Source organism: Streptomyces sp. NPDC054047 (genome assembly GCF_055585065.1).
This window is the reverse complement of sequence record NZ_JBVJKV010000012.1, coordinates 1-110,170: the sequence shown is the minus strand read 5'-3', so window position 1 is coordinate 110,170 and position 110,170 is coordinate 1. Positions and strand designations below refer to the sequence as shown.

Below are 110,170 nucleotides of genomic sequence, written 5' to 3'. Positions count from 1 at the left end.
GGCTGCGGAAAGTCCACCTCCCTGCGCATGCTCGCGGGCCTGGAGGACGTGAACGCCGGCGCCATCCGCATCGGTGAGCGCGACGTCACGCACCTGCCGCCCAAGGACCGGGACATCGCCATGGTGTTCCAGAACTACGCGCTCTACCCGCACATGACCGTCGCCGACAACATGGGCTTCGCCCTGAAGATCGCCGGCGTCAACAAGGCCGAGATCCGCCAGAAGGTCGAGGACGCGGCGAAGATCCTCGACCTCACGGACTACCTGGCCCGCAAGCCCAAGGCGCTCTCCGGCGGTCAGCGCCAGCGTGTCGCCATGGGCCGCGCCATCGTGCGTGAGCCCCAGGTCTTCCTCATGGACGAGCCGCTGTCGAACCTCGACGCCAAGCTGCGTGTCTCCACCCGTACGCAGATCGCGTCCCTCCAGCGGCGCCTGGGCATCACCACCGTGTACGTCACCCACGACCAGGTCGAGGCCATGACCATGGGCGACCGCGTGGCCGTCCTGAAGGACGGTCTGCTCCAGCAGGTCGACTCGCCGCGCAACATGTACGACCGCCCGGCCAACCTCTTCGTCGCGGGCTTCATCGGCTCCCCCGCCATGAACCTCGTCGAGGTCCCGATCACCGACGGCGGCGTGAAGTTCGGCAACTCCGTGGTGCCGGTCAACCGCGAGGCGCTGTCCGCCGCCGCCGACAAGGGCGACCGCACGGTCACCGTCGGCGTCCGTCCGGAGCACTTCGACATCGTCGAGCAGGACGGCTCCACCGCGAAGTCCCTCTCCAAGGAGACCGAGGACGCCCCGGCGGGCCTCGCCGTCTCCGTGAACGTCGTCGAGGAGCTCGGCGCCGACGGCTACGTCTACGGCTCCGCCGAGGTCGGCGGCGAGCACAAGGACCTCGTGGTCCGCGTGAACGGCCGCCGGGTCCCCGAGAAGGGCACCCAGCTGCACGTCGTGCCGCGTCCGGGCGAGATCCACGTGTTCTCGACGTCGACGGGCGAGCGCCTCACCGACTGACGAACCGCCTCACCAGCACGCGCAGGGCCCCGCACCTCGGTGCGGGGCCCTGCGCGTGCGCCCACGTTGTCGACAAATACCCCGGCAGACCGGTCATTTCGCCGAGGCCTCGTCAACACCGCTCCAGAGAAACCTCATTCTCCGTCGCTCGACCGAGTGACGTAATGTCGCCAAATCATCACCGACCGCTACGCTCACTCGCGTGACGCACTCCGCCAACTACACCCAGAAGCCGCGCCGAGCCCACCGAGGCCCCGCCCGACGCATCGGCCGCACGCTCGCCCTCGTCCTGCCCGTGATGCTGGTGCTCTCCGGGACCCTCGCGGTCACCAGCGTCAACTGGTCCGGGAACTCCTCGGATTCGATGCTCACCGCGTCCTCCGGCGACCTCTCCAAGCCGGCCAAGTCGCGCGCCCCGCAGGACCTCCTGCGCGACCGGCTGCTCCTTGAGCTCCAGGAGAGGAACCCGGGCCTCGCGCTCACCCACCTCCAGCAGGAGGTGAACCGCCACCCGTCGCTCGCCCGGCACTGCGTCTCCATCGCCCGTGCCCTCGGCCGCGCGGCCGTCCAGAAGTACGGCCCGACCCGTGCCCAGTCGTATGCGCGCCCGGTCTGCGACACGTCCTTCGCGACGGGCGTCGCCGCCCACCAGAACGGCTGATCGGGCCGGCACGTAGGGTTTCCGGCATGACCGGCGACCCTCACGCTCACAGGCCCACGCAGGCCGTCGTCCTGGCCGGTGGCCAGGGCTCGCGCCTCCGTCCGTACACCGATGACCGGCCCAAGCCGATGGTCGAGATCCCTGGCACAGGGACCCCGATCATCGGCCATCAGCTTTCCTGGCTGGCGGCCGAGGGCGTGACGGACGCGGTCGTCTCCTGCGGCCATCTCGCCGAAGTGCTCCAGGAGTGGCTGGAGTCGGCCGATCTCCCCCTGAACGTCACCACGGTGGTCGAGAACGAGCCCCTGGGCCGCGGCGGCGGCCTCAAGTACGCCGCCCGCCACCTCCCGCACGCGGACCGCCCCTGGTACGCGACCAACGGCGACATCTGGACCCGCTTCTCGCTGCGCGACATGGCGGCCTTCCACGCCGAGCGCGACGCCACCGCGACCCTCGCCCTGGCCCGCCCCCGCATCCCGTGGGGCGCCGTCGAGACGGACGCGTTCGGCCACATCACGGACTTCATCGAGTCCCCGCCGTCCCCGTACCTGATCAACGCGGGCGTGTACGTCTTCTCCGCCTCCTTCGCCGCACTCCTGCCGGACCGCGGCGACCACGAGCGCACCACGTTCCCGCGCCTGGCACGCGAGAAGAGCCTGGCGGGCTTCCCGCTGCCGCAGGGCGCCTACTGGCGGGCGATCGACACCGCCAAGGATCTGACGGAAGCGGCCAAGGAGCTCGCGGCTCAGACCGGTTGAGCCGCCCCCTCCACGCGCGGTTGAGCCGCCCCCTCCACGCGCATCTCCACACGCGTCTCCACGTACGCCGACGGGCCCCGCACAGTCTCTGTGCGGGGCCCGTCGGCGTACGGGTCACGGTCCTGCTCAGCCGCCGCCGAGCAGCCCGCCCACGAGCCGGTCGTTGCCGCCGCCCGTGCTGCCGCCGTTCGTGCCGCTCTCGGGCGCGCCGCCGCCGCTGCCGCCGCTGGACGTGGGTCCCGCGGCCGCCGACGACGGAGGCTGCTGGGGCGACGACTGCTGGGGCGGTGCCTGCCCGGTGGTGCCCTGCGTCTGGCTGGGCTGCCCCTGGCCGGTGCCGGTGCCCGCGGTGGCGCTCTCGGGGGCCGCGCCCGGAGTGGTCGCCGCCGCGCCGCCGCCCTGCGTGGGGCTCGCGCTGCTGCCCTGCGTCGGCGCTTCGGAGGCCGTGGGCCCCTGCGACGCCTGGCCCTGCCGCTGCCGCTGCTTTCCGGGCTCCTCCGGGAGCGGTGAGCCCGGCAGTTCGTTGCGCGGGGCCTCGCCGGGTCCCGGCACGGTCACGCGGTCGGCGTCGCGCACCGCGCCGCCGAGCATCGAACCGATCAGCAGCGTGAGGCCGACGACGAGCGAGCCGATGAGCGCGCCGCGCCGCAGCACACGGCGCCGCAGCTCCCAGATGTCCACGCGCGGCCCGAGCGTGCGCCAGGCCTCGCCCGCGAGGCGTCCGTCGACGGAGTAGACGGGCGCGCCCGCGATGATCAGCGGCGACCATGCGGCCAGATAGATGATGTCCGGCGCGTCGTAGGCGGGGACGGTCTTCCAGCTGACGGTGACGATGAGCGCGGCGGACAGGAGCACGCCGATGCTGGCCGCGACCCGCTGCCAGAGCCCGAGCACCGTGAGCACACCCACGATGATCTGCAGGAAGGCGATGCAGAGCCCGGCGCCCACCGGGTGCGAGAGGGCGAAGTCGCGCAGCGGCTCGGCCAGCGCCCAGGGGTGCAGCGAGTTGAGCCACTTGACCATGGAGCCGCGGTCGCCGCCGTCGAAGTACACGGGGTCGCAGAGCTTGCCCATGCCGGCGTAGATGGAGATGAACCCGAGGAAGACGCGCAGCGGGAGCAGCACGACGCCGAGGTTCATCCGGCGACCGGGGTAGTAGGCGTGCCGCACGGGATCGGCCCCGTGCCGTCTGACGACCTGGCGACCGTCGTCATCGTCGTCGTCGAAGTCGTCGTCCCCATAGGGGAGCCGCTCGTCGAGGTCGCTCTCCGGCATGGGCATGCGCGGAATCAGCCGGGTCCCGGGATCGGGGTGGCGAGGACCGATGACGGCAGGCGTGGCCTGCGTACTCTCGAGATCGTCCTCGTCGTCGATGCGCGGAATGACCTGCGTGGCACCTCCGTCGTCGTAGGAGGTGCCCCCGAGTTCGGCCGAATGGCGCACGCCGGTGCCGCGCACCGCCTGCAGCAGTCCGGTGGCTCCGGGGTCGCCCGGCTCGGACTTCCCGCTCCAGACGACGGGTGAGCGGCGCCGCGCGGCCGAGCCGACTGCGGGGATGCGCACGGTGTCATCGGCATTGCTCAAGTGCCGTGCGATACGCGGGGATTGGGTCCGCTGCGCGGTGGGGAGCTGCACGCGGAAGCTCGCGTGATTCACGATGACCTGCGCCGGGTCGCTCGGCACCTTCACCATGCTCAGCGCGGGAGCTTCGTCGAACCCTGACGAGCTTCCCCCCGTGGGATTGCGGGGCGTTCTGGTGTCCACACTCATCTAACCGAGTGATGTGTGTTTAGGACACTGCCTTGACCGCGTGGAAATGTCCGGACCGCGTCAAGATCTACAGCGGACCCCGGCCGGCCCGCGAAATACGGGCCGGCCGGGGTCCGGGGTGCGGATCAGCTACGGCGGCGCCGGGACGCCTCGTAGAGCACGACTCCCGCCGCCACACCGGCGTTCAGGGACTCCGTGCCGCCCGGCATGGGGATGCGCACGCGGTAGTCGCAGGTCTCGCCGACCAGCCGCGAGAGCCCCTTGCCCTCGCTGCCGATGACGATGACGACGGGACCGGAGAGCGCCTCGAGGTCGCCGACCTCGTGGTCGCCGTCCGCCGCGAGCCCGACGATCGCGAGCCCGGCCTTCTTGTAGGACTCCAGGACGCGGGTCAGGTTCGTGGCGCGCGCCACCGGCGTACGCGCCGCGGCACCGGCGGCCGTCTTCCAGGCACCGGCGGTCATCCCGGCGGCACGCCGCTCGGGGACGACGACGCCGTGCCCGCCGAAGGCGGAGGCGGACCGCACCACGGCGCCCAGGTTCCGCGGGTCCGTCACACCGTCGAGGGCGACGATCAGCGGGTCCTCGCCCTGGTCGTACGCGGCGGCCGCGAGCTCCTCGGGGTGCGCGTACTCGTAGGGCGGCACCTGGAGCACGAGCCCCTGGTGGTTGAGCCCGTTGGTCATGCGGTCAAGCTCGGGGCGCGGGGCCTCCATGAGGTGGATGCCGCCGCGCTCACCGGCGAGCTGAAGCGCCTCGCGCACCCGCTCGTCGTTGTCGATGAACTGCTGGACGTAGAGCATCGAGGCCGGCACGCCCTCGCGCAGCGCCTCGACGACCGAGTTGCGCCCCACGACCATCTCGGACGTGCCCTTGCCGCGGCCCTTCACGGAACCGGGACGGCGGCCGCCGGGGCCGCCGGACCCGGCGGTCTTCTTGGCCGCGGCGTTGGCGATGCGGTTCTTCTTGTGTCCCTTGCGCGCCTCGGCGGGCGGCGTCGGGCCCTTGCCCTCAAGGCCGCGGCGCCGATTTCCACCGCTGCCGACCTGCGCGCCCTTCTTGCCGGACATGCGGCGGTTGTTAGCGGCCATGACCTACCTGTCTCTGTGTTGCGTGCGGCTGCCTGCGAACTGCATGGCTGCCCACTGCGTGACTGCGTACGTATATGAAGTGTGCCGCCCGGGTCGCCGGGCGGCACATCGCGAGGTCAGACGCTCAGCGCGGGCCGAGAGTCCACCGCGGTCCGTTCGGGCCGTCCTCGATGACGAGGCCGGACTGGTTGAGCTGATCGCGGATGGCGTCGGCGGTGGCCCAGTCCTTGCGGCCGCGCGCGGCCTCCCGCTGCTGGAGCACGAGCCGCACGAGCGTGTCGACGACTCCGTGCAGGTCCTCGCCGCGGTCTCCCTCGCCGGCCCAGTGCGGGTCGAGCGGGTCGAGTCCGAGCACGCCCAGCATGGCCCGCACCTCGGCGAGCCGCTCCACCGCGGCTTCCTTGTCGTCGGCGGCCAGGGCGGAATTGCCCTGCCGGACCGTCGTGTGCACGATGGCCAGCGCCTGCGGGACGCCCAGGTCGTCGTCCATCGCGTCGGCGAAGGCGGGCGGCACCTCGGCGGCGGGCTCCACGGGGCCCCCGGCCTTCTCCACCACGCGCTGCACGAAGCCCTCGATCCGCGCGAACGCGGACTCCGCCTCGCGCAGGGCCTCCTCGCTGTACTCGATCATCGAGCGGTAGTGCGGGGTGCCCAGGTAGTAGCGCAGGACGATCGGGCGCCACTTCTTGACCATCTCGGAGACGAGGACCGAGTTGCCGAGCGACTTCGACATCTTCTCGCCGCTCATGGTGACCCAGCCGTTGTGCACCCAGTACCGCGCGAACACGTCACCGAAGGCCTTGGCCTGCGCGATCTCGTTCTCGTGGTGCGGGAAGATCAGGTCGATGCCGCCGCCGTGGATGTCGAACTCACGGCCGAGGTACTTGTGGGCCATCGCCGAGCACTCCAGGTGCCAGCCGGGACGGCCGCGGCCCCAGGGGGTCTCCCAGCTGGGCTCCCCCTCCTTGGCGGACTTCCACATGGCGAAGTCGCGCGGGTCGCGCTTGCCGGTCTCGCCCTCGCCCGAGGGCTGAAGCAGGTTGTCCAGCTCCTGGTTGGACAGCTCCAGATAGCCCGGGAAGGACTTCACGTCGAAGTAGACGTTGCCGTCCGACTCGTACGCGTGGCCGCGCTCGATCAGGCCGCGCATCATCTCGACCATCTCGGTGATGTGCCCGGTGGCGCGCGGCTCGTACGTGGGCGGCAGGCAGCCGAGGACGTCGTAGCCGTCGTTGAAGGCCCGCTCGTTCTCGTACCCGATCGACCACCACGGGCGGCCCTGCTCGGCCGACTTCCGGATGATCTTGTCGTCGATGTCCGTGACGTTGCGGATGAAGGTGACGTCGTAGCCGCGGTGGGCGAACCAGCGGCGCATGATGTCGAAGTTGAGCCCCGACCGGATGTGCCCGATGTGCGGGGCCGCCTGCACCGTCGCGCCACACAGGTAGATCGAGACACAACCGTCGATGAGCGGGCTGAAGTCTCGGATCTGCCGGGCGCTGGTGTCGTACAGGCGAATCGTCACCACTCCAGGGTAGTGGTCGCAGGACAGTGCCCTGCGACCTCTGGGGTCAACAGGGCACGGAACTGTGACATGCGCGGGTGCCGGAAGGCCTCAGAGGCGGCCGACGACCTTGCGCGGAGTGACGCGGACGACGACGCGGGGGTCGTCGTTGACGGAGGACGGGTTGAACTCCGCGTACTTCAGGCCGGTGTATTTCAGGGCCAGCTCGTCGATGAGCTCCTGCCCGCCCTCGGTGGTCATCGTCACCTCGCCGCGGATCTCGGCGTACGTGTACGGGGCGTCGAAGGGCTGGAGCAGCACCGTCACGCGCGGGTCGCGGCGCAGGTTCCGCTCCTTGCGGCGCCCGATCGTGGTGGAGAAGAGCAGGTCGTCGCCGTCACGCTTCACCCAGACCGGTGAGACCTGGGGGCTGCCGTCGGGCTGGATGGTGGCGACGGAGACGAAGACGGGGGTGTCGAGAAGGGCCTTGAGCTTGTCGGACAGTTCGGCGGCCATGGCGGATGCCTCTCTCTCGTACGTCGATGGGTGACGCCGCGCGGTGCGGGGTGCGTTCTCCGATACTGCTCCAACACACCCTGCCCCGGCGGCATTTCACCCGTCACCGGTACGCCGGTCAGCCCGTCCGCACGACCAGGGCCGTGGCGATCGCGGCGAGGCCCTCGGCGCGGCCGGTGAGGCCGAGCCCGTCCGTCGTCGTGCCGGACACGGCGACCGGGGCGCCCGCCGCGGCGCTCAGCGTCTTCTGCGCCTCGTCGCGCCGCTTGCCGACCTTGGGGCGTACGCCGATGACCTGGACGGCGATGTTGCCGATCTCGAAGCCTTCGGCGCGCACGATCCTGGCCGCCTCGGCGAGCAGCGTCACACCGGAGGCACCGGACCACTCGGGCCTGCCGGTGCCGAAGTGCGCGCCGAGGTCGCCGACGCCGGCGGCGGAGAACAGGGCGTCGCAGGCGGCGTGCGCCGCGACGTCACCGTCCGAGTGCCCGGCCAGGCCCGCGCTCTCGCCCTCCCAGAGGAGTCCGGCGCACCACAGCTCGCGCCCTTCCTCGAAGGCGTGCACGTCGGTGCCGATGCCGACCTGCGGGAGGCGGATCTGCCGCGGCTGGTCCTCAGAACCCATCGTTGGCCCTCCTGCGGGCGAGCACGGCCTCGGCGAGGACGAGGTCGAGGGGCCGCGTGACCTTGAAGGCCTCCTCGTGTCCGGGTACGACGACGACCTGGACGCCCAGCTGCTCGACCATCCCCGCGTCGTCCGTGACGTCGCCGGTGACCGTGGCGTGGGCGCGGACGAGGGTGTCGCGGTCGAAGCCCTGCGGGGTCTGCACGGCGCGCAGACGGGCCCGCTCGGGCGTGGCGAGCACGGGCTCGGGCGCTCCGGGCTCGCCCGGCTCGACCTGCTTGACGGTGTCGGCCAGGGGCAGCGCGGGGACGACGGCGGGTGCGCCCTCGCGCACGGCCTCGATGACGCCGTCGACGGTGTCCACGGGCACGAGCGGGCGGGCCGCGTCGTGCACCAGGACGACGCCGATGCCCTCCGGCAGGGCGTCGAGGCCGAGCTTCACGGACTCCTGGCGGGTCTCGCCGCCGGGGACCACCACGAAGTCGGTGCGGTCGGGCAGCGCGTGGTCGGCCAGCAGGGACTTGACCTCGGCGGCGCCCTCCGGCGGGGCCACCACGACGACGAGCGAGACGGCGCGGGACGCGGCCATGGCTCGTACGGCGTGGATGAGCATGGGCGTGCCGTTCAGCGCGCGGAGCGCCTTGGGGGCGCCCGGGCCGAGCCGTACGCCGCGTCCGGCTGCGGGGATCACGACCGCGGTGCGGGATTCCTCAGACATCGCTTCCGTTCAGGTTTGTGGGCTCGGGGGAGGTGGGTATGGCCTCAGCGTGCCGGGCGCGACGCCTTGACCGGACCCTTCCGTGACATCTGGTCGAACCAGCTGCCCGAGCCCGGCACACACGCCAACAGCACAGAGAGCACCAGACAGCGCTGAGCAGGGCGTACGTATTCGGGGACCAGCGTCTTCCCGGATCGCGTCCGGGTACGAACATGCCGCAGCGCCCGGCGACACCATTGAGGGTCAGCGGGCACCGCGGCATTTCATGGCGCCAAGACGTATGCGTATGTCAGGACGCGATCAGGACGCGAGGACCTCGTCAAGCAGGGCCTCGGCCTTGTCCTCGTTCGTGTTCTCCGCGAGGGCGAGCTCGCTCACCAGGATCTGGCGAGCCTTGGCGAGCATGCGCTTCTCACCCGCGGACAGTCCGCGCTCACGCTCACGACGCCACAGGTCACGCACGACTTCCGCGACCTTGATGACATCGCCCGATGCGAGCTTCTCGAGATTTGCCTTGTAACGACGGGACCAGTTCGTGGGCTCTTCGGCGTACGGCGCGCGCAGTACTTCGAAGACCCGGTCGAGCCCGTCCTGACCGACCACATCACGTACGCCGACGAACTCCGCATTGTCCGCAGGCACACGTACCGTCAGGTCGCCCTGGGCGACCTTCAGCACCAAGTAGGTCTTGTCCACGCCTTTGATCTGGCGAGTCTCAATGGCCTCGATCAGCGCGGCCCCGTGATGGGGATAGACCACGGTGTCGCCAACCTTGAACGTCATGTGACAGGTACCCCTTCCGTGGCTATCCATCCTAACACGAGAACCGCCTCTTCTGAATGGCGTTTTCGCAGGTCAGGGCATATCTCGGGGCTTGACAACAGCAACAGGAACGTGCTGCGAAGGGCTTCCGGAGCGAGGTATTCGCAGGTGGGAGCGGCTCTCCGGGGAAGCAGAAACATGCCCGTCACACGCCCTCCGAGAGCGCTCCACGAGGCTGAACGTCCCGGTTTGCCAGGTTCCAAGCGGTGAACTTCCGCTACTCCGTTCGGTGACCGGAGAGACGTGCTAGCCGCCGTTCGGCGTGAATCCGGAATTGATCAAGTGCCCCCGATGATCAATTCCCCGGACTTCCCCGCACCGCCATGCATTCCTTACGGGAAATCCGCAAGACGGGCCGTGATGACTCTTGACGGTCCTTATGTGAATGGTGAACGAGAGGTCAATGGCGCGCAGGTGACGGCAGGGGCGTGTGTGGCGGGACATGAGGGGTGGACAGGAAGGGTGCGGGAGAGGCTCGCGGGTCCTAGGGGCGGGTCGGGTGCGGCGGCACGGGAACGGCTCGGTAACCTGAGCCCGCTGACACACACTTAGGACGGCTTTACGGCCGTCCGCCCTCCCGTACCGCTCTCGTTCAAGGAGTTGCCGCCGCCGTGAGCCGCAGCCTTCGACGTGGCGCCATCGCCGCCACCGCCATCGCGTTCTCGCTCGCGTCGCTCGCCGCGTGCGGCGCCGGTAACAACGCTCAGACGCACGAGATCAAGCCGGACAACGCCGCGACCGCCGTCGGCGACATCAAGATCCAGAACGCCATGGTGATCACCCAGCCCGACCTGAAGTCGACGGGTCCCGCGGTGATCGCCGCCACGATCTTCAACAACGGCAGCACCGACCAGACCCTGGACGCGATCACGGTCACCGGTACCGGCAAGAAGGCCGAGATCAAGCCGGGCAAGGACGACAAGGCCTCCAAGCGCGGCGGCCCGCTGACGATCCCCGCCGGCGGCTCCGTCGTCATCGGCGGCAAGGACAACGCCACCGCCGTCCTGCCCAGCAGCCGCGAGGCCGTCAAGGACGGCAACGCGCAGCCGGTCGTCTTCGCCTTCAGCGAGACCGGCGACGTGAAGATGAAGACCTTCGTCGTACCGGCCGAGAGCTACTTCAAGAAGTGGGGCCCGACCGAGGTTCCCGAGGCTCCGGGCTCGAAGCCGTCGACGAAGCCGTCCGGCGGCGCCTCGACCGACCCGTCGGGCGAGGCCTCCACGAACCCCTCGGGCACGCCCGCCGAAGGCGCGAACACCGAGCCGTCCGGGGCGGCCTCCACGCCGGCCGGTGACGGCGCCCAGTCGCACGGTGCGGGCGACGCCGCCGAGCACTGATCGACGCACGTACGAAGGGGCGGGAACCCGGCACCGGGTTCCCGCCCCTTCACGCGTCTACCGAGGGCCCGGCTACGGCTCGAACTTGTAGCCCAGGCCTCGCACCGTCACCAAGTAGCGCGGAGCCCCGGGGTCCGGCTCGATCTTGGCGCGTAGGCGCTTGACGTGGACGTCGAGGGTCTTGGTGTCGCCCACGTAGTCCGCGCCCCAGACGCGGTCGATGAGCTGCATGCGGGTCAGGACGCGGCCCGCGTTGCGCAGGAGCATCTCCAGGAGGTCGAACTCCTTGAGGGGCAGGTCGACCTTGGAGCCGGAGACGGTGACCACGTGGCGGTCCACGTCCATGCGGACCGGGCCCGCCTCCAGGGCCTGCGGTGCGACCTCCTCGGGCTCGCCGCGGCGGCGCAGGACCGCGCGGATGCGGGCCACGAGCTCGCGCGACGAGAAGGGCTTCGTCACGTAGTCGTCGGCTCCTATTTCGAGGCCGACCACCTTGTCGATCTCGCTGTCCTTGGCGGTGACCATGATCACCGGGACGTTGGAACGGCTGCGCAGCTGGCGGCAGACCTCCGTGCCGGGCAGGCCGGGCAGCATCAGGTCGAGCAGGACGAGGTCGGCGCCGTTGCGCTCGAACTCGTCGAGTCCGTCGGGTCCGGTGGCCGCGATGGCGACCTCGAAGCCCTCTTTGCGGAGCATGTAGGACAGGGCGTCGCTGAAGGATTCCTCGTCCTCGACGACGAGCACTCGGGTCACGGAAGGACCTCCGGGGCAGGAATGGGTTCGTACGCAGTGGTCTCGCCGGGCCGTGCGGTGTCGGCTTCGCTGCCGTTCCCGCCGTGACCGGATCCGCGGTCGCGGGCCGCGGCTGCTTCGGGCAGCCGCAGGGTGAAGGTGGAGCCCTGTCCCTCGGAGCTCCACACGGTGACCTCCCCGCCGTGCGAGGCGGCCACATGTTTGACGATGGCGAGGCCGAGGCCGGTGCCGCCGGTGGCCCGGGAGCGGGCCGGGTCCACTCGGTAGAAGCGCTCGAAGATGCGCTCCTTGTCCTTGTCGGAGATGCCGATCCCCTGGTCGGTGACGGCCACCTCGATGAGGTCCCCGCCCGGTGCGGTGACCCGGCGGGCGGCGACGCCCACCCTGGTCCGTGCGGGCGAGTAGTTCACGGCGTTCTCGACGAGGTTGCCGAGCGCCGCCGCGAGCTGGCCGCGGTTGCCCCATATCTGCAGGTCGGCGGTGCCGCCCGCGGCCATGGTGATCTGCTTGTGCGAGGCCTGGTGACGGCTGCGGTCGATCGCCTCCGCCACCAGTTCATCGACACGGACGGGTTCGGCGTCCTCCAAGGGGTCGTCGTTCTGGACCCGGGAGAGGTCGATGAGCTCCTGGACGAGGTTGGTCAGGCGCGTCGCCTCGATCTGCATGCGGCCCGCGAAGCGTTCGACGGCCTCGGGGTCGTCCGAGGCGTCCATGACGGCCTCGGAGAGAAGGGAGAGTGCCCCTACCGGGGTCTTGAGCTCATGGCTCACGTTCGCGACGAAGTCGCGTCGTACGGCCTCGATGCGGCGGGCCTCGGTGAGGTCCTCCACGAGGAGCAGGACCAGGCGGGAGCCGAGGGGCGCCACGCGGGCGGAGACGGCGAGGGCCTCGCCGCGGCCGGTGCCGCGGCGCGGCAGGTCCAGCTCGACCTGGCGTATCTCGCCGTCGCGGCGGGTGTCGCGCGTCATCTGGAGCATGGGCTCCACGGCGAGCTTGCCGCCGCGGACCAGGCCGAGGGCGTACGCCGCCGAGCTGGCCTTCACCACGCTGTCCGCCTCGTCGAGGACGACGGCGGACGAGCGGAGCACGGAGAGCACCGTGTCGACACCCGGCGGCAGTACGGGGTCTGTGTGCAGGGAGGTCCGGGTGGGGCGTTTCAGGTCGCGCTCGCTCCAGCGGAACGCCAGCATGGCGATGACACCGGTACACACCCCGGCGATCGCTGCCGCTGCGGCGACCGCCGCGTTCACGTCCATGCCCCCAGGTTATGCGCCGGATGAGCATCCGCCCCAGCCATCCGGGTACCGGCTCGAACACTCGTCGCCCAGAGTTCACCGAGGGGACGGTGGTGGTTCACTTCGGCCGAACGGGTTACTCCGGTCCTGGCCGGAGCGGCTCCGGGGGGCGCGCTACGCGTCGCCCACAGTTCACCTCGGTGACAGGGACGGTTCATTCGGGATGCCGGAAACGGACGCGTCGGACCCGCACCGTGGGAGCGTGGGGGTCACCCCCCGGGACGTACTAGAGAGGGACATCCACATGCGGGACGCGTACCACGAGGAACTTGACTCGATCGGCGAAGGCCTGGTCGAGATGGCCCGCCTCGTCGGGTCCGCGATCGGGCGCGCCACGACGGCCATGCTCGACGCCGACCTGAAGATGGCCGAGAGCGTGATCGCCGCCGACCAGAAGGTCGACGATCTGCAGCACGAACTGGAGGCGCGCGCGATAGCCCTCCTCGCACGGCAGCAGCCGGTCGCCACCGACCTGCGCATCGTCGTCACCTCGCTGCGGATGAGCGCCGACCTGGAGCGCTCGGGCGACCTCGCCCAGCACGTCGGCAAGCTGACGCGCCTGCGCTTCCCCGCGTCGGCCGTTCCGCAGGATCTGCACGCGACGATCCTGGAGATGGGGCAGCTGGCGCAGCGGCTGATGGCCAAGGCGGCGGAGGTCATCATCACCAAGGACGTCGATCTGGCGCTCCAGCTGGAGCAGGACGACGACGAGATGGACCTGCTGCACCGCACGCTCTTCCAGCACCTGATGGACGACCGCTGGAAGCACGGCATCGAGACGGCCGTGGACGTGACGCTGCTCGGCCGCTACTACGAGCGCTTCGCCGACCACGCGGTCTCGGTGGCGAAGAGGGTCGTCTACCTGGTCACCGGCGAGCACGCGGACGAGATGCAGCAGACGGGGACGCCCGTGGAAGGCGCCTGAACAGGCCCTCGCGTCGGCGACGTACGCGCAAGACGTATGCGTCAGACGTACGCGTCAGACGTACGCGTCAGACGTACGCGTCAGACGTACGCGCAAAGGGTGTGCCCCGCATCGATGGATGGTGCGGGGCGCACCCTTTTGCGTGGTCCGGTCCGCTGGTCCAGTGGTCCGGATCGCTCGCTCCGGGTGCCTCAGCCGCAGCAGCCGCCGCACTGGCACGGTCCGCCCGACTGACAGCCGCAGCCGCAGCCCGAACCGCAGCCGCAGGCGCCAAGGAGCACGAGTGCGGGCAGGCCGGGTGTGTCGGCCGACTGCTCGGGGACGGGTTCGGTGATGGGGGACTCAGCCATGGGTCTCCTCCTCGAAGGCGTACTGCCTGATGCCCGTTCCATGCCCACCGGGAAGGGGCGCACCAACGGCGCACACGCGCGTTCGGCGGGCCCATCGCATCCGGCTCGCGCCCGCGAAGTCACTCGCGAAGTCACTCGCGAAACTCTCTCCACAACCTTCACAGGAATGCCCTACTGTGAGGGCGCTGCAACGGGGGATCAAGGCCCAGGCCTCTGACCTGGGTTCTTTCTATGTGGGGGGTCACATACCGTGCGTACGCGCACCATCTCGACCGCGACAGCGCTCGCGGTCCTCTTCAGCTCCGCGGCTCTGGTCGCGGTCACGTCCGGCCAGGCCGCGGCGGACTCGTCGAAGCTCCTGAACGTGAAGTCGGCGGGTGACGTGCTCGTGGACGGGGAGCACCAGCGCGTCTACGTCTCCGACCCCAGGGGCGGCAAGATCGTCGTCACGGACTACACGGGCGCCGTCAAGGCCACCCTGGACGGGCTCCCTGACGTCGAGGGCCTCGCGCTCTCGCCCGACTCCGGCCAGGTGTACGCGGCCGTGGCGGGGCTCAACCGGATCGTCTCCGTGGAGACGTCCTCGTACACGCAGAGCGCGAGCTACGCGCTCGACGGCGCCGAGAAGCCGCGCACCCTGGCGCTGGCGAGCGGCAAGCTGTGGTTCGGCTACGGCCCGGACGCCGGGGGCGGCATCGGCTCGCTCGACCTCTCCGGCACCGAGCCCGTCGTCGCGCTCGGCCAGGACGGTGACGCGAGTTTCTACGCGGCGCCCGAACTCGGCTCCGATCCCGATTCCGGCATCCTCGTCGCCGGTGAGAAGGCGACCAGCAACGACACCCTGACCGTGTACGACGTGTCGGGGCCGAAGCCGGAGCTGAAGGTCTCCAAGTCGGTGGAGGGCAGCTTCTTCGACGACATCGCGGTCTCCCCCGACGGGACCCAGATCGTCACGGCGAGCGGCGCCCCGTACTACCACCCGGTGTACTCCACCAAGGACCTGTCGCCGGTGGGCCGTTACGACTCCGGGGACTACGGCGCGGCCGTGGACATCGCCCCGGACGGCACCGTGGCCGCGGGCACCTCCTCCTGGTACGCGCCCGACGTGCACATCTACCGGCAGGGCAAGTGGTCCAAGGTCCGGGAGTACGAGTTCCCGAACACCGGCAACAGCAGCGGCGCCGACACGCTCGCCGAGGGCGGACTCGCCTGGGCGCCGGACGGCAGCCGCCTCTTCGCGGTCTCCGAGAACAGCGAGGGCGTCTTCTCGCTGCGGGTCCTGACCGAGCCGGGCAAGTCGCTGCCGAAGCTCACGGTCACCGCCCCCACGAAGGCACCCCGCGCCAAGACCCTCACCGTCACCGGCAAGCTCGCCGACACGGCGGCGCCGCTGCCCGCCGGGACCGAACTGACCGTCACGCGCACGGACATCGAGTCCCCCGACGGCAAGGCGCTGTCCAAGGCGAAGACCAAGGCGGACGGTTCCTTCTCGTTCACCGACGTCCCGCCGGCCGGCGGGAACGTGAAGTACAAGGTGGCGTACGCGGGTGACGCCACGCACGCCGCGACCTCCGGTTCGGACACGGTGGACGTCGCGCGGACCGCGACCAAGCTGACGCTGAACAAGAACGGCAACGTCTACGGCTACGGCGCCGACGTCTCCTTCACCGCGCACCTCGGCACCACGTACAAGAACCGCACCGTCGAGATCTGGGCCAACCCCTACGGCGCCGACAAGCCCAACAAGCTGATCAAGAAGGGCGTCGTCAACTCCCGCGGCGACCTGTCGGCCACCGTCGACATGAAGCGCGACACGGACGTCACCGCGGTCTTCGCGGGCGATGCCCGGTACACGTCCAAGAAGGCCACGTCCACGGTGGGCGCCAAGGTGAAGGTCTCCACGTCCGTCTCCAAGCACTACAAGACGGGCAAGATCGGCTCCACGACGTACCACTACTTCCACAAGAACACCGATCCGGTCCTCACGACGTCGATGACGTACTACCAGGGCCGCAAGCACCGCTTCCAGCTGGAGGTGCGCGTGGACGGCAGGTGGCGCTCCGCGGGCGCTTCCGAGTACTTCAAGCTCGGTACGAACGGCAAGTCCGCCGTGCGCCTGGAGGCTCCCGGCGAGTCGGGCATCCGGGCGCGGATGCGCGCCTCGTACATCAACAACTCGTCGGGCGACAACGTGAACTCGACGACGCACGGGTCCTGGAAGTACCTCAACTTCACCCGGTGAAGCACTCGACTTCACCAGGTGAAGCACCTCAGCTTTACCTGGTGAAGCACCTCAGCTTCACCCGGTGACACCGGGGACGCGGTCGGCGACCGCGTCGGGGGCGGGGACGGTGGGTGTGGGCACCACTCCCACCGTCCCGCCCCCGTCCCCGTCCCCCTCCGCCGGGAGCCCCCTCATCAGCGACCAGTAGCCGAGGGCGGCGACCGTCCCGATGACCGCGCAGGTGCCCCAGAGCCACTCGGCTCCGAAGCGGTCGATGACGAAGCCGGACATCAGCGGGGCGACGAGCGCGGCGACGGCCCAGGACAGCGTGTACATGCCCTGGTAGCGGCCCCTGCCGTGCAGCGGTGAGAGCCGTACGACGAGGCCGGTCTGCGTCGGGGCGTTCACGATCTCGGCCAGCGTCCAGACGCACACGGTCAGGGCGAAGACGCCGATGGACCCGGCGAACGCGGTGAGCCCGAAGCCGTAGCCCGCGAGCAGCGCGGAGACGACCAACAGGCGCTGCGGGTCGCGGTGTTCGATGAAGCGCGTGACCGGGATCTGCAGGGCTACGATCAGCACGCCGTTGACGGCGATGGCCATCCCGTAGTCGGCGGGCGTGAACCCGGCCTCTCCCATGGCGACGGGCAGCCCCACGGAGCCCTGCTGGAAGATCAGCGCGACGAGGAAGGAAAGACCCACGACGCCCATGAAACGCCCGTCGCGCAGGACGGCCCCGAGGCCGACGTCAGGCTCGGCGGCCTTCTCCTGGGCGGTGCGCACGGGCCGCGATTCCGGCAGCTTCACGAAGACGACGATCGCGCAGACCAGCGTCATCACGGCTTCGATGAGGAACCCGGCGAGGTAGCTGAACTCGGCGATGAAACCGGCGCCGGTGGAGGAGATGGCGAAGCCGAGGTTGATGGCCCAGTAGTTGAGCGAGAAGGCCCGCACCCGGTCCTCGGGGCGGACGATGTCGGCCATCATCGCCTGGACGGCGGGCCGCGAGGCGTTGCTCGCCATGCCGACGAGGAACGCGACGGCCGCGATGGCCAGCGGGTCCTTCATGAAGCCGAGCAGCGCCACGGACAGGGCGGTGGAGGTCTGGGCGATGAGGAGGGTGGGCCGCCGCCCGAGCCGGTCGGTCATGACACCGGCGCCCAGCGAGGAGACGACACCGCCGAGGCCGTGCAGGGCGGCGACGAGACCGGCGTACGTGGCGGAGTAGCCGCGGTCGAGTGTCAGGTAGAGCGCCATGAAGGTGGCGACGAAGGCACCGAGACGGTTGACGAGGGTGCTGATCCACAGCCACCAGAACGCGCGGGGAAGACCGGAGACGGAGTCCTTGGCGGCGCGTCTCAGGGCGGCGAGTGGCATCGGGGTCCCCCACGGATCAGTCGTACGTACAGAGCGCTCAATGTAAGCGTCGCTAGCGACGAGCGAACATTACGACTCGGCGGTCCGGAAGAGCCAGCGGATTAGCAGAACCCGTCAACTGTCGCCCGTCTCACGCCCGCACTGTCCGGGGTCCGGGCGGACGCGCGGGGCACCCGGGGGTTCGATTACGCTCAGGGGCATGGCCGACGCACCGTACAAGCTGATCCTCCTCCGCCACGGCGAGAGCGAGTGGAACGAGAAGAACCTGTTCACCGGCTGGGTGGACGTGAACCTCACCGCGAAGGGCGAGAAGGAGGCGACGCGCGGCGGCGAGCTGCTCAAGGACGCCGGCCTGCTTCCCGACGTGGTCCACACGTCGCTCCAGAAGCGCGCGATCCGCACCGCGCAGCTCTCCCTGGAGTCCGCCGACCGCCTCTGGATCCCGGTCCACCGCAGCTGGCGCCTGAACGAGCGCCACTACGGAGCCCTGCAGGGCAAGGACAAGGCGCAGACGCTCGCCGAGTTCGGCGAGGAGCAGTTCATGCTCTGGCGCCGCTCGTACGACACCCCGCCGCCGGCGCTGGACCGCGACGCGGAGTACTCGCAGTTCGAGGACCCCCGCTACGCGACGCTCCCGCCGGAGCTGCGCCCTCAGACGGAGTGCCTCAAGGACGTCGTCGTCCGCATGCTCCCGTACTGGTTCGACGGCATCGTCCCGGACCTCCTGACGGGCAAGACGGTCCTGGTCGCGGCCCACGGCAACTCGCTGCGCGCCCTGGTCAAGCACCTGGACGGCATCTCGGACGAGGACATCGCGGGCCTGAACATCCCGACGGGCATCCCGCTGGCGTACGAACTGGACGCGGACTTCAAGCCGCTGAAGCGCGGCGGCACGTACCTCGACCCGGACGCGGCGAAGGCGGCGATCGAGGCGGTCAAGAACCAGGGCAAGAAGAAGTAGCCCGACGCCAGAAGTGACCTGAGCCCCCTGCCCGCGATCTCTCGCGGGTGGGGGGCTTTGTGCCGGGTGGGGGCTGCCGCCCGGGGGCGGTCACGGTTGGCCCACGTCCGAGATGCCCTGTGCGACCTCGCTCACGGCGTCCATGATTCCGTGCCCGAAGGCGGTCGGGGCGATCAGTACCCCGAAGACCAGCACGACGGTCATGGTCAGGCCCGTGTCGAGCCGGGTCCTGGGCTTCACGCGTCTGCGCCACAGCAAGAAGATGACGACAGCCAGCAGAACCGCGAGATCGATCGTCAGCACCACTTGGCGAGTCCCCCCATCAAGCAAGAACGGCCCAGTTCCTCAGTCCTCCTGTGTAGCTCGAACTGTCTGAGGGGTGCACTCAGTTGGACGGGTTTGGCGGCAAAGCACCCGTCTGGGGCCGAATCGGCCGACTTGGTGGGACCACGGCTACAGCGACAGCTCCCTCTGCGCCTCGTACAGATTCCGTGGCCGCACCCTGTCCGTCGTCCCGTAGAGCTCGATCCGGGAGTGCAGGTCTCCGGAGAAGTCCGGTACGTCGGTCTGGTCGAACTCCCGGACCTCGTTGATGCCTACCGTCGCGCTGTACGGGGCCAGGGCGTCGATCTTCATCAGGCCCGCGCGGCCGTTGGTGACGCGGATGTTCCAGTGGGTGAAGCGGGCGCCGAAGAGGGGGCCCGCGCTGGCGTCTCCGCCGTGGCGGCCGTTGTTGTCGACCGTGATGTCCGTGCGGACGTTCGCGAAGGGCATGCCTCGGTGGCTGTCGAACGTGCCCATCTCCATCTCGCCCCGGGACCAGACGTTGTAGGAGGACAGGCCCTCTACGTTGATGCCGTGGAGTTGGGTGCCCGGCGGGGCCGGGGTCGTCCGCTGCGCAATGTGGAAGTCCTCGGTCAGGTTGTCGTGCGAGCCCTCCCGGCAGAAGTACGGGTGGTGCGCGCCCCTGCCCTCCACGCGCGTGCGGCGCAGCGTGCAGGCCGAAGCGCCCACCAGGCCGAAGCCGTTGTCCACGTGCCGGACCACGATGTCGTCCGCCCAGCAGTCGTACGCGCACTGGAACGTGACCCCGTTGTAGCCCTTGTCCAGGAGGTGGGGGGATTGAGGGGTTTCCACTGCTTGCAGGGTCAGGCCTTCGACTCCCGCGCCCATCAGTGCTCTTACGTGCGTCGTCAGGCGCGGGTCCCATTCCTCCCGTACGTCCAAGGGGAGCGGGCGTTCCAGGGTGACCGTGTTCTTCCGTACGGAAGTGACCCTCACCGGCCACTCGTAGGGGACGTACGACGTGAGCTTCGTCTTGTCGTCCCAGGTGTACGCCTCCGGGCCCGATCCCCCGCCCGCCATGTGCTCCAGGAGCGTGTGGTCCGCGTCGTCCGCCAGCCGCAGGAGCACCAGGTCGCCCGGGTGGAGGCGGGAGGTGTCCGTGACCCTCAGGGTGCGGTCGCCGCGTCTGGCGGGGGCGGCCGTCGTGAGGGTTTCCCACTCGTCCCTCTTGTTGCCCGTCCAGCCCTCGAAAGGCCACGCCTTCGCCTTGATGGCCGTCGTCAGCGACTCCCAACGCCGCTGCGGGCAGAGCCAGATGAGGCCGCCGGCCCAGGACCAGCTCGACTTGTCGCCGCCGTAGCGGGAGCCGTAGGGGCCGATCAGTTCCGTGAGGTTCTTCGTCGCGTGGAGGGTGGTGCGAGCGCTGCCCGCCCCACGAAGCACCACGTTGTCGTGGGCTATGCGGATGATGTCGTCGACGCGGTAGTCGCCGGGCGGGACGACGACCGTGCCGCCGCCCCGCGCGCCCGCTTCCGCCAGCGCGCGGTTGATCGCGGGGGCCGCGTCCGTCGTGCCGTCCGGCCTCGCTCCGTAGTCCCTTGCGTTCGCGACCACCTTGCGGCGGGGGAGGCGGCGGATGCCGGAGCGGGCGCCCGCGCGGGCTACATAGGGGATCTGGGGGTGCGTGTACGGGGTCGCCCTGAACTCCCGCCAGAGGGCGGGGGTTTCGCCCCTGCCCGTGTATGCCTGTGCCGTCCCGCCGCTCACCGCGACCGCCGCCACCGCTATCGCGCCGCCCAGTACGCCCCGCCGCGTGGGGTGTTCCCTGCCCATGCCCGCCGCCACCTTCCATGGATGTGAACGCCATTCATGTCTGCGATGGGCGCGAGCATGCCACGGGGCCCCCGTACGGGGAAGATGTCCTACGGGTCCTCTTGAAAGTCCTCTGGCGGAGGCGAGTTCAGCCCTGCGGCTGAGTCAGGTGAGTGAACGCGTCCAGGTTCCGCGTGGACTCCCCGCGCGACACCCGCCACGCGTACTCCTTGCGGATCGCCGACGCGAAACCCAGCTCCAGGAGCGTGTTGAAGGAGCCGTCCGCGTTCTCCAGGACCGAGCCGAGCAGGCGGTCGAGCTCGTCCGGAGTGACCGCCGAGAGCGGGAGCTTGCCGGTGAGGTAGATGTCGCCGAGGGAGTCGATCGCGTAACTCACGCCGTACAGGCGCAGGTTCCGCTCCAGGAGCCAGCGGTGGACCGCGTCGTGGTTCTCGTCGGGGTGGCGGATCACGAACGCCGTCAGGGACAGGGCGTGCTTGCCGAGCTTCACGGAGAGGGTCGTCGAGAGTTTCCGCGTGCCGGGGAGCGTCACCACGTACGAGCCCGGCTCCGGGTTCTCCCACTCCAGGTCCGCCTCTGTCAGCGTCCCCTCGATGACCGCCGCCGCGTCCTTCGCCGCCGCATCCTTCACCGCCGCCTTCGCCGCCTCATCAGCCATGATGCGAGCGTACGCGACGCCTGTGCTCGTGCACCGCTGCCGTGTACACGTCCGCCGTGGCGGACGCGGCCGTGTCCCAGCCGAAGGATTGCGCGTGCTGTGCGGCGGCCTCGCCCATGCGGTCCGCCAGGTGCGGGTTCTCGGCGAAATCGCGCAGCACGCGCGCGTAGTGGGCCGGTTCGTGGCCGTCGATCAGGAAGCCCGTCACCCCGTCGCGTACGGCGACCGGCAGGCCGCCCACCGACGCGGCGAGGACCGGGGTGCCCGCCGCCTGAGCTTCGATGGCCACCAGGCCGAAGGACTCGCTGTACGAGGGCATCACCAGGACCGAGGCCGCCCTGAACCAGTCCGCGAGCTGCTCCTGGCCCACCGGCGGCTGGAAGCGGACCACGTCCGCGATGCCCAGCCTGGCGGCCAGCTTCTGGAGCCCCTCCGGCTTCGCGAGCCCGCTGCCGCTGGGGCCGCCCACCACGGGTACGACGATGTTCGAGCGCAGCTCGGGGCGCTGGTCCAGGAGGACCGCGACCGCGCGCAGCAGGACGTCCGGTGCTTTCAGGGGCTGGATGCGGCCCGCGAAGAGCGGGACGAGCGCGTCCTGCGGAAGGCCGAGGCGGCGGCGGGCCTCAGCGCGGCCGTCGGCGGGGCGGAAGCGGTCGAGGTTCACGCCGGGGTGGACCACGGCGACCTTGCCCGCGTCCGCTTCGTAGTGCCGTACGAGCTCGTCGGCCTCTTCGGAGGTGTTGGCGATCAGCCGGTCGGCCGCCCGCACGATCTGCGTCTCGCCGATCACGCGCGCCGCGGGCTCCGGGGTGTCGCCCGCCGCCAGCGCCGCGTTCTTGACCTTCGCCATGGTGTGCATGGCGTGCACGAGGGGCACGCCCCAGCGCTCGGCGGCCAGCCAGCCGACATGGCCGCTGAGCCAGTAGTGCGAGTGGACCAGGTCGTAGTAGCCGGGGCGGTGGCCGGCCCATGCCTGCATCACGCCGTGCGTGAAGGCGCAGAGCTGGGCGGGCAGCTCCTCCTTCGCCAGGCCTTCGTACGGCCCCGCGTCCACGTGGCGCACCAGGACGCCCGGGGCGAGCTCGACGGCGGGCGGCAGTGCGCCGGTCGTCGAGCGCGTGAAGATCTCGACCTCGATGTTGATCGCCGCGAGGCGCTTGGCCAGCTCCACGATGTAGACGTTCATGCCGCCCGCGTCGCCCGTGCCGGGCTGGTGCAGCGGGGACGTGTGCACGCTGAGCATGGCCACCCGGCGCGGGCGCCGGTGGGTGCCGGGGATGCGGAGTCTGCTGGGCGCCGCTGTCGAGCGACGACTGAGCCTGGACACGTACTGGCTCACGTGGCAGTCCTCCTTGTGCGCGCGCGGGCATGGCTTAAGGGAGGGCGTGCACGGTCCTCCAGAGGGTGAACATCGGAAGGGACGACTCCATTTCCTCTTTGCCAAATCATTACCGGTTCCGGCTCAACCAATGACCTCGCGAGACGCGGCGAGCACCCCTGCCGCCAGGGCGCATACCCTTTCCTCCATGGCCTCCCGCACCCCTTCCCGCCCCGTGGGAACGGTGACGCGCGGGACCACCAACCCCAACCGCCTGCGCCGCATGGACCGCTGGATCGCCGCCACACACGGCGCCGAGCTGCGGCGCTCGGCGGACCCCGTCGCCGTCGACCTCGGCTACGGAGCGGCCCCCTGGACGGCCGTCGAGCTGCTCGTCCGGCTCAGGGCCGCCGCCCCGCACGCGCGCGTGGTCGGCGTCGAGATCGATCCGGCGCGGGTCGCTGCCGCGAAGCCGTACGAGCGGGAGGGGCTCTCCTTCCGGCACGGCGGCTTCGAGGTCCCGCTGCCGGGCAGGCCCACGCTGATCCGGGCCGCGAACGTGCTCCGGCAGTACGACGAGGAACAGGTCGCCGCCGTGTGGGAACAGCTGTGCGGGCGGCTCGCGCCCGGCGGGCTGCTGATGGAGGGGACGTGCGACGAGATCGGGCGGCGGCACGTCTGGGTCGCGCTCGGCCCCGAGGGGCCGCGCACCGTGACCTTCGCGACCCGCCTCGGCTCCCTCGACCGGCCGTCCGACCTCGCCGAGCGGCTGCCCAAGGCGCTGATCCACCGGAACGTGCCGGGCGAGCCGGTGCACGCGTTCCTGCGCGACTTCGACCGGGCCTGGGCCGCCGCGGCGCCCTACGCCTCGTACGGCGCCCGGCAGCGGTGGATCAGGACGGTGCGTGACCTGGCCGCGGACTGGCCTGTCGCGGACCGGTCCGTGCGGTGGCGGCAGGGTGAATTGACGGTGCGATGGGGAGCGTTGGCACCGCGTCAGGCGTGACTCCCCCGCCCCGCACCGCCGTCGCGCAGGGCCCCCGACCTGCGGGGAACGATCTCCGCATGCCGTTCGTCACATGGGGCGGGTGGGGATCGGAGTCGTCGCCGCGCTCTGTCGCATTGCGCGTCGGCATGGCACCATCCCCGGGGCAACCGTAAGTTACTGACGGTAAATCAGCTTTGGGGGAGGCGGACGTGACCGGCAAGCGGAGTTCGACTGTGGCTGGCCTGGCGCTGATCTGCGCGGCAGCGGTGCTGAGCGCACCCGGCGCGGCCTACGCGAGTCCGGCGAAGCCAACGCCCGGCAAGACCAAGTCCCTTGAGGACGTGCGCAAAGAGATCGAGAAGCTCTACCACGACGCGGGCGTCGCCACGGACGCGTACAACGCGGCGGAGGAGAAGAGCGAGAAGCAGTCCAAGCAGATCGTGAAGCTCGCCCGCTCCATCACCAAGGGCCAGCAGAAGCTGGACAAGCTCAAGTCCCGTGCGGGCGCCGCCGCCCGCGCCCAGTACCGCAGCGGCGGGGTCTCCTCCGAGGCCCAGTTGATGCTCAGCGACGACCCGCAGGAGTTCCTGGACGGCGCCGGGCGCATCCGGGAGGGCCACAAGGCCACCAAGGGCATGATGACCGAGATGGAGCGGACGCAGGAAGACCTGCGGATCTACGCCAAGGACGCCACCGCCCAGTGGAAGAAGCTCGAGGCCAACCGCAAGGCGAAGGCCGAGTCGAAGAAGAAGATCAAGAAGAAGATCTCGGCCGCCGAGGAGATGGAGTCCAAGCTCGAGAAGAAGGAGTTGGAGCGGCTCCGGAAGCTCGAGGAGGAGGCCCAGCTCAAGAAGCAGTCGGCGTGGGTGAGTTCGGGCGTCCTGAAGGACATCAAGGGCAAGGCGACCGGACCGGGCAAGAAGGCCGTCGAGTTCGCCACCGCGCAGATCGGCAAGCCGTACGTGTGGGGCGCCGAGGGCCCGTCGTCGTACGACTGCTCCGGCCTCACGTCCAAGGCCTGGGCCGCCGCGGGCAAGGGAATCCCGCGTACGTCGCAGGAGCAGTGGAAGCAGCTGCCGCGCATCGACGTCAAGAACATGCGCCCCGGTGACCTGATCATTTATCACGCGGACGCCAGCCATGTCGGGATGTACGTGGGCGACGGCGCGATCGTGCACGCGCCCCGGCCGGGGCGGGACGTCACCGTCGCGGGCGCGGGGTCGATGAAGATTCTCGGGGTCGTGCGGCCCGACAAGTAGTCGTGCACGTAGTCGTGCGGCGCCCCCACGGAGCCCGTGCCGTGTCGGTGCGGCCCCTGTGCGGTTCCTGAGCTGTGCCTGGGCCGTGCCTGTGCCCTGCCTGTGCCGTGCGTCATGTGACCCACCGCACCCCTCGGCCCGTCTCTCAACCCCTCAGGCGTGATGTTCGTCATCCCGGTGGGGACCTGTCGTGCCCAATTGCGGTCCTTGATGCGGCATATGACGGTGGCTGTTTGCCGCGCGCCATTCCAATCGAGCCTCGGCTAACGCTATGGTCCCCGTCGGTGGAGCGTTCGACCGTCGATCCACCATGCCCTCGGGGGGAGGGAAGGAACCCAAGCCATGCCCGTACCCATACCGCGGCAGAGGGCGATCCCGGCCGCGGAAGGCGGTCAGGCTCACGCTCTGCCGACGCCGATGCCCGCACCTGTGCCGGCGCCCGAACCCGTCCCCGCACCCGTGGGGCCCGTACCGACGTCGAGGGACATGGACCAGCAGGCGAGCGGCCCCGGCCTCAGCCTCCTGGTGATCGAGGACGACCCGGTGGGTTCCCTCAGCGTCCCCCAGATGCTCGACTCCGCGGGCAAGCCCATCAAGGTCCGCACCGCCCGCAACCTCACCGAGGCCGAGCGGCTGCTCACCGACGACGTGCACTGCATCCTGCTCGACCTCGCCATGTCGGGCCCCGCGGCGCCCGACGAGGACGAGGACGAGCTCGCCACGCTCAAGCACGTCCTGCGCCTCGCGCCCCGGCACGCCGTCCTCGCGCTCACCGCGAGCGGCGACACCGAGGGCGGCGCGGAGGCCGTGCGGGTCGGCGCCCAGGACTATCTCTTCCGTGACGAGCTGGACGGACGGCTCCTGAGCCGCGCCATCCGGTACGCCGTGGAGCGCAAGCGCGCGGACGCCGCCCAGCGCCAGCTGACGGAGTCACGGCTGCGGGCCCAGGAGAACGCCCGCCTGGAGCGCGGCCTGCTGCCGACGCCGCTGCTCGACGGCTCCCCGCTGCGGTTCGCCGCGCGCTACCGCCCGGGACGTTCACGGGCACTGCTCGGCGGCGACTTCTACGACACGGTGCGCACCCCCGACGGCTCCGTGCACGTCATGATCGGCGACGTCTGCGGCCACGGCCCGGACGAGGCCGCGCTCGGCGTGGAGCTGCGCATCGCCTGGCGGACGCTGACCTTCGCGGGCCTGTGCGGCGACGAGCTGCTCAGCACTCTTCAGAAGGTCCTGGAGCACGAGCGGGCCGACGACGAGATCTTCGCGACGCTCTGCACGGTCGACATCGCCCCGGACGGCCGCAGGGCCGGGCTCTGCCTGGCCGGTCACCCGTCCCCGCTGATCGCCCGCGACGGCCACCTCGCCGAGCTGCTGCCGTACGAGAACAACGGCCCGGCGCTCGGACTCCTGCCGAACGCACGCTGGCCGCGCCGCCAGGTGGAGCTCGGCGGCAAGTGGAGCCTGATGCTCTACACGGACGGCCTGATCGAGGGCCGCATCGGCCAGGGCAACCAGCGCCTCGGCCAGGAGGGCATGGTGGAGATGGTGCGCCGCCAGATCGCCGCGGGCCTGCGGGGCGACGAACTCCTTGAGGCCGCGGTGAACGAGGTGCGCGAGCTGAACGGCGGCGACCTGACCGATGATGTCGCCGTGCTGCTGCTGGACCGCGACCGCTAGCGTTCCACCGGAGCCGCGGTGACGAGTCCGCGCCCCTGACGGGGCACGGCAGCGGCTAGCGGCCGGGCACGGGCGGCTACGGGCGGCTAACGGCCGCCGTTGTACGGCCCGTACGGACCGTCGCTGCTGGAGCCGCCGCGGCGTCCGCCGCCACCACCGGTGATCTGCCGCAGCGCGGGCCGCACGTCGACCATGTAGACGATGGTCGCGATGAGCCCGATGATCGGCAGGAACGACAGGATGTTGAAGATCAGGTTCACGATGAAGGCGAGCCCGAGGATGATCAGCCAGAACGGCTTGGTCTTCTTGTCGGCGGCGCGATAGGCGTCCTCACGCCGGATGGCCGCGTCGACGAGCGCGAAGCCGCTGAAGACGATCAGCGCCAACGACAGCAGCCACATGAAGTTCGCGAACCCCTGCATCAGCACTACGTCCACCACCAGTCTCGGCTCTTGAGTACGCGGACACCGTACCCGCTACCCGGAGAACGGGCCGGGCACTTCTGGAGTGCCCGGCCCTTCCCCACGGGTTACTTCGTGGACGGCGTGGTCTTCTTCGCCGCCGGCTTGCGGGCGGCCGGGGCCTTCTTGGCGGCGGGCTTCTTCGCCGAGGCAGCGGCCTGCGGCTCGGAGGAGTCCGACGTGCCCGAGTCGGCCGTCGCCGGCTTCTCCTCGGCGTCCGGCTCGACGGCCACGGCCAGCTCGGTGATCTCCTCGGCGGCCTCGCCGCGCCAGGTGCGCACGGCCTGCTCGCCGTGCTCGGCGACCTCTTCGTACTTCTCGCGCGCCTTCACGGCGTACTCGGCGGCGACGCCGACCGAGCTGAGGGCCAGGCCCTGAGCGCTCTCGCCGAGCTTCTTCAGGTCCGTGTCCAGCGTGCCGAGCAGATCGGCGACCTTGGTCTGGATCGTCTCCTGCGCCTCCTTGGCGCGGGCGACGGCCTTGTCCTGGACGGCCTTCGTGTCGGTGTTGCGCACGGCGTCGATCCGGGCCGGCGCCTCGGCGATCAGCTGCTCGATGGCGCCCGGCACCTTCTTCGCCTGCTGGAACGCCAGGTCGGCGGTGCCGACGACGAAGTAGGCGGGGGTCGTGTCGGTGAGGGTGTTGCGCAGGTCGTCCTTGATGGCCATGGTGATGGTCCTCCCGGATTCGCGTTCAGCTTGAGGGATGGTCCTTGGGGTCGGCATCACTGCCGTCGGCCGTGCGGGGGCCGTCAGCGGTGGCGTCCACATCGGCCGCGTACGAGGCTTCGTCGGCGTACGACGCGTCATCCGCGTACCCCGAAACCTCGAAGCCGTTCTCTTTTCTGAACGACTCGTAGATCTGCAACAGAACCTGCTTCTGCCGCTCGTTGATGGAGGGGTCGGCGAGGATGACGGCGCGCGTCTCCAGCTCGTCCCGCTCCTTCTCGTCGAGGATCCCGGCCCGGACATACAGCGTCTCGGCGGAGATCCGCAGCGCCTTGGCCACCTGTTGCAGCACTTCGGCGCTCGGCTTGCGCAGGCCGCGCTCGATCTGGCTCAGATACGGATTGGACACCCCGGCGGCGTCGGCGAGCTGCCTGAGCGAGAGCTGCGCGTTGCGCCGCTGCTCGCGCAGATACTCACCGAGATTGCCGACGTTGAGTGATGCCATGCCTCGATACTGCCTGGCCCTTGCTAACTATTGCAAGCGCCTGCTTGCAAAAGTGCGCTACGCCACTGGACGGCCCTCAACACACCGCTGGACGCGCCGCGTTCGCGGCCGGTCGGTAACGTTCCTCGTGTGCCAGTGTCTCTAGACGACCTCGTCCGGCTGCGCCGCGCCCGTGACCGCATGGACCGGGACTACGCGGAGCCCCTGGACGTCCCCGCGCTCGCGCGGGCCGCCCTCATGTCGCCGGGACACTTCTCGCGCAGCTTCCGCGCCGCCTACGGCGAGACGCCGTACAGCTATCTCATGACCCGCCGGATCGAGCGGGCCAAGGCGCTGCTGCGGCGCGGCGACCTGTCGGTGACGGACGTCTGCATGGAGGTCGGCTGTACGTCGCTCGGCTCCTTCAGCTCGCGGTTCACCGAGCTGGTCGGCGAGAGCCCGAGCGCGTACCGGGCCCGCGACCACAAGGACAGTGCCGTCATCCCGGCCTGCGTCGCCAAGATCTACACCAGGCCGGTCAGGAACGGAGAAGCGAAACCCGACGCCGGTACGTAGCGTCGTACGCATGGAAATCAACCTCGCACAGTGTTTCATCGCCGTCGACGACCACGACAAGGCGCTCGCCTTCTACCGCGACGCGCTCGGTCTCGAAGTGCGCAACGACGTCGGCTACGAAGGCATGCGCTGGGTGACCGTCGCCTCGCCATCGCAGCCGGACGTGGAGATCGTCCTCGAGCCCCCGCTCGCCGACCCGAACGCGTCGGCCGCCGACCGGCAGGCCGTGGCCGAGCTGATGGCCAAGGGCATGCTGCGGGGCGTCATCTTCCGCACCACCGACGTCGACGCCGCCTTCGAGAAGATCCGCGCCGCGGGCGGCGAAGTGCTCCAGGAGCCGATGGACCAGCCGTACGGCGTCCGCGACTGCGCCTTCCGCGACCCGTCCGGGAACATGCTCCGGCTCAACCAGCCGCGCAAGGAGTAACGGGAAGAGGTGCGGGGGCGGCTACACCACCCACTCCCCCTCCCGCATCAGGACCCTGCCGCTCAGCTCGTGCTCGCCGCGCCAGGCCCGCACCGTTCGCGGTGTCACGCGCAGATACAGGAAGGGGCCCTCCTCCTTGCGCGGGTCCCAGCCGAACTTGTCGGTGAACCCGTCCGCGGCGTCCCGCGGGACGTCACGGGCCGGGAAGCACCGGGCCTCGCCCTGCACGAGCACCACGTCAAAGGTGTCAGGCAGCGCGAGGCGCACCCGTGGCTCCCGCCGCGCGTTGCGGGCCGTCGCGGAGTTCGCGCCGGTGCACATCCACAGCGCGAGGCCGTCCCAGCGGAACCACAGGGGCACTTGGTGCGGGCCGTGCTCCGGATGAGCCGTCGACAGCCAGATGTCCCGCTCCCGGTCGAGGCGCTCCAGCGTCTCGCGCCTGCGCTCCGGGCCCCCACGTCGAACGATCTCGGTGTTCCGCATGGACGTCGACCCTAATCAGCGCCCTCGCGACGCACATGGGGCGCTGGTCCTACGCCCGAGGACCGACGCCGGCCCCGAACGCCCGCCGGTAGTCCCCCGGTGACACCCCCACCTGCTTGAGGAAGTGGTGCCGGAGGTTGTTCGCCGTGCCGAGGCCGCTCAGCTCGGCGATCTTGTCGATCGGGGCGGCCGTCGATTCGAGCAGGCTCTGGGCGCGGGCCAGGCGCTGGTTGAGCAGCCACTGGAGCGGGGTCGTGCCGGTGGCCGCCTGGAGCCGCCGGTAGAGGGTGCGCGGGCTCATCGCGGCGCGGCGGGCCAGGTCGTCGACCGTCAGGGGCCGGTCGAGGCGGGCGCGCGCCCAGTCGAGTACGGGGCCAAGACCCTCGTCGTCCGTCGCGGGGACCGAGAGGTCGATGAACTGGGCCTGGCCGCCAGGGCGGTGGGCGGGTACGACCATGCGGCGGGCCAGCTGGTTGGCGACGTGCGCGCCCAGGTCGCGGCGGACCAGATGCAGGCACAGGTCGAGGCCCGCGCTCACGCCCGCGCTGGTCAGTACGTCGCCGTCGTCCACGTACAGGACGGAGTCGTCGACCTCCACCTTCGGGTAGCGCCGGGCGAGCTGGGCGGTGTGCATCCAGTGCGCGGTGGCCCGGCGGCCGTCGAGCAGCCCCGCGTCGGCCAGCGCGAAGGCGCCGGTGCACAGGGAGACCATGCGGGCCCCCTCGTCGTACGCGCGGCGCAGCGCCGGGGCCAGGCCGTCCGGCAGCGGGCGGCCCTCCTCCACGCAGGCGTCCGGCACGGACGTGACGATGACCGTGTCCGCCCCGACGATGTCGTCCAGGCCGTGCGGCGTACGCACGGTCAGGCCGAAGGCGGAGCCCGCCGAGCCCTCACCCTCGTACGCGCTGCACAGCCGGAAGTCGTACCAGTGGTCCGACAGATCCGGCTGCGGCTTCCCGAACACCGTGCAGGGGATGCTCAGCTCGTACAGATCCCACGAGGGGATCGCTATCTCCTCGGTCACGACCAAGGCCACGGAACCAGCGCTCATACGGGGAGACTAGGCCGCCGCGGAGGCCCGGCGGGGCGTGGCAGGAATTTGGTGGGCGCCGTCACCCCTGTCACTGTCCGGGGCCGCGGCGCGCTGCGAGCGTGGTCCCCATGAACGCAGAGAACACCGTCAGCGCAGAGAACACCTCCACCACGGCGAAGACCCCCGTCACCGTCATCGGCCTGGGCAACATGGGCGCCGCCCTCGCCGCCACCCTCCTGGAGAACGGCCACCCCACCACCGTCTGGAACCGTTCCGCCGCCAAGGCCAAGCCCCTCGTCGACCGGGGCGCCCGCCTCGCCGCGACCCCCGAAGAGGCCGTCGCCGCAAGCCCGTTGATCATCGCCTGCGTCCTGGACCACGACGCCCTGCACGCGGTCCTGGACCCCGTCGCCGCATCCCTCACCGGAAAGGCCCTGGTCAACCTCACCTCCAGCTCCCCGGAGCAGGCCGACGAGGCGGCGGCGTGGGCGGCTCCCCTGGGGCTCGGTTATCTCGACGGGGCGATCATGACCACGCCGCCGGGGGTCGGTAACCCGGAGATGATGTTCCTCTACAGCGGCTCGGCCGAGGTCTTCGAAGCGCACCGCACCACCCTCGCCGTGCTGGGCGATCCCCTCTACCTGGGCGCGGAGCCCGGCCGCGCCTCGCTCTACGACGTGGCCCTGCTCGGCCTGATGTGGTCCACGTTCACCGGCTGGCTGCACGGCACGGCCCTGGTCGGCGCGGACGCGACCAAGGCGGCCGACTTCACGCCCGTGGCCATCCGCTGGATGACGCACGCGGTCGCCGGATTCATGGCGGCCTACGCGCCCCAGGTGGACGCCGGGCGCTATCCGGGCGACGACGCCACCGTCGACGTACAGATCACGGCGATCGGACACCTCATCCACGCGGCGGCCGACCGCGGTGTGGACAACGCGCTGCCGGAACTCCTGAAGGCCACCATGGAGCGGACGAGCGCCGCCGGGCACGGCTCCGACAGCTATGCGAGCGTGATCGAGGTTCTCCGAGGGGGCGGACGGGACAGCATGCGAGTGTGACCATTCGGCAACAATGGGGCGGAGAACCGTGCGGTCTGGCGCATGATGAAGATTCATCACGTCCTGGTTTCATGGGTCTTGGGGGGAGCGTATGAACAAGCCGCTGCGCCACATAGCCGTCTTCTGCGGCGTGCTCACGCTCGCCCTGCTGCTGCGCGCGACCTGGGTGCAGTTCGCCGAGGGCGAGTCCCTGGCCAAGCACGAGAAGAACCGGCGCGTCCAGATCGAGGCCTTCTCGCACCCCCGTGGCGACATCATCGTCGGCGGCAAGCCGATCACCGGCTCCAAGGAAGTCAAGGGGACGGACTTCAAGTACCAGCGGGTCTTCAAGAGCGGCCCCATGTACGCGCCGATCACCGGCTACTTCTCGCAGGCCCAGGGCGCGACCTTCCTGGAGGGCGTCGAGAACGACGTGCTCAGCGGCGACGACGACCGCCTCTTCATCCGCCGCACCCTGGACATGCTGACCGGCGAGAAGCGCCAGGGCGGCGACGTCATCACGACCATCAACCCCAAGGCCCAAAAGGCGGCCTACCAGGGCCTGGTGGACCTCAACGCCCGGGGCGCGGTCGTCGCGCTCGACCCGCGCTCCGGGAAGGTCCTCGCGATGGCGAGCACCCCCTCGTACGACCCCTCCGTCTTCGCCGGGATCTCGCAGAAGGAGGGCAAGGAGTTCACGCGGCTCAGCAAGAACAAGGACAAGCCCCTCTCCAACCGCGCGCTCCGCGAGATCTATCCCCCCGGCTCCACCTTCAAGATCCTCACGGCGGCGGCGGCCCTGGAGCACGGCGTGATCGACGACATCGACGAGAAGACCGGCGCCAAGGCCCCCTACAAACTGCCGCTCAGCTCCACCACGATCGGCAACGACGTGCCGGGCGCCCCCTGCGACAAGGCCTCGCTGAAGGTCGGCATGCAGTGGTCGTGCAACAACGTCTTCCTCGACACCGCGCTCAAGGTCGGCGACGACGACATGCGCGAGACGGCGGAGAAGTTCGGCTTCAACAAGCAGCAGTTCATCCCCGTGCGCTCCTCCGCGAGCAGCTACCCGGACGACCTCGACAAGCCGCAGACCGCCCTGACCGGCATGGGCCAGGGCAGCCTGACCAGCACGCCGCTACAGATGGCGATGGTCGCCGCGGGCCTGGCCAACGACGGCAAGCTGATGAAGCCGTACATGGTCGAGGAGCTGCGCGGCCCCGACCTCTCGACGATCGAGAAGGGCAAGCCGCAGGAGCTCAGCCAGGCCGTCTCCGAGGACACCGCGGGCAAGGTGCAGGAGATGATGGAGCACACCGTCGAGGAGGGCACGGCGAACAAGGCGCGGATCGACGGCGTCACGGTCGGCGGCAAGACGGGCACCGCCCAGCACGGCTCGAACGTCAACGACGAGCGGCCGTACGCCTGGTTCGTCTCGTACGCCAAGCAGGACGACGGCTCCTCGCCCGTCGCGGTCGCCGTGTTCGTCGACCCGAAGGACATGGACATCCCGCGCTCGGAGATCGCGGGCGGCAAGCTCGGGGCGCCGATCGCGAAGGCGGTCATGGAAGCCGTCCTGAACGACTGAGCCGTCCCGTCAGCCCTCCAGGAGCTGCCCCGCCAGCCGCTCGATGCGGGCGTGCCAGGCGGCGAGCGCCTCGTCCGTGGCGTCCGCGCCGTCGAAGGGACCGGTCTGCGTCAGGACGAGCCGAGTCCCATAGCCCGTCCCCTCACCGAACTCCCAGCGCACCTCGCCCTTGGGATGCACGGCGTACGTCAGTGAATCCGGGGCCCGCAGCGCGGTGACGGGCCCCGCCGAGACGCCGTCCGCGAGGAACCCGTCGGGCGCGGTGTCGCCCTCCAACGGCACCTCCCCCGCACACAGTTCGGCCCACACGGCGTCCGCGGACCGCACCAGCTGCCGCTCGAAACGGATGCCGTCGTCGGTCACCTGCCCGTGCCCCAGGTCGAACTGCTCCAGATACGCCTCGTGCAGCTCGCCCGCGTCCCGGCTCACCTCGGCCTGCCCGCCGTCGAGGAACTGGCCGAGCGCCGAGATGCACAGCTGCCAGCCGGCGGCGAAGCTCGGGGCGCCGAAGCGGTCGCCGAAGGTGTGGACGAGGGTGAGCAGCGACCCTGCCGCGTCAGGACCGTCCGGGGTGATCTCCCAGCGCAGGTGGTCGTCACCCCAGCTGAAGGCGAAGAGACGCGGCTCGTCGGCATCGGTGACCTCGCCGGTCATGCCGGGCCCCTCGTCACCGGGGAAGTGGAAGCCCATCGCGCCGCCGGGCCGCAGCTCCACCGTCACCTCGGAGGGGAACCACTGGGCGAGATGCTCGGGCTGCGTGATCGCGGCCCAGACCTTGGCGGGCGGGTGCGCGAGGCGGCGCTCCATCCGCAGGACGTTCCGGCCGCCGTCCGCGGGGATGAGGGTGTCGGTGTGCGGATTCATGAGGAGTCACCGTCCATGACGTCGAGGTGCCGTTCGAGTGCGTCGATCCTGCCCGTCCAGAGGTGCCGGTAGTGCGCGAGCCACGCGTCGAGCTCGGCGAGGGGCTCGGGCCGCAGTTCGTACCAGCGGCGCTGCGCGTCCTGCCGCACCCGCACGAGCCCCGCGTCGCGCAGGACCCGCAGATGCTTGGACGTGCCGGGCTGGCTCAGACCGAGCCGCTCGGTGAGCTCGCCGACCAGATGGGGCCGCTCAAGGAGCAGATCGAGGATCTTCCGGCGGCTCGGCTCGGCCAGGACATCGAACGGTATGGGCATGCAACGAACATACCTCCGTGGCTATATAACCACAACGGCATGCACAAGCCGGCGCCTCACACCTCCCACGGCAACGCCCTGCTGTGCAGCACATCCAGCCGGGAGACCGCCCTGGTCAGGACCACGTACAGCCGGTGCGCCCCGCGGCTCTCCGCCTCCACGATGGCGGCGGGCTCGACGGCCACGACATGGTCGTACTCCAGACCCTTCGCCACGGACGCGGACAGCACCGTCACACGCGCACCCAGATCATCGGGCCCCGCGCACTCGACGCCCGCCGCACCAAGGACCTCGCGCAGCAGGTCGACATCGGCATCGGCGGCGATGACACCGACCGAGCCCTCACGAAGGAGCGCGGCACGCACCGCTTCCACGGTCGCGGCACCCAAGTCCGGCACCTCCCGAATCCTCAACTCACCGTCCGTACGCAGCGACCGAGCGGGCGGTACGTCGACGTCGAGCGAGGCGAGGACACGGTTGGCGAGCCCCACGACCGCCTTCGGAACACGGAACCCGACGGTCAACGGCGTGACCGACGCATCGGGTTTCCCCAGATGCCCGAGCAGTTCGGGCCAGCCGCGGGCGGCCCACGGGGTGGTGCCCTGGGCGAGGTCGCCGAGGACGGTGAGCGAGCCGAAGTCCGCGCGGCGGGCGATCACACGGGCCTCCATCGGGGAGAGGTCCTGGGCCTCGTCGACGACGATGTGCCCATACCCCTCCGGCCGTTCGAGCAGCCCGGCGATCTCGTCGAGCAGGACGAGATCGGCGGCGGACCACTTGGCCGACTTGTACGAGCGCGGCGGCTTCCCCCACCGGACGGCCCGCTGCTCATCGGCGCCGAGAACGCCGTCCGCGGCAGCGGCCAGCGCATCCGCGTCCCCGAGCAGGGCGGCGAGCACCTCCTCCGGCCTGACCCGCGGCCAGGCCTCGTCGACGAAGGCGGAGACGGAACGGGCCCGGGAGATCTTCTGCAGCCAGGCGTTGTTCACGGCGCCCGCGCGACGCTCGGCCTGCTCCTGGATGTGCCGGACGGCACGCGTACGCACCCGCTCGCGCCCGACGTCGTACGGAGGTTCCTCCGCCCGCACGTCCGCGACGATCCGCTCCAGTTCGCCGAGCGAGACCCGCCAGGTGTACGAACCGTCGGGCACCGCAATGGAGTTGGTGGGCACGGCGACACGCGAGTAGAGAGCGCGCCGCAGGACGACGGCCATCCGGGCATCATGCTTCACGCCCGCCGCGACAGCGCCGTCCTGGGCCCGCACGGGGGCGGTGGCCCTGGCGATCTCGTCCCCGACGGTGGACTGACGCACGCCGGTCTCGCCGAGCGAGGGAAGCACCTCGGCGATGTAGCGGAGGAAGGTGCGGTTGGGCCCGAGGATGAGAAGCCCGGCGCGCTGCACGCGCTGCGGGTGGGTGTACAGGAGATAGGCGGCACGGTGCAGCCCGACGGCGGTCTTGCCGGTGCCGGGGGCGCCCTGGACACAGACGGAGGCAGCGAGTTCACCACGGACGAGGTCGTCCTGCTCGGGCTGGATGGTGGCGGCGATGTCACGCATGGGGCCGACGCGGGGCCGCTCGATCTCCCCGGCGAGGATGCGACTGCCGCCGGCGGGCGCCACGGCCGCCTCGCCGGCCAGCGGCTCGTCCTCCAGCCCGGTGAGATCGGCGGACGCCCCCTTGCTGCCGGGCGCCCAGCCGAAGCGGCGACGCACGGCGACGCCTTGGGAGTCGCGGGCTCCGGCCTGGTAGAAGGCGCGGGACACGGGGGCGCGCCAGTCCACGACCAGAGGCGGGGCCGATGGCTGCTCAGTGATCCGAAGGCGGCCGATGTGATAGCTCTGCCCACGGTGATCACCGGCTTCCACCCCATCGTCGGCGAAGTCGAGCCGACCGAAGAACAGAGGCGCTTCAGGCAGCTCACGCATCGCTTTGGCATGACTGCGGAACTGATAACCGAGGACTTCGGCATCGGCACCGGACGCCGAGACGTCCGATCCCCTGACGACTTGCTCCTCTGCCCCCTCGACCATGCCGACGAGGGCGGCACGACAGCTGTCGTGATAGCGGCGTTCTTCATCCAGAGCTCGATCGAGTGGCGTCATACGACCCAGAATAATGTAACCGAGTTAAATTTATTACCGAGTATCACCCGTGCGATAGGCTCCGGCCATGGCAGACCCCGAAGCAAGCACGGACACCGTTAACAGCCCAGGCCTGCGCGAGCGCAAGAGGCAACGGATGTACGAGGCGGTCTCCGACATCGCGATCGCGCTCTTCCTGGAGAAGGGCTTCGAGAAGGTGCCGGTGGCAGAGGTGGCGGCAGCCGCCGACATCTCGAAGCCGACCCTGTTCCGGTACTTCCCGACCAAGGAGGACCTCGTACTCCACCGCTTCGCGGACCACGTGGACGAGGCGGCCCGGGTAGTCTCCACACGCCCCGCAAAACGCACCCCCCTGGACGCCCTCCAGCGCAACTTCCTCGACGGCCTGGAACGCCAGGACCCGGTGACGGGCCTGTGCGACAACGTCCACGTACTCGCCTTCCACCGCCTCCTGTACGGAACGCCATCGCTGGTGGCACGCCTGTACGCGTACCAGGAGCGATCGGAGGCATCACTGGGCGAGGCACTGGGCAAAGCAACCAACACCAACACACTCGCCGCACGCCTGGCCGCAGGCCAGATCATCGCCGTACAACGCATCCTCGCCCTGGAGAACTGGCGCAGGATCGACGCGGGCGAGACCGCGAAGGCGGTATGGCCGGACGCGGTGGCATCGGCGAACCGGGCATTCGGGCAACTGCGTTCGGGCTTGACGACGTACGCGTAAGGGACGGGCCAAGCCTCGGCCACGAGAGTCCGGCGGGGGACCCAGGCACCCGCGCCCGGCGACGAGACGCGAGGGGACGTGCCGGTATGTCCGCACGGAGCACGGCACGAACCAACTCCCCCGCCGAAGTCACCAGGCACTCAGACCGAGATAGCGAGTACGGACATACCGGCGCGGCCCCGTCGCCCTCCGCACAGCGGCTCCGCGCCATCGACCCCCACCCACGGCCGGATGCGCCGCAGGCCTCTACCGATCCCCCACGTCCCCCGCACCCCCCGCATCCCCCACCAGCACCGCCACGCCATCAAGCACCCGCCCGATCCCGAAATCGAACTCCGCGTCCTCGGTATCCGCGACGTCGAGGACCCCCGCCTCCAGGGTCCGCCGCAGCGCCGGAAACCGTCCGGGGTCGGTCGAGATCAGAGCCTCGATGGTGCGCGCGTACCGACGCATCGCCTCATCCGGCTCCTGCCCCTTCGCCCTCATCGCCGCGTCCAGATCGGCCATGAGCGTGACCTCGTTCCGCACGAACCCGCCCACCAGCATGAGCACGGAGAGCTTCCACCCCTCCTCCAGACCGCAGTCGTCGAGCGCCGCGAGCCCCTGCTCCATCCACTCCAGATAGTGGGGCGAGGCGGGCGGTGACGTGATGGGGATGCGTACGAGCCACAGATTGCGCCGGAAGACCTCACGCTGGGCCCGCGCCCACCACTCCAGACGCGCCCGCCACCCCGTGACCTCGGCCGGCATCTCGGGCGGAGCCCCGGTCGCCGCGTCCTGCATCAGGACGTACAGCTCGTCCCGGGCGGAGACGTACCGGTAGAGGGACATCGGCGAGACGCCGAGCGCCTTGGCGACCCGCCCCATGGTGACCGCGCCGATCCCCTCCGAGGCGGCGATGGCGATGCCCGCGTCGACGATGCGATCAAGGCTCAGACCGGGCTTGGGCCCTTTCGAGGGCCGCTCCCGCAACCCCCAGGCGGTCTCGAGGCTCACGGACAACCCCGTGCCCTCACCCTGCACGCCACCACCATCACCATCTGCCGCCATGATCCGCCGCTGCCTCCTCCTGAGCTGCCGTGCTTGACGCACATCGTAGTTCTGCGTAACCCTTACACGGTAACGCGTAAGCCCTACGCAGTAGACCCGGGGGAAGCCATGCCACCCACGCCCACACCACCACCCACCCCACCCGCCATCGAGGCAAAGGCCCTGACCAAGACCTACGGATCAGGCACCCGAGCCATCCCCGTCCTCCGAGGCATCGACCTCCACGTCCCGCCCGGCACCGTCTTCGCCCTCCTCGGCCCGAACGGCGCAGGCAAGACGACGGCCGTCCGCATCCTCACCACGCTCACCACCCCCGACACGGGCACGGCACGGGTGGCGGGCCACGACATCCGTACGGGACGCCGCGAGGTCCGCCGCGCGATCAGCCTCACCGGCCAGTTCGCCGCGGTCGACGAGACGCAGACCGGCGCCGAGAACCTCCGCATGATGGCGAGGCTCGCGGGCCTGAACCGCCCTGCCGCCGCCACCCGGGCCGCCGAACTCCTGGCCCGCTTCGGCCTCACGGAGGCGGGCGACCGCCTGGTCCGCACGTACTCGGGAGGCATGCGCCGCCGCGTCGACCTGGCGGCGGGCCTGGTGGGCGACCCCCAAATCATCTTCCTGGACGAGCCGACGACGGGCCTCGACCCGCGCAGCCGCCAGGAGATGTGGGAGGTCGTACGCGACCTCACGGCACAGGGCACGACGGTCTTCCTGACGACCCAATACCTGGAAGAGGCAGATCAACTGGCCGACCACATCGCGGTGTTGCACGAGGGAGTGATCGTGGCCGAGGGCTCACCATCGGCTCTCAAATCCCTGGTGTCGGGCCACCGCCTGGACGCCACGGTCAAGACCCACCACGCGTACATCCGACTGACCGAGCGGGCCACGCACCACTCCCCCGAGACCCTGACGCTCGGCTTCCCGACGGACGGCACCGCAGCAGGCGTACGAGACCTGCTGGACGAACTGGACCCGGACCGCACCGATCTGGCGACCTTCACCCTCCGCACGGCAACGCTGGACGACGTCTTCCTGACGCTCACGAACCCGACGCCCCCGCAGCAGCCGAAGGACCAGCGACCACAGGAGCTGACCACCCATGTCTGAGGCAGCCCTGATCATGACCGGCAGAGCGATCCGCATCAGCCGCCGCAACGTGGACGCCCTGATCACCTCCATGGCGCTCCCGGTGATGCTCCTCCTGATCTTCGTCTACTTCTTCGGCGGCGCGATCAAGACGGACACCCGGTCGTACGTCACGTACGTAGTGCCCGGAGTCCTCCTCCTCTGCGCCGGCTTCGGCTCGTCGAACACGGCGATCGCGGTGACGGAGGACCTGAAGGGCGGCATCATCGACCGCTTCCGCTCCCTGGACATCGGCGGCGCGCAGATCCTGACGGGCCACGTCGTCGCCTCGGTGGCCCGCAACCTCATCGCCACGACCCTGGTCCTGGCCCTGGCCTTCGCGATCGGCTTCCGCCCGACGGCGACCCCGGCGGCCTGGCTCGCGGCGACGGCGATCCTGCTGGCATTCATCCTGGCCCTGTCCTGGCTCTCGGCAGCGGTGGGCCTGCTGGCCAAGTCCCCCGAGGCGGCAGGCGGCTTCACGTTCTTCGTGAGCTTCCTGCCCTACCCGAGCAGTGCCTTCGTCCCGACCTCCACCATGCCCGGCTGGCTCCGCCCATTCGCCGACCACCAGCCGGTGACCCACGTCATCGAGTCCCTCCGGGGCCTGCTCCTCAACCAGCCGGTGGGCTCGACACCGTGGGCCGCCCTGGCCTGGTGCGCGGGAATCCTGGCGGCTTCGGTCGGGGCATCGGGGCTGCTGTTCAGGAGGCGGACGACGTAAGGACCCGCCCTCCCGGAGAACCAGCTCAACGACGCGCCCGCACCCCCGCCGCCGCCCCCGCCCGATGCAGACCGAGCGAAGCCTTCGCCGCGTCCAGCGTCATCGCGTACGACTCGACGGCACGCCGCACGTGCGGGCTGTCCAGAGCGGCGCCGGTCTCCAGCCGGTCCAGGTCAACGTAGGCGGAGCGGACGAGCTCGATCCACCGGTACACGCGCCAGTCCTTCTCCCAGCCCTTGGTGTACTCGGGCGGCAGCATCCGGGCCCAGCGCGCGAACAGCCGCTGCCGGATCTCCACCCGGGTCGGCGTGAGGTGCAGATGGCGCACCAGGTCGTACAGCGGGTCACCGATCATCGCCAACTCCCAGTCGATGATGGTGAGTCGGCCGCCGAACTCGCCCCGCACGAGGTTCCACGGATTGAGGTCGCCGTGCAGCAGCACCGACGTGCGCGGTGCGGTGTCGTGCCTGCCGAGGATCTCCTGTAGCCGCCACCCGTTCGGAAGGCCGCAGGCTCGGGCCTGCCGCTGGGTCTCCTTGGGCAGCGAGTGCACGAACCGGACCAGTTCACGGCTGAGCCGGCCGTAGAAGCTGGTGTTCGCCGCGGCCGGATCGAGCCTGGAGTAGTCGACCCGGGTCAGCGCGTGGAGCTGGTCCACGAGGTTGTCCGCCTCGTTGGGCAGCAGGCCGTGCACAGGATGGCTCGGCGGCTTCTCGCAGCCGAGCGGGCCCTCGTAGGAGTGGACGGCGAACAGATCGCCCCGGTCGCTGGTCCCGAGCGCGAGGACCCTGGGCGCCCTGACCCCGGCCTGCGACTTCTCGATGGCGTCGAGTACGGCGTGTTCGCTGAGGAAGCCGCTCTCGCGGCGCGGCACGGCACCCGCCTTGCGCCGCACCACGACGGGGCGCTCGACTCCGTCCACCCGCACCACCGTGTTGAGGTGGGCCGTGCCCTTGAACACCCGGTGCTGCTGCGCCGCGCCCTCGGCGGCCAGCGCCTGGAGGACGGCGCTCCGGGGGAAGTCCGGGCGCTCCGGGACGCGTTCGTCGGGCTGCCAGGAGAAGGTGGACGGCACGAGCCGGGGGCCGCCGCCCGGTGCTGCCGCGTGCCGGGCCTCGATCCGGGCCGCCTGCCACCGGTAGAGCGCCCGCTCCACCTCGCCCACATCGGGCAGTCGTGTGAGGCCGAGGGCCTTCTCCGCCGGGTGCAGGCACTGGCGCACGGATTCGGCGGCAGCCCCAAGGCGCGTGCTGTCGAGCGTCGTCCCCAGGGAACGCGCCGCTCCCATCACGTCGAGATGGACGGCACGGACCTGCTCGAGGGCGATGTAGCTGCGGACGTCCTTCAGGACTCTGGTGACGGCCGACGGCCTGCGCCTGTGCATGGCGACGGCCCAGGCGTCGATCACCTCCTGCCACTGGAAGTCGGGGTACCGCATGCGCACCAGGTGGGACGCCAGGTCGTAGGCGGGATCGCCGTAGGTCGCTTGGGACCAGTCCAGGCTCACCGGCCGGCTCCGGTCGCAGGGCAGCAGGACGGTGGCCCGGCGCAGATCCGTGTTGAGGAGGCTGTACGGTCGCCGCGCCATCGAGGGCGCCCGCTCCGCGCAGTGGATCAGCGCATCCGGCCCGATGCCGAAGGCTCCGAACAGGCCGCCGAACTCGGCCCAGCCGGGCCGCACGTCACGCTCGTGAAGATGCCGGGCGAGGTTCCGCAGGAAGCCTCTGCTGTCCTTCTCGTCGTGCGGCCAGCCGCCGACGGGAGTCCCCAGTGACTCCTTGCGCACCAGGACCAGCTGCGCGAGCAGTTCGACCAGGGCCTTGATCAGCTGGGGCTGTACCGGCTTCCCGTCCTCGCAGAACCGATCCAGCGGTAAGCCGACCGTGTCCCGCAGCGCGTCCAGGTCCTCCGGGGCCAGCGGGTGCTCGGGGAGCTCGGGGAGTTCGAGAAGCCCGGGGAGCTGGGGGAGCACAGGGCGGACGGCACGGAACACCGGAGTTCCGTTCGTCCAGGTGCTGATCGACACGTGCCGCTCCTGATGCTCGCGCGCGTACCCGAAATTGCCGCACAGCCTAATGAGGCCCACTCTCTCCCGCGACGCGGGGGAGGCGTATGGCCGAGAGTCACCAAGGTTGTAACGCGCATGTGCGCCAGGCGTTACTCGGCGAGCGGATACCGCCAGGAGTTGACCCGGGAGTCCGCACGGGCGGTCGGTTCAGCGCCGGGTGCGGAGGATCTTGAGCACGGGTTCGAGCGAGTCCACGATGTGCTCGCGCTTGACGCCCGCGTCCCGCAGCCGTCCTGCCTTGCGGTCGTCGTGCGCGTAGCCCAGGAAGTGCACTCCGGCCCCCACCGCGGCCTCGTAGTCCGTCGGGGCGTCGCCGATCATCAGCGCCGCGGCGGGGTCGGCGCCCATGGCGCTCAGGGCCCGCTTGACGCAGTACGGGTTCGGCTTGAGCAGGTCGAGGTTCGGGGTCCGGCCGTAGATGTGCGGGGCGAAGCAGTGGGTGAGGTCGCGCGACTCCAGGTACCTCGTCACCGCACGCGCGGAGTTGTTGGTGGTGATCGCGAGCCGGGCGTCGAGATGGACCCAGGTCTGGATCACCGGATCGGCGTACGGCGTGGGCCATGCGGTGGCCGCCGCCTTCAGCTCGTCCTGGGTGAGCTGCTCCTCGATCTCGGTGATCAGATCGCTGCCGGGGTGCCGGGCGGCGACGGCACGCATGACGATCTGGGGGTCCTCCGCGCCCGGCAGCCCGTCGGGCAGGAGCCCGCGCAGGCCCCGTCCCTCGAGGCCGCGCACCATGTCCGCGGCGATCCGTACGGCCGAGTGCCTGGCGAACAGCCGGCAGATGGGCCCGTCGAAGTCGAAGAGCACGAAACGGGCGGGGACGATCAGATCACGCAGGTTCTCGATCTCTTTTGCCATCTGTTCGGTCTGCGTCGTATCAGGAGTCACTAAGAGAGTGTCAGCTCCGTCGCAATGGTTGCCCAGAGCGCGTCGAACCATTTCTGGGACTCTTCGACGAACGCGGCGTCCCGGGGGGCCGAGGCCTTGTCGAAGGAGAAGAGCGGCGATCTCAGCCCCGAGACGTCGAACGCCTCCATCTCGGCGCTCCCGAAGTCCAGCGTGCTGCGCTCGATCGTGTAATAGGCGAGAAGCGCCTCCTGCTGGTTCAGCAGGTACAGCTTCACCGGCGGGGTGAACGGCAGCGCGCGGAACGAGACGTCGACGTCGATGCCGTGCGAGGCGCGCAGCGCGCGCAGGTTGTGGCGCAGGACCTGCCCCTGGGTGTTGCGCAGCGCAAGCCAGCGCTGCTGGATCCTGCCGTCCTCGTCGCCCAGGCCGCTGACCGGCCTGGGGAAGGCCAGGTCGATGTCGCTGCTGGGCAGCAGGATGCGGACGTCGATCGACGTGGGCCGGATGAGCCCCTCGTGGACGCGGCGCACCGGCTCCCCCAGCGCGATCATCAGCGTCTCCGCCGTGTACGACACGACGTCGATCCGCACCCGCGGCTCCGAGAACGCCGCCGCGAGCCGTGGCGCGAGGCCGACCATCGACGCCTGCGGGCCCGCGCCCGCCGACGTCGGACCCGATGGCTCCGCCGCGATCCGTGGCGGGCTGCCCTTGCTCACGTTGGCAAGCAGTCCGTCGCCCTGAAGCGTCTTCAGCGCCTGGCGCACCGTCCCCCGCTCCACGCCGAACTCCTCCGCGAGCACCGCCTGCGTGGGGAGGCGGTCGCCCGGCTTGAGGTCGCCCGAGCGGATGCGGTCGCGAAGGGTGTCGGCGATGTCCTGGGGAGTGAGCTTTCTGCTGCCGTTCACTGCAACGTTCTCCTGGGTCACGACCAGACGATACAACTACCCACCATCTCGGGGCAGTTGTCTTGAAGTTGTTTATGTTGTGGAACCAAGTGGGGACAACTCAAGTGAAGTTGGTTGCCAACTCATCCGAGATGGCAGAAGGGGGAACCATCATGACCGTCCTCGCCCTCCTCGCAGCCGTGTCCGCCATCACCCTCGAACAGTTCGTGCAGTGGCAGTACGGGGCCACCGGCCTCGTCGGGCTGCTCCTGCTGACCGTCGGGATCAAGGCGAAGAGCCCCACCTGCAGCTCCATCGGCGCCGTCGTCCTCGCGCTGATGATGACCGGCCCCGCGATCTGAGGGCCGTTCGTCCGCTAGCCGCGCGCCAGCTCCAGGTCCTGACTGATCGTGCCCCACAGAGCGTTGAACCAAAGATGCGACTGCTCCACGAAGGTCGTGTCCCGCAGCCCGTCACCCTGGTGGAAGGGGAAGAGCATCGACTGCGCGCCCTGCGCGTCGTACATCTCCAGGGGCTCGTGGTCGATCTGCTCGCTCTGCTTCGCGAGCGTGTAGTAGGCGAAGAGCGCCTCGGAACCATTGATGAGATACAGCTTCACCGGCGGCGTGAACGGCAGCGCGCGGAACGAGACGTCGACGTCGATGCCGTGCGAGGCGCGCAGCGCCAGGAGGTTGTGGCGGAGCACCTGCCCCTGTGCGTTGCGCTGGTCGAGCCAGCGCCTGTGCACCTGCCCGCCCTCGTCGTCCCCGCTGTCCACCGGCGCCGGAAAGGCGAGATCGATGCTGCGGCTCGGCAGCAGCACGCGGACGGTGACCTTGGCCGGTTTCCGCTGTCCGGCGTGAATCTGACGGAGTGGTTCCCCGATCGCCATCGTGAGCGAGATGGAGGTCAGGCAGAGCGCGTCGATCTCCACGTGGTCGGCCTCGAACGCGGCGGCGATACGCGGGGCGAGGCCGACCATGGTGGGCTGCGGCCGGACGCCACCGGGCCCGGAAAGGACCTGCTTCGAGGTCTCGGCGACCGTGGCGGGGCTCCCCTTGGACACGTTCGCCAGCAGGTTCTCGCCCTGAAGCGTGCGCAGCGCCTCACGTATCGCACCGCGCTCCACGCCGAACTCGTCGGCCAGCTCGGCCTGCGTCGGCATCCGCTGACCCGGCCGCAGCAACCCGGACCTGATCCGGTCGCGCAGCTCGTCGGCCACCTCGTGGTGAGACCTGTGCGGCCTCTTCATCCCATTGACTTGGGCAGGTTCCGGGCTCACAACCAAACAGTACAACTTCGCGCCATCTTTGGGGAGTTGCTCGGAAGGTGGTTATGAATCGAGCCATCGCGGAGATAACTCAGGTGAAGTTGGTCGCCAACTTAGGCAACCTGGCAGGAACCCTCAGGGGTTGGCCACCAGCCGTTGCCCATCGGATGGCTGCCGACCTGATGGGCCGGGGCTCGGCGCCCCGTCCCGAAAGGGGGAACGTCATGCCGCTCATCGCCATCGTCATCGCCGCTCTCGCCATCGGATTCGAGCAGCTCATCCAGTGGAAGTACGGGCCGATGGGAATCGTCGCCTTCGTCCTGCTGACCGTGGGCATCAAGGCCAAGAGCACCAAGATCAGCGGGGTCGGGGCTGCGCTCCTCGTCCTGCTGCTGGCCCAGTCGGGCTGACAGAGCTGGCTGACCGGGTTCCCATCCGGAGGGGAGCCGGGAGCCCGGTCAGCCACCGAACCGGGGGACACGGGGGGCGCGGGGGCACGGGGGCACGGGGGTGCCGGTGGGGGAGGAACGGGCGGGCGGGTGTCCCGGGGGGATTCGTCGGGGGGGAGAGAGAACCCATCCGGGTCCGTCCGGGGGGGAACCCTGGGGGGGGAACCCTCAGAACGCCGCCCGTATCTCCCCCACCTCGGCCGCCCCGCCCAGCAGCGGCGCACGGCCGACGCGGGTGAGTACGTCCGCCTCCACACCCGCCAGGTGCAGCGCACGGGCCAGGACGGGACCCAGGGCCCGTATCCCTCCGTCGTCCACCTTGAACGCCAGCGCGCGACCGTCCGGCAGCGCGAACGCCTGGACCGCCTCGGCGCCCATCTTGGAGAGGGCCCCGGGAATCTCCCGCATCAGCCAGGTGTCGGGGCGGCGCGTACCGGCGACGTACTCGGGGTGGGCCCGCATCGCGTCCGCGACCCGGCGCTCGGCCGAGCCCTCGGGGGCGAGGACGAAGTGCCGGAAGGCCCGGGCGAGGCCGGTCAGGGAGATCGCCATCAGGGGCGCGCCGCAGCCGTCCGTGCCGACGGCGGCCACCTTCTCGCCCGCCGCCTCCTCGACCACCTTCAGGATCAGCTGCTGGAGGGGGTGACCCGGGTCCAGGTAGGAATCCGTGGGCCAGCCGTTCAGGTCGCACACCGCGAGCATCGACGCGTGCTTGCCGGAGCAGTTCATCGTGACCCGGTCACGAACGGCACCCGCTGCCAGATATGTCTCGGCCTCGACCGCGTCCAGCGGGAGGTCCGGCGGGCACTGCAGGTCGGCGGCCGTCAGCCGGCGCTCGGCCAGCATCTTCTGGACGAGGTCCCGGTGGAACCCCTCCCCCGAGTGACTCGCCGCGGTCAGCGCGAGCCGCTCGCCCGACAGGTCGAGCCCCGCCCGCAGCACCGCAGCCGCCTGCATCGGCTTGTTGGCGGACCTGGGGAAGACGGGGGCGCTCACGTCCCCAAGGGCCAGCTCCACGCTGCCGTCCGCGGCCAGCAGCACCAGGCTTCCCCTGTGGCGGCCCTCGACGAAGCCTGAACGTACGACCTCGGCGAGGACCGGGGATATGACAGGGGTGGCGGCGGACTCGGCGGACGTCGAGGTCATCTTCGGCCTTCCGGGGCGGGGGTGGCGTGACGGCCGCCCGCGGAGGCCGGGATCACCGGGTCACGAGAGCAGGTCGTCTACTTGTGCTTCACCTTCACGGTACCTGCGGGCGATCTCCGCACTGCAATCGTCCGCCGTGCGCTGGAGCTGCTGGCGGCGCCGGGAAACCTGCTGTTCGTAGCGGATGAGCCGCCCCATGGCCGTGTGCAGCTCGTCGTCCGTACGGGCGTCCAGGTCGGAGAGCTCCACCTCGGCGAGCATCTCCGTGGCGAGCAGGCCGTACTCCGCGCTGTGCGGCGTGCCCAGCGTCACATGCCGGGCCGACGAGCGGTGCCGGGCCGGCGCGTCCGTGAGGATCTCCGAGAGCCGGTGCACGATGGGACCGTGCACGACAGGCCCCTCGGGACCCGGCGCCGACGGGTCCTTACGGCGCGCGACCTCGGCCCGCAGGATGTCGATCCGCCCCTGGAGGAGGCGCCGGACATAGCTCAGGTCCGCCTCGTTCTGCTGTGCGTCCCTGCGCAGCTCACGCAGCTCGCGCAGGAGCAGCGCGGCCAGGTCGGGCGCGGGCTGCTCGGAAAGGACCGCACTGCCCGTGCGCTGCATGGGCGGCCGCGGCACGTTCGTACGTCGCGCAGCGCTCATGCGGGTCAGCGACACAGGTCCGGGCGGCTGTCCCGTACTTGGTGTGCTCATGTGGCTCTACCGTCCCCTCGACCGGCGCGGTACACCGCGTGATGAGCATGGTGCCACCCCGGGTGGCCGCTATGTGAGCGAGTGCCCCCAATCGGCCCCAGATGGGGGGTTCAGGCCAACCTCACGGGCGGCGCATCCGGCGCATCTCGGCCGTACGGAGCACGGCATGATGGGCCATATGCGTGCTGTGGTGCAGAGAGTGGACGGAGCGAGCGTCGTCGTCGAGGGCGAGAACGGCCCCGAGACGGTCGGCGAGATCAACGGCGAGGGCCTGTGCGTCCTGGTGGGGGTGACCCACGAGGACACCAAGGAGAAGGCGGCCCAACTGGCCCGCAAACTCTGGTCCGTTCGGATGCTGGCCGACGAGAGGTCGTGCTCGGACATCGACGCGCCGCTGCTGGTCATCAGCCAGTTCACGCTCTACGGCGACGCGCGCAAGGGCCGCAGGCCCACCTGGAACGCCGCCGCGCCCGGCGATGTCGCCGAGCCCCTGGTCGACGAGGTCGTCTCCCAACTCCGGTCCCTGGGCGCGACGGTGGCGACGGGGCGCTTCGGCGCACAGATGCGGGTGTCCTTGACGAACGACGGGCCGTTCACGGTGCTTCTGGAGATGTGACCGGGCCACATACGTGACCGGGCCACACCTGTGACCCGGTCATGTTTGTTCCTGGGGGTGTTCCTACGGCTGGACCACGACTTCCTGCGAAGCCGCCGTGGCCCCGGCGAGCAGCCCCGCGTCCAGCGGCACGTTCCGCTTCACCAGGGCCAGCGCGATCGGGCCCAGCTCGTGGTGGCGTACGGCCGTCGTGACGAAGCCCAGCTTCCGGCCCTCCTCGCCCTCCGAGGCGAGGCGCAGCTCCGTTCCGGCCGCCGGCAGGAGGACCTCGCTGCCGTCCAGGTGCAGGAAGACCAGGCGGCGCGGCGGCTTGCCCAGGTTCTGCACGCGGGCGACCGTCTCCTGGCCGCGGTAGCAGCCCTTCTGCAGGTGCACCGCCGAGCCGATCCAGCCCAGCTCGTGCGGGATCGTGCGGTGGTCCGTCTCGAAGCCGAGCCGCGGCCGGTGCGCCTCCACGCGCAGCGCCTCGTAGGCCAGGATGCCGATCGCGGGGGCGCTCTCATCGGCGTACGACTCGAGGGACGTACGCGGCAGGAACAGATCACGGCCGTGCGGCGTCTCGCGCACGACGACGCCTTCCGGGACCGCGGCGATCGAACCGGCCGGCAGATACACGACCGCGAACTCGTCCGTGCGGTCGGCGACTTCGACCCGGTTGAAGAACTTCATGCTCTCCAGATACGCGACGAGCGCGTCCTGCGTGCCGGGCTCGACGTGCGCCCACACCGTCTCGCCGTCGTCGACGAGATAGAGGGCGTGCTCGATGTGGCCGTGCGCGGAGAGGATCAGCGCCTCGGTGGCCTGGCCGACGGGCAGCTCGGTCACGTGCTGCGTGAGCAGCAGATGCAGCCAGCTCAGCCGGTCGGGGCCGGAGACGGAGACGACGCCGCGGTGCGAGAGGTCGACGAAACCGGTGCCGTCGGCGAGGGCGCGCTGCTCACGGAACAGATCGCCGTAGTGGGCGGCGACGCCTTCGTCCACGCCCTCGGCGGGGACGGCGCCGGGCAAGGACAGGAGGGGGCTCTTCATGTTCACCCACACTACGACCCGGTAGCGGCCGTTCTTATTCCTCGGCGGCTTCGGCGCCCTTGGTGACCTTGCGCGAACAGTCCCCACAACGCCCGAAGATCGCGAAGTGCTTCAGATCCGTGTCGAAGCCGAACGAGTCCCGCAGTTTCGCGGTGAACTCCGCGGCCACCGAGACATCCGCCTCGATGACGTTCGTACAGTCCCGGCACACCAGGTGCATGTGGTGGTGCCGGTCCGCCAGGTGGTACGTCGGCGCACCGTGCCCCAGGTGCGCGTGGCTGACCAGCCCCAGCTCCTCCAGGAGCTCCAGGGTCCGGTACACCGTGGAAATGTTGACCCCCGACGCCGTCTTCCGCACTTGGCAGAGGATGTCGTCGGGGGTCGCGTGCTCAAGGGTGTCGACGGCTTCGAGGACAAGCTGGCGCTGCGGCGTCAGCCGGTAGCCGCGCTGTCGCAGGTCGCTCTTCCAGTCGGAATCGGTGCTCGCCACACAGGCAGTCTAGGCCAGAGGGGAAACGGCCTACTTGAAGAAAGCGATGCCGTCGTCCGGCAGATCGCCCAGGCCCCTGGCCATCTCGGCGACGTCCTCGGGCGTGACGACCTTCTTCAGCTGCGCCGACATGTACGGACGGAGCGGCACCTCGGGGGTCTGCTTCTCGCCGACCCACATCAGGTCGCCCTTCACGTACCCGTACAGACGCTTGCCGCCGGTGTACGGGCCGGAGGCCGCCGTACGGGCGACCGCGTCCGTGACCAGGTCGATCTGCGGCTTCTGGTCGGCGAGCTCGCCGTACCAGACCTCGACGACACCGTCGTCGCGGACCATCACGGTCTCGACCTTGCGGTCCTTGTCGATGCGCCAGAAGCCCGACTCGGACTCCAGCGGCTTGACCTTGTTGCCCTCGGCGTCGAGCACCCACGTGTGCGAGTGGTACTCGATGAAGTCCCGCCCGTCATGGGTGAAGGACACTTCCTGGCCGAAGTTCGCCTTCTCGGCGCCGGGGAAGTCGGTGACGCCCGCGCCGGCCCAGTTGCCGAGGAGCCAAACGAGGGGCACGAGGTCGGGGTGCAGGTCGGACGGAATCTCGATCATGGGAAGCTCAGGCGATCTCTAGGTGGCGTACGGGCTCAGCGCTGACCCTGGTACAGCTTCTTCACGGACAGTCCGGCGAACGCGAGAACGCCGACGCAGACCAGAACCAGCAGGGCGGAGAAGAAGGCCTCAAGCACGGGGTGCTCCTCGGTGAGCTATTGGGGCAGGTATCAGAGCCGCTCCCACTGTAGTCGTGCGCGGCCCGCCTCTCTCTGCGAGGTGGCCTTACGGGTGGCCGCGCGGATGGCCTTACGATGCGGCCATGGCGAAGAAGCTCGTGATCAAGGTGACCGCCGGGGCCGACGCACCCGAGCGCTGCTCGCAGGCGTTCACGGTGGCGGCCGTGGCCGTGGCCAGCGGCGTCGAGGTCTCCCTCTGGCTGACCGGCGAGTCCGCGTGGTTCGCCCTTCCGGGCCGCGCGGCGGAGTTCGAGCTTCCGCACGCGGCGCCGCTCCCCGACCTGATCGACTCGATCGTGGCCGCGGGACAGATCACGCTCTGCACGCAGTGCGCGGCGCGCCGCGAGATCACCGAGAAGGACGTGATCGAGGGGGTACGGATCGCGGGCGCACAGGTCTTCGTCCAGGAAGCAATGACGGACGGCACCCAGGCGCTCGTCTACTGACCACGGCCGACCGCACCGACCGCATCGACCGGTGCGGCTTTACGCTGGACGTATGTACGCGCGGAGGCGTCACGCCTACTTCGCCATGATGGGCACGTGCATCGCCCTGTTCGTCCTGGCGTGGGGCGTGGTGCGCCTGTGGTCCATTCCCGTCGCGGTCGGGATGTGCGTCGTGGCCATGGTGATCCCACCCGTGGCCGCCATGGTGGCCAACCGCCGAGGCCCGGACGACCGCTGGTGGGACGACCCGTCGGGGGACCCGAAGTCCGACGAGTGGTGGGACGAGCTGGACGGCAGGCGTCACCGCTAGCCGGCGGACTTCTCCGCCCTGCACCGCGCGCCCAAGCCCTGGCCACGCGTTTTGCTGCCGGACGGCACGAAGGGCCGCATCCCGCGAATAAAGGCGTCCAACCCCAGGGATGCGGCCCTTCGGCCGTTCATGCGCGTCGGGCTCCCGTCCGCCGGGAGTCGGCGGACGGAGCCCGCGCGTGAAAACTTCAGACGGCGATCGCGACCTCCGCGAGGCCGCCCGTCTGGGCCACGACCGTGCGGTCCGCCGTGCCGCCCGGGATCAGGGCGCGCAGCGTCCACGTGCCCTCGGCCGCGTAGAAGCGGAACTGGCCGGTCGCCGAGGTGGGGACCTCGGCGGTGAACTCGCCGGTCGAGTCGAGCAGGCGCACGTAGCCGCTGACGGGCTCGCCGTCGCGGGTCACCTGGCCCTGGATGGTGGTCTCGCCGGGCTTGATCGTCGAGGCGTCGGGTCCGCCGGCCTTCGCTCCACACATATGCGTTCGTCCTTAGCTGGTCACTGCGGGGGTTCGGGGAGGGGTGCTACTTGTTGGCGCCGAGCTCGATCGGGACGCCGACGAGGGAGCCGTACTCGGTCCAGGAGCCGTCGTAGTTCTTGACGTTCGTCTGGCCGAGCAGCTCGTGCAGCACGAACCAGGTGAGCGCCGAGCGCTCACCGATGCGGCAGTACGCGATGGTGTCCTTGGCCAGGTCGACCTGCTCGTCCTCGTAGAGGGCCTTGAGCTCGTCGTCCGACTTGAAGGTGCCGTCGTCGTTGGCGTTCTTCGACCACGGGATGTTGCGCGCGGACGGGACGTGGCCCGGACGCTGCGACTGCTCCTGCGGAAGGTGCGCCGGGGCGAGCAGCTTGCCGCTGAACTCGTCGGGCGAGCGCACGTCGACCAGGTTCTGCGCGCCGATCGCGGCGACGACGTCGTCACGGAAGGCGCGGATCGACTTGTCCTGGGGCTTGGCCTTGTACGAGGTGGCCGCGCGCTGCGGGACCTGGTCGCCGTCGACCAGGTCGCGGGAGTCGAGCTCCCACTTCTTGCGGCCGCCGTCGAGGAGCTTCACGTCCTGGTGGCCGTAGAGCTTGAAGTACCAGAAGGCGTAGGACGCGAACCAGTTGTTGTTGCCGCCGTAGAGGACCACGGTGGTGTCGTTCGCGATGCCCTTGGCCGAGAGGAGCTTCTCGAAGCCCTCCTGGTCGACGAAGTCGCGGCGGACCGGGTCCTGGAGGTCGTCGGTCCAGTCGATGCGGATCGCGTTCTTGATGTGGTTCTTGTCGTACGCGGAGGTGTCTTCGTCGACCTCGACGATGGCAACCTTCGGGTCGTCGATGTGGGCCTCGACCCAGTCGGCGTCTACCAGGACGTCGCTGCGGCTCATACTTCTTCTCCTCCGGGGCAGTTGCGGCGGGGCTGCGGTGCTGTGCGAGGGGATGCCGGGTACGGGTTGTGACTGCGCGGTGGCGCGGCGTACGCGGCACGGGGTGGCCCTGACGGTGTCAACGGGCCGGGGGATACGGGAGTCGGAGCTCCCGCTCAGAAGGTGCGACAGAGCATGGCGGCGACGCGGCACAGGTCTACTGCCCGCCGCTTCGTGAGGTCCGCCTGTCGCTGCATGCGTCCGATCGTAAGGACGCGAGGGGCGCCGTGTCACCGGCGTGTCGGATGATGAGACGCGATCATCCACTATGTGGGATCAAGGGAACGAGGAGAGCCGCCCGCACGGGGCTGGGGTCACGTTCACCCCTGCCGCATCCATCGCGCGGACGGCTTCGTCTCGTACTGCGGAATTGCCGGGCCAAACGGCCCTGCTCGGCCTCAGCCGGCGGGCGCCTCAGCCCGCGAGCTTCACGTTCGTGCCCTTGACCGAGATCTCCACGCCGTCCCGCGCCGGCGTCACCTCGTCGATCTTGATGCCGCCCGGCAGTCCGCCGACCTTCTCCTCGAAGTCGGTCACATCGCGGACCAGACCCTCGGGCAGCGGGATCGAGACGCCCATGACCTCGAACTTCTTCGGGATCTCGTCGGCGTTCACCTTGATCGTGTCGTTCTCCACCTTGACCGAGCTGAGCACGTGCACCGGCTTGGGCAGCTTCGCGCCGCCCTTGCTCACCTCGACCTCGACCTTGATCTTGCCGTCGCCGCCGTCCGAGAGCCCGACGACCTTGCCGGTGGCTCCGAGCGGCAGCTCGACCGGCGGCTCCCCCTGCGCCTCCTTGAGCAGCTCGTCGTACGAGATCCGGGCCGTGCCGGTGGCCGTCTCGGCGGTGGCGGAGCTGTAGTCGCCGGAGAACTCGACGCCCTGCATCCGGGCGTTCAGATCGGCGATGCGGATCTTGTCGGAGCCGGAGGTGGCGTCGTAGTCCTTGATGCCGATCTCGACGTCGTCGAGCGTGCCGCCCGCGACCTGGGTCAGGAACGGAAAGCCCTTGATGGAGACGTCGGGCGTCTCGCCGAGCCCCTCGCTGGTACGCAGCTTCTCCGCCGCCTCGTCCTCCGCGAAGCCCACCGCGAGGCGGTCGGCGCCCACGAAGAGGCCCCCCAGGATCACGACGACGATCAGAAGTATTCGTACGGCGCGCTTCATGTCCGGTGTTCCCCCACCTAGTCCCCCGACTCAACTGACGTTTGCCGCGAGCCTAAAGGACAGGTCCCCGGCGGGAGAGCCCTGCCGGGGACCTGTCGATCAGCTGTGACGATCAGCCGATGGCCCGTCCCAGGACGTAGACGGCCGGGGCGGCCGCCGCCAGCGGCAGGGCGACGCCCGCCGTCATGTGCACGAAACGGGACGGGTAGTCGTAGCTGGCGACCCGGTGGCCGATCAGCGCGCAGACACCGGCACCGAGGCCGAGCAGCGCACCCTTGTTGCCGAAGTCCGTCGTGCCGCCGACGGCGATACCCGCTCCGGCGGCGGCGAGCAGCGCGACGACGACGGATGCGGGCGTCGGCAGCGGCAGCGCGCGGGCGATCACGGCGACCGCGACGGCGATGCCGCCCACCGTCACGGCGTCGGACGACGCCGCGAGATGCCCGGTCGCGATGATCGCGAGCGCGGCGGACGCGACGGTCGCCATCAGCCCGGCCATCCGCTCGTCCGCGGACGCGTGGCTGCGCAGCTGCAGGACGAGCACGAGGAGCACCCACACGCCGAGGGTGCCGAGGATCGCGGCGGGCGCGTTCTCCTTGCCGGTGACGAGCAGCGCGATGTCGGCGACGACACCGCCCATGAAGGCGAGCGCGATGCCCTGCCGGGCGGGCCACATCCCGTTGAGCCGGAACCATCCGGCCGCGGTGACGGCCTGGAGCAGGATCAGCGGTACGAGGAGTGCGTACTGCCCGACGGCGGCGGTCCCGGCGAGCAGCAGCCCGAGGACCGCGGTCAGCGCGGCGGGCTGAATCCCCGGCTCTATGATCGGCGACCGCCCTTCGGCCCGGGCGCGCTGGGCGTCGGTGACGCGGGGGTTGCCGGTGGTGGTGGCGGGCCCGTAGTGCCGGGAATCGGCCTCGGGCCGAGGCTCGTCCGCCGCCGTGGGCCGGCTGCCGGGGTCGGCGTGGGCGTGGGCGTGGGCGGGTGTCGAGTCGTACGCCGGGGCGGCGGGCTCCGGGGGCAGCGGCTGGCCGTAGGACTGCGGGGGCAGGTAGGCCGTCTCCGTCACGTCCACCGCGGGCGAGGGCTGGATCTGGGTGTCCCAGGTCTGCCCTTCCCACTGCTGGGTGTACGAGGCGTCCTGGGCGTACGGCTGCTGCGGGTAGGCCTGCTGCGGGTACTGCTGCTGCGGGGGGTACGCCTGCTGGCCGTAACCCTGCTCCGGTGCGGGATAGCCGTGCTGCTGCTCGGAAGCGTAGGGCTGCTGCTGCTCGGGAGCAGGGGGGTACTCCTGGCGGTACGGGTCGTAGTCCCCGTACCCCTGGTGTCCCTGGTACCCCTCGTAACCATCATGTCGCGGATCGCTCATAGCGCTGTTCACCCTCCTGCGAACGGCGGGAGCACCTCGACCGTGCCGCCCTCGGCCAGCCGTACCGTCTCATGCCCGCGGGTACCCACGGGGTCGCCGTCGATGAGGAACGAGCATCGCCGCAGTACACGGACCAGCTCGCCGGGGTGTCGCTCGCGCGCAGCGTCCAGCGCCTCGGCGAGCGTCGTCGCGGCGTACGGCTCCTCCGCGACGCCTGCGGCTGCTTTGGCCGCGGCCCAGTAACGAATGGTGCCGTTCACCACGACAGCTCCTCTCCTTCGGCTGATGCCGAACCTTCGGCGGATGCCGGTCCTTCGGCGGTTGCCGACGTCCATGATGCCGTGGCCCACTCGGCGATCCGACCGAGCAGGGCGTCGTCCGCCGCGTTCTCCGCGTGCCCCATCCCCGCCTCCAGCCAGAGCTCGGCCCCGCCCCGCGCGGCGGCGGCCAGCATCCGGGGGTGGTCCACGGGGAAGTACGGGTCCCGGTCCCCGTGCACGATCAGGAGCGGCGTGGGCGCGATCAGCGGGACCGATTCCACCGGGGAGAGGGGGACGGGGTCCCACTCGTGCGGGTGGATTCTCGTGTGCAGGCCGAAGCGGCCCACCACGCGCCCCAGGGGCCGCGTCACCACCCAGTGCAGCCGCCGCATCGGCGCCGTCCCCCGGTAGAACCAGCGGGCCGGAGCGCTGACCGCGACCACCGCGTCAACCCGCGCTTCTGTGCGCCCCCCGTGCGCGGCATCCTGCGCGGCACCGGCGAGAGCCGCGTGCCGGAGCACCACGGAACCGCCCATGGAGAAGCCCACGGTCACCACCCGCGCATGGCCGAGGGACCGCGCCCACTCCACCGCGGCCGCCAGATCGAGCACCTCGCGGTCGCCGACCGTGGAGAGCCCGCCGGACGCCCCGTGGCCCCGGAAGGAGAACGTGATCACGGCCGCACGCTGGGCGAACACCCCCGCGGCGCGGCGCACGTGCGGCCGGTCGACGCCGCCCGTGAAGCCGTGCGCGAGCACGATCGCGAGCTCCCCCGCGGGGTCGGGCCCGGGGTCGTACGCGGCCTCGATGGCGACCCCGTCCTGTGTACGCAGCGTTACGCGCCGTTGAACGTGAGACGGAGTGCGAGTGATCGGCGGCACAGAAGATCCCGCCGCTCGACCTGCCGGACCTGGAGTCATGTGGGCTATTCTCCTTGGCAGAGGATCCGGGCAGCGAAGCCCCCGGGTCCTTTCGTGCTTTCTGCAGCCTCGTGGCGAACGCGTCCGCGAAGCCGACCGAACCGCACGTGGAGAGCCCAGGGCGCGGGCGATCCGACGTAGCAATCAGTACGAAGCAGTGCCGTAAACGTCCTCGCAGGGACCGAGGAGGAACCGACGTTATGGGCGAGCGAACCGTGCACAACCGTAAGACGACCCAGGCAGGTGGGCGGCGATGAGTTCTCTGCTGCTCCTCACCAATGCCCTTCAGCCGTCGACGGAGGTGCTTCCCGCCCTCGGCCTGCTGCTGCACAACGTGCGGGTGGCCCCCGCCGAAGGCCCGGCCCTCGTCGACACCCCTGGTGCCGACGTCATCCTGATCGACGGCAGGCGTGACCTGCCGCAGGTCCGCAGCCTCTGCCAGCTCCTCCGCTCCACGGGACCCGGCTGTCCACTCGTCCTCGTCGTCACGGAGGGCGGCCTCGCGGCCGTCACCGCCGACTGGGGCATCGACGACGTACTGCTCGACACCGCGGGTCCGGCCGAGGTCGAGGCGCGGCTCCGGCTCGCGATGGGCCGCCAGTCGATCACCGCCGACGACTCCCCCATGGAGATCCGCAACGGCGATCTCTCCGTGGACGAGGCGACGTACAGCGCGAAGCTGAAGGGCCGGGTCCTTGACCTGACCTTCAAGGAGTTCGAGCTGCTCAAGTACCTGGCGCAGCACCCCGGGCGCGTGTTCACGCGGGCCCAGCTGCTCCAGGAGGTCTGGGGCTACGACTACTTCGGCGGTACGCGGACGGTCGACGTCCACGTACGGCGCCTTCGCGCGAAGCTCGGTGTCGAGCACGAGTCGCTCATCGGCACCGTGCGGAATGTCGGCTATCGCTTCGTGACGCCGGAGAAGGTCGAACGTGCGGCCGACACGGCGAAGGCGAAGGCGGCGACCCCACCGGCCGAGGGCGAGCGCCACGACTCCCCCGGTGAGGAGGCGGCCCCGGCCGTGACCTCGCCGAAGGAAGCTGCCGTACGCCCTGCCCAGCGGTAGGTCCATCCGCGTAGACTCCGCGCGTGGCCAAGGTGACTCGGGATGACGTGGCACGACTTGCGGGTACTTCCACCGCCGTCGTCAGCTATGTCATCAACAACGGACCCCGGCCGGTTGCCCCGGCCACGCGCGAGCGTGTACTCGCCGCGATCAAAGAGCTGGGGTATCGGCCCGACCGGGTCGCCCAGGCCATGGCGTCGCGGCGTACCGACCTCATAGGCATGATCGTGCCGGACGCGCGCCAGCCGTTCTTCGCGGAGATGACGCATGCCGTGGAGCAGGCGGCCTCCGAGCGCGGAAAAATGGTGCTCGTCGGCAACACGGACTACGTGGACGAGCGCGAGGCCCACTATCTGCGGGCCTTCCTCGGCATGCGGGTCTCCGGGCTCATCCTCGTCAGCCACGGCCTGACCGATTCGGCCGCCGCGGAGATCGACGCGTGGGACGCGCGGGTCGTGCTCCTTCACGAGCGGCCCGAGGCGATCGACGACGTCGCCGTCGTCACGGACGACCTGGGCGGCGCCCAGCTGGCCACGCGGCACCTCCTGGAGCACGGCCACGAGTATGTGGCGTGCGTCGGCGGCACGGCCGAGACCCCGACGGTGGGTGACCCCGTCTCCGACCACGTCGAGGGATGGCGGCGGGCCATGCGGGAGGCCGGGCGCTCGGTGGAGGGGCGGCTCTTCGAGGCGCCGTACAACCGCTACGACGCGTATCAGATGGCGCTGGAGCTGCTGGCCCGGCCGGACCGGCCGACGGCGATCTTCTGCTCCACGGACGACCAGGCGATCGGCATCCTCCGTGCCGCGCGGGAGCTTCGCATCGACGTGCCGGGGGAGCTGGCCGTGGCCGGCTTCGACGACGTCAAGGAGGCGGGTCTGACGGACCCGCCACTGACGACGGTGGCGTCGGACCGCCCCGCGATGGCGCGGGCGGCGGTCGACCTGGTCCTGGACGACGGCCTGCGGGTGGCGGGTTCCCGCCGGGAGCGCCTGAAGCTGTTCCCCTCACGGCTGGTGGTCCGCCAGTCCTGCGGCTGCGCCTGACACCTGCCCACAGCGGGAAACGGCTGCGGGGCAATCGGGTGGGCGGGCGGGAGAAGATCGCCGCGCGGCGGCGGCTTTATATGGGGCATACGCACTTCTATTGGCGTTCTCAGGGCGTACTCAGCCGCCTCTCATGAACGCCCCGCAGCCTAGATCCCATGACCGACACCTTCCGCCACAGCGGCGAGTACCCCCAGCAGCAGTCGTCAGCGCCTGTTCACCATGGCGGTACGCAGGGCGCGTACCCGCCCCCGCCCGCTTACGCACCGGAGGAGCCGCAGCACGCACCGGAGGAGCCGCAGAAGCACCGGCGCCGGGCGCGGGGCCCCCTGGCCCTGCTCGCCGCCGTCGCCATCGCGGCCGCGGCGGTCGGCGGCGGCACCGCCTACGCCTTCCAGGAGCTGACCGGCAAGGACGGCACGTCCAGCAGCGCCACCAACACGAACGTCGTGCCCACCAGCCAGAAGGGCACCGTCTCCGGCGTGGCCGAGGCGGTCAGCCCCAGCATCGTGGAGATCAGCGCGAAGTCCGGCTCGGGCGAGGCCACCGGCTCCGGCGTGATCATCACGGACGACGGCGAGATCATCACCAACAACCACGTGATCTCCGGTGCCTCGTCGGTCAAGGTGACGACGAACGACGGCAAGTCGTACGACGCCAAGGTCGTCGGCACCGACAGCAAGAAGGACCTGGCGCTGATCAAGCTCGAGGATGCCTCCGGCCTCAAGGCCGCGAGCCTCGGCGACTCCGACAACGTCAAGATCGGTGACGACGTCGTGGCGATCGGCTCCCCCGAGGGCCTGACCGGCACCGTCACCAGCGGCATCATCTCCGCCCTCGACCGCGACGTCACCGTGTCGACGGACGAGGACCAGGGTCAGCAGCAACAGCAGGGCGGCGGCAACTGGCCGTTCGAGTACGGCGGCGAGCAGTTCAACGGCGACACCGGGTCGTCGAAGACCACGTACAAGGCCCTCCAGACCGACGCCTCGCTCAACCCGGGCAACTCCGGCGGCGCCCTCATCGACATGAACGGCAACATCATCGGCATCAACTCCGCGATGTACTCGCCCACTTCGTCGCAGAGCGGCACCGAGTCCGGCTCGGGCAGCGTCGGCCTCGGCTTCGCCATCCCGGTCAACACGGTCAAGGCCGACCTCGACACCCTGCGCGCCGGCTCCACCGACTGACCCCGGCCACTCCCCCTGGAGACCTGGAGACCCTCGACACCCCGGAGCCCTTGGAGGCCGCCATGACCGGACCCCTGATCACCGTCAACCGCGCCCGGCACGCCCTCGCCGTCACCGTCGGGTGGGGCCGTCCGGACACCGATCCGGCCGGGCTCGGCCTCCCCCTCGCCGTGGCCGGTGAACTGCACGGCGCCACCGCGGTGCGTGCCCCGGAAGTGGCCACGGCCAACCCCTCCCGCCCCGCCTCACGCCGCAAGCCCCGCGCGCGCGTGCGAGGCTGATACCGGCCCCGTCAGACCCGTACCCGAGGAAGTCACAAGCCGATGAGCCCCGCCGAAGGCGAGCAGCAGCAGCGCATCCTGATCGTCGACGACGAGCCCGCCGTGCGGGAGGCGCTGCAGCGCAGTCTCGCCTTCGAGGGGTACGGCACGGAGGTCGCCGTCGACGGCGCCGACGCGCTGGAGAAGGCGGCGGCCTACCGCCCCGACCTCGTCGTCCTGGACATCCAGATGCCCCGCATGGACGGCCTCACCGCCGCCCGCAGGCTCCGCTCGACCGGTTCCCTGACGCCCATCCTGATGCTGACCGCGCGTGACACGGTCGGCGACCGCGTAACGGGGCTCGACGCGGGCGCCGACGACTATCTGGTCAAGCCGTTCGAGCTGGACGAGCTCTTCGCCCGTATCCGGGCGCTCCTGCGCCGCAGTTCGTACGCCGCCGCGGCGGGCCAGGCCGAGGAGGGCGACACGCTCGCCTTCGGCGACCTCCGGATGGACCTCGCGACGCGTGAGGTCACGCGCGGGGCGCGCACGGTGGAGCTGACCCGCACCGAGTTCACGCTCCTGGAGATGTTCCTCGCACACCCCCGGCAGGTGCTCACCCGGGAGCAGATCCTGAAGGCGGTCTGGGGCTTCGACTTCGAACCCTCGTCCAACTCCCTGGACGTGTACGTGATGTACCTGCGCCGCAAGACGGAGGCGGGGGGCGAGCCCCGGCTCGTCCATACGGTACGGGGTGTGGGGTACGTGCTGCGGCCCGGTTCCGGCGGCGTCGAGTGAACAAGTTCTTCCGCCGGTACCGCGCGATGCCCCTGCGCTCACGGCTCGCGCTCCTGGTGACGTGCGCGGTGGCGCTTGCGGTGGCGGCCGTCGCGGTGTCGTGCTGGCTCCTGACCCGCACGCAGCTGCGCGACCAGATGGACGACTCGCTGCGCAGCCTCAAGGTCGGTGGCCCCTACCTCGCGGAGACGGCGGCCACCTGTCGCGACCGGGGCACCTCGCCCAACTCCGGGACGGCGCCCGGCACCACGACGGTCTTCGTGCAGGTCGTCCAGGCGGACGGCACGCGCTGCGTGGGACGCGGCTCCACCCCCGTCGTGCCGGAGGGCGCCGATCTGCAGGTGGCCCAGGGCGTGCGCGAACAGGCCCTGCACGACGGCAAGACCGACGACGGCCAGTCGGTGCGCGTCCTGACGCAGGTGGACAGGGACAGCGGCTTCACGGTGTCCCTCTCCCGCCCCCTCTCCGAGATCGACACCCCCCTGAACAAGCTCGCCCTGCTGCTCGCCGCGGTCGCCGGAGTCGGCGTGATCGGCGCGGGCGCCGCGGGCCTGTGGGTGGCCCGCACCGGTCTGCGGCCGGTCGACGAGCTCACCGGGGCCGTCGAGCACGTGGCCCGCACCGAGGACCTCGACCTGCGCATCCCCGTCGAGGGCGACGACGAGATCGCCCGCCTCTCGCGGTCCTTCAACTCGATGACCGCCTCCCTCGCCTCCTCACGCGACCTGCAGCAGCAGCTCATCGCCGACGCGGGGCACGAACTGCGCACCCCCCTCACCTCGCTGCGTACGAACATCGAGCTGCTGGCCCGCAGCGAGGACACCGGCCGGGCCATCCCGCCCGACGACCGCAAGGCCCTGCTTGCCTCGGTTACGGCGCAGATGACCGAACTGGCGGCGCTGATCGGCGACTTGCAGGAGCTGTCGCGCACGGACAGCGGCCAGTCCGCGAAGGTGCAGGTCATCGCCCTGCACGAGGTCGTGGAGACCGCCCTGGAGCGGGCGCGGCTGCGCGGGCCCGAGCTGACGTTCGCCGCGGACCTCTCCCCCTGGTACGTCCGCGCGGAGCCCGCGGCCCTGGAGCGGGCCATCGTGAACATCCTGGACAACGCGGTGAAGTTCGGGCCGTCGGGCTCCACCGTCGAGGTGGCCCTGAAGGGCGGCGCGCTGACCGTCCGCGATCACGGCCCCGGCATCCCCACCGACGAACTCCCGCACGTCTTCGACCGGTTCTGGCGCTCCCCGTCGGCCCGCAGCCTGCCGGGATCGGGCCTAGGCCTGTCCATCGTGGCCCGCACCGTGCACCAGTCGGGCGGCCAGGTGGCGCTCAGGCCCGCGCGGGACGGCGGGACGGTGGCCACGGTCAGCCTGCCGGGCGCCGCGACCCCGCCCCCCGCCGCGTAGGGCGCTGCCCCCGCCAGGCAAGCGCTACTTGCCGATCCCCAGCCCCGTACCGCTCAGCCGCACCCGGATGCCTTCCTTTTGCACGCTCACGTCCTGCAGCCACACGTTCCCCTTGCCCGGCAGCTTCGGCAGCTGGAAGGCGAGGGTGAGGCGGTCGGCGAGCACCGGCCGGGTGAGCTGGGACAGGCCCTTCAGGAGCGCCGGGTCCAGGCCCAGCTTCTTCAGGAGCTCGGGGTGGCCCATGGCGACGTCGATGAGGTTCAGGCCCATCACGTCGTTCACGAAGCGCGGCGAGCCGACGAGTTCGTTCAGCTTGGTGTCGCTCTTCAGGGCGCCGCTGACCACGGAGTCCGGGACATCGAGCCGCTGGACGATCGACGGGACGGAGAGCAGCGCCTTCGCCTTGGCGGTCTCCTTGGCGATGCGGTCCGTGGAGGCCTTGCTGAGGTGCAGACCCTCGGACTCGCGGGTTCCGGGCCGGTAGGTCGCCAGGTCGCCGATCTGCAGGCTCATCCTGCCGATGTCGGTGGAGATGCCGCGGTCGCCGTTGCGCTGGATGCGGGCGTCGGCGCGCAGCTTCAGGTCGTGCCCGGCGACGGGCAGGGTGCCGCGCGCGAGCACCTGGTCGCTGCCGCGGCCGGTGAACGTGACCTGGGAGGCGCCCAGTTCGCGGTTCAGGTCGTCGAAGGAGAGCAGCACCTCGCCCTTCATCTCGTTGATGAGGGCGCCCTTGATGTCGGTGGGCCCGTCGCCGGTGATCTTGACGTCGGTGGCGGTGGCGGAGACCTCGGCGAGCGAGATCCGGTCGGCGGCGACGTCCGGGACGGTGACCTTGACCTTGTCCACGCGCTTGTCGAGGACCTGGGTCAGGAAGGGGAAGCCCTCGATCTCGACCTCGGGCGCGGCGCTCAGGTGCATGGACTCCTTGAGCTTGTCCGCGGCCTCGTGCTCGGCGTAGAGCAGGGCCCAGCGGTCGCCGAGCGCGAGGAAGGCGGCGAGTACGACCAGGGCGACGACGGCCTTCCCGGCGAGCGGGAGTCCGGCGAACCGGTTGCGGCGGCGGCTGCCGCGGCGGTGGTTCGGGGGCTGCCAGGGAGCGTCCGGCTTGCCGGTTTCGTCCTCGTCGTCCGTCTCGCGGAGGAAGTCCTCCAGCGGATTCGGTCCGGCGAGGGCGCCGAGCTCGTCGTACGGATTGAGCGGAGCGGTGGTCTCTACCGCGTCTGGAGCTGCTTCTGGGGGAACCGATGCGGCGTGCCAACCATCAGACGGATTAGCCTGGTTGTGATCGGGCGGAAGCGTGGCTATGCGGTGGGGGGAACGCATCAGCTGATTTCACCATACGTTCACACCCCACCCCAAGCCTTACGCCCAGTAACCGCCGATTTAGGCCACCTTCTGAGCGCGACTGTTAACGCGTCATTCACTTCACGATGGTGATCCTGTCCGCCTTGGGCGGCGCGATCGGCTTGTCCGCCGAGGAGTTGGCGGTCAGGTAGTCGTTGAACGCCTTCAGGTCGTCGCTGCCGACCAGCGGCTTCGTGCCCTTGCCGAGCTCGGCGAAGCCGTCGCCGCCGCCCGCGAGGAAGGAGTTCATCGCCACACGGTAGGTGGTGGCCGGATCGATCGCCTTGCCGCCCAGCTTGATCGAGTCGGTGACCACGCGGTCGGCGCCGGACTTCGTCATGTCGAGCGTGTACGTCAGGCCGTCCGAGATCTGCAGGATCTTCGGGGATGCCTCGTTCGACCCGCTCACCTGCTGCTTCAGGCCGGTGATCAGCTGCGCGCCGGTGAGGTCGACGAGATTGACCGTGTTGCTGAACGGCTGCACGGTGAAGCCCTCGCCGTAGGTCACCACCCCGTCACCCTCGCTGCCGCTCGCCTTGTGGACGAGGTCGGAGCGGATGCCGCCGGGGTTCATCAGCGCCAGATCCGTCTCGGGGTCGAGCGACTTGCCGTGCGCGAGCTGCGCGTCCGCGATCAGGTCGCCGAGCGGCGCCTCGGGAGTGGTGGCGCCGCGGCCCGGGATGTCGGCGGAGATGAAGCCCACGGGCTTGTTGGCGACCGGCGCGGCCAGCTTGTCCCAGCGGGAGATGAGCGAGGTCATGTCCGGGGCCTTGGCCTGCTCGCGACTGACCACGTGGTTCGCGGACTTCACGGACGTACGGACGATGTCCTTGGTCTTGCGGTCGTACGTGAGCGTCGTGTCCGTGTAGAGCTTCCCGAACGACGAGGCGGACGTCACCATGCGGGGCTTGCCCGACGGGTCGGGGATGGTGCAGACGTACGCGGAGTGCGTGTGCCCGGTGACCATGGCGTCGACCTTGGGCGTGATGCCCTTGGCGATGGTGGTGATCGGGCCCGAGATGCCGTCGCCCGCGCCCGGGGAGTCGCAGTCGTAGTTGTACGCCTGGCTCGCGGGCGAGCCGCCCTCGTGGATGAGCGTGACGATCGACTTCACGCCCTGCTTGTCGAGGATCTTGGCGTACTTGTTGACCGTCTCGATCTCGTCGTGGAACTTGAGCCCCTTGACGCCGTCGGCGGAGACGATGTCGGGGGTGCCCTCCAGGGTCACGCCGATGAAGCCGACCTTCACGCCCTTGTGCTTCCACACCCAGTAGGGCTTGAGGATGGGCTTGGCCGTCTTCTCGTCGGTCACGTTGGCCGCGAGGTAGGGGTAGTCCGCCCCCTTGAACTTCTTGCCCTTCTCGAAGCAGCCGTCCTTGGGGTGGCAGCCGCCGTTCTGCATGCGGGCCAGCTCCTTGGCCCCCTCGTCGAACTCGTGGTTCCCGACGCTGGTGACGTCGAGGCCGAGCTTGTTCATCGCCTCGATCGTCGGCTCGTCGTGGAAGAGGCCCGACAGGAGCGGGCTCGCGCCTATGAGGTCACCGGCCGCGGCGGTCACGCTGTACGGATTTCCCTTGCGGGCCGTACGAAGAGACGTGGCGAGGTACTCGGCGCCGCCCGCGTCGATCTTCTTCTCGGTCCCGTCGGGCTGCTTCTGCGTCACCTGGCCCGACGATCCGGCCGGCGGCTGCAGATTGCCGTGGAAGTCGTTGAAGGACAGCAGCTGCACGTCGACGGTGCGCTTCTTGCCGGCCGCGCCCGCGTGATCCTGCCCGGCGCTCGCGGGCAGCGCGGCGGCCAGCGCACCGAGCGTGGCGAGACCGGCCGCGGCGGCGAGCACACGGGTGGCGCGGCGTCTTGGCCGCCGAGGCTGAGGTGTGGCTGACACGTGTCCCCCTGGGAGGGTGAGAGAAGACTGAGGGTGTGAAACTCCGTGCGCAGCCTAAAGTCAACGCGCGTAGCGCGACAGGGGGTTACGGGTTACGAGGTGGTTGCGGGCGTCGGCTCTGTCCAGCGGCGCGAACCAGCGCACCGATACGGACGACGTCTCCCTCGGCGAAGGCACTCTGAGTCCCGGCGCGTTGCGCTCCAGCTCTCCGCGATCGGGCGCGATACCTGGTCTGCCCACCGGGACCCACAGCGTCCAGCCATCGGCGACAGCTACGGATCCACCCGGCTCCTGATGCCGCGCTACGGCCGGGCTATGCTCCGGCCGAGCTCTCCGCGAGCTGCGAGTATGCGGCCTCAGCCATGCGGCCAGCCGCTGTGTCGGCCGGCGCATGCGCAAGAAACTCCTCGGTCGGCCCAGTGAAGGTGATCGCCCCCTGATCGAGCACTGTGACATGGTCAGCCTCTTCGGCAAGGTCGGTCACGTCGTGCGTTGACATCAGTACCTGTACGCCGGCATCGGTGACGTGCTGCAAAAGCTCTCGAAACACCCGGCGTTGACGCGGGTCCATGCCTGCCGTCGGCTCATCCAAGAGCAGCACGCGCGCGTCGTGAACGAGGGCCGAGGCAACCCCAACTCGGCGAAGCTGGCCTCCGGAGAGGCGCTTCACCTTGGTGTCGGTTTGTGGGACGAGCCCGACCCGGCTGAGCGCATCGGCCGCCTGTTCCCAGGCGTCGGCCTTGGTCATCCCCTTGAGCCAACCCGTATAGGCGACCTGCTCACGGGCAGTCAGGCCGGACATGGCTGTGATGTGCTGCGGCATCCACGCCACGGCCTGCCGGTAGCCCTTGGTGCCCGCTACGAGGCCGTCGAAGGTGACGGTGCCCACGCGCGGGCGACTGACTGATGCGGCCAGGCGCAATGCCGTCGACTTTCCGGCTCCGTTGGGCCCCAGCAGGATCGTCAGCCCTTGCGGAAGGTGGTACGTGAAGTCCTCCAGTATGGGGGGCAGCCACCGGCGGTAGGTGAAGGTGCACGAGGACAGTTCCAGGGTCGTACGGCTCATGCGGCATTCCTCGAAGTGCGGATCAGTACGGCGAGTCCGACGGCAACGGCCAGCGCGCCGGCGACTAGCGAGGACGAGGAGTCGACAGGGTGACCGACGACTGTCCAGGCATAAGGCTCCCGCGAGGGCGAGAACCCGAAGAAGACGACCAGGGCCAGCCAGGCCGGGGCCGCCATGACTGCGGCCTGCCCGGCCGAGGGGCGCAGGCACAGAACCAATCCGCTCAGGAACGCGGCGTCCCGCCCCACCCCCGACGCTCCTGCCGGGCCCGAGTCGGCCCATCTGGACACAACGAGACCGATGCCTGCGGTCGTTGCGAGGACAGCGACGACCAGTGCACTGTCTAGCACCCATACCGGACGCACTGCGACATCTTCGGCCTCCGCGAGCCGACTGTCCAGGCACCAGGCCAGAGCAGCAACCACGGGCACGGGGGTGAAAAGCATGAGGGGCACGGACACGGACGCGGATGCGGGGAGAGAAAGCACGGGCACCGCAGCGCCGCCCTGGAACGCGAGTACCAGCAGCGTGAAGGCCACAAGTGCGCCGCAGAGGACCACTGCGCGACGGGCTTTGAGCCACCAGAGCGCTCCGGAGGCCAGGGATGTGCCCTCTGTCACCGCGGCCCTCCACAGGCGGCACGCAGCGTGTGCCGATACCAGCCGCCCTGGCGGCTCTCGGGGAGCCGAGTGCCTTCCTTGAACTCTTGTTCTGCCCGTTCCTGCAATGCGGCCTCTTCAGGATCACCAGCACTGAAATCCCGCAGGAGCGCCCGGTATTCATGATCCGTGCCAGTGACCTTCGTCGCCCAGAGCGAGGCGGCCACCACACGCGTCCTGTTCGGGCGGCGGCAAGGGGGCGTGACGGCTTCCACGGTGAGCTGGTATCGCAGATCACCGCTGCGGACCGCTGAGCTGAGGGGCGGGCGCCAGACATGCGCGGTGGCGCGCTCACTCCCTTCCATGCGGCCTTCGGTGACACTGTCACTGACCAGTCGGGGGGCGAGCTTGACGCCTGCCGCACGGAAGTCCTCGAGGATCCGATCAGTCTCAGTCCGTGCAGGGCCGAGAGTGTCCTTGAACAGCGTCGGCACGCAAACCTGGGGCGCCTTGCCGACACAGGTCATGGGAGCCTGATCGGTCAAGAGCGGCGGATTGGCACCCCAACTGCTCGTCATCGCCCACGCGGTGCCGGTTCCGGCGACAGCGACCACCAGGGCGAGGCCAACCCGCAGTGCGGTACGCGACAGACGGGCCCAGCCGAGGGCGATGGCGCAAGCAAGACTGCCGGTGAAGAGCACATGCGGCAACAGCGCCCCGTAAGACGTGGCCTCGCCGAACATGAAGTCATTGAAGTAGCCGCCGGAGACGTGTCGCGGCCAGGTGGTGTCAAAGGTCACGGTGTACGAGACGGCCGCCCAGACCACGACAGCCATTACGGGAGCAGCAAGTGCCTTCGGCGCATGCGCACCGACCGCATATCCGATCACCGCGTGCCCCACGCACATCACGAGGGCGAGCCACAGGGGTCGCAGGCTGGTCTCGGTCGGCCATACCCGGTAGTCCGCGAGCGCCAGAACGACGGGCGTGATCAACATGAGCCATCCGAGAGCGACGACCGGCCACAGCGTTTCCGCGGCCACTCGGTACCGCGACCGAGCTGGAGCCAATTGCAGCCCCCCACCCTCCTTCAGCCGTCCGCTCTCCCATGCAGAGAGGGCAGACACAATGGCGTAGGCAATGGCGTAGGAGTAATACAGGGGCGCGGAGACGATCGTGGGGGCATAACCGAAGTCGGGTGACTCCGGCCTGCTGGCGCCAGTGAGGTAATAGAGGACAGGTACGCCCAAGGCGAGCGGTGCGGCCCACAGGGCGCTGCTGGATCGCAGCCGAGTACGGAATCGCACGCTTTTCTCCGTGCTTGTGTGTGCAAAAGTGGAGCTGGAGCGGGGAGTCGAGGCACCGGGCGAGGGCCCGAGCCCCCGCCCGAGATCAGGTCTATCCGTGGCTGTTCCTAGTCCATACATGGACCTCGTAGACACTTACCTTGTTGGCACCGCGGAGTTTTCCTATCTCAAAGTAGTACTTCCCCCTGGGCAGCCCGTGCCAGGCACCACGACTGACATTGTTCGGATAGCGGGCCGTGGCACACTTCTTGAACGTCTTCTCGCCGTAACTGGGGTCCGGCGCCATGGACTTGTGCCGGCGCATCTTGACCCCCACACTCTTCAGGCCGTTCGGGTCACACCCGGTGAAGGTGACTCTGTTATAGCCATCGTCCTTCCAACGGCGGGATTCCTGACCGGACACGAAATCGAAGATGGTCCCGCTCCAGTTCGCGTGGGCGGGCGGGCTCGCCACCATCGCGAAGGCAGCGGCACCTGCTGATACCGCTGCCATTTTGGACATGAGACGTTTCGTGAGCACAGCGCTCCCCCCAGAGACATGTTTTGGTCGGATGAAACCAGGGCGGAGCGCATCGCGATGTAGGCCTCCCCCCGTGGTCTACGCGCATCACTCTATGTCATGCTCCGATCACTGATTAAGAAAGATTGGGCGCACAGGAGAACAACCACCTCGCCGGCACCCAGAGGCTGCCCCCGTACGAGGACAACCGTGTGTACGCCTTCCTGCCCATTACCTTCTGAGTAGAGCCCTAACTGGGCTTGTGGCCTCCGTGATCTGCTCCTGGATCGGCCGCCGCCGTACCCTCGACTCCATGACTGACGAGCAGCAGCCTCCCGCCAACCTGCGGCAGATCGACACCGTCGCCGCCCTCACCTCCGACCAGGCAGACGCCGTGCTCGGACTCATCGCGGAAGCGGCCCGCACGGACGGCCAGCAGGCCGTGTCCGAGCAGGGGCGGCTGCAGCTGCGGGGAGGTGCGCGGACCGGGGTGCGGCATCTGCTGCTCGGCGTCGGCGACGAGCTCGTCGGGTACGCGCAGCTGGAGGACACCGACCCCATCGAGGCCCCCGCCGCCGAACTCGTCGTGCACCCCGCGCACCGCGGCCGCGGCCACGGCAGGGCCCTTGGCACCGCGCTGCTCGCCGAGTCGGGGCGGCGGCTGCGGATCTGGGCGCACGGCGGGCACTCGGCGGCCAGGCACCTGGCGCAGGTGCTCGGGCTCACCCTCTTCCGTGAACTGCGGCAGATGCGGCGCTCGTTGGGCGACCTGGACCTGCCCGCTCCCGCCCTTCCCGACGGCGTCTCGGTACGCGCCTTCGTTCCCGGCCAGGACGACGCGGCCTGGCTGGCGGTGAACGCGGACGCCTTCGCCCACCACCCCGAGCAGGGCTCCCTCACCCAGCGCGACCTGGACGACCGCAAGGCCGAGCCGTGGTTCGACCCGGAGGGCTTCTTCCTCGCGGAGAAGGACGGCGACCTGGTCGGCTTCCACTGGACCAAGGTGCACGCGGACGAGGGCCTCGGCGAGGTGTACGTCCTCGGGGTGCGCTCCGGCGCGCAGGGCGGCGGCCTCGGCAAGGCGCTGACCACGATCGGCCTCAACCATCTGGCGGGGGCGGGCCTGCCGACGGCGATGCTGTACGTGGACGCGGACAACAAGGCGGCGGTGAGCGTCTACGAACGGCTCGGGTTCGTCACGCACGAGACGGACCTGATGTACCGCACGGAGTCCTGAGCCTCCCGCTTACGACACGTACGAGACGCGTACGACATGAAGGGCGCGGTGTTCCCCGGGGGAACACCGCGCCCTTCATGCGTCCGGCCGCGCCGGGCTCTCGGACCCCTTGACGGAACGGGCCCCCTTGCACCACCCTTTCACTACTCAATTAGTGAAAGGGTGGTGCAAGGGCATGGTCGAGTTCCGTATCGACCGGCGCAGCGGCGTCGCCACCTACCTCCAGATCGTCCAGCAGACCCAACAGGCCCTGCGTCTGGGCCTGTTGGAACCGGGGGACAAGCTGCCCACGGCCCGTGAGGTCGTCGAGGCGACGGCCATCAACCCGAACACGGTCCTGAAGGCCTACCGCGAACTGGAACGCGAGGGTCTGGTCGAGGCCCGTCGCGGGCTCGGCACCTTCGTGCGGAAGTCGCTGGGCTCCGCGCCCACCGACTCCCCGCTGCGCGGCGAGCTGAGCCAGTGGGCCGCCCGCGCCCGCGCTTCCGGTCTGGAGAGGGACGACGTCGCGGCGCTGTTCAGCGCCGTACTCGAAGAGCAGTTCACGCAGTCAGAGCACACCGAGCACGCAGAGAACACAGAGCAGTCGAAGCAGCACGTGACCGAGGGGGACCCCGCATGACCGACACCGCCATCGAGGCGGCCGCGCTTGCCAAGAGTTACGGGCGGCGGGGCCATGCCCTGCGCGACTGCTCCTTCCGGCTGCCCGCCGGACGGATCTGCGCGGTAGTGGGACCCAACGGCGCGGGCAAATCGACGCTGCTCGCCCTCGCGGCCGGGCTGATGCGGCCCTCCGAGGGCACGCTCTCCGTCCTCGGCACCGACCCGGCCACCGCGCGCGAGCACGTCGCGTACGTCGCCCAGGACAAGCCGCTCTACCCGCAGCTCAGCATCGCCGACACGCTGCGGCTCGGCGCCGAGCTGAACTACGGGCGCTGGGACACCGAGATCGCCGAACGTGTCGTACGCGAAGGGGATTTGGACCCGAAGCTGCGCGTGCGCACGCTCTCCGGCGGTCAACGCACCCGCGTCGCGCTCGCCCTCGCGCTCGGCAAACGGGCCCAACTCCTGCTCCTGGACGAGCCGATGGCCGACCTCGACCCGCTCGCCCGGCACCAGCTGATGGGGACGCTGATGGCCGAGGCGGCCGAGCACGGCACCACCGTGGTGATGTCCTCGCACATCGTCGCCGAACTGGCCGACGCCTGCGACCACTTGCTGCTCGTGTCCGGCGGCCGGGTGCGGCTCGGCGGCGGCATCGACGACCTCGTCGGCGCGCACGCCCTGGTCACCGGGCGCCGGCCCGCCGAGGACCTCGCCCCGCACACCGTCGTCGAATCCCGCGCCACCGGGCGCGGCCTGACCGCGCTGATACGGCCCGAAGGCCCGGTCGACGAAGGCTGGGAGATCGAAGAGCCCTCCCTGGAGGAACTGTTGCTGGCCCATCTGCGCTCCCCCGAGGCGCCCGCACTGCTGACGCCGGGCACGACCGCGACCGAACCGGCGGTGACCACGTGATCGCGTCGACGACGGCGCCCGCAGCCCGGACGCAGGGCCGCCCCACCGCCCTCACCCTGCCCGGCCCGTACCGCGCCGTACTGCGCCAGCACCGCACCGCCCTGTGGATCACGCTCGGTCTGATGGTGCTCGCCATCGCGTTCCTGGTCACCAACCAGCTGGTGATCTCCCACGAGGCGGATGCCTTCAGGGCGACCGGCTGCACCATCGGGGTGGACATCACCCCCGACTGCTACACCACGGTCCGCGAGTACCTCGACTCGGACTCCTCGTTCCGCCGGTACATCGACTACTCGGGCGTGGCCATCCTCGCCCTGCCCTGCCTGATCGGCCTGTTCGTCGCCGGCCCGATGATCGGGCGGGACATGGAGACCGGCACGTACAAGCTGGCCTGGACGCAGTCCGTCTCCCCGGTGCGCTGGCTCACCGTCCGGTTCGCCCTGTGCGCCACCGTCGTGGTCGGCTGCGGCACGCTGCTCGCCGCGGGACAGCGCCTGGCGTGGCGGGCGGGGCCGGACCTGAACGGTCCGCAGACTTCCTGGTTCGAGCGCGCGATCTACGGGTCCGTGGGCCCGGTGGCTGTCGCGTACGCCCTCCTCGGCCTCGCCGTGGGCACGCTCGCAGCGGTGGTGCTGCGGCGCACGCTGCCCGCGATGGCCGCCGCGCTGGCCGTCACCGCGGGCGCGGTCATCGCGCTGCCGCTGCTCCGGGGCCGCCTGTGGGCGACGGAGACGGTCACCTCGTCGGGCGAGTACGCGCAGGGCCCTCCCGGCAACGGCTTCGGCGTGGAGCAGGGCATGCTCACCGCCGACGGCCAACGGCTGCCGCAGTCCGTGTGCTCGAACTATGCGGGCCAGTTCAGGCAGTGCCTCGACAAGCACCAAGTCACCGGCTGGTACAACGATTTCCACCCCTCGTCCCACTTCTGGCCCCTCCAGTTCGTGGAGACGGGCATCGTCCTCGCGCTCGCCGCGGCGGCGACCTACGCGGCATTCCGGGTGCTGCGGCGCCGGACCGCCTGATTCCGCCGGCCCCCGGACGTGTGTAGACGCCCGGGGGCCTCCGGCACATGTCCCGCACGTCATGTCGCCGTAACCAGTGATTCAGACTGGCTTGCGACCCTCACTCAATGCAGCCCGCCGTGCCCGACCCTCCCCCCATGAACGGGAAGCTCGTTCTCACCCCGGCACTCTCCGACGCGCCCATCGGGGTCCCCGCGCGGAACAATGGGGCCATGAGCCAGCCCAGCGCGCAAGGTCAGGTCCAGCACCCCCAGCCCTCCGTCGGCTCCATCGCCGCACACCGCCCGCACACCCTGTCGGCCGCGGTCTCCGACCTCGACCCCGACATCGACGCCGATCTCGACGCGTACGACGAGGACGGCCAGGTAGGACACGACGGCCAGGAGCTTCCGCAGGGCCGCTTCCTGGACCGGGAGCGCAGCTGGCTCGCCTTCAACGAACGCGTCCTGGAGCTCGCCGAGGACCCGAACACGCCACTACTCGAACGGGCTAATTTCCTGGCGATCTTCGCCTCGAACCTGGACGAGTTCTTCATGGTCCGCGTGGCAGGCCTCAAGCGCCGCATCGCGACCGGCGTCGCCACCCGTTCGGCCTCAGGTCTGCAGCCCCGCGAGGTCCTGGAGCTGATCTGGAACCGCTCCCGCGAACTCATGGCCCGGCACGCCGCCTGCTACCAGGAGGACGTCGCCTCCGGCCTCGCCGACGAGGGCATCCACCTGGTCCGCTGGAACGAGCTGACGGAGAAGGAGCAGTCCCGCCTCTTCACGCTCTTCCGGCAGCAGATCTTCCCCGTCCTGACCCCCCTCGCGGTCGACCCGGCGCACCCCTTCCCGTACATCTCCGGGCTCTCGCTCAACCTCGCCGTGGTCGTGCGCAACCCGGTGTCGGGACACACGCACTTCGCACGCGTGAAGGTCCCGCCGCTCCTCTCCCGCTTCCTCGAGGCCTCCCCCCAGCGGTACGTCCCCATCGAGGACGTCATCGCCGCTCCCGCGCACCTCGCGGAGCTGTTCCCGGGCATGGAGATCCAGGAGCACCACATGTTCCGGCTCACCCGGAACGAGGACCTGGAGGTGGAGGAGGACGACGCCGAGAATCTGCTCCAGGCCCTGGAGAAGGAGCTCATGCGGCGCCGCTTCGGGCCCCCGGTGCGCCTCGAGGTCGAGGAGTCCATCGACCGGAACGTCCTCGACCTCCTCGTGCGCGAGCTGAAGATAAGCGAGGCCGAGGTCTATCCGCTGCCCGGCCCGCTCGACCTGACCGGGCTCTTCGGCATCGCGGCCCTCGACCGGCCCGAGCTGAAGTACCCGAAGTTCATCGCGGGCACGCACCGCGACCTCGCCGAGGTGGAGTCGGCGTCCGCCCCGGACATCTTCGCCGCCCTTCGCGAACGCGACGTACTTCTGCACCACCCGTACGACTCCTTCTCCACGTCCGTGCAAGCCTTCCTGGAGCAGGCGGCCGCCGACCCGGACGTCCTGGCGATCAAGCAGACGCTGTACCGGACCTCGGGCGACTCCCCGATAGTCGACGCGTTGATCGACGCCGCCGAGTCGGGCAAGCAGGTGCTCGTCCTCGTCGAGATCAAGGCGCGCTTCGACGAGCAGGCGAACATCAAGTGGGCGCGGAAGCTGGAGGAGGCGGGCTGCCATGTCGTCTACGGCCTGGTCGGCCTGAAGACGCACTGCAAGCTGTCGCTCGTCGTCCGCCAGGAGGGCGAGACGCTGGTCCGCTACTCGCACGTGGGCACCGGCAACTACCACCCCAAGACGGCCCGTCTCTACGAGGACCTGGGGCTGCTCACCGCCAAGCAGGAGGTGGGCGCCGACCTGTCCGACCTCTTCAACCGGCTCTCGGGCTACTCGCGCCGCGAGACCTACCGCCGTCTGCTCGTGGCTCCCAAGTCCCTGCGCGACGGGCTGATCTCACGCATCGACAAGGAGATCCAGCACCACCGCGCGGGCCGCCCGGCGTACGTACGCATCAAGGTCAACTCGATGGTCGACGAGGCCGTCGTGGACGCGCTCTACCGCGCCTCGCAGGCGGGCGTGCCGGTGGACGTGTGGGTGCGCGGCATCTGTGCGGTGCGGCCCGGCGTGGCGGGGCTCTCGGAGACGATCCGGGTCCGTTCCGTGCTCGGCCGCTTCCTGGAGCACTCCCGCGTCTTCGCCTTCGGCAACGCGGGCGAGCCCGAGGTGTGGATCGGCAGCGCCGACATGATGCACCGCAATCTCGACCGGCGCATCGAGGCGCTGGTCAGGGTCACCGACCCGGCACACCGGGCGGCGCTGAGCCGGCTCCTGGAGACCGGCATGTCGGACACCACCGCCTCCTGGCACCTGGGCGCGGACGGCAACTGGACCCGGCACGCCCTTGATCCGGAGGGCCAGCCCCTGCGGAACGTACAGGAGATGCTCATTGACGCCCGGAGGCGCCGGCGTGGCACAGCTAAACCATGAGACGACGACAGGCGATGTCCTGTCGGCCTATCTGCAGGGCCAGGCCACGGAGTTCCTGCGCTCGCTGCGGCTGCACCGCGAGTCGACGACGGACGCGCAGGGCGCCGAGGAGTCCCTGGAGGCCGCCCGCGCCCTGCGCCGCGCGGCGCGCCGCATCGGCGGCACGCTGCACACGTTCCGCCCGCTCCTGGACCAGGAGTGGGCGGCCGGGCTGCGCCCCGAACTGGCATGGCTCTCCGGCACCTTGGCGAGGGAACACGCGTACGCGACCCGCCTGGAACGCCTCTTGGACGCCCTGCACCGCCTCTCGGGAGCTCCGACGGTTCCGGCGCCCAAGGAGCCCGTTCCCGCTGGGGGCAGGCGTTCCGCAGGGCGATGGGGGTCGCCGCAGCCCTCGCCTCAGGGTGCCGATGAACAAGGCAGTACGCCCAGGGGCCTCACGGTAGGCGCGGCCAAGGCGGCAGCACTGCTGGAACGGCAGCTCACCCTCGCCCGTACGCGGGCCCACTCAGCAGCCCTCCAAGCCTTCGGCTCCTCCCGCTTCCACGCCGTGGCGGACAACGTCGCCGTACTGGCCAGCGAAGTCCCCCTGATCCACGCCGTGGAGGACCTGAAGCCGCTGGCGGCCAAGGCCGAGGAGAACCTCGCCGAAGCCGTCACCGCACTCCCCCTGGGCCAGGCGGGCCACCCGTACAACGCGGAAGCGCTGACGCACGGCCTCGCCGCGGGTGAGGCCCCCGAGGCCCAGGACGCCCCCTGGCTCAAGACCCGCGCCCTCCTGCGCCTGCACAGGTACGCCCAGGAAGTCCTCACCGGAGGCCCCGGCGCCCCCGGCACGGACCTCCGCCTCGCGGACGCCGGCCACGCCCTGGACCGCCACCGCGAGGCCGCGGACGCCGCGTCGGCCGCGGCATCGGCCGCCCGCACCCCCCGCATCGCCCCGGCGACGGCGTACGCCCTGGGCGTCCTGCACGCCGACCAGCGCCACGAGGTGGAGGCGGCACGCTTCGACTTCCACCAGGCCTGGCTCCGCGAGGCGGGAACAGCGGCAGAGACGGAGGCGGTGAGCACCCGGTGACGCGCGCCGAAGGCGACGTCGTGCTGGCCGCGGGCTGCGTCCTGTGGCGCCGCTCCCCGTTCGACGGCCGCCTGGAGATATGCCTGGTCCACCGGCCGAAGTACGACGACTGGTCGCACCCCAAGGGCAAGCTGAAGCGGGCCGAGGACTCCCTCGCGGGCGCCCTGCGCGAGGTCGAGGAGGAGACCGGCCACCGCTGCGTCCCCGGCGCCCGCCTCCCCACGGTCCGCTACCTGGCCCAGGGCCGCCCGAAAGAGGTCGCCTACTGGGCGGCGGAGGTGGCCGACGGCCACTTCACCCCCAACGACGAGGTCGACCGCATCCTCTGGCTCTCGCCGACCGCGGCCCGCAACCGCCTCACGCAGCCCCGCGACCAGCACCTTGTCGACGCCCTGCTCGGCGTGCTCAACCCGGCGTAACTGATCCACTACGTTCCGTAGTGCGTTGCCTAACCAGGCCGACCGCCGAGGTTCACCCTCCGTTCACTCATGCCCTTTGGCCACTTCACCTGCCCTGCCTAATTTCAGCCTTACAACACAACGTAAGACCGCAGAACCGCAGTACCGCAGGACCGAAGAACTCGCACGATGAAGACCTCGCACGCCGCCAGCAACGGGCCGGCGGCTCCCGGAAGGAAATCCCGAAAGTGAAGCTTCAGCGCAAGAACCGGCTCCGCGCCCTCTCCCTCGGCGCCCTCGCCGTCTCCGGCGCCCTGGCCCTCACGGCGTGCGGCTCCGACGACACGAGCGGCGGCAGCGGCGGCACCGGCAAGGAGACCAACGCCAACGCCAACATCAAGTGCGACGACGCCAAGGGTCAGCTCGCCGCCTCCGGTTCGTCCGCGCAGAAGAACGCGATCGACGCCTGGCGCAAGGTCTACTCGACCACCTGCAAGGACGTTCAGCTCAACTACAACCCGACGGGTTCGGGCGCCGGCATCACCGCGTTCATGCAGGGCCAGACCGCCTTCGCGGGCTCCGACTCGGCGCTCAAGCCCGAGGAGATCGCGGCGTCGAAGAAGGTCTGCAAGAACAGCCAGGCCATCGACCTGCCGATGGTCGGCGGCCCGATCGCCGTCGGTTACAACGTGCCCGGTGTGGACGACCTCGTCCTGGACGCCGAGACCCTCGCCAAGATCTTCGACGGCAAGATCAAGACCTGGGACGACAAGGCGATCGAGAAGCTGAACCCCGACGCCAAGCTCCCCAGCACCAAGATCCAGGCGTTCCACCGCTCGGACGAGTCCGGCACCACGGACAACTTCACCAAGTACCTCAAGGGCGCGGCCCCGTCCGCCTGGGCGCACGAGCCGGGCAAGTCCTGGGAGGCCAAGGGCGGCCAGTCCGCCAACGGCTCCTCCGGTGTCGCGGGCCAGGTCAAGCAGACCGCCGGCGCCATCTCGTACTTCGAGCTCTCGTACGCCTCCGACGGCATCAACACCGTCGACCTGAAGACCGAGGCCAAGGAGCCGGTGAAGGCCACCGTCGACAACGCCTCCAAGGCCATCTCCGAGGCCAAGGTCGTCGGCAAGGGCAACGACCTCGCCCTGGAGCTGAACTACAAGCCCGCCGCCGAGGGCGCCTACCCGATCACCCTGGTGACGTACGAGGTCCTCTGCGAGAAGGGCAACAAGGCCGAGACGCTGGCCGCGACCAAGTCCTTCCTGACCTACATCGCCAGCGAGGACGGCCAGAACGTCCTCAAGGAGAACGACTACGCGCCGATCCCGGCCGAGATCATCGCCAAGGTCCGCACGACCGTCGCGGGCCTGAGCTAGCTGAACCGAGTGCGGCCGGCCCCGTGAGTCAGGGCCGGCCGCACCGTCCGGTGCACCGCCGCCAGGAGCAACCGCCGCCGACAGAGCGGTGATTGGCTCCGCAGACCGGAGAATCCCATGGATATACCAAGCAGTACGACAGCACCCCCACCCCTCGACGACGTACGGCCCTCGGGCATCACGCCCAAGCGTCCGCGCCGCAGCGCGACCCGCCCCGGCGACCGGATCTTCCTCGGTCTCTCGCGCGGCTCCGGCATCGCGCTGCTCGTGATCATGGCCGCCATCGCGGCCTTCCTGACCTACCGCGCGGCCATCGCCCTCTCGGACAACACGGGCAACTTCCTCACCACCTTCGAGTGGGACCCGGCCGGTGGCACCACCGGCGGCAAGCCGTACTTCGGCATCGCGGTCCTGGTCTTCGGCACCGTGGTGAGCTCGATCATCGCCCTGGTGATCGCCGTCCCCGTGGCCATCGGCATCGCGCTCTTCATCTCGCACTACGCGCCGCGCAAGCTGGCCACCCCCATCGCCTTCGTGATCGACCTGCTGGCCGCCGTGCCGTCGATCGTCTACGGCCTGTGGGGCGCCCTCGTGGTCGCACCCAACCTGACCGGCCTCTACAGCTGGCTCGACGACTACTTCGGCTGGACCGGGATCTTCGAGTACCAGGGCGGCGCCCCGCGCTCCCTGATGACGGTGGGCATCCTGCTCGCCATCATGATCCTGCCGATCATCACGAACGTCAGCCGCGAGGTCTTCCTGCAGGTCCCGAAGATGCACGAGGAGGCCGCGCTCGCGCTCGGCGCCACGCGCTGGGAGACCATCCGCATGTCGGTGCTCCCCTTCGCCCGCTCGGGCGTCATCTCCGCATCGATGCTGGGCCTGGGCCGCGCGCTCGGCGAGACGATCGCCGTCGCCACCGTGCTCTCCCCGAGCTTCGTGATCAACGCCTCCGTGCTCGACTTCGGCGGCGGCACCTTCGCGCAGAACATCGCCAGCAAGTTCAACGAGGCGACCGAGTACGGCCGTGACGCGCTCATCGCCTCCGGTCTGGTCCTCTTCGTCATCACGCTGCTGGTCAACGGCGCGGCCCGCCTGATCATCGCGCGCCGCAAGGAGTACTCGGGGGCCAACGCATGAGCGCCACCATCGTCAAGCCCACGAGCCTTCAGGGCGCCCGCCTCCCGCGCTGGACACCGGCCGTCGTCGCGCTCGGCTCCGCCGCTGTCGCCATCGGCATCGGTGCGGGGGCCGGCCTGGACAGCCGTATCCAGTGGGGCCTGATCGCGGCCATCCTCTACGTCGGCGCCTCGTACGCCCTCGCGGTCGCCGTCGAGGGCGGACGCCAGGCCAAGGACCGCCTCGCCACCTCGATGGTGTGGGTGATGTTCCTGCTGGCGGTCGTCCCGCTGGCCTCGCTGATCTACGAGACCGTCCAGCGCGGCTCGAACGTCTTCAACGGCTACTTCCTGACCCACTCCATGGGTGTGGTCGCGGACGACGAGCCCGGCGGCGGCATCTACCACGCGATCATCGGCACCCTGGAGCAGGTGCTCCTGGCCTCCCTGATCGCCGTGCCGATCGGCCTGCTCACCGCGATCTACCTCGTGGAGTACGGGCGCGGGAAGCTCTCCAAGGTCGTCACGTTCTTCGTGGACGTCATGACCGGCATCCCGTCGATCGTCGCGGGTCTGTTCGTCCTCAGCTTCTGGATCCTGATCCTGGGCTTCGACTTCTCCGGCTGGGCCGGCGCCATGGCGCTCGCCATCCTGATGATGCCGGTGGTCGTGCGCTCCACGGAGGAGATGCTCAAGCTCGTCCCGAACGAGCTGCGGGAGGCGTCACTCGCCCTCGGCATCCCGAAGTGGCGGACCATCCTCAAGGTGGTCCTGCCCACCGCGATCGGCGGCATCACGACCGGCGTCATGCTCGCGGTCGCCCGTATCGCGGGCGAGACCGCACCGGTCCTGCTCCTGGTCTGGGTCAACCCCATGATCAACACGAACCCGTTCGAGGGCTCGCAGGCCTCGCTGCCGCTGTACATCTACCAGCAGTACGCGGCCGGCAACCAGGCGGGTTACGACCGCGCCTGGGCGGCGGCGCTGGCCCTCATCGGCTTCATCATGATCCTCAACCTGGCGGCCCGCGGCGTAGCCCGCTGGAAGGCCCCCAAGACGGGCCGCTGACGCGGCCACATCAGCGACCTCTCTGTAACCCCCTTAAGGCAGTGATCCCCATGGCCAAGCGAATCGACGTATCGGGCCTTACCGCTTACTACAGCGCCCACAAGGCCATCGAGGACATCTCGATGACCGTGGAGCCCCGCTCCGTGACGGCCTTCATCGGCCCCTCCGGCTGCGGCAAGTCCACCTTCCTGCGCACCCTCAACCGCATGCACGAGGTCACCACCGGTGGCCGCGTCGAGGGCAAGGTGCTCCTGGACGACGAGGACCTCTACGGTCCCGGTGTCGACCCGGTCGCCGTGCGCCGCACCATCGGCATGGTGTTCCAGCGCCCCAACCCGTTCCCCACGATGTCGATCTTCGACAACGTGGCGGCGGGCCTGCGGCTCAACGGCTCGTACAAGAAGAGCGAGCTGAACGCCATCGTCGAGAAGTCCCTCAAGGGCGCCAACCTCTGGAACGAGGTCAAGGACCGCCTGAACAAGCCCGGCTCCGGCCTCTCCGGCGGTCAGCAGCAGCGTCTGTGCATCGCGCGGGCGATCGCGGTCGAGCCCCAGGTCCTGCTCATGGACGAGCCCTGCTCGGCCCTGGACCCGATCTCGACCCTCGCCATCGAGGACCTGATCGGCGAGCTGAAGGAGCGCTTCACGATCGTCATCGTGACGCACAACATGCAGCAGGCGGCGCGCGTCTCGGACCGTACGGCCTTCTTCAACCTCGCGGCGGTCGGCCAGCCCGGCAAGCTCGTCGAGATCGACGACACGGAGCGGATCTTCTCCAACCCCTCCGTGCAGGCCACCGAGGACTACATCTCGGGCCGCTTCGGCTGAGCCACACCCCTCGGGTGTCCCGACTCCTTGCGGTGCTGCATGGCGGTGCCACCGCAGGGGCAACAAAGAAAGGCCCGCCCCCTGGCTCCCGGGGGGCGGGCCTTTCCGTTGTGCGTTCGATGCCGCCGGTAATGCGTTTCGTCTCTCGTCTCCCTACAGGAAGGCGAGATTCACGATCCAGAAACTGACGGCCGCGACGATGGCTGCGGCCGGCATCGTGATGAACCAGCCGAGAATGATGTTCTTGGCGACGCCCCAGCGCACGGCGTTCACACGCTTGGTGGCACCCACACCCATGATCGCGGAAGTGATCACGTGCGTGGTGGAGATCGGCGCGTGGAACATGAAAGCGGTGGTGAACATGATGCCCGCGCCGGTGGTCTCGGCGGCGAATCCCTGCGGCGGGTCCAGCTCGATGATCTTGCGGCCGAGCGTACGCATGATGCGCCAGCCACCCGCGTACGTACCGGCGGAGAGCATCAGCGCACAGGCGATCTTGACCCAGATCGGAATGGGCGCGTCGGCGTCCTGCACATCGGAGATGACCAGGGCCATCACCACGATGCCCATCGTCTTCTGCGCGTCCTGCAGACCGTGTCCGAGCGCCATTCCGGCCGCGGAGACCGTCTGCGCGATGCGGAATCCGCGCTTGGCCTTGTGCGGGTTGGACTTCCGGAACATCCACATGATCGCGCACATCACCAGATATCCGGCGACGAGACCGACAAGGGGCGAGATGAACATCGGGATGACGACCTTGTCCAGTACGCCGGACCAGATCACCCCGATTCCACCGGCGAGCGCGGCTCCGACCATTCCACCGAAAAGGGCGTGGGAGGAGGAGGAAGGAAGCCCGAAGTACCAGGTGATGAGGTTCCAGACAATGGCGCCCACCAGGGCGGCAAAGAGGATCCACATTCCCTTGTTGCCCTCGGGCGTCTCGATCAGGCCCTTGCTGACCGTCTTGGCGACCCCGCTGCCCATGAAGGCGCCTGCGAGGTTCATGACGGCGGCCATCGCGAGCGCCGCGCGGGGCGTCAGCGCACGGGTGGAGACGGAAGTGGCAATGGCATTCGCAGAGTCGTGAAAGCCATTCGTATACGTAAATCCGAGCGCGACGCCAATGGTCACGATCAAAGCAAAGGTGTCCATGGAGAGGCCTCAGGACTCCTTGACCGCGATGGTCTCCACCGTGTTCGCGACGTGCTCGAACGCGTCGGCCGCCTCTTCAAGCACGTCGACGATCTGCTTCAGCTTCAGCACCTCTATGGCGTCGTACTTGCCGTTGAAGAGCTGGGCGAGAAGCTTCCGGTGAATCTGGTCGGCCTGGTTCTCCAGACGGTTGACCTCGATCCAGTACTCGGTGAGGTTGTCCATCGTCCGCAGATTCGGCATGGCCTCGGCCGTGAGCTCTGCGGCTCGCGACAGGACCTCGATCTGCTGCTCGACTCCCTTGGGGAGTTCCTCGACCTGGTAAAGAACGACCAGGTCGACGGCCTCCTCCATGAAGTCCATGATGTCGTCCAGGCACGACGCCAGGTTGTAGATGTCCTCGCGGTCGAAGGGCGTGATGAAGGAGGAGTTCAGCTGGTGGAAGATCGCGTGTGTCGCGTCGTCTCCAGCGTGCTCCGCGGCCCGCATACGCTCTGCGATCTCGACTCGGGCGGAGGCGTCAGCCCCGAGCAGTTCCATCAGGAGCTTCGAGCCCGTGACAATGTTGTCCGCGGAAGCGGCGAACATGTCGTAGAAGCTCGTCTCCCTGGGGGTCAGACGAAAGCGCACGTGGGGTCCTCGGGGTGCTTTGGATTCGGTCAGGCTGATGCTAGGCGCATCATCCGGCCACGGCTAACCGGCCAGACCCCAGTGTCGCCCATCAGGCACAGTGATCAGCACGCCCCCCGAGCAATCGAGTATTCTATACCCACTAGGGGTATAGGAAGCCAGTTGAGCCAGTGGCTTTCCTATGACTGCCCAGCAGAGTGACTGTCCAAGCAGGAGGACGCGATGACGACCACCGATGCGGCCGGTGTGGCCATGAACACCGAGGCGCCCTCCGAGCCCGGCGGCCACGACCAGGGCGTCCACGGCTACCACAAGCAGAAGGACGAGCACCTCAAGCGCCTGCGGCGCATCGAGGGGCAGGTCCGCGGCCTGCAGCGGATGGTCGAGGAAGACGTCTACTGCATCGACATACTCACCCAGGTCTCGGCGGGCACGAAGGCCCTGCAGTCCTTCGCCCTCCAGCTCCTGGAGGAACACCTGCGGCACTGCGTGGCGGACGCGGCGGTCAAGGGCGGCGACGAGATCGACGCGAAGGTCGAAGAGGCGACGAAGGCGATCGCCCGCATGATGCGAACGTAAGGCTCCCGCCGGGGGCACCAGTCCCCGAGCCCGCCGCTGCGCGACGGATCATCCCCGCCCGATTGCCCCGGGGTGCCGGGTGGGTGGGAGACCTCCGCCGCGAAGCGGCGGTCTTGTTGCCGCGAAGCGGCAGGCAGAGCCGTTCGGCACCCACACGCCGCGCCGCGAAGGCGGGCAGGCCCCCGCCGGAAGGCGAAGGCGGGGCCCGGGGCTAGTCCCCGGGGGCGTCCGGGCGGTCCGCGTCGGTGGAGACGTTCAGGACCTCGTCGATGCGGTCGGCACTCAACCGCTCCTCACCGGCGGCGGACGCCGCGATGATGAGTTCGCCGCACAGCTCGATCTCGGCAAGGGCGACGTGGTCCTGAACAGTCGTACCGCGCACCAGAGCCACGTTCATCACCTCTTCCTGACCTTGCTTCCTGCCGGTACCGACTTCCTAGAGTAGGGAGCGGCCTACACACCGCGCATGGCACGGACGGACCATTTCCACACCCCCGGGCGCGACTAGCCGGGTACCCCCACTCCCCGGGGATTACGTCTCCGCTTCGCTCTTTCCGCCGCTCTACTTCTCGGCGATCTTGCCCGCGAAGATGTCCTCGCTCGCCGGCAACCGCACATCCACCCGCACCCCGAAGTCGTACAACAACGTGGTCGACGCCACTTCCGCGTTCGCGACACTGAAGTGCTGCCGCAGCTTCCGCAGCCGCCCCTCCTCGTCGAGGTACGCGTCGAACGGCACCCCACCCTTGCTGAACCCTTTCGCCGCCGCCCCCAGGGCCCGCCGCTGCCCCTCGGAGGCCGCCTTCGCGGCGCTCGGCAGGTCCGCCGTCCCGCGATAGTGCCGCACCTTCACGCCCGCCACCGCCGTCTCCCCGACGTACGACGCCTTGCGCACACCCCGCAGCAGCTCCGCCGCGGCCAGCGGATCGGTGGCGCCGCCCGTGACCAGGTTGCCGTCCGAGAGGGACGCCGTGTCGATCCGCACCCACTTGTCGGCGGGCACCCCGGCCCCCCGGTTCTTCATGTAGAGCGCGCCGCTCGCCATCAGCTCCGTGATGGGGCGGTGCTCCTCGTCCCCGGCGGGATCCTTCGGCAGCACCACCACGAACCGCCCCACCTGCCGCCCGAAGTCGTACGAGCCGTGCCCGCGGATGGTCACGCGGGTCCCGCCGCTGGCCATCTCCATGGACGTACGCGCCTTGGAACTCCCCGCGCGGACCAGGGCGTCGGCGGAGTCCCGCACCACGTCGACGGCGTCCTCGGCGGCGCTGCGCCCGTCGTCGGCCGCCGCTCCGCCGCCCGAGCATCCCGTGGCGACGGCCATGAGACCCACCGCCGCGGCCGTGACGACCGCCCCGCCTGTGCGCCTGTGCTGCTGACCCATCGCCCGACTACCCCCAAGCCTTCCCGCGAGGTGCTGTAGCCCCCTGTCGTTCCGTGTAACGACCGGTACGTTGACCCGTCACGCGGAAGAGCGTTCACCTGGCGTGGGTACGGTGGAGTCGTGGCCCAGGAGCAACAGGACGAACCCCACCGCGCGACGACGGTCGAACAGGGCCGGTTCTGTGCGGCCCGGTGCAGCTGCGGCTGGCGCGGCCCCGCCCGCAGAGCGCGCAGCAAGGCCCGCACGGACGCGGAATCCCACATGGCGGACGGGTAGGCCGCAGGCCCCCGCTCACGGCTCCCGCGCATGGCCCCCGCTCACGGGCCCCGCGCCGATCCCGCACAACTCCCCTTGCCGCTCACCGGAACCCACCGGTCCCGCAGCCCGTCTCGTACTCCGGGAAGCAACGGGAGGCGGGTCATGGAGCGACGTACGTTCATCAGCACGGCGGCAGCGGCGACGGCGGCGTTCGCGGCCGCGGGCTGCACCGGTTCCGGCGGAGGCAGCGGGAGCGGCGGCGGGGGCACGACCTCCCGCAGCGCGGGCTCCCCGGGCTCCAGCACCCCCATCCGCACGTCCAGCGCCGCCGCGTCCGCCGCCGCGAACCTCACTGCCCTCGCCAAGGACCTGGACGGCACCCTGGTCAAACCGGGAGAGGCGAAGTGGGCGGCGGCCCGCCAGCTCTACAACACGCGCTACGACAGCCTCAGGCCGACGGCGGTCGCGTACGTGGCGAACCCGGACGACATCCGTACGACCCTGGCCTACGCCCGCGCGCACGACGTCCCGGTCTCCATACGCAACGGCGGCCACTCCTACGGGGGTTGGTCGTCCGGCACGGGCCGTCTCATCGTCGACGTGTCGAAGCTGAACAAAACGCGCGCCAGCGGTTCGACGGCCACGGTCGGCGCGGGCGCCAAGCTGATCGACGTCTACCGCGCGCTGGCCGCGAAGGGCGTGACGATCCCCGCGGGTTCCTGCCCGACGGTCGGCGTCTCCGGCCTGACGCTGGGCGGCGGCCATGGCGTGGTGTCCCGGGCGTACGGCCTGACCTGCGACAGCCTGACGTCGGCGACGCTCATCACCGCCGACGGCAAGCAGCTGACGGCGAGCAGGAGCGAGAACAAGGACCTGTTCTGGGCGCTGCGGGGCGCGGGCAACGGCAACTTCGGCGTGGTGACGGAGCTCCGGTTCCGCACGCACGCGGCCCCGCAGGGCGTCTCGGCCTACATGACCTGGCCCTGGTCGAAGGCGGCGGCGGTCGTCAAGGCGTGGCAGGAGTGGGGCCCCGACCAGCCGGACGAGATCTGGTCGTCGGCGCACCTGGCGAACACGCCGGGCGGCACGCCCACGGTCTCGGTCGCCTGCTTCTCCCTTGGGACGTACGGAGAACTCCAGAACGCGGTGGACCGCCTGGCGGACAAGATAGGCGCCCCGGCCCGCAGCGTCTCCCTCAAGCGGCGCTCGTACGAGGAGTCGATGGAGGTGTACGCGGGCTGCTCGTCCTTCTCGGCGGACGCCCAGTGCCACCTGCCCGGCGCGACGCCGGGGCGGAGCCCGCAGGGGGCGCTGAACCGCGAGACGTACGCGGCGAGTTCGGACTTCTTCGACCGCTCGCTCTCGGCGGCGGGCATCCGCGCACTCCTCTCCCAGGTGGAGAACGTGACGGGCGCGAGCGCGGGCAGCATCGCGCTGACCGCCCTCGGCGGCGCGATCAACCGCGTCGACCCGACGGCCACGGCCTTCGTGCACCGCCGCTCGCGGATGCTGGCGCAGTACATCGCGTCGTGGCGCCCCGGCACGTCCGGAAAGCCGGCGCAGGCATGGCTCAAAACGGCCCATGGAGCGATGGCCCGATACGCGTCCGGCGCGGCGTACCAGAACTACGCGGACCCGACCCTGACCAACTGGCGCGAGGCGTACTACGGTTCGGCGGCACCACGCCTGAAGGCGCTGAAGAAGCAGTACGACCCGAAGCGCTTCTTCGACTTCCCCCAGGCGTTGTAACGGGCTCCAGAGCCCCGCGCGCCGTCGATCACCGGCTTCGCCGAGTTCGTCCTCCATCGCCGGACGGGGTCTGGGCCGGGAAGAGGAAAGTCCTTACCCCGGACGGCGGCCCCCGCAACCCGAACAGCTCACCCGACACGCCCTCAGGTGGCCCACTCCCCGGAAGGGGACTGCTCTGGGGGTATGACCCCACGAATAGCCAAGGCCGCCGCAGCCACCGCCACGCTCCTCGCCCTGGCCACCCCCACGGCCCACGCCGCCACCACCCGGGCGGAGCACCCCGAGGCAGGCCCCATGGCCATTGCCTCCGCAGGAGTCACCGCCGCAGCGGCCGGCACCGGCTGGTGGCTGCTGAAGCGCCGCCGCGCAGAGGCGGAAGCACAGACGGAAGCGGAGACGGAAGCCGCGCCAACTGCTCCCCCTACGCCGCGAGATCCCGCTCATCCGGCCCGGAGGCCGCCCGCCGAGGCAACTCCGCCACAGCCTCCCCCGGCTTCGCCCACACCAGCCACCCGCCCCGCCCCGAACGCCCGACAGCCTTGGCAACAGGCGTGAGCGCGGCCATCGCAAGGGGCGAGAGCAGCAGCACGACAGCCGTCCCGAGCGCGAATCCGCCCACGACGTCCGTCGGATAGTGCACGCCCATAAAGACCCGGCAGAACCCTTCGAGCAAGGCGAGGGCGATGCCGACGAGACCGAACTTCCGGTTGGCCACGAAAAGCCCGACACCGAGAGCCATCGCGAGCGTCGCGTGATCGCTCACGAAGGAGAAGTCGGTCTTTCCGTGCACAAGGAGTTCCAGCCCGTCGTGATCCTTGAAAGGCCGACGACGCTCGACAAATCCACGGATCGGCACATTCACCAGGACAGCGATCCCGGCCGCCAACGGCGCCCAGACAACAGCGGCGACAGACGAAGCGGCGTCATCGAGCGCGCCCCGCTTTCGCTGGCCCCACCAGCACCAGAGGACGAGCAGAACAAGCGCGACCAGCAATCCGTACTCGCCGACGAATGCCATCGACTTCGCCAGCAAGGCCGGCGAATCCTCCGCCAGGCCGTTGATGTCGTAGAGCAGGCTGACGTCGGGGTTCGACCCGGTTGTGTCGAGTCCAGCCATGGTGCTGCGGCCCCTTGTCTCCTCGCCTCGGACGCACCTTGCCGTGCGCCCTTCCATCAACCCCCGTGGTCCAGTGCTGCTTGCCGCGTGGTCAATGCCGCTCGCTACCGGGTGGTCTCGCTCTTCCAGTCAAGGGAACGCACGGTCCCCTTCACTACGTTCCACTCTCCACCGAATGATCACTGAGACGTTATCGAAGAGAGACTCATCGCCGCAGCTCAGAGAAGTGTACTGACGGAGAGTTCAAGCCACATCACGCCCCGCGCACGCGCTCCGCGAGCGGCGTCCGCGCGGGCTCTCAGGCCGCGGACCGCTTGTCGGGCACGGCATTCGCGCCGTCCTCGGTGACGCGAGTCGCGCCAAAATAATCCGGCGTATCGATGGGGTCGAAGCGGATCACCGCACCGGCCCGCGGGGCATTAATCATGTAGCCCCCGCCGACATAGATCCCGACATGCCGGATGGCGCGTGAATTGGTGAGGTCGTCCGAGAAGAACACCAGGTCACCCGGGAGCAGTTCGTCCCGTTTCGGATGCGGTCCCGCGTTGTACTGGTCGTTCGCGACACGCGGCAGATCGATGTCCACGCTCCGATAGGCGGCGAGCGTAAGACCGGAACAGTCGAACCGTCCGCCCTGCTCGGGGGTTCCGTTTCCACCCCACAGATACAGCGTGCCGAGCTTCTTCTGCGCGTAGTAGATGGCCCCTGCCGCCTGTTGTGACGGCTGCACCCTGCTGGTGGGCCGGGCGAAGCTCTTCTCCAGATCCGTGATGGTCTTCACGTAATTCTGGGTCTCGCTGTAAGGCGGCACGCCGCCGTACTTGATGACGGCGTACGCACCCGCGTTGTACGCGGCGAGCATGTTCTCCGTCGGACTTCCCGGGGCGTCCTTCACATAACTGGCGAGTTTGCAGTCGTACGAGGCGGCGGACGGGATGGCGTCCTGCGGGTCCCACACATCACGGTCGCCGTCGCCGTCACCGTCGACCCCGTGCGTGGCCCAGGTCCCCGGGATGAATTGCGCTATCCCCTGGGCCTTGGCCGGGCTCTTGGCGTTCGGATTGAAGCCGCTCTCCTGGTACAGCTGGGCGGCGAGCAGCGCGGGGTTGATCGCCTTGCACAGATTGCCCCACTTCTGCACGAGGGGCTGGTAGGTACTGGGTACGGCGCCCTTGGCGAGGCCGACATTCCCCTGCCCGGCGCCGTTCGCGATGCTTCCCGCGGCCATGTACGTCCCCACGACGAGCAGGGCGATGAAGCTCATCGCCCCACTGATGCCGACGGCTGCGACCAGCCACGCCTTACGCACCGTCAACCACCCCTCACCGCGCGGGAGTCCACCGTGCCTCAGTCTAGAGGCGTGCGGGAGCCGGGGGGCGTAACTCGAGGGCGCGGCTACGGTTGTCGGCAGCGCGGAAGGCTCCCACCCGGCGCCCGTCCGCCTCCGACCGGGCACCCACCAGGCTCCGACCAGGCACCCGCCCGCTCACCCGCCCACCCTCGGAAAGGACCGCCCGCATGCCCGAGGACACCCCCCGCATCCCCCCGGACCTCGACTGGATCCGCGCCGCCCCCGAAGGGGAGGAAGGCCCGGGCCCCTGGATCGAATTCGCGTACGGCCAGGACGACGCCGTCCATCTGCGGGAGACCAGTGCCCCCGAGAACGTCGTGACCACGACCCGGGCCAAGTGGGACGCCTTCGTACTCGGCGTACAGGCGGGCGAGTTCGACCACTTCGTCGAGGGCCACTGATCGTGGCCCACTGATCTCGGGCTACTGATCTTGCGCTACTGATCTTGGGCTACTGAACGAACTCGTCCGTCAGAACGCAGCCGTCGATCAGCGCGGGCGCCGTGGAGACGTCCCCGACCGGCTGGAAGTTCGGGTTGCAGTTGAGGATCAGGAGCCCGGAGGCCGACAGGTCCCGGATCGTGTCGTCGTCCGGGGCGATCACGGCGAAGTCCTTGCCGATGGCGAAGCCGCCCTTCACGCCGGCCAGCTCACTCGTCTTCATCCGCTCGGCGACGTCCGCCTTGTACGCCGTCTGGAACTGCTTCATGTCGCTGGTCTTGAAGACCCGGATCCAGCCGTCGCCGCCGTCGTCGCACGTGCCCCGGAACTGCACGCCCCAGCCCATGTCGAACTTCTCGTCCATGGGGTAGTAGCGCTCGTCCGACGGATCGATGCTGTAGCGCTCGCAAGTGGTGAAGCGCTGGAGGTACTCGCCCGCGGCCATGACGGTGTCCGCCTGGGGCAGGTTCTCGAGCATCCACTTCTGGCGGACTCCGGGCCCACCGCTGGTACCGCCGTTGCGAGCGGGCGCTTCGTCCGAGCCCACGCCGGGAGTGGCACTGGAGCTGGGAGCGGGAGTGGCACTGGAGTCGGATGCGTCCCCGGTGCCGGTGTCGGTGCCGGCCCCCTTGCCGGTGTCGGACCCGGCGCCGGCGACAACCCCGGCGGCGGACCCGGCCCCCGAGCCGGAGGCCCCCGCGTCCTCCCCGTCCCCCTCGCACCCGGAAACCGTCAAGGCGAGCGCCGCCGTCACGAAGACCGCGGCCAGTCTGGAGCGCGTACGCATGGTGTGATCCGATCCCCCGTCGAGTAATGACGCCGGGACCCTAGATCAACCGCATGTCCATGATCAAACCACTCCGTACGCGTCCCACCCCGCTGTCCCAGGCAAGGCATGTTCTCGCAGGTCAGACCCCTGGAACCATTCCAGCGTCCCAGATGACCCGGCGTACCTTGCCCCTGCCGGGACCGCCCCCTTTAGCTGTGATCACCACTGAACAGCAGCACTACTCCGGGGGAACCCATGAAGCACACCCGCAAGGCAGTCGCAGCCGTCATCGGCCTCGTCGCGGCCCTCTCGCTCACCGCCTGCAACGGCGACGACAACGCGGCGGGAGCGGCGGACAGCAAGACCACCGTGCCCTCCTCGTCGGCGGACAAGGGCGGCAGCAACGAGGACTCCGGCGCCGGAGACGCCTCCGGCGGCGCGGAGGCCTCGGGCGGCGGTGGCGAAGGGACCTCCGGAGGAAGCGGTGGCGGAGGCGAAGCCGCCCAGGGCACGTCCGCCGGTACCGGCGACAACAGCAACGGCAAGGTCGGCATCTGCCGTACGGACGAGCTCGAAGTGAACGCGACCGACAACACCACCGACAAGACGGAAGGCGTCGTCACCGTCGTCTTCAAGAACGGCGGCGGCCGCGACTGCACGATCAACGGCTACGCGGGAGTCGACCTGACCGCGAACACGGGCGACACCCTCTCCGTGGACCGCAACGGAGAGCCCCCGGCCAAGAGCATCCTGAAGGACGGCGAATCCGCCGCCTTCAACATCACGTTCCCGTACAACAACACCGGCGGCTCCGGCGTCCGCATCACCAGCCTCGTCGTCACGCCCCCGAACGAGACCAAGCACGTGACCCTCGACTGGCCCGCGGGCACCCTCCCGGTCTCCGACACCCCGGCCAAGCTGGAGATCAACCCGGTGGGCAAGGTCAGCGACTCCCCGGCGGGCTGACCCGACCGAGTACGGCGCGAGCCCCGGCGCGGCGTCCCCCCGGACCGCCGCGCCGGGGCCTTCTTGCGGGCGGCGGGAACGCCGCGTCAGCGAGATGGCGGCCCGCCCAGAAGCACGGGTCGCCGGCCATGGGCGCTCAAGCGACCCGTGGCCGCACCACCTTGAACCCGAAGCCGTACGTGCCGAGCGCGTCCCCCACCCCTATGAACAGCAGCGCGGCGTGCTCCTGACCGCGCGCGGTCCCGATGCCTCCCAGATCCAACTGGGAGGCATCCGACCATCCCAGGTCGCCGAGCAGCCGCCGCACGGTCTGCTTGGCGGCGGCGTCGTCACCGGACAGGAAGACCATGCCGGGCTCCTCCAAGCTGCCCGGATTCGTCATCACCACGGAGTCCATGGTGACGAGCGTCTTGACCACCGGCGTCTCGGGAAACGCGGCCTGAATCTCCTCGCTGAGGCTGTAGTTGGGATGGGAGAGCTCCATCCCCTCGGTGAACCCGACACCGACGTCGACCAACACCTTCCCGGCCAGCGCGGCAGCGCCGATCCCCTTCAGCAGCCCCACCGACTCCGTACCGGGCGTGGCGTTGACCAACACCTCCCCGTGAGCGGCGGCCTCCCCGAGCCCCACGACCGTGAACCTCTGCAACTCCTCCGCATCACCCCGCTCTTTCGGGTCACGCGACCCCAGCACGACGTCATGCCCCGCCGCCTCCCAGCCGCTCGCCAACGCACGCGCCACATGTCCGGTTCCAAGCAATCCGATTCGCATGGACACGAAGCTAACTAGCCCTGGGAGCAGGGGAATCGGGCCAGAGCCCTATGTCGTATCGGCCCGTCGACGTACCCCTGAAGCCCGAGGCCCAGCCATGACCCCGGCCGCTCACTCCCCCTCTCTGTACGGGATGCGCATCACGCCACGCTTTGCCCGATAGGCGCCGCTTCAGACACCTTTGCCGCAAACTTCGCACTCGCGAAACAGCAGGCCCCGTGGATAGCGTCGGTTGACTCAGGCCCCCTCGCCCCACCGCGGCGAGAACGCGGCACCGGAGTGCCGGTGAAGCCCCTGACGCGCACCACCGCCGGCTGCGTGGACACGACCAGACGACCCCGAGGGTAGGAATGGCCGAGAAGCTGAGAGTCGACGCGGTCGAGCTCGAAGGATTCATGAAGCTGCTCGATGGATCAGTCACGTCCTTGAGGGGCCTGCGAAGCGCCTTGTCCGGCGCGACCGTTGGCGGGCTGGGGACGGATGAGCTCGACAAGGCGTGCGAGGAGTTCCAGGGGGACTGGAAGTACGGCGCGGAGCAGATCGGTGAGCAGACGGAGGATCTGAGCAAGATCATCGAGAAGAACAAGGACGCCTTCATGGAGGTCGAAGCCGCACTTGCGAAGGCGATGAACAAGGCCGGAAAGACCAAGGACGACATCGTAGAGGTGCCGAAGTGACGAGTGCCTCCACCTATCCGGATCTCGGCTTTGATCCGACCCCTGGAGACCGCGACACCGTCAAGGAGCTCCACAAGAAGCTGGGCACCTGCGTCACCATCCTCCGCGATACCCGCAAGGTCGTCACCAAGCTGATGGACGGCAGCTATTGGGAGGGTGATGCGGCAGTAGCCTTCCGCGAGACCATCAAAGACGGGCCGCTCACGCTCAATCTGAAGAACGCCGCCCGCTCCATCGAGAAGGCCGCCACGCAGTTGGAGCGCTGGGAAGGCGACCTGGACGACTTCCAGCGCCGGGCGAGGGATCTGAACGGGAAGGCCAAGGACGCCAGGGAAGCCTTGAAGGCCGCGAAGGGACATGCCGACACCGCCGGTGATGATCCCGACCTGGACAAGAAGGGCAAGAAACAAGAAGACGCGAAGAAGGCTCAGAAGCTCGCCGACGGCAAGGTAGAAGAAGCTCAGGCGGAACTCGACCGGATTCTGGGCAGGGCCCGGAGCCTGCAGAACGAGCACAGCGAGAGGTCCAAGTACCGCGCGGAGAAGATCCGCGACGCGACGGACAAACTGGCGCCGCATGAGCCTGGCGCGTTCGAAGAAGCCTGGGAATGGGTCAAAGAGAACCTTCCAGACATCCTCAGCGCTCTGGCTGGCGTTCTCGCGCTGGCAGCGATCGTAGCTCTCGGGCCTCTGGGCGTCGGGGTAGCAGCCGCGCTGATGTTGGCGGCATCAGCGACGAGCCTTGCGGCGCTTGGAACCCGAGCGTCGGATCCGGTCGTGTGGGAGTCACTGGCGGACGGCTTTACCAAGAACGAGTACGACGCTGACTTCTTCAGTAACTTGGTTTCGCTCGGAGCCGACGCGGCTGGAGTAGTTCCTGGGCTCAGCGCCGCCGTTAAGGGCGGCCGCGCTGCCACTCAGGCGGTGCGGGCCGGATCCGGGGCCATGAGCCTCGGACAGAAAATGGCCACCTACGGTACTCAGACCTTGGATGCAGGCAAGGAAACCTTCCGGCTGGGAAATCCGTTGATCAACTTAATGGTTACCAGCGAAACAGCAGCTGACAACATGGCTATCACTTCAGGTTCTTTGGGCCTCGCGACTTCTAGCTACGGTTTCCTCGATGACGAAGACGACAGCAGGTCCGAGGCGTCGACCAAGGTTGATGGCGGACGTCTCCTGCTCGACCTGCCAGGGATCCCGAGTCTCGTGGGTTTCGCCTTTTCTTAACCGTTCCACTGCAGAAAGAAGTGCCTCAATGAACCCGGCTGACTACTCCACTGCATGGCAGCATCCGCCAACACGTCGCGCCTGGGTTCTGCTCATGGTCAAGAACGTGGCCGGCCTCATCGGGTGGATCGGCGGCTGGATCGCGCTCATCGTGCTGCCCTTCGACCGGAGTTGGATGCTATGGATCTTTATCGTTTACTCCGCCTACGGAAGTTGGCGACTGTTCGTCCAGGTATTTGGATACTTCCCCATCGCTATGCGTAAGCTCCGTATCCTGCGCACATACCCCTGGCAGGTGCTCCGACGCGTTCCGAACGGCCTGGATATCTATCCCGAAATCCTGGGCGATCAGTTCGGATGGTTCGAGTTTCCCAACCCCGCCAACCCCCAGCAGCAACTCCCCCTCGTCGTCTCCAACCACCTCCGTGTGGGCTGGTGGCACCGCAGGATGGCGCCCCGCGCCAAGCCGCAGCTGAAAGCCCGCATCGAGACGATCTGGTTCGCCGGCGACCCGCGCATGCTCGGCATCGTTGCCGCGCCCTCACCGAGTGGCCGAACTCCCGGTCACTTCAAGATCCTCAGGCAGCGTCTGGCGAGGGCCGATCAAGCCCTCACCACAGAGTGGGGTGTCACAGCCGAGGACGTGGAACGCGGTCGTCGCGCCGGTTTCACCCCGTACGTCGATCCGCGCAAACCGAAGGTGAAATCCCTGTGACCGCGCCCAGGTTCCTTCTCGACGAGTCGACCCATGACCCCGAAGCCGATCTCTGGTTCGCCGAACCGGCAGGCTTCACCGCGATTCCCCTCCGCGCCCTGTTGCACCCGCCCGACTCCCCCGGATCCGATGCTCTGCGCAACGCCATCGCACCGATCCTGGACTCCTTCGGGGACGACCTCGCCCGCCAGCAGTTCCTGGTGCAGCTCGCGCGAGGGCAGCAGCTGTTGGCCGTTCTCGCCGAGGCCGGTACCACCCGCTGCTCGATCGGCCTGCACCGCGACGACGTATCCGGCAGCAACACAGGCGAGAACAGCGGCGGCCTCCTGTTCTCCCTCTTCACCCTCTCCTGGCGAGACCTCGCCCCCGCCGCCCCCGCCATCACCGCAGCCCGCGCCGTCGCGGGCGCCGAGGGCCACGCGAACATCGAGTACCTCGAACTGCCCTGCGGCCCCGCCTCGTTCAGCGAGCTCGTACGTACCCCGAACGCCGACTCCGGCCTCCCCCAGGACCCTGTCCTCCAGGTCTTCGCCCACCTCCCCCACCCGGACGGCAAACGCCTGGTCGTGCTCACGCTGGGCACCACCGCCGTGAACCGGCGTGCGGAGTACCGGAGCCTGATTCACCAGATCGCCGAGAACGTCAGCTTCGAAGACCCTCTGCTCGAGGCCGAAGCGATCATCAAGGCCGGTGAGCGCAGCTAGCCTCCCGGAGCGCCGGCCGTCGCCGGGGTGAAGATCTTGGCCAGGTGGTAGTCGAGCGTGGCGCGTACGTCGTCCAGGGTGCGGCGCTCGTGGAGTACGTCCCCGCCCAGGCCGACCGCAGCGGCCACCAGCAGGTCCGCCTCGCGCTGTGCGTCCAGGCCGGGGGCCGTCTGGCCGCTCTCCTGGGCCGTGGCGATGAAGCTGGCGACGAGCTCCTCCAAGGGGTGGTCGTCGCTCAGGAAGACCGCCGCGATGGCGGGGTCGGTGAGGCTGCGGGCGTAGTAGGCCGAGAAGACCCTCAGCGCCATGGCCCGTTGCGCGTCCAGGGGCAGGAACTCGTCGAGCATCGCGCTCAGTACGCCTCGCAGGTTCGCGGGGTCGTAGTGGACGCGGGTCCTCGCCAGGCGTTCGTTCTCGCGGTGGAGCATGTGCAGGGCGGCGACCATGAGCTGGTGCTTGCTGCCGAAGTGGTACTGGACCACCCTCAGCGACACCCCCGCCTCCGCCGCGATCTCCCGCATGCTCGCCGCGTCCAGACCCCGCTCGGCGGCGATGCGCCACACCGCCTCGGCGATCTGGCGCCGCCTGCGCGACCGGGCGGCGGACGTGGGCGCCGGGCTCTCGGGCGCCGGGACCGGCGGCCGCTTCCGGCGTCGGTAGGCCCTCGCCTGGCAGCTGCGGGAGCAGTAGAGAGCGGGGCGGCCGCGCTTGCCCGCGGCGCTGATTCCGGCACGGCAGACCGTGCAACGAGCCTTGTTTTCGTCACGCACGACTCCCACTATAGGACCTCGAATGTGTGACGTAATAGAGAGATATTCCTTTCTAGATAGGGAAATTCCATTGCGCCGTTGATACGTTCGTATCGTGAAGTACGACATCCTGCAGATCCTCGGCGCAGTCCTGATGTGTTTCGCCGCGCAAGGCCTCATCCGACTGCTCATCGACCACGACTACAACGGCTTCCTCGGCTGGCTCCCCGGTGGCTTCGCCGCCCTCCTGGCCGCCTACGGCATAGCGACCACCGCCGGCCTTCTCCTGACCGGCTGGGGGCACACCCGGGCGAAGGTGCTCGGCCGCCGCGGCTGAAGGCGGGCGGGCAGGCAGGAGGGACGGAGGGTGCGCGGGCTGTTGACGAGTGTCCAACTTTCCCCGATCGTTGGGGAATTGAGCGCAAATCAAAGCGCTGTGTTGTGACGGCTGGGGGGAGCCGAACATGCAACCTGGGGACGAGCACGCCACGCCGGGAGCAGAGCCCAACGACGCGGTGCCGCCGGGCCAGGGAGGCCACTTCGGGCCCCCGCCCCCGATGGCACCCCCGCCCCCGACGCCCTCGTCGCCGCCACCCCCCTCGTCGCCTCCGCCCCTGCCCCCGCCTCCCGCAGCCCCGCCCACCTACGGCCCACCCGCGCCAGCGCCAGCGCCCGCACCGCTGCCCGCGCCAGCGCCTCCTCCCGCCCCCGACGCCCTGCGCGCCCTCTCCGCGGGCCTCCTCAACCTCACCGGCCTCGGCCTCGGCTACGTCCTCCTCAAGCGCTGGCTCCTCGCCGCCCTCTGCTGGGCCGCGACCGCCGGGCTCCTCTTCGTGGCGTTTCCCGCCGAGGTCGACGGCGTCCCCGGTGGCGTACTCGTCGGGTTCATCGCCTTTCTCGTCCTCGCCGCGGCCGACGGGGCCCGCCGCGCGCTCCGTACCCACCAGAGCTGGCCGCTGCGCGCGCCGCTCGCCGTCGGGCTCGGGCTCGTCCTGCTCGCCGTGCCCGCCGGCGGCGTCATCGCGTACGACGCCGCGCGCGACGAAGCCGTCGAGGAGATGCTGCTCGACCGGCTCGACAAGGCCGACAGAATCGTCACGGCAGCCGACGGCCGCACCTTCGATGCCGCCGAGGACGACTACCGCTCCGCCCTCGCCATCTACCGCGACCTCGGCGACGACCACCCGGGGTCGAAGGCCGCCGAGCGCGTGCCGGACAGCCTCACCGCGTACTACAAGTCCGTCGCCGCCCCGTACGACGAGCGCAAGTACTGCGAGGCCCTGGAGCCCCTGAAGTACCTCCGCACCCTCCCCGGCTCCCTCGGCAAGGACCGCGTCGGCACCCTCGCCACCTGGCCCGACGACCGCCTCGCCACCTCGCTCTACGAGTGCGGCGCCCAAGGTCTCGGAGCGGTGGCCGGCGGCGCCGAGTTCGGCGAGCTCCTGCGGACCTTCCCCGACTCCGACCAGGCAGCGAAGGTCGAGCCCGCCATCCGCGCCGCCATCGACGCGCGCTCCACGGACCTGAAGGGCTCCGACCCCTGCAAGGCCACCGACGAGCTCCGCGGCATCGGCTCCACGGCGAAGGCCCTCCCCGACGACGCGGGCGGCGGCCTCTCCGGCGACGCGGCCGGGGCGGTGGAGTCCGGGGTGTACGCGTGCGGCGTGGACGAGTTCAAGGACGGGAAGTTCGCGGAAGCGGCCAAGACGCTCAAGGACTTCGCCGGGACCTACAAGAGCAACGGCAAGCGCGACCGCGCCAAGGACATCGCCATCGCCGCCGAGATCGCCGATGCCCGCCCGTCGGCCGGAAGCAGCCTGCCCCCGACGAAGGCGCCGGGCGGCGCGAAACTGACGTACGTCGTCGAGAACGGCGGCCCCGGAACGCTCGAAGTCCTCTACACCGGCCCCACCACCGGCAGCATCAAGCTCGCCTCGTGCGGCGGCTGCAAGACGTACACCAGCAAGGCCCAGGGCAAGAAGGCCTGCCTCGCGGGCAAGGGCCACCCCCAGAAGACGCTCAACCTGCCCCCGGGCGACTACCACTTCCTCTACAAGCGCGACGCGAGCGGCGTGGGCGGCGTACGCAACAATGCCGAGGGCAGCAAGGTCCAGCCCGGCTACCGCTACACCGACTGTTCGTACGTCGTGACGGGCGGCGGGCTCGGCGGTCTCGACGGCCTGGACGGGCTCGATGGCCTCGACGGGCGTACATGACCCATGATGTGAGTCTCCGTCACCGGACCAGGTCAGAATGAGACCTGGTCAGAGGGCACGCCGGGCCGTCATTGCCCGGCGTCACTCACCGTGATACACAGAGTGACCATACGTTTCAGCCAACGAATGACGCCAAGTCGACATGCACTGGCCCATTTGTCGGCGAGAATGAGCTGTCCTCTGTACTGCGGTAGGCAGAGGTGACAGAACAACCCACTAGGGGCGGTGAGTTACACATGCTTATGGCAGCCGAAAAGGGCGACATCACCACCATCATCGGCGGGATCGCCCCCGACTGGGGTCCCTTCGGGAGCCTGGGCAACGAGGCACGGGTGATGATCGAGGTCGTGATGGCGATCGCCATCCTCCTCTGTCTCGGCATTGCGATCTGGGGCGCGGCGAAGCAACGCATCGGCGCGACGGCGCTGCGCGACACCTTCAGCGCGGAGCAGGGCAAGGGCCTGATCATCGCGGGCCTGACCGGCGTCTTCATCATCGGATCGCTCGGCACGGTCTTCACCATCGTGTACGGCATGGCGGTCTAGCGCCCGCCACCCACGTACGTCCCCGTCTCCCTGTCCCCCGTCCCCCTCTCCCCCTGTCCCCCTGTCCCCCTCCGACCCACCCACCCGTCGTGCCCACCGGCTGAGGTTGCAACTCCCTGATGTCGAGTCACCACACCGCGCCCGCGCGGGAACCAGCACGGCTACCGTCGTACGTGGCGGTTCACCGAGAGGTTGAGGGGGCGTACGCGGCATGAGTCTCGACGACGAGCGGAACGACGGCCTCTACGGCGGCTCGGGCGAGACCCGGACGCGGCTTCCCGAGGGCGAGGGGGGCGGCCAGGACGGGTACGGGGGAGGGCGCAGATCCGGCCGTTCTTCGTCACGGAGCCTCGTGACGGTGGTCGGTGTGGTGGTGGTGCTCATCGCGGCCATCGCCTTCGCGAACCGCGGCGGTGAGGGGTCCTCCTCCGGAGGGGGAGGCGGCGACGGCAAGAAGGCGGGGGCGGATCCCACCGCCGCCACCGGGGAGCAGCCCGTCGACGGCAAGACGGCCGGGATTCCTTCCGGGTTCGCGAAGAGCGAGCAGGGGGCCCAGTCCGCTGCCGCGAACTATGCGGTGGCGCTCGGCTCGGCGGACATGTTCAAGCCCGCCCTTCGCCACAGCATCGTCAACACCGTCTACACCCCGGAGGCGGCGGCCGATCGCCAAGGCTCGTTGGACAAGATCTACTCCGGCAAGGAGTTCCTGTCCGGCATCGGCCTGAACCCGGACGGCAGCGCGCCGAACGGCACGACCTTCGTCTCGCGCATCATCCCCGTGGGCACGACGGCCAAGAAGCTGAGCGGCAACTCGGCGACCGTGGAGATCTGGTACTCGTCACTCTTCGGCCTCGCCGGAGAGAACACCAAGAACCCCGTCTCCGAGAGCTGGTTCACGAACACGTACGAGCTGCGGTGGGTCGGCGGGGACTGGAAGGTCGCCGACTTCAAGCAGAAGGACGGCCCCGTTCCCGTCGGGCGCGACCAAAGGGCCTCGACAGCCGACGACATGGCGAAGGCTGTGGAGGAGTACGGAGGGTTCACCTATGCCCGCTAACAAGCGCCGTCGCACCCTCGCGCTCGCCGCCGCGGTCACCAGTGTGCAGACCGCGGTGGTCCTCTTCGCGACGCATGCCACCGCCGCGCCCGAGCCCGACGAGAACCCCTGTGATCTCATCCGCGGCCCTGCCAAGGAGTACTGCGAAAAAGGCCAAGACGGCGGCGGCAGCAGCAGCGGAGGCAGCGGTGAGTACCCCACCGACGCCCCCATCGACTCCACCGCCGACCCCCTCGCCTCCCTGGCAAAGGGCTGCGCCGAAGCCGCCTCCTGGACCGTCGACAAGCTCTCCGAAGCCGTGAAGAAGACCGCCGAGGTCGACTTCACGAACCCCAGCTTCCTCAAGCAGTACGCGGTCGTCTTCGCCGCGTCGACCATCCTGACCCTGCTCCTCTGGCTCCTCGCGGTGGCCAAGCGCGCGGTGCGCGGCGTCCCCCTCACCACCGCGCTCTCCGAAGCCATCGGGTTCCTGTGGCTGACGGTCCTCGCCTCCGCCTTCACGCCGCTGATCCTCTACACGGTCGTCTCGGCGGCCGACGGCGTGAGCGACGTCATCGCGAAGGCGACGGGCGGGCAGACGGACACCTTCTTCGGGACGTTCTCCGCCGCGCTGAAGAAGGGCGACGACATCGGCGGCGGGCCGATCATGCTGATCGTCGTCTCGCTCGTGTCGATCCTCGCGGCCGGCATCCTCTGGCTGGAGCTCGTCATCCGGGCCGCCCTGCTCTACGTGGGCGCGCTCCTCGGCACCGTCGTGTACGCGGGTCTCGTCGACAAGAACCTGTGGACGCACGTCCGCCGCTGGGCCGGGATCATGATCGCGGTGGTCCTGGTGAAACCCATCATCGTCATCGTGCTCGGCCTCGCCGGAGCGCTCTCCGCAGACGACGGGCCCGACTCCTTCTCGGCGGTCGTCTCCGGGCTCTCGATCATCCTGCTCGCCATCTTCGCGAGCGCCATGATCTACCGCTTCGTCCCCGGCTTCGGCGACGAGATCGCCAACACCCGGAACAACCGCATCTCCCAGGGCGCCGAGAACCGTGCCGCGGCCGTCATCTCCTCCCCCGCGTCCCTCGTCTCCCAGGGCATCAAGACCCACAGCTCCCGTGGAGGCGGCGGCGGAGGCGGCAACAGCCAGGCGCGGCCCGCCAACCCCCTGAGCGGCGGCGTGGCCGCCCACAGCAGCCGCCCCGGCGGAGGCGGCGGCTCATCGAACGGCGGCGGATCTGTCCCCTCCGCCGCACCCCCGCCCCGGGGCAGCGCGACCAGCACTCCGCACGCGCGCAACCGCGGCGGCGCAGGAAACGGTTCCACTGGAAGTACCAAACGCACGGGAGGTGAAGGGCGTTGACGACTCAGTCCCACGTGTCGCAACCGGTCGCGCCCCGCCGCACATATCTGATCGGCCGCGCGCGGCCCAACGCGATCGTCGGCAAGAACCGGGAGACCGGCGAGATCGCGATGATCATCGCGGGCGCCTTCCTCGGGATGATGTGCGGACTCCTCGTCCCTGTCCTCTCCTTGCGCATCGTGCTGCTCATGGGCTTCCCGATGCTGGCGATCGCCGCGGTCTACGTCCCCTACAAGGGCCGCACGTTCTACAAGTGGTTCGAGATCAACCGCAGCTACAAGCGCTCCCTCAAGCGCGGCACCGCCTACCGCTCCGCCACCCCCGAGGCGGGCATCCGCTTCGACGGCAAGGAGATCGAGGTCGGCCCGCCGCCGGGCATCGGGCGCATCAGCTGGCTGGCCGCGCCCTTCGGCCCCGACGAGATCGCCGTGCTGCTGCACGCCGACCGGCGCACCGTCACCGCCGCCATCGAGATCGAGGGACCGGGCGTCGGTCTGCGCGACTCCGAGGACCAGGAGGCCCTCGTCGACCGGTTCGGGACGCTGCTCAAGCACGTCGCGAACGGCGACGGGTTCGTGACGCGCCTTCAGATCCTCGCGCGCACCCTCCCGGCCGACCCGGACGCCCACGCCAAGGACGTCAGCGTACGAGGCGACGACCGGGCACTGCCCTGGCTCCAGCAGTCGTACGAGCAGCTCCAGTCGATGGTCTCCACCAGCAGCGAGCAGCACCGCGCCTATCTGGTGGCCTGCATGCACTACTCGCGCGACCTGGCCGCCGAGGCCCAGGCGATGGCCCGCGCCAGCCGCCCGCACGGCGGCCGCAAGCTCGACAAGGACGCCGGTCTCGCGGTCGTCATGGCGCGCGAGCTGACCGACATCTGCTCGCGGCTCCAGGAAGCCGACATCCGCGTACGGCAGCCGCTCGGGCAGGGACGTCTCTCCTCGCTCGTGCACTCCATGTACGACCCGGACCACCCCATCGACCACATCCAGGCGATGACGAAGCGCAACGCCTGGCCCGCCGAGCTCGACGCCATGGAGCCCACCTACCTCCAGGCCAAGACCCGCGAGTCCTCCACCCGCGCCCCCTGGTGCCACGCCACGGCCTGGGTGAAGGAGTGGCCGATGACGCCCGTCGGCGTCAACTTCCTCGCCCCGCTGCTCGTCCACACCCCGGACGTGATCCGCACGGTCGCGGTGACCATGGACCTCGAACCCACCGAGGTCGCCATCGAGCGCATGCTGACGGAGAAGACGAACGACGAGGCGGAGGCGAGCCGCCAGGCCAAGCTGAACCGCACGGTCGACCCGCGTGACATCGCATCGAACTCCCGTCTGGACCAGCGCGGCGAGGACCTGGCGAGCGGCGCGGCCGGCGTCAATCTCGTCGGCTACATCACCGTCTCGTCCCGTTCCCCCGAAGCCCTCGCGCGCGACAAGCGCACCATCCGGGCCTCGGCCGGGAAGTCGTATCTGAAGCTGGAGTGGTGCGACCGCGAGCACCACAGGGCCTTCGTCAATACGCTGCCGTTCGCGACCGGCATCCGACGCTAGAGGCGAGGGCTGCCAACATGCGGGATCCGCTGACCATCCTCACGGACGCCTTCACGTCCTTCCTGTTCGGGAAGGTGGAGACGACCCGACTTCCGGTGCGTACGTCGACGGGGCAGGCCCAGGCGGTCTATCTGCCGACGGCCGCACCCGGCCTCGGCGACTCCGGCGTGATCATCGGGCGCGAGGTGTACTCCGGCAAGGGGTACATCTACGACCCCTTCCAGCTGTACGGCCAGCAGCTCCCCGCCCCGCACTGGCTGGTGCTCGGCGAGTCGGGCAACGGCAAGTCGGCCCTGGAGAAGACGTACGTCCTGCGGCAGCTGCGCTTCAAGGACCGGCAGGTCGTCGTGCTCGACGCGCAGGGCGAGGACGGGGTGGGCGAATGGAACCTCATCGCCCAGGAGCTGGGTATAACTCCCATCCGGCTCGACCCCACGGCCGCGCTCGACATGGGGATCCGCCTCAATCCGCTGGACCCCGCGATCACGACGACGGGCCAGCTCGCGCTGCTCCGCACCATCATCGAGGTCGCGATGGGGCACGGGCTCGACGAGCGCTCGGGCTTCGCGCTCAAGGTCGCCCACGCGTACGTGAACGAGACGATCGTCGAGCGGCAGCCTGTCCTGATGGACATCGTGGAGCAGCTGCGGCACCCGGAGCCGGAGTCCGCGGAAGCGATGAACGTCGCCATAGACGATGTACGGGCGTGGGGTCTGGACGTCGCGCTCGTCCTGGACCGTCTGGTCGACGGTGACCTGCGGGGCATGTTCGACGGCCCGACGACGGTCGGCATCGACCTGGACGCCCCGCTGATCGTCTTCGACCTCTCGCACATCGACCGGAACTCGATCGCGATGCCGATCCTGATGGCGATCGTGGGCGTCTGGCTGGAGCACACCTGGATCCGCCCGGACAGGAAGAAGCGCATCTTCCTGGTCGAGGAGGCCTGGCACATCATCAACTCGCCCTTCGTGGCGCAGCTCTTCCAGCGCCTGCTGAAGTTCGGCCGACGGCTCGGGCTCTCGTTCGTGGCGGTGGTCCACCACCTCAGCGACGTGGTGGACGGGGCGGCGGCCAAGGAGGCGGCCGCGATCCTGAAGATGGCGTCGACGAGGACGATCTACGCCCAGAAGGCGGACGAGGCGAGAGCGACGGGCCGCGTGCTGGGCCTGCCGCGCTGGGCGGTGGAGATCATTCCCACCCTCACGCCCGGCATCGCGGTGTGGGACGTGAACGGCAACGTCCAGGTGGTCAAACACCTGATCACGGAGACCGAACGCCCCTTGGTCTTCACCGACCGCGCGATGACGGAGTCGTCGGCGGACCAACTGCTCGGCGACGACGCGCTGCGGGCGGCGGAACTGGAGGCGGAGGAGCGTGCGGCGTACATGGAGCAGCAGATGAACGGCCCGTCGTCGTCGTCGCGTTCCGGGGTGGCGTAAGGGATGGCCTACCGGGAGCCCGAGCCCGAATACCGCGACCGGGGCGGCCGCCGTGAGTCGCGTGAACGGGGCATTCCCGACGGCGTGCTGGTCGGCGGCCTCGCCTTCGTGCTCGGCCTGACGGTCCTCGTCTGGTCGGCGACGGGCCTCGCGGGCTTCTTCTCGCACGGCTCCTGGCCCCAGAACGTCACCTTCGGCAATACGCCGGTGGCGATGCGGCATCTGTTGCAGCAGCCGCACGACATCGCGGGCGCGTGGCCGGCGACCCCGGCGGCCCAGCTCACGGGCTACGGCCTGTTCTGGGGCCTCCTGATCGGCCAGCTGATGGTGCTGGTGGTCCTGACGATCTTCGTCATGGGCACGGTGACGCGCTGGCGGGCGGTCCGGAGAGCGAGACGCGAGGGCCACTTGGCACCGCGTCCGGCGACGCACGCTCTGGCGGAGCCGGCGCCGGTCGAAACGACACGGGTCGAGAGGGCCCCGGTCGAGAGGGCCCCGGTCGAGACGACCCCGGTCGAGACGGCTTCCGCCGAGGCCGCTCCCGCTCACGCTCCTCCAGCAGCCGTCCCCGCTGTGGGCAATCGTTCCGCAGGGCGGAACGGGTGGGCACAGCCCACACCGCCGGACGCCGATGACCAGGGCGTCAGCCGCGCAGAGGGGTACGGCACCGAGACGCCGGGTACGGAAGCAGCCACGGTCCCCACCCCCCGTACGCCCTTGGTGTTGGGCCCCGCCGAAACCCGCCGCGCGCACGCGATCCAGGCCATCCGCGACGCGGAAAGCGCAGCCCTAGTACTCACCTCGGACCCCACCCTGTGGGAAGAGACCAAGGACGCCCGAGCGAAGCTGGGCCCGGTCCTGGTCTACGACCCCTCCCACCTCTGCGACACCCCCGCAAGAATGCACTGGTCCCCCACCACCAACTGCGAGGACAAGGCAGTGGCCGCACAACGGGCCACCGCCCTGCTGGCCGCCATAAGGCCCAGCGCCAAGCTGGACAGCAGCGTCGCCGACACCGCCGAGACCCTCCTGCGCAGCTTCCTCCACGCGGCAGCGGTGGACGGCCGCCCCGTCAAGCACGTACACCGCTGGGCCCAGGGAACGGGAGTCCAGGACGCCGTACGGGTCCTGCGCACGCACCAGAAGGCAGCATCGGGCGCGGCGGGCGAACTGGAGGCGGCGCTCACGGCATACCCCGAACGCCGCGACATGGCCCAGGAGTTGACCGCCCGCGCACTCTCCGCCCTTTTCACCCTGAACGTACGGGAATCCTGCACCCCAAACAGAACAGATGCCCTCACCCTGGATTCCTTCATCGATGAAGGGGGCACGCTTTTCGTGGTGGGTGAAGCCATCGAGGACCCCAAATCGCCCAAGGGTCCGGGGGCCATGCCCCTCCTCACGGCACTCGCCTCAAGCGTGGTCGAGCACGGCCGGCGCATGGCCGAACGGTCATCCTCCGGTCGGCTCGACCCACCAATGACGCTGGTCCTGGACGACGTGGCCGCCGTGGCCCCGCTCCCCCAGCTCCCGGATCTCCTGACCACCGGCGCGGACCGCGGCCTGCCCACCCTGGCCCTCCTCCGCTCCCGCGAACAGGCCCGCACCCGCTGGCCCCACACGGAACTCCCCGGCTAGACAGGACCGGGGCGGGGGTCCCCTCGGGGTTCCCGTCCTACCGCGGTACTACTCGCCACCGCCCACGTCCCGCCCCTGGTCCGACGCCGCGCACCCTCGCGAGCGCCAGCATCAGAAGCATGATTCGGGCATACGAACTCACCAAGCGCTACGGCGAGAAGACCGTCGTGGAGGACCTGTCCTTCACCGTCCACCCCGGCACCGTCACCGGCTTCCTCGGACCCAACGGCGCGGGCAAGTCCACCACCATGCGGATGCTCCTCGGCCTGGACGCCCCGACCCGCGGCCGCTCCACCGTCGGCGACCGGACGTACGCCACGCACACCGCGCCCCTGCACGAGGTGGGCGCGCTCCTGGAGGCCCGGTCCGTCCACCCGGGCCGCACCGCCTTCCACCACCTGATGGCCCTGGCCCACACGCACGGCATCCCGCGCCGCCGCGTCGAGGAGGTCCTCGACCTGGTGGGCATCCATGAGGTGGCCCGCAAGCGCGTGAAGGGCTTCTCGCTCGGCATGGGCCAGCGGCTGGGCATCGCGGCCGCACTCCTCGGCGATCCGGCCGTGGTCATCCTCGACGAGCCGGTCAACGGCCTCGACCCCGAGGGCGTCCTGTGGATCCGCAACCTCCTCAAGTCCCTCGCCGCCGACGGCCGTACGGTCCTCGTCTCCTCGCACCTCATGAGCGAGATGGCGCTGACGGCCGAGCACCTGATCATCATCGGCCGCGGCAGGCTCCTCGCGGACACGACGGTCGAGGCGTTCGTACGCGAGTCCGGCACGGGCTCCGTCAAGGTCGTCAGCCCCGAGGCGGGCCTGCTCGGCGAGCTGCTCGCCGCACCCGGCGTACAGATCACGAGTGACGCGCCGGGCGTCCTCGACGTACGCGGCACGGACGGCGAGCGCATCGGCCGCACGGCGGCGCACCACGGCATCCCGGTCTTCGAACTCACCCCGCACACGGCATCGTTGGAGCAGGCCTTCATGGACCTGACGCGGGACTCGGTCGAGTACGTCGCGTCGGTCTCCCCCGGCGTGCCGGAAGGAGCGGCGGCATGAGCACCGCGACGGCAACAGCCCCGACGTCAACCGCCCCCTACCGTCTCTCCACCCGCGGAGTCCTCCGCTCCGAGTGGCACAAGCTGTGGACGCTCCGCTCGACCTGGATCACGATCGGCGTGGCGAGCGTCTTCACCGTCGTCATCGGCATGATCGTCGGTGCCACCTACACGCCCGACCCCGCCAACGAGATCGACCCCGTCACCTACGCCCTGCTCGGGACCCAGATCGGCCAGGTCGCGATCGCGGTCCTCGGCATCCTCATCACCGCGGGCGAGTACTCGACGGGCATGGTGCGGGCCACGATGGCCGCGGTGCCGCACCGGCTGCCGGTGCTCTGGGCGAAGACGGCGGTGTTCGGCACGGTCGCGCTCGGGACGCTCCTGATCACCGACTTCCTCACGTTCCCGCTGGCCCAGATCTTCCTCGGCGGCTCGGACCTGGAAGCGTCGCTCGGCGACCCCGGCATCGCCCGCGCCGTGGCGGGCTCCGCGGCCGGGACCGCCCTCATCGGCGTCATCGTGCTCGGCCTCGGCTCGGCCCTGCGCAGCATCCCGGGCGCGATCGGCGCGTACGTCGGCGGCCTGATCCTCCTGCCGCAGCTCGCCACGATGATCCCGAACGACCTGGTGCGCGACCTCCTGAACTACTTCCCGCTGCCGGCCGCCGAGTCCCTCGCCGCCGTGCACACGTCGTCCGGCGACCTCTCGCCCGGCGCGGGCCTGCTGACGCTGTGCGCGTGGGCGGTGGCGTCGCTGGCAGCGGCGGCGTATCTGCTGAAGCGACGCGACGTATGAGCGCTTCCCGTACGAGGATGCAACCGTGACCTCCCGGACCTCCCCGCGGCCCGACGGCAGCGGAAGCCGCCAGGGCGCCCCGGACCACGACTGGTCCGCGGGCGCCCAGCCGCTGACGCGGTACGTGGAGCGCTGCGTCCAGTGGCTGCGGGCCTTCGACCGGCGGCATCCATGGGCCTGGGACCTCCATCTGACCGGGTTCTTCGTGTTCGCCGCGTTCATCGACCTCGTCGGCGACGGCTGGCGGAACATCGCCCAGAACACGGATGTCCCGGCCTGGACGCTGTACGCGATCACGCTGGCCGTCACGGTGCCACTCCTGTGGCGCCGCACCCATCCGCTCGCGGTCTACGCGGTCATGCTGTTCGCGTCCCTGGTCAACAACTGGACGGGCGCCGTCCTACAGGCCTCGCTCACACTGCTCATCGTCGTCTTCAACATCGCGACACGGCTTCCGCCGCGCACCTTGGCCTGGTCGTACGCCCTGCTCGTGCTGCCGCCCGTGGTCGGCCACGTCCGCCACCCGCAGGGCAGTTGGGACCAGCAGGTCGTGTCGACGATGATGAGCTTCGCGATCGTCGCGCTGCTCGGCATCGCGGTCCGCACCCGCCAGGAGTACATGGCATCGCTCGTGCAGCGCGCCAAGCAGCTCGAAGTGGAGCGCGACCAGCAGGCGCAGCTGGCCACCAACGCCGAACGCACGCGTATCGCCCGCGAGATGCACGACATCATCGGCCACAACCTCTCGGTCATCACGACCCTCGCGGACGGCGGTTCGTACGCCGCCGCCAAGTCCCCGGAGCGCGCGGCCCAGGCCCTGACGGCCATCGGCACCACGAGCCGCCAGGCCCTGACGGAGCTGCGCCGACTCCTTGACGTACTGCGGGAGGAGGCGCCTCAGGCCCAGGAGGGTGCCGCACTCGCCCCACAGCCCGCACTCACCGACCTGGACCACCTCATCGACGGCGTAAGGGCAGCGGGCCTCCCGGTACGCAACACGGTCAGCGGCCGGCCCGACTCGCTCCCGGCGGGCCGCCAGCTCACGGTCTACCGCGTGGTGCAGGAGGCCCTCACGAACACCCTCAAGCACGGAGGCCCGGAGGCGACGGCTCACGTGGAGGTCGCGTACGGCGATGACGCGGTGCGGGTGACGGTGACGGACACGGGTGTGGGCGGCGCGCCACCGACTCCGACCGCGGCGTCTTCGACCACGGGCCCCGGCGGCAGGGGTCTGACGGGAATGCGCGAGCGAACGGCCCTCTACGACGGGACACTTGAGGCAGGCCCGCTGCGGCACCCGCCGGGCGGCTGGCAAGTCGTACTCCGTCTCCCCAAGGAACCCGCCCAGTGACGACCGTGCTCATCGTCGACGACCAGCCGATGCAACTCTTCGGCTTCCGCATGCTCCTGGAGAGCCAGGACGACATGAAGGTGGTGGGAGAGGCCGGCAGCGGCAGCGACGCGGTCCGCATGACGGCCGAACTCCACCCGGACGTCGCCCTGATGGACATCCGCATGCCGGGCCTCGACGGCATCGAGGCCACGCGCCGCATCGTGGCCGCGGGCGACCGCACCCGCGTCCTGATCCTCACCACGTTCGACCTCGACGAATACGCGTACGCGGGCCTGCGCGCGGGCGCATCCGGCTTCCTCATCAAGGACGCGCTGCCGGAGGAGCTCCTCTCCGGCATCCGGGCGGTCGCCACGGGAGACGCGGTCGTGGCCCCGAGCCTGACCCGCCGTCTCCTCGACGCGTACGCCGATCACCTGCCGACACGCTCGGGCGAGGACGCCGACCCGACCCGTGACCCGCGCCTGGCCTCACTGACGGACCGGGAGCTCGAAATCCTGACGGTCATCGGGCAGGGCTGGACGAACGCGGAGATCGCGGGCCGACTGCACCTGGCGGAGTCGACGGTGAAGACGCATGTGGGCCGCATTCTCGCCAAGACGGGGGCGAGGGACCGGGTGCAGGCGGTCATTCTGGCGTACGACACGAAATTGGTGCGGCCGGAGTGAATGCAAAAAGGGCCCTTGGCGGGCCCTGAACGCAGAAAACCCCCGCACCAGAGGTGCGGGGGTTTCCCGTTAATAATAGTTCGGCGGCGTCCTACTCTCCCACAGGGTCCCCCCTGCAGTACC

The 110,170-nt window shown here is 69.8% G+C and carries 115 protein-coding genes (1 of these 115 cut by a window edge); 60 read left to right on the top strand and 55 right to left on the bottom strand.

The genetic code is table 11. From position 1 onward, the window contains the following. The 3 genes from ACZ6ZP_RS34525 to ACZ6ZP_RS34515 all read left to right on the top strand — a co-directional run. Positions 1-1,017 carry the 3' portion of an ABC transporter ATP-binding protein gene (locus ACZ6ZP_RS34525; protein ID WP_351168499.1) on the top strand. It extends 120 nt beyond the left edge of the window, so only the last 1,017 of its 1,137 coding nucleotides appear in the window; the start codon falls outside the window, past its left edge; its stop codon occupies positions 1,015-1,017. A 202-nt stretch (positions 1,018-1,219) separates the two neighbouring features. Continuing rightward, positions 1,220-1,678 carry a hypothetical protein gene (locus tag ACZ6ZP_RS34520; protein ID WP_351168497.1) on the top strand — a complete coding sequence of 153 codons (459 nt, stop codon included), beginning with the start codon at positions 1,220-1,222 and terminating at the stop codon, positions 1,676-1,678. 26 nt (positions 1,679-1,704) lie between these two features. After that, on the top strand, positions 1,705-2,436 hold the full coding sequence (locus ACZ6ZP_RS34515) for a nucleotidyltransferase family protein (protein ID WP_351168495.1): 732 nt from the start codon (positions 1,705-1,707) through the stop codon (positions 2,434-2,436). A gap of 126 nt (positions 2,437-2,562) precedes the next feature. On the opposite strand, the gene ACZ6ZP_RS34510 is transcribed toward ACZ6ZP_RS34515, so the two are convergent. The 7 genes from ACZ6ZP_RS34510 to ACZ6ZP_RS34480 form a co-directional block, all read right to left on the bottom strand. Then, positions 2,563-4,206 (bottom strand): DoxX family protein, encoded by a 1,644-nt coding sequence (locus tag ACZ6ZP_RS34510; RefSeq protein WP_469409723.1) that lies wholly within the window; start codon positions 4,204-4,206, stop codon positions 2,563-2,565. Between the two features lie 125 nt (positions 4,207-4,331). Further along, positions 4,332-5,297 carry a 23S rRNA (guanosine(2251)-2'-O)-methyltransferase RlmB gene (gene rlmB, locus ACZ6ZP_RS34505; protein ID WP_351168491.1) on the bottom strand — a complete coding sequence of 322 codons (966 nt, stop codon included), beginning with the start codon at positions 5,295-5,297 and terminating at the stop codon, positions 4,332-4,334. Positions 5,298-5,421: 124 nt separating this feature from the next. Then, positions 5,422-6,822, bottom strand: coding sequence for a cysteine--tRNA ligase (gene cysS / locus ACZ6ZP_RS34500; protein WP_351168489.1), 1,401 nt, complete (start codon positions 6,820-6,822; stop codon positions 5,422-5,424). Between the two features lie 90 nt (positions 6,823-6,912). After that, positions 6,913-7,317, bottom strand: a complete 405-nt coding sequence (locus tag ACZ6ZP_RS34495) for a PPOX class F420-dependent oxidoreductase (protein WP_351168487.1) — start codon at positions 7,315-7,317, stop codon at positions 6,913-6,915. A gap of 118 nt (positions 7,318-7,435) precedes the next feature. After that, the gene (gene ispF / locus ACZ6ZP_RS34490) at positions 7,436-7,942 is read right to left on the bottom strand and encodes a 2-C-methyl-D-erythritol 2,4-cyclodiphosphate synthase (protein ID WP_399974543.1); all 507 of its coding nucleotides are present in this window, start codon (positions 7,940-7,942) and stop codon (positions 7,436-7,438) included. After that, positions 7,932-8,660 carry a 2-C-methyl-D-erythritol 4-phosphate cytidylyltransferase gene (ispD, locus tag ACZ6ZP_RS34485; RefSeq protein ID WP_351168484.1) on the bottom strand — a complete coding sequence of 243 codons (729 nt, stop codon included), beginning with the start codon at positions 8,658-8,660 and terminating at the stop codon, positions 7,932-7,934. Before ispD ends, ispF begins: the two co-directional genes overlap by 11 nt. Before the next feature lie 300 nt (positions 8,661-8,960). Beyond that, positions 8,961-9,443, bottom strand: coding sequence for a CarD family transcriptional regulator (locus ACZ6ZP_RS34480; RefSeq protein WP_003953493.1), 483 nt, complete (start codon positions 9,441-9,443; stop codon positions 8,961-8,963). 650 nt (positions 9,444-10,093) lie between these two features. On the opposite strand from ACZ6ZP_RS34480, the gene ACZ6ZP_RS34475 reads away from it, so the two are divergent. Continuing rightward, positions 10,094-10,819: a copper chaperone PCu(A)C domain-containing protein gene (locus ACZ6ZP_RS34475; RefSeq protein WP_361467206.1), complete on the top strand. Its 726-nt coding sequence runs from the start codon at positions 10,094-10,096 to the stop codon at positions 10,817-10,819. A 72-nt stretch (positions 10,820-10,891) separates the two neighbouring features. Here the strand turns inward: ACZ6ZP_RS34475 and phoP are convergent, their stop codons facing one another. Beyond that, positions 10,892-11,572, bottom strand: a complete 681-nt coding sequence (gene phoP, locus ACZ6ZP_RS34470) for a two-component system response regulator PhoP (protein ID WP_030362171.1) — start codon at positions 11,570-11,572, stop codon at positions 10,892-10,894. Beyond that, entirely contained in the window at positions 11,569-12,828 is a 1,260-nt protein-coding gene (phoR, locus tag ACZ6ZP_RS34465; RefSeq protein WP_351168480.1) for a two-component system sensor histidine kinase PhoR, read from the bottom strand. Before phoR ends, phoP begins: the two co-directional genes overlap by 4 nt. Positions 12,829-13,111: 283 nt before the next feature. Here phoR and phoU point away from each other — a divergent pair, with 283 nt between their 5' ends. Next, positions 13,112-13,792, top strand: a complete 681-nt coding sequence (phoU, locus tag ACZ6ZP_RS34460) for a phosphate signaling complex protein PhoU (RefSeq protein WP_160510362.1) — start codon at positions 13,112-13,114, stop codon at positions 13,790-13,792. A gap of 191 nt (positions 13,793-13,983) precedes the next feature. Here the strand turns inward: phoU and ACZ6ZP_RS34455 are convergent, their stop codons facing one another. After that, complete coding sequence (locus tag ACZ6ZP_RS34455; RefSeq protein WP_351168478.1) at positions 13,984-14,142, bottom strand: hypothetical protein; 159 nt, start codon at positions 14,140-14,142, stop codon at positions 13,984-13,986. 250 nt (positions 14,143-14,392) lie between these two features. Between ACZ6ZP_RS34455 and ACZ6ZP_RS34450 the strand changes: the two genes are divergently transcribed. Then, positions 14,393-16,384, top strand: coding sequence for an Ig-like domain repeat protein (locus tag ACZ6ZP_RS34450; protein ID WP_469409718.1), 1,992 nt, complete (start codon positions 14,393-14,395; stop codon positions 16,382-16,384). Between the two features lie 57 nt (positions 16,385-16,441). Here ACZ6ZP_RS34450 and ACZ6ZP_RS34445 read toward each other — a convergent pair whose 3' ends face one another. After that, positions 16,442-17,743, bottom strand: a complete 1,302-nt coding sequence (locus ACZ6ZP_RS34445; protein ID WP_469409716.1) for an MDR family MFS transporter — start codon at positions 17,741-17,743, stop codon at positions 16,442-16,444. A gap of 199 nt (positions 17,744-17,942) precedes the next feature. On the opposite strand from ACZ6ZP_RS34445, the gene ACZ6ZP_RS34440 reads away from it, so the two are divergent. After that, on the top strand, positions 17,943-18,704 hold the full coding sequence (locus tag ACZ6ZP_RS34440) for a phosphoglyceromutase (RefSeq protein ID WP_351168472.1): 762 nt from the start codon (positions 17,943-17,945) through the stop codon (positions 18,702-18,704). Between the two features lie 90 nt (positions 18,705-18,794). Here ACZ6ZP_RS34440 and ACZ6ZP_RS34435 read toward each other — a convergent pair whose 3' ends face one another. The 4 genes from ACZ6ZP_RS34435 to mshA form a co-directional block, all read right to left on the bottom strand. Further along, positions 18,795-19,010 (bottom strand): hypothetical protein, encoded by a 216-nt coding sequence (locus ACZ6ZP_RS34435; protein ID WP_351168470.1) that lies wholly within the window; start codon positions 19,008-19,010, stop codon positions 18,795-18,797. Positions 19,011-19,157: 147 nt separating this feature from the next. Next, entirely contained in the window at positions 19,158-20,822 is a 1,665-nt protein-coding gene (locus ACZ6ZP_RS34430) for a glycoside hydrolase family 55 protein (protein WP_469409713.1), read from the bottom strand. A 127-nt stretch (positions 20,823-20,949) separates the two neighbouring features. Further along, positions 20,950-21,480 carry a type III secretion system chaperone family protein gene (locus ACZ6ZP_RS34425; protein WP_351168467.1) on the bottom strand — a complete coding sequence of 177 codons (531 nt, stop codon included), beginning with the start codon at positions 21,478-21,480 and terminating at the stop codon, positions 20,950-20,952. Beyond that, positions 21,473-22,819, bottom strand: a complete 1,347-nt coding sequence (gene mshA / locus ACZ6ZP_RS34420; protein ID WP_351168465.1) for a D-inositol-3-phosphate glycosyltransferase — start codon at positions 22,817-22,819, stop codon at positions 21,473-21,475. The genes ACZ6ZP_RS34425 and mshA overlap by 8 nt, the downstream gene beginning before the upstream one ends. A 187-nt stretch (positions 22,820-23,006) precedes the next feature. On the opposite strand from mshA, the gene ACZ6ZP_RS34415 reads away from it, so the two are divergent. From ACZ6ZP_RS34415 to ACZ6ZP_RS34405, 3 genes are all read left to right on the top strand, one after another. Next, a complete protein-coding gene (locus ACZ6ZP_RS34415) occupies positions 23,007-23,804 on the top strand; it encodes a class I SAM-dependent methyltransferase (RefSeq protein WP_469409709.1) in 798 nt (265 codons plus the stop codon). Positions 23,805-24,019: 215 nt separating this feature from the next. Further along, entirely contained in the window at positions 24,020-25,045 is a 1,026-nt protein-coding gene (locus ACZ6ZP_RS34410) for a C40 family peptidase (RefSeq protein WP_361467242.1), read from the top strand. A gap of 342 nt (positions 25,046-25,387) precedes the next feature. Further along, positions 25,388-26,725 carry a PP2C family protein-serine/threonine phosphatase gene (locus ACZ6ZP_RS34405; protein ID WP_351168459.1) on the top strand — a complete coding sequence of 446 codons (1,338 nt, stop codon included), beginning with the start codon at positions 25,388-25,390 and terminating at the stop codon, positions 26,723-26,725. 86 nt (positions 26,726-26,811) lie between these two features. Here the strand turns inward: ACZ6ZP_RS34405 and ACZ6ZP_RS34400 are convergent, their stop codons facing one another. The 3 genes from ACZ6ZP_RS34400 to ACZ6ZP_RS34390 all read right to left on the bottom strand — a co-directional run bounded on the left by ACZ6ZP_RS34400 (position 26,812) and on the right by ACZ6ZP_RS34390 (position 28,359). After that, complete coding sequence (locus tag ACZ6ZP_RS34400; protein ID WP_351168457.1) at positions 26,812-27,165, bottom strand: DUF2516 family protein; 354 nt, start codon at positions 27,163-27,165, stop codon at positions 26,812-26,814. 89 nt (positions 27,166-27,254) lie between these two features. Further along, a complete protein-coding gene (locus ACZ6ZP_RS34395; protein ID WP_351168455.1) occupies positions 27,255-27,854 on the bottom strand; it encodes a hypothetical protein in 600 nt (199 codons plus the stop codon). 25 nt (positions 27,855-27,879) lie between these two features. Further along, positions 27,880-28,359, bottom strand: coding sequence for a helix-turn-helix domain-containing protein (locus ACZ6ZP_RS34390; RefSeq protein WP_351168453.1), 480 nt, complete (start codon positions 28,357-28,359; stop codon positions 27,880-27,882). 135 nt (positions 28,360-28,494) lie between these two features. Here ACZ6ZP_RS34390 and ACZ6ZP_RS34385 point away from each other — a divergent pair, with 135 nt between their 5' ends. Both ACZ6ZP_RS34385 and ACZ6ZP_RS34380 read left to right on the top strand, forming a co-directional pair. Beyond that, positions 28,495-28,914, top strand: a complete 420-nt coding sequence (locus tag ACZ6ZP_RS34385; RefSeq protein WP_351168618.1) for a helix-turn-helix transcriptional regulator — start codon at positions 28,495-28,497, stop codon at positions 28,912-28,914. A 10-nt stretch (positions 28,915-28,924) separates the two neighbouring features. Further along, complete coding sequence (locus ACZ6ZP_RS34380; RefSeq protein ID WP_351168451.1) at positions 28,925-29,341, top strand: VOC family protein; 417 nt, start codon at positions 28,925-28,927, stop codon at positions 29,339-29,341. Between the two features lie 21 nt (positions 29,342-29,362). Here ACZ6ZP_RS34380 and ACZ6ZP_RS34375 read toward each other — a convergent pair whose 3' ends face one another. Further along, positions 29,363-29,824, bottom strand: a complete 462-nt coding sequence (locus tag ACZ6ZP_RS34375; RefSeq protein WP_361467246.1) for a pyridoxamine 5'-phosphate oxidase family protein — start codon at positions 29,822-29,824, stop codon at positions 29,363-29,365. 49 nt (positions 29,825-29,873) lie between these two features. Further along, positions 29,874-30,854, bottom strand: a complete 981-nt coding sequence (locus ACZ6ZP_RS34370; protein ID WP_454429298.1) for a GlxA family transcriptional regulator — start codon at positions 30,852-30,854, stop codon at positions 29,874-29,876. 131 nt (positions 30,855-30,985) lie between these two features. Between ACZ6ZP_RS34370 and ACZ6ZP_RS34365 the strand changes: the two genes are divergently transcribed. After that, positions 30,986-31,918, top strand: coding sequence for an NAD(P)-dependent oxidoreductase (locus tag ACZ6ZP_RS34365; protein WP_399974517.1), 933 nt, complete (start codon positions 30,986-30,988; stop codon positions 31,916-31,918). Positions 31,919-32,009: 91 nt separating this feature from the next. Then, positions 32,010-33,485 (top strand): peptidoglycan D,D-transpeptidase FtsI family protein, encoded by a 1,476-nt coding sequence (locus tag ACZ6ZP_RS34360; protein WP_351168443.1) that lies wholly within the window; start codon positions 32,010-32,012, stop codon positions 33,483-33,485. Between the two features lie 9 nt (positions 33,486-33,494). Here the strand turns inward: ACZ6ZP_RS34360 and ACZ6ZP_RS34355 are convergent, their stop codons facing one another. From ACZ6ZP_RS34355 to ACZ6ZP_RS34345, 3 genes are read right to left on the bottom strand one after another with little or no spacing between them, the layout of a single operon-like run. Beyond that, positions 33,495-34,349, bottom strand: a complete 855-nt coding sequence (locus ACZ6ZP_RS34355) for an SRPBCC family protein (protein WP_469409704.1) — start codon at positions 34,347-34,349, stop codon at positions 33,495-33,497. After that, positions 34,346-34,663: an ArsR/SmtB family transcription factor gene (locus ACZ6ZP_RS34350; protein ID WP_351168439.1), complete on the bottom strand. Its 318-nt coding sequence runs from the start codon at positions 34,661-34,663 to the stop codon at positions 34,346-34,348. The genes ACZ6ZP_RS34355 and ACZ6ZP_RS34350 overlap by 4 nt, the downstream gene beginning before the upstream one ends. A 56-nt stretch (positions 34,664-34,719) precedes the next feature. After that, positions 34,720-36,768 (bottom strand): HelD family protein, encoded by a 2,049-nt coding sequence (locus tag ACZ6ZP_RS34345; protein ID WP_469409701.1) that lies wholly within the window; start codon positions 36,766-36,768, stop codon positions 34,720-34,722. 67 nt (positions 36,769-36,835) lie between these two features. On the opposite strand from ACZ6ZP_RS34345, the gene ACZ6ZP_RS34340 reads away from it, so the two are divergent. After that, entirely contained in the window at positions 36,836-37,495 is a 660-nt protein-coding gene (locus ACZ6ZP_RS34340; protein ID WP_469409698.1) for a TetR/AcrR family transcriptional regulator, read from the top strand. Between the two features lie 246 nt (positions 37,496-37,741). On the opposite strand, the gene ACZ6ZP_RS34335 is transcribed toward ACZ6ZP_RS34340, so the two are convergent. Next, the gene (locus ACZ6ZP_RS34335; protein WP_469409696.1) at positions 37,742-38,545 is read right to left on the bottom strand and encodes a TetR/AcrR family transcriptional regulator; all 804 of its coding nucleotides are present in this window, start codon (positions 38,543-38,545) and stop codon (positions 37,742-37,744) included. Between the two features lie 108 nt (positions 38,546-38,653). Here ACZ6ZP_RS34335 and ACZ6ZP_RS34330 point away from each other — a divergent pair, with 108 nt between their 5' ends. Continuing rightward, positions 38,654-39,658 carry an ABC transporter ATP-binding protein gene (locus ACZ6ZP_RS34330; protein WP_469409694.1) on the top strand — a complete coding sequence of 335 codons (1,005 nt, stop codon included), beginning with the start codon at positions 38,654-38,656 and terminating at the stop codon, positions 39,656-39,658. Beyond that, complete coding sequence (locus tag ACZ6ZP_RS34325; protein WP_469409692.1) at positions 39,651-40,400, top strand: ABC transporter permease; 750 nt, start codon at positions 39,651-39,653, stop codon at positions 40,398-40,400. Before ACZ6ZP_RS34330 ends, ACZ6ZP_RS34325 begins: the two co-directional genes overlap by 8 nt. A 25-nt stretch (positions 40,401-40,425) precedes the next feature. Here ACZ6ZP_RS34325 and ACZ6ZP_RS34320 read toward each other — a convergent pair whose 3' ends face one another. The 3 genes from ACZ6ZP_RS34320 to ACZ6ZP_RS34310 all read right to left on the bottom strand — a co-directional run bounded on the left by ACZ6ZP_RS34320 (position 40,426) and on the right by ACZ6ZP_RS34310 (position 44,252). Then, entirely contained in the window at positions 40,426-42,426 is a 2,001-nt protein-coding gene (locus tag ACZ6ZP_RS34320) for a phosphotransferase (RefSeq protein WP_469409690.1), read from the bottom strand. A gap of 189 nt (positions 42,427-42,615) precedes the next feature. After that, entirely contained in the window at positions 42,616-43,410 is a 795-nt protein-coding gene (locus ACZ6ZP_RS34315; RefSeq protein ID WP_351168425.1) for an HAD family hydrolase, read from the bottom strand. Next, positions 43,359-44,252, bottom strand: a complete 894-nt coding sequence (locus ACZ6ZP_RS34310; RefSeq protein ID WP_361467312.1) for a GntR family transcriptional regulator — start codon at positions 44,250-44,252, stop codon at positions 43,359-43,361. Before ACZ6ZP_RS34310 ends, ACZ6ZP_RS34315 begins: the two co-directional genes overlap by 52 nt. Before the next feature lie 125 nt (positions 44,253-44,377). On the opposite strand from ACZ6ZP_RS34310, the gene ACZ6ZP_RS34305 reads away from it, so the two are divergent. After that, positions 44,378-44,566, top strand: coding sequence for a hypothetical protein (locus ACZ6ZP_RS34305; protein WP_351168423.1), 189 nt, complete (start codon positions 44,378-44,380; stop codon positions 44,564-44,566). A gap of 14 nt (positions 44,567-44,580) precedes the next feature. Here ACZ6ZP_RS34305 and ACZ6ZP_RS34300 read toward each other — a convergent pair whose 3' ends face one another. Then, positions 44,581-45,456, bottom strand: a complete 876-nt coding sequence (locus ACZ6ZP_RS34300; RefSeq protein WP_351168421.1) for a FadR/GntR family transcriptional regulator — start codon at positions 45,454-45,456, stop codon at positions 44,581-44,583. A gap of 242 nt (positions 45,457-45,698) precedes the next feature. Between ACZ6ZP_RS34300 and ACZ6ZP_RS34295 the strand changes: the two genes are divergently transcribed. Then, positions 45,699-45,884, top strand: a complete 186-nt coding sequence (locus tag ACZ6ZP_RS34295) for a hypothetical protein (protein WP_351168419.1) — start codon at positions 45,699-45,701, stop codon at positions 45,882-45,884. A gap of 207 nt (positions 45,885-46,091) precedes the next feature. Here ACZ6ZP_RS34295 and ACZ6ZP_RS34290 read toward each other — a convergent pair whose 3' ends face one another. Beyond that, on the bottom strand, positions 46,092-47,069 hold the full coding sequence (locus ACZ6ZP_RS34290) for an asparaginase (RefSeq protein WP_351168417.1): 978 nt from the start codon (positions 47,067-47,069) through the stop codon (positions 46,092-46,094). Positions 47,070-47,129: 60 nt separating this feature from the next. Then, complete coding sequence (locus tag ACZ6ZP_RS34285; protein WP_351168415.1) at positions 47,130-47,765, bottom strand: RsiG family protein; 636 nt, start codon at positions 47,763-47,765, stop codon at positions 47,130-47,132. Between the two features lie 178 nt (positions 47,766-47,943). On the opposite strand from ACZ6ZP_RS34285, the gene dtd reads away from it, so the two are divergent. Further along, positions 47,944-48,381: a D-aminoacyl-tRNA deacylase gene (dtd, locus tag ACZ6ZP_RS34280; RefSeq protein WP_351168413.1), complete on the top strand. Its 438-nt coding sequence runs from the start codon at positions 47,944-47,946 to the stop codon at positions 48,379-48,381. 63 nt (positions 48,382-48,444) lie between these two features. Here the strand turns inward: dtd and ygfZ are convergent, their stop codons facing one another. Genes ygfZ through ACZ6ZP_RS34265 form a run of 3 tightly spaced genes read right to left on the bottom strand, consistent with a single transcriptional unit; the run spans position 48,445 to position 50,503 of the window. Then, entirely contained in the window at positions 48,445-49,410 is a 966-nt protein-coding gene (gene ygfZ / locus ACZ6ZP_RS34275; RefSeq protein WP_351168411.1) for a CAF17-like 4Fe-4S cluster assembly/insertion protein YgfZ, read from the bottom strand. Positions 49,411-49,444: 34 nt separating this feature from the next. Further along, positions 49,445-49,900 carry a Fur family transcriptional regulator gene (locus ACZ6ZP_RS34270; RefSeq protein WP_351168409.1) on the bottom strand — a complete coding sequence of 152 codons (456 nt, stop codon included), beginning with the start codon at positions 49,898-49,900 and terminating at the stop codon, positions 49,445-49,447. 30 nt (positions 49,901-49,930) lie between these two features. Further along, positions 49,931-50,503, bottom strand: coding sequence for a heme-binding beta-barrel domain-containing protein (locus ACZ6ZP_RS34265; protein WP_351168407.1), 573 nt, complete (start codon positions 50,501-50,503; stop codon positions 49,931-49,933). A 262-nt stretch (positions 50,504-50,765) separates the two neighbouring features. On the opposite strand from ACZ6ZP_RS34265, the gene ACZ6ZP_RS34260 reads away from it, so the two are divergent. Beyond that, positions 50,766-51,128 carry a DsrE family protein gene (locus ACZ6ZP_RS34260; RefSeq protein WP_361467277.1) on the top strand — a complete coding sequence of 121 codons (363 nt, stop codon included), beginning with the start codon at positions 50,766-50,768 and terminating at the stop codon, positions 51,126-51,128. 52 nt (positions 51,129-51,180) lie between these two features. Next, entirely contained in the window at positions 51,181-51,438 is a 258-nt protein-coding gene (locus ACZ6ZP_RS34255; protein WP_351168403.1) for a DUF3099 domain-containing protein, read from the top strand. Between the two features lie 187 nt (positions 51,439-51,625). Here the strand turns inward: ACZ6ZP_RS34255 and ACZ6ZP_RS34250 are convergent, their stop codons facing one another. From ACZ6ZP_RS34250 to ACZ6ZP_RS34220, 7 genes are all read right to left on the bottom strand, one after another. Continuing rightward, positions 51,626-51,913, bottom strand: coding sequence for a DUF1416 domain-containing protein (locus ACZ6ZP_RS34250; RefSeq protein ID WP_160505842.1), 288 nt, complete (start codon positions 51,911-51,913; stop codon positions 51,626-51,628). Between the two features lie 46 nt (positions 51,914-51,959). Next, complete coding sequence (locus ACZ6ZP_RS34245; RefSeq protein ID WP_351168401.1) at positions 51,960-52,805, bottom strand: sulfurtransferase; 846 nt, start codon at positions 52,803-52,805, stop codon at positions 51,960-51,962. 155 nt (positions 52,806-52,960) lie between these two features. After that, the gene (locus tag ACZ6ZP_RS34240) at positions 52,961-53,041 is read right to left on the bottom strand and encodes a putative leader peptide (RefSeq protein ID WP_351007875.1); all 81 of its coding nucleotides are present in this window, start codon (positions 53,039-53,041) and stop codon (positions 52,961-52,963) included. A gap of 217 nt (positions 53,042-53,258) precedes the next feature. Further along, complete coding sequence (locus ACZ6ZP_RS34235) at positions 53,259-54,011, bottom strand: LmeA family phospholipid-binding protein (protein WP_351168399.1); 753 nt, start codon at positions 54,009-54,011, stop codon at positions 53,259-53,261. A 112-nt stretch (positions 54,012-54,123) separates the two neighbouring features. Then, on the bottom strand, positions 54,124-55,380 hold the full coding sequence (locus tag ACZ6ZP_RS34230) for a hypothetical protein (RefSeq protein WP_469409682.1): 1,257 nt from the start codon (positions 55,378-55,380) through the stop codon (positions 54,124-54,126). Positions 55,381-55,388: 8 nt separating this feature from the next. Then, entirely contained in the window at positions 55,389-55,643 is a 255-nt protein-coding gene (locus ACZ6ZP_RS34225; protein ID WP_160505846.1) for a MoaD/ThiS family protein, read from the bottom strand. Further along, positions 55,637-56,560, bottom strand: coding sequence for an alpha/beta hydrolase (locus ACZ6ZP_RS34220; RefSeq protein ID WP_366462726.1), 924 nt, complete (start codon positions 56,558-56,560; stop codon positions 55,637-55,639). Before ACZ6ZP_RS34220 ends, ACZ6ZP_RS34225 begins: the two co-directional genes overlap by 7 nt. A gap of 253 nt (positions 56,561-56,813) precedes the next feature. Here ACZ6ZP_RS34220 and ACZ6ZP_RS34215 point away from each other — a divergent pair, with 253 nt between their 5' ends. The 6 genes from ACZ6ZP_RS34215 (at position 56,814) to ACZ6ZP_RS34190 (ending at position 62,323) form a co-directional block, all read left to right on the top strand. Beyond that, a complete protein-coding gene (locus ACZ6ZP_RS34215; protein WP_351168393.1) occupies positions 56,814-57,626 on the top strand; it encodes a response regulator transcription factor in 813 nt (270 codons plus the stop codon). A gap of 23 nt (positions 57,627-57,649) precedes the next feature. Continuing rightward, positions 57,650-58,672 carry a LacI family DNA-binding transcriptional regulator gene (locus ACZ6ZP_RS34210; RefSeq protein ID WP_351168391.1) on the top strand — a complete coding sequence of 341 codons (1,023 nt, stop codon included), beginning with the start codon at positions 57,650-57,652 and terminating at the stop codon, positions 58,670-58,672. Between the two features lie 158 nt (positions 58,673-58,830). Then, complete coding sequence (locus ACZ6ZP_RS34205) at positions 58,831-59,862, top strand: S1C family serine protease (protein WP_469409679.1); 1,032 nt, start codon at positions 58,831-58,833, stop codon at positions 59,860-59,862. Positions 59,863-59,924: 62 nt separating this feature from the next. Continuing rightward, positions 59,925-60,143, top strand: coding sequence for a hypothetical protein (locus ACZ6ZP_RS34200; RefSeq protein WP_469409677.1), 219 nt, complete (start codon positions 59,925-59,927; stop codon positions 60,141-60,143). Between the two features lie 42 nt (positions 60,144-60,185). Further along, entirely contained in the window at positions 60,186-60,920 is a 735-nt protein-coding gene (locus tag ACZ6ZP_RS34195) for a response regulator transcription factor (RefSeq protein ID WP_351168385.1), read from the top strand. A gap of 26 nt (positions 60,921-60,946) precedes the next feature. Further along, a complete protein-coding gene (locus ACZ6ZP_RS34190) occupies positions 60,947-62,323 on the top strand; it encodes a HAMP domain-containing sensor histidine kinase (protein ID WP_351168614.1) in 1,377 nt (458 codons plus the stop codon). 24 nt (positions 62,324-62,347) lie between these two features. Here ACZ6ZP_RS34190 and ACZ6ZP_RS34185 read toward each other — a convergent pair whose 3' ends face one another. The 6 genes from ACZ6ZP_RS34185 to ACZ6ZP_RS34160 all read right to left on the bottom strand — a co-directional run bounded on the left by ACZ6ZP_RS34185 (position 62,348) and on the right by ACZ6ZP_RS34160 (position 69,029). Next, the gene (locus tag ACZ6ZP_RS34185) at positions 62,348-63,646 is read right to left on the bottom strand and encodes an LmeA family phospholipid-binding protein (protein WP_351168383.1); all 1,299 of its coding nucleotides are present in this window, start codon (positions 63,644-63,646) and stop codon (positions 62,348-62,350) included. 97 nt (positions 63,647-63,743) lie between these two features. Beyond that, the gene (locus ACZ6ZP_RS34180; RefSeq protein ID WP_351168381.1) at positions 63,744-65,555 is read right to left on the bottom strand and encodes a bifunctional metallophosphatase/5'-nucleotidase; all 1,812 of its coding nucleotides are present in this window, start codon (positions 65,553-65,555) and stop codon (positions 63,744-63,746) included. Between the two features lie 313 nt (positions 65,556-65,868). Beyond that, positions 65,869-66,621 carry an ABC transporter ATP-binding protein gene (locus ACZ6ZP_RS34175; RefSeq protein ID WP_469409672.1) on the bottom strand — a complete coding sequence of 251 codons (753 nt, stop codon included), beginning with the start codon at positions 66,619-66,621 and terminating at the stop codon, positions 65,869-65,871. Then, positions 66,618-66,869, bottom strand: coding sequence for a hypothetical protein (locus ACZ6ZP_RS34170; RefSeq protein ID WP_351168377.1), 252 nt, complete (start codon positions 66,867-66,869; stop codon positions 66,618-66,620). Before ACZ6ZP_RS34170 ends, ACZ6ZP_RS34175 begins: the two co-directional genes overlap by 4 nt. Positions 66,870-67,237: 368 nt before the next feature. Next, a complete protein-coding gene (locus ACZ6ZP_RS34165; protein ID WP_351168375.1) occupies positions 67,238-68,527 on the bottom strand; it encodes a hypothetical protein in 1,290 nt (429 codons plus the stop codon). Positions 68,528-68,618: 91 nt separating this feature from the next. Next, a complete protein-coding gene (locus tag ACZ6ZP_RS34160) occupies positions 68,619-69,029 on the bottom strand; it encodes a hypothetical protein (protein WP_399974472.1) in 411 nt (136 codons plus the stop codon). Positions 69,030-69,339: 310 nt separating this feature from the next. On the opposite strand from ACZ6ZP_RS34160, the gene mshD reads away from it, so the two are divergent. From mshD to pstB, 11 genes are all read left to right on the top strand, one after another. Further along, the gene (mshD, locus tag ACZ6ZP_RS34155) at positions 69,340-70,263 is read left to right on the top strand and encodes a mycothiol synthase (protein WP_351168371.1); all 924 of its coding nucleotides are present in this window, start codon (positions 69,340-69,342) and stop codon (positions 70,261-70,263) included. 175 nt (positions 70,264-70,438) lie between these two features. Continuing rightward, positions 70,439-70,885: a GntR family transcriptional regulator gene (locus ACZ6ZP_RS34150; RefSeq protein ID WP_351168369.1), complete on the top strand. Its 447-nt coding sequence runs from the start codon at positions 70,439-70,441 to the stop codon at positions 70,883-70,885. Further along, positions 70,882-71,781 carry an ABC transporter ATP-binding protein gene (locus tag ACZ6ZP_RS34145; RefSeq protein ID WP_469409663.1) on the top strand — a complete coding sequence of 300 codons (900 nt, stop codon included), beginning with the start codon at positions 70,882-70,884 and terminating at the stop codon, positions 71,779-71,781. The genes ACZ6ZP_RS34150 and ACZ6ZP_RS34145 overlap by 4 nt, the downstream gene beginning before the upstream one ends. Further along, entirely contained in the window at positions 71,778-72,803 is a 1,026-nt protein-coding gene (locus ACZ6ZP_RS34140) for a hypothetical protein (RefSeq protein ID WP_383818997.1), read from the top strand. Before ACZ6ZP_RS34145 ends, ACZ6ZP_RS34140 begins: the two co-directional genes overlap by 4 nt. A gap of 107 nt (positions 72,804-72,910) precedes the next feature. Then, complete coding sequence (locus ACZ6ZP_RS34135; protein ID WP_383818995.1) at positions 72,911-75,262, top strand: RNA degradosome polyphosphate kinase; 2,352 nt, start codon at positions 72,911-72,913, stop codon at positions 75,260-75,262. Next, a complete protein-coding gene (locus ACZ6ZP_RS34130) occupies positions 75,243-76,340 on the top strand; it encodes a CHAD domain-containing protein (RefSeq protein WP_361473279.1) in 1,098 nt (365 codons plus the stop codon). Before ACZ6ZP_RS34135 ends, ACZ6ZP_RS34130 begins: the two co-directional genes overlap by 20 nt. Next, entirely contained in the window at positions 76,337-76,759 is a 423-nt protein-coding gene (locus ACZ6ZP_RS34125) for an NUDIX hydrolase (protein WP_351168359.1), read from the top strand. Before ACZ6ZP_RS34130 ends, ACZ6ZP_RS34125 begins: the two co-directional genes overlap by 4 nt. A gap of 227 nt (positions 76,760-76,986) precedes the next feature. Then, positions 76,987-78,117, top strand: coding sequence for a phosphate ABC transporter substrate-binding protein PstS (gene pstS / locus ACZ6ZP_RS34120; RefSeq protein WP_351168357.1), 1,131 nt, complete (start codon positions 76,987-76,989; stop codon positions 78,115-78,117). A gap of 117 nt (positions 78,118-78,234) precedes the next feature. Beyond that, positions 78,235-79,257, top strand: a complete 1,023-nt coding sequence (gene pstC / locus ACZ6ZP_RS34115; RefSeq protein ID WP_361473284.1) for a phosphate ABC transporter permease subunit PstC — start codon at positions 78,235-78,237, stop codon at positions 79,255-79,257. Next, positions 79,254-80,303: a phosphate ABC transporter permease PstA gene (gene pstA, locus ACZ6ZP_RS34110; RefSeq protein WP_351168354.1), complete on the top strand. Its 1,050-nt coding sequence runs from the start codon at positions 79,254-79,256 to the stop codon at positions 80,301-80,303. The genes pstC and pstA overlap by 4 nt, the downstream gene beginning before the upstream one ends. A 50-nt stretch (positions 80,304-80,353) precedes the next feature. Then, positions 80,354-81,130, top strand: a complete 777-nt coding sequence (gene pstB, locus ACZ6ZP_RS34105) for a phosphate ABC transporter ATP-binding protein PstB (RefSeq protein ID WP_351168352.1) — start codon at positions 80,354-80,356, stop codon at positions 81,128-81,130. 153 nt (positions 81,131-81,283) lie between these two features. Here the strand turns inward: pstB and ACZ6ZP_RS34100 are convergent, their stop codons facing one another. Beyond that, positions 81,284-82,282 (bottom strand): inorganic phosphate transporter, encoded by a 999-nt coding sequence (locus ACZ6ZP_RS34100; protein ID WP_351168350.1) that lies wholly within the window; start codon positions 82,280-82,282, stop codon positions 81,284-81,286. Between the two features lie 9 nt (positions 82,283-82,291). Beyond that, entirely contained in the window at positions 82,292-82,912 is a 621-nt protein-coding gene (locus ACZ6ZP_RS34095; protein ID WP_351168348.1) for a DUF47 domain-containing protein, read from the bottom strand. 222 nt (positions 82,913-83,134) lie between these two features. Between ACZ6ZP_RS34095 and ACZ6ZP_RS34090 the strand changes: the two genes are divergently transcribed. Next, entirely contained in the window at positions 83,135-83,491 is a 357-nt protein-coding gene (locus ACZ6ZP_RS34090; RefSeq protein WP_351168346.1) for a metal-sensitive transcriptional regulator, read from the top strand. 211 nt (positions 83,492-83,702) lie between these two features. Here the strand turns inward: ACZ6ZP_RS34090 and ACZ6ZP_RS34085 are convergent, their stop codons facing one another. Both ACZ6ZP_RS34085 and ACZ6ZP_RS34080 read right to left on the bottom strand, forming a co-directional pair. After that, positions 83,703-83,888, bottom strand: a complete 186-nt coding sequence (locus tag ACZ6ZP_RS34085) for a hypothetical protein (protein ID WP_351168345.1) — start codon at positions 83,886-83,888, stop codon at positions 83,703-83,705. 165 nt (positions 83,889-84,053) lie between these two features. After that, positions 84,054-84,875, bottom strand: coding sequence for an SCO4651 family lipoprotein (locus ACZ6ZP_RS34080; RefSeq protein ID WP_351168343.1), 822 nt, complete (start codon positions 84,873-84,875; stop codon positions 84,054-84,056). Positions 84,876-84,995: 120 nt separating this feature from the next. On the opposite strand from ACZ6ZP_RS34080, the gene ACZ6ZP_RS34075 reads away from it, so the two are divergent. Together ACZ6ZP_RS34075 and ACZ6ZP_RS34070 are read left to right on the top strand one after the other, a co-directional pair. Beyond that, positions 84,996-85,151: a hypothetical protein gene (locus ACZ6ZP_RS34075; RefSeq protein WP_351168341.1), complete on the top strand. Its 156-nt coding sequence runs from the start codon at positions 84,996-84,998 to the stop codon at positions 85,149-85,151. Positions 85,152-85,295: 144 nt separating this feature from the next. Beyond that, complete coding sequence (locus ACZ6ZP_RS34070) at positions 85,296-86,882, top strand: FAD-binding oxidoreductase (RefSeq protein ID WP_469409653.1); 1,587 nt, start codon at positions 85,296-85,298, stop codon at positions 86,880-86,882. A gap of 421 nt (positions 86,883-87,303) precedes the next feature. Here ACZ6ZP_RS34070 and ACZ6ZP_RS34065 read toward each other — a convergent pair whose 3' ends face one another. Further along, positions 87,304-87,999 carry a phosphatase PAP2 family protein gene (locus tag ACZ6ZP_RS34065; RefSeq protein WP_351168337.1) on the bottom strand — a complete coding sequence of 232 codons (696 nt, stop codon included), beginning with the start codon at positions 87,997-87,999 and terminating at the stop codon, positions 87,304-87,306. Positions 88,000-88,297: 298 nt separating this feature from the next. Next, positions 88,298-89,308, bottom strand: coding sequence for a C40 family peptidase (locus ACZ6ZP_RS34060; RefSeq protein WP_351168335.1), 1,011 nt, complete (start codon positions 89,306-89,308; stop codon positions 88,298-88,300). Positions 89,309-89,517: 209 nt separating this feature from the next. On the opposite strand from ACZ6ZP_RS34060, the gene ACZ6ZP_RS34055 reads away from it, so the two are divergent. Then, positions 89,518-89,751, top strand: coding sequence for a DUF397 domain-containing protein (locus ACZ6ZP_RS34055; RefSeq protein WP_366462737.1), 234 nt, complete (start codon positions 89,518-89,520; stop codon positions 89,749-89,751). A gap of 49 nt (positions 89,752-89,800) precedes the next feature. Here the strand turns inward: ACZ6ZP_RS34055 and ACZ6ZP_RS34050 are convergent, their stop codons facing one another. Beyond that, positions 89,801-90,577 carry a hypothetical protein gene (locus ACZ6ZP_RS34050; protein WP_351168331.1) on the bottom strand — a complete coding sequence of 259 codons (777 nt, stop codon included), beginning with the start codon at positions 90,575-90,577 and terminating at the stop codon, positions 89,801-89,803. 237 nt (positions 90,578-90,814) lie between these two features. Between ACZ6ZP_RS34050 and ACZ6ZP_RS34045 the strand changes: the two genes are divergently transcribed. After that, a complete protein-coding gene (locus ACZ6ZP_RS34045; protein ID WP_469409650.1) occupies positions 90,815-91,525 on the top strand; it encodes a DUF4232 domain-containing protein in 711 nt (236 codons plus the stop codon). 136 nt (positions 91,526-91,661) lie between these two features. Here ACZ6ZP_RS34045 and ACZ6ZP_RS34040 read toward each other — a convergent pair whose 3' ends face one another. Further along, on the bottom strand, positions 91,662-92,297 hold the full coding sequence (locus ACZ6ZP_RS34040) for an NADPH-dependent F420 reductase (protein ID WP_469409648.1): 636 nt from the start codon (positions 92,295-92,297) through the stop codon (positions 91,662-91,664). A 350-nt stretch (positions 92,298-92,647) separates the two neighbouring features. On the opposite strand from ACZ6ZP_RS34040, the gene ACZ6ZP_RS34035 reads away from it, so the two are divergent. From ACZ6ZP_RS34035 to ACZ6ZP_RS34020, 4 genes are read left to right on the top strand one after another with little or no spacing between them, the layout of a single operon-like run. Continuing rightward, entirely contained in the window at positions 92,648-92,974 is a 327-nt protein-coding gene (locus ACZ6ZP_RS34035) for a hypothetical protein (protein WP_399974442.1), read from the top strand. Continuing rightward, entirely contained in the window at positions 92,971-94,203 is a 1,233-nt protein-coding gene (locus tag ACZ6ZP_RS34030) for a putative T7SS-secreted protein (protein ID WP_351168323.1), read from the top strand. The genes ACZ6ZP_RS34035 and ACZ6ZP_RS34030 overlap by 4 nt, the downstream gene beginning before the upstream one ends. A 28-nt stretch (positions 94,204-94,231) precedes the next feature. Further along, positions 94,232-94,918 carry a hypothetical protein gene (locus ACZ6ZP_RS34025; protein ID WP_351168321.1) on the top strand — a complete coding sequence of 229 codons (687 nt, stop codon included), beginning with the start codon at positions 94,232-94,234 and terminating at the stop codon, positions 94,916-94,918. Further along, the gene (locus ACZ6ZP_RS34020) at positions 94,915-95,622 is read left to right on the top strand and encodes a hypothetical protein (RefSeq protein WP_351168320.1); all 708 of its coding nucleotides are present in this window, start codon (positions 94,915-94,917) and stop codon (positions 95,620-95,622) included. The genes ACZ6ZP_RS34025 and ACZ6ZP_RS34020 overlap by 4 nt, the downstream gene beginning before the upstream one ends. Here ACZ6ZP_RS34020 and ACZ6ZP_RS34015 read toward each other — a convergent pair. Beyond that, positions 95,619-96,392: a TetR/AcrR family transcriptional regulator gene (locus ACZ6ZP_RS34015; protein WP_361473313.1), complete on the bottom strand. Its 774-nt coding sequence runs from the start codon at positions 96,390-96,392 to the stop codon at positions 95,619-95,621. The two genes, ACZ6ZP_RS34020 and ACZ6ZP_RS34015, sit on opposite strands and share 4 nt — an antisense overlap. 94 nt (positions 96,393-96,486) lie before the next feature. Here ACZ6ZP_RS34015 and ACZ6ZP_RS34010 point away from each other — a divergent pair, with 94 nt between their 5' ends. The 12 genes from ACZ6ZP_RS34010 (at position 96,487) to ACZ6ZP_RS33955 (ending at position 110,047) form a co-directional block, all read left to right on the top strand. Beyond that, positions 96,487-96,708, top strand: a complete 222-nt coding sequence (locus ACZ6ZP_RS34010) for a hypothetical protein (protein WP_469409644.1) — start codon at positions 96,487-96,489, stop codon at positions 96,706-96,708. 127 nt (positions 96,709-96,835) lie between these two features. Continuing rightward, positions 96,836-98,587, top strand: a complete 1,752-nt coding sequence (locus tag ACZ6ZP_RS34005; RefSeq protein WP_469409642.1) for a hypothetical protein — start codon at positions 96,836-96,838, stop codon at positions 98,585-98,587. 236 nt (positions 98,588-98,823) lie between these two features. Then, positions 98,824-99,132, top strand: a complete 309-nt coding sequence (locus ACZ6ZP_RS34000; RefSeq protein ID WP_160505898.1) for a hypothetical protein — start codon at positions 98,824-98,826, stop codon at positions 99,130-99,132. A 211-nt stretch (positions 99,133-99,343) separates the two neighbouring features. After that, positions 99,344-100,189, top strand: coding sequence for a hypothetical protein (locus ACZ6ZP_RS33995; RefSeq protein WP_469409639.1), 846 nt, complete (start codon positions 99,344-99,346; stop codon positions 100,187-100,189). After that, a complete protein-coding gene (locus tag ACZ6ZP_RS33990; RefSeq protein WP_361473322.1) occupies positions 100,179-101,540 on the top strand; it encodes a hypothetical protein in 1,362 nt (453 codons plus the stop codon). The genes ACZ6ZP_RS33995 and ACZ6ZP_RS33990 overlap by 11 nt, the downstream gene beginning before the upstream one ends. Then, positions 101,537-103,096, top strand: coding sequence for an SCO6880 family protein (locus ACZ6ZP_RS33985; protein WP_351168308.1), 1,560 nt, complete (start codon positions 101,537-101,539; stop codon positions 103,094-103,096). Before ACZ6ZP_RS33990 ends, ACZ6ZP_RS33985 begins: the two co-directional genes overlap by 4 nt. A 17-nt stretch (positions 103,097-103,113) precedes the next feature. Next, entirely contained in the window at positions 103,114-104,538 is a 1,425-nt protein-coding gene (locus ACZ6ZP_RS33980) for an ATP-binding protein (RefSeq protein ID WP_351168306.1), read from the top strand. 3 nt (positions 104,539-104,541) lie between these two features. Then, positions 104,542-106,176 carry a type VI secretion protein gene (locus ACZ6ZP_RS33975; protein WP_469409636.1) on the top strand — a complete coding sequence of 545 codons (1,635 nt, stop codon included), beginning with the start codon at positions 104,542-104,544 and terminating at the stop codon, positions 106,174-106,176. Between the two features lie 119 nt (positions 106,177-106,295). Continuing rightward, positions 106,296-107,231, top strand: a complete 936-nt coding sequence (locus tag ACZ6ZP_RS33970; RefSeq protein ID WP_469409634.1) for an ATP-binding cassette domain-containing protein — start codon at positions 106,296-106,298, stop codon at positions 107,229-107,231. Continuing rightward, complete coding sequence (locus tag ACZ6ZP_RS33965) at positions 107,228-108,028, top strand: ABC transporter permease (RefSeq protein WP_469409632.1); 801 nt, start codon at positions 107,228-107,230, stop codon at positions 108,026-108,028. Before ACZ6ZP_RS33970 ends, ACZ6ZP_RS33965 begins: the two co-directional genes overlap by 4 nt. A 25-nt stretch (positions 108,029-108,053) precedes the next feature. After that, entirely contained in the window at positions 108,054-109,379 is a 1,326-nt protein-coding gene (locus tag ACZ6ZP_RS33960) for a sensor histidine kinase (protein WP_383818962.1), read from the top strand. Continuing rightward, a complete protein-coding gene (locus ACZ6ZP_RS33955; RefSeq protein WP_383818960.1) occupies positions 109,376-110,047 on the top strand; it encodes a response regulator in 672 nt (223 codons plus the stop codon). The genes ACZ6ZP_RS33960 and ACZ6ZP_RS33955 overlap by 4 nt, the downstream gene beginning before the upstream one ends. Positions 110,048-110,170: the final 123 nt, after the last annotated feature.

Excerpts from the sequence above, each read along its gene's own strand:
- ACZ6ZP_RS34090 (WP_351168346.1), top strand. The coding sequence starts at position 83,135 with ATGACGACCACCGATGCGGCCGGTGTGGCCATGAACACCGAGGCGCCC.
- ACZ6ZP_RS34070 (WP_469409653.1), top strand. The coding sequence starts at position 85,296 with ATGGAGCGACGTACGTTCATCAGCACGGCGGCAGCGGCGACGGCGGCG.
- phoU (WP_160510362.1), top strand. The coding sequence starts at position 13,112 with ATGCGGGACGCGTACCACGAGGAACTTGACTCGATCGGCGAAGGCCTG.
- ACZ6ZP_RS34360 (WP_351168443.1), top strand. The coding sequence starts at position 32,010 with ATGAACAAGCCGCTGCGCCACATAGCCGTCTTCTGCGGCGTGCTCACG.
- ACZ6ZP_RS34000 (WP_160505898.1), top strand. The coding sequence starts at position 98,824 with ATGCTTATGGCAGCCGAAAAGGGCGACATCACCACCATCATCGGCGGG.
- ACZ6ZP_RS34330 (WP_469409694.1), top strand. The coding sequence starts at position 38,654 with ATGCCACCCACGCCCACACCACCACCCACCCCACCCGCCATCGAGGCA.
- ACZ6ZP_RS34285 (WP_351168415.1), bottom strand. The coding sequence starts at position 47,765 with ATGAGCACACCAAGTACGGGACAGCCGCCCGGACCTGTGTCGCTGACC.
- ACZ6ZP_RS34220 (WP_366462726.1), bottom strand. The coding sequence starts at position 56,560 with ATGACTCCAGGTCCGGCAGGTCGAGCGGCGGGATCTTCTGTGCCGCCG.
- ACZ6ZP_RS34375 (WP_361467246.1), bottom strand. The coding sequence starts at position 29,824 with ATGCGGAACACCGAGATCGTTCGACGTGGGGGCCCGGAGCGCAGGCGC.
- ACZ6ZP_RS34065 (WP_351168337.1), bottom strand. The coding sequence starts at position 87,999 with ATGGCTGGACTCGACACAACCGGGTCGAACCCCGACGTCAGCCTGCTC.
- ACZ6ZP_RS34515 (WP_351168495.1), top strand. The coding sequence starts at position 1,705 with ATGACCGGCGACCCTCACGCTCACAGGCCCACGCAGGCCGTCGTCCTG.
- ACZ6ZP_RS34415 (WP_469409709.1), top strand. The coding sequence starts at position 23,007 with ATGGCCTCCCGCACCCCTTCCCGCCCCGTGGGAACGGTGACGCGCGGG.
- ACZ6ZP_RS33990 (WP_361473322.1), top strand. The coding sequence starts at position 100,179 with ATGCCCGCTAACAAGCGCCGTCGCACCCTCGCGCTCGCCGCCGCGGTC.
- ACZ6ZP_RS34440 (WP_351168472.1), top strand. The coding sequence starts at position 17,943 with ATGGCCGACGCACCGTACAAGCTGATCCTCCTCCGCCACGGCGAGAGC.
- ACZ6ZP_RS34080 (WP_351168343.1), bottom strand. The coding sequence starts at position 84,875 with ATGGGTCAGCAGCACAGGCGCACAGGCGGGGCGGTCGTCACGGCCGCG.
- ACZ6ZP_RS34255 (WP_351168403.1), top strand. The coding sequence starts at position 51,181 with ATGTACGCGCGGAGGCGTCACGCCTACTTCGCCATGATGGGCACGTGC.
- rlmB (WP_351168491.1), bottom strand. The coding sequence starts at position 5,297 with ATGGCCGCTAACAACCGCCGCATGTCCGGCAAGAAGGGCGCGCAGGTC.
- ACZ6ZP_RS34175 (WP_469409672.1), bottom strand. The coding sequence starts at position 66,621 with ATGAGCCGTACGACCCTGGAACTGTCCTCGTGCACCTTCACCTACCGC.
- ACZ6ZP_RS34250 (WP_160505842.1), bottom strand. The coding sequence starts at position 51,913 with ATGTGTGGAGCGAAGGCCGGCGGACCCGACGCCTCGACGATCAAGCCC.
- pstC (WP_361473284.1), top strand. The coding sequence starts at position 78,235 with ATGGATATACCAAGCAGTACGACAGCACCCCCACCCCTCGACGACGTA.
- ACZ6ZP_RS33965 (WP_469409632.1), top strand. The coding sequence starts at position 107,228 with ATGAGCACCGCGACGGCAACAGCCCCGACGTCAACCGCCCCCTACCGT.
- ACZ6ZP_RS34315 (WP_351168425.1), bottom strand. The coding sequence starts at position 43,410 with ATGGTTCGACGCGCTCTGGGCAACCATTGCGACGGAGCTGACACTCTC.
- ACZ6ZP_RS34135 (WP_383818995.1), top strand. The coding sequence starts at position 72,911 with ATGCAGCCCGCCGTGCCCGACCCTCCCCCCATGAACGGGAAGCTCGTT.
- ACZ6ZP_RS34495 (WP_351168487.1), bottom strand. The coding sequence starts at position 7,317 with ATGGCCGCCGAACTGTCCGACAAGCTCAAGGCCCTTCTCGACACCCCC.
- ACZ6ZP_RS34035 (WP_399974442.1), top strand. The coding sequence starts at position 92,648 with ATGGCCGAGAAGCTGAGAGTCGACGCGGTCGAGCTCGAAGGATTCATG.
- pstA (WP_351168354.1), top strand. The coding sequence starts at position 79,254 with ATGAGCGCCACCATCGTCAAGCCCACGAGCCTTCAGGGCGCCCGCCTC.
- ACZ6ZP_RS34100 (WP_351168350.1), bottom strand. The coding sequence starts at position 82,282 with ATGGACACCTTTGCTTTGATCGTGACCATTGGCGTCGCGCTCGGATTT.
- ACZ6ZP_RS34380 (WP_351168451.1), top strand. The coding sequence starts at position 28,925 with ATGGAAATCAACCTCGCACAGTGTTTCATCGCCGTCGACGACCACGAC.
- dtd (WP_351168413.1), top strand. The coding sequence starts at position 47,944 with ATGCGTGCTGTGGTGCAGAGAGTGGACGGAGCGAGCGTCGTCGTCGAG.
- ACZ6ZP_RS34430 (WP_469409713.1), bottom strand. The coding sequence starts at position 20,822 with ATGGGCAGGGAACACCCCACGCGGCGGGGCGTACTGGGCGGCGCGATA.
- ACZ6ZP_RS34295 (WP_351168419.1), top strand. The coding sequence starts at position 45,699 with ATGCCGCTCATCGCCATCGTCATCGCCGCTCTCGCCATCGGATTCGAG.
- ispD (WP_351168484.1), bottom strand. The coding sequence starts at position 8,660 with ATGTCTGAGGAATCCCGCACCGCGGTCGTGATCCCCGCAGCCGGACGC.
- mshD (WP_351168371.1), top strand. The coding sequence starts at position 69,340 with ATGACTGACGAGCAGCAGCCTCCCGCCAACCTGCGGCAGATCGACACC.
- ACZ6ZP_RS34085 (WP_351168345.1), bottom strand. The coding sequence starts at position 83,888 with ATGAACGTGGCTCTGGTGCGCGGTACGACTGTTCAGGACCACGTCGCC.
- pstB (WP_351168352.1), top strand. The coding sequence starts at position 80,354 with ATGGCCAAGCGAATCGACGTATCGGGCCTTACCGCTTACTACAGCGCC.
- ACZ6ZP_RS34305 (WP_351168423.1), top strand. The coding sequence starts at position 44,378 with ATGACCGTCCTCGCCCTCCTCGCAGCCGTGTCCGCCATCACCCTCGAA.
- ACZ6ZP_RS34425 (WP_351168467.1), bottom strand. The coding sequence starts at position 21,480 with ATGGCTGATGAGGCGGCGAAGGCGGCGGTGAAGGATGCGGCGGCGAAG.
- ACZ6ZP_RS34265 (WP_351168407.1), bottom strand. The coding sequence starts at position 50,503 with ATGATCGAGATTCCGTCCGACCTGCACCCCGACCTCGTGCCCCTCGTT.
- ACZ6ZP_RS34325 (WP_469409692.1), top strand. The coding sequence starts at position 39,651 with ATGTCTGAGGCAGCCCTGATCATGACCGGCAGAGCGATCCGCATCAGC.
- ACZ6ZP_RS34025 (WP_351168321.1), top strand. The coding sequence starts at position 94,232 with ATGAACCCGGCTGACTACTCCACTGCATGGCAGCATCCGCCAACACGT.
- ACZ6ZP_RS34345 (WP_469409701.1), bottom strand. The coding sequence starts at position 36,768 with ATGACGCCACTCGATCGAGCTCTGGATGAAGAACGCCGCTATCACGAC.
- ACZ6ZP_RS34395 (WP_351168455.1), bottom strand. The coding sequence starts at position 27,854 with ATGGCCATCAAGGACGACCTGCGCAACACCCTCACCGACACGACCCCC.
- ACZ6ZP_RS34145 (WP_469409663.1), top strand. The coding sequence starts at position 70,882 with ATGACCGACACCGCCATCGAGGCGGCCGCGCTTGCCAAGAGTTACGGG.
- ACZ6ZP_RS34340 (WP_469409698.1), top strand. The coding sequence starts at position 36,836 with ATGGCAGACCCCGAAGCAAGCACGGACACCGTTAACAGCCCAGGCCTG.
- ACZ6ZP_RS34230 (WP_469409682.1), bottom strand. The coding sequence starts at position 55,380 with ATGAGCGATCCGCGACATGATGGTTACGAGGGGTACCAGGGACACCAG.
- ygfZ (WP_351168411.1), bottom strand. The coding sequence starts at position 49,410 with ATGAAGAGCCCCCTCCTGTCCTTGCCCGGCGCCGTCCCCGCCGAGGGC.
- ACZ6ZP_RS34150 (WP_351168369.1), top strand. The coding sequence starts at position 70,439 with ATGGTCGAGTTCCGTATCGACCGGCGCAGCGGCGTCGCCACCTACCTC.
- ACZ6ZP_RS33980 (WP_351168306.1), top strand. The coding sequence starts at position 103,114 with ATGCGGGATCCGCTGACCATCCTCACGGACGCCTTCACGTCCTTCCTG.
- ACZ6ZP_RS34300 (WP_351168421.1), bottom strand. The coding sequence starts at position 45,456 with ATGAAGAGGCCGCACAGGTCTCACCACGAGGTGGCCGACGAGCTGCGC.
- ACZ6ZP_RS34190 (WP_351168614.1), top strand. The coding sequence starts at position 60,947 with ATGCCCCTGCGCTCACGGCTCGCGCTCCTGGTGACGTGCGCGGTGGCG.
- ACZ6ZP_RS34355 (WP_469409704.1), bottom strand. The coding sequence starts at position 34,349 with ATGAATCCGCACACCGACACCCTCATCCCCGCGGACGGCGGCCGGAAC.
- ACZ6ZP_RS34040 (WP_469409648.1), bottom strand. The coding sequence starts at position 92,297 with ATGCGAATCGGATTGCTTGGAACCGGACATGTGGCGCGTGCGTTGGCG.
- ACZ6ZP_RS34405 (WP_351168459.1), top strand. The coding sequence starts at position 25,388 with ATGCCCGTACCCATACCGCGGCAGAGGGCGATCCCGGCCGCGGAAGGC.
- ACZ6ZP_RS34365 (WP_399974517.1), top strand. The coding sequence starts at position 30,986 with ATGAACGCAGAGAACACCGTCAGCGCAGAGAACACCTCCACCACGGCG.
- ACZ6ZP_RS34045 (WP_469409650.1), top strand. The coding sequence starts at position 90,815 with ATGAAGCACACCCGCAAGGCAGTCGCAGCCGTCATCGGCCTCGTCGCG.
- ACZ6ZP_RS34195 (WP_351168385.1), top strand. The coding sequence starts at position 60,186 with ATGAGCCCCGCCGAAGGCGAGCAGCAGCAGCGCATCCTGATCGTCGAC.
- ACZ6ZP_RS34350 (WP_351168439.1), bottom strand. The coding sequence starts at position 34,663 with ATGCCCATACCGTTCGATGTCCTGGCCGAGCCGAGCCGCCGGAAGATC.
- ACZ6ZP_RS34390 (WP_351168453.1), bottom strand. The coding sequence starts at position 28,359 with ATGGCATCACTCAACGTCGGCAATCTCGGTGAGTATCTGCGCGAGCAG.
- ACZ6ZP_RS34335 (WP_469409696.1), bottom strand. The coding sequence starts at position 38,545 with ATGGCGGCAGATGGTGATGGTGGTGGCGTGCAGGGTGAGGGCACGGGG.
- ACZ6ZP_RS34290 (WP_351168417.1), bottom strand. The coding sequence starts at position 47,069 with ATGACCTCGACGTCCGCCGAGTCCGCCGCCACCCCTGTCATATCCCCG.
- ACZ6ZP_RS34510 (WP_469409723.1), bottom strand. The coding sequence starts at position 4,206 with ATGAGTGTGGACACCAGAACGCCCCGCAATCCCACGGGGGGAAGCTCG.
- ACZ6ZP_RS34455 (WP_351168478.1), bottom strand. The coding sequence starts at position 14,142 with ATGGCTGAGTCCCCCATCACCGAACCCGTCCCCGAGCAGTCGGCCGAC.
- ACZ6ZP_RS34480 (WP_003953493.1), bottom strand. The coding sequence starts at position 9,443 with ATGACGTTCAAGGTTGGCGACACCGTGGTCTATCCCCATCACGGGGCC.
- ACZ6ZP_RS34160 (WP_399974472.1), bottom strand. The coding sequence starts at position 69,029 with ATGTCCAAAATGGCAGCGGTATCAGCAGGTGCCGCTGCCTTCGCGATG.
- ACZ6ZP_RS34240 (WP_351007875.1), bottom strand. The coding sequence starts at position 53,041 with ATGCAGCGACAGGCGGACCTCACGAAGCGGCGGGCAGTAGACCTGTGC.
- ACZ6ZP_RS34445 (WP_469409716.1), bottom strand. The coding sequence starts at position 17,743 with ATGCCACTCGCCGCCCTGAGACGCGCCGCCAAGGACTCCGTCTCCGGT.
- ACZ6ZP_RS34055 (WP_366462737.1), top strand. The coding sequence starts at position 89,518 with ATGCCCGAGGACACCCCCCGCATCCCCCCGGACCTCGACTGGATCCGC.
- ACZ6ZP_RS34200 (WP_469409677.1), top strand. The coding sequence starts at position 59,925 with ATGACCGGACCCCTGATCACCGTCAACCGCGCCCGGCACGCCCTCGCC.
- ACZ6ZP_RS34260 (WP_361467277.1), top strand. The coding sequence starts at position 50,766 with ATGGCGAAGAAGCTCGTGATCAAGGTGACCGCCGGGGCCGACGCACCC.
- ACZ6ZP_RS34205 (WP_469409679.1), top strand. The coding sequence starts at position 58,831 with ATGACCGACACCTTCCGCCACAGCGGCGAGTACCCCCAGCAGCAGTCG.
- ACZ6ZP_RS34215 (WP_351168393.1), top strand. The coding sequence starts at position 56,814 with ATGAGTTCTCTGCTGCTCCTCACCAATGCCCTTCAGCCGTCGACGGAG.
- ACZ6ZP_RS34235 (WP_351168399.1), bottom strand. The coding sequence starts at position 54,011 with ATGAAGCGCGCCGTACGAATACTTCTGATCGTCGTCGTGATCCTGGGG.
- ACZ6ZP_RS34245 (WP_351168401.1), bottom strand. The coding sequence starts at position 52,805 with ATGAGCCGCAGCGACGTCCTGGTAGACGCCGACTGGGTCGAGGCCCAC.
- ACZ6ZP_RS34050 (WP_351168331.1), bottom strand. The coding sequence starts at position 90,577 with ATGCGTACGCGCTCCAGACTGGCCGCGGTCTTCGTGACGGCGGCGCTC.
- ACZ6ZP_RS33970 (WP_469409634.1), top strand. The coding sequence starts at position 106,296 with ATGATTCGGGCATACGAACTCACCAAGCGCTACGGCGAGAAGACCGTC.
- ACZ6ZP_RS33995 (WP_469409639.1), top strand. The coding sequence starts at position 99,344 with ATGAGTCTCGACGACGAGCGGAACGACGGCCTCTACGGCGGCTCGGGC.
- phoR (WP_351168480.1), bottom strand. The coding sequence starts at position 12,828 with ATGGACGTGAACGCGGCGGTCGCCGCAGCGGCAGCGATCGCCGGGGTG.
- ACZ6ZP_RS34185 (WP_351168383.1), bottom strand. The coding sequence starts at position 63,646 with ATGCGTTCCCCCCACCGCATAGCCACGCTTCCGCCCGATCACAACCAG.
- ispF (WP_399974543.1), bottom strand. The coding sequence starts at position 7,942 with ATGGGTTCTGAGGACCAGCCGCGGCAGATCCGCCTCCCGCAGGTCGGC.
- ACZ6ZP_RS34005 (WP_469409642.1), top strand. The coding sequence starts at position 96,836 with ATGCAACCTGGGGACGAGCACGCCACGCCGGGAGCAGAGCCCAACGAC.
- ACZ6ZP_RS33975 (WP_469409636.1), top strand. The coding sequence starts at position 104,542 with ATGGCCTACCGGGAGCCCGAGCCCGAATACCGCGACCGGGGCGGCCGC.